The sequence below is a fragment of the Allobosea sp. LjRoot9 genome (assembly GCF_964252745.1).
In the GTDB taxonomy this organism is placed as follows: domain Bacteria; phylum Pseudomonadota; class Alphaproteobacteria; order Rhizobiales; family Beijerinckiaceae; genus Allobosea.
In genome coordinates this window covers 1,746,979-1,832,925 of sequence record NZ_CAXUPC020000001.1, presented here as the reverse complement: position 1 = coordinate 1,832,925, position 85,947 = coordinate 1,746,979, and the positions used below count along the sequence as shown (strand labels likewise).

The 85,947-nt window shown below is 65.8% G+C and carries 101 protein-coding genes (1 of these 101 only partly in view); 51 read left to right on the top strand and 50 right to left on the bottom strand.

The genetic code is table 11. The annotated features are described in order from the left end of the window. Positions 1-128 precede the first annotated feature (128 nt). The 3 genes from ACSQ3P_RS08570 to ACSQ3P_RS08560 all read right to left on the bottom strand — a co-directional run bounded on the left by ACSQ3P_RS08570 (position 129) and on the right by ACSQ3P_RS08560 (position 1,939). Complete coding sequence (locus ACSQ3P_RS08570) at positions 129-755, bottom strand: NYN domain-containing protein (protein WP_436165128.1); 627 nt, start codon at positions 753-755, stop codon at positions 129-131. Positions 756-896: 141 nt separating this feature from the next. After that, on the bottom strand, positions 897-1,481 hold the full coding sequence (gene pyrE, locus ACSQ3P_RS08565) for an orotate phosphoribosyltransferase (protein ID WP_069691078.1): 585 nt from the start codon (positions 1,479-1,481) through the stop codon (positions 897-899). 77 nt (positions 1,482-1,558) lie between these two features. Further along, a complete protein-coding gene (locus ACSQ3P_RS08560; protein ID WP_436165127.1) occupies positions 1,559-1,939 on the bottom strand; it encodes a tautomerase family protein in 381 nt (126 codons plus the stop codon). Positions 1,940-2,053: 114 nt separating this feature from the next. Between ACSQ3P_RS08560 and ACSQ3P_RS08555 the strand changes: the two genes are divergently transcribed. After that, the gene (locus ACSQ3P_RS08555; protein WP_436165126.1) at positions 2,054-2,899 is read left to right on the top strand and encodes a LysR family transcriptional regulator; all 846 of its coding nucleotides are present in this window, start codon (positions 2,054-2,056) and stop codon (positions 2,897-2,899) included. Positions 2,900-2,936: 37 nt separating this feature from the next. On the opposite strand, the gene era is transcribed toward ACSQ3P_RS08555, so the two are convergent. From era to ACSQ3P_RS08535, 4 genes are all read right to left on the bottom strand, one after another. Then, positions 2,937-3,881, bottom strand: a complete 945-nt coding sequence (gene era / locus ACSQ3P_RS08550) for a GTPase Era (RefSeq protein ID WP_436165125.1) — start codon at positions 3,879-3,881, stop codon at positions 2,937-2,939. Then, positions 3,874-4,605: a ribonuclease III gene (rnc, locus tag ACSQ3P_RS08545; protein ID WP_436165124.1), complete on the bottom strand. Its 732-nt coding sequence runs from the start codon at positions 4,603-4,605 to the stop codon at positions 3,874-3,876. Before rnc ends, era begins: the two co-directional genes overlap by 8 nt. After that, positions 4,602-5,366: a signal peptidase I gene (gene lepB / locus ACSQ3P_RS08540; protein ID WP_436165187.1), complete on the bottom strand. Its 765-nt coding sequence runs from the start codon at positions 5,364-5,366 to the stop codon at positions 4,602-4,604. The genes rnc and lepB overlap by 4 nt, the downstream gene beginning before the upstream one ends. A gap of 133 nt (positions 5,367-5,499) precedes the next feature. Next, positions 5,500-6,591: a mechanosensitive ion channel family protein gene (locus tag ACSQ3P_RS08535; RefSeq protein WP_436165123.1), complete on the bottom strand. Its 1,092-nt coding sequence runs from the start codon at positions 6,589-6,591 to the stop codon at positions 5,500-5,502. A 231-nt stretch (positions 6,592-6,822) separates the two neighbouring features. On the opposite strand from ACSQ3P_RS08535, the gene aqpZ reads away from it, so the two are divergent. Next, positions 6,823-7,515 carry an aquaporin Z gene (aqpZ, locus tag ACSQ3P_RS08530; RefSeq protein ID WP_436165122.1) on the top strand — a complete coding sequence of 231 codons (693 nt, stop codon included), beginning with the start codon at positions 6,823-6,825 and terminating at the stop codon, positions 7,513-7,515. A 242-nt stretch (positions 7,516-7,757) separates the two neighbouring features. Here the strand turns inward: aqpZ and ACSQ3P_RS08525 are convergent, their stop codons facing one another. The 4 genes from ACSQ3P_RS08525 to ACSQ3P_RS08510 form a co-directional block, all read right to left on the bottom strand. After that, positions 7,758-8,831 (bottom strand): DUF2332 domain-containing protein, encoded by a 1,074-nt coding sequence (locus ACSQ3P_RS08525; RefSeq protein WP_436165121.1) that lies wholly within the window; start codon positions 8,829-8,831, stop codon positions 7,758-7,760. 10 nt (positions 8,832-8,841) lie between these two features. Beyond that, complete coding sequence (gene acpS, locus ACSQ3P_RS08520) at positions 8,842-9,255, bottom strand: holo-ACP synthase (protein ID WP_069691086.1); 414 nt, start codon at positions 9,253-9,255, stop codon at positions 8,842-8,844. Positions 9,256-9,315: 60 nt separating this feature from the next. Next, on the bottom strand, positions 9,316-10,602 hold the full coding sequence (locus ACSQ3P_RS08515) for a 3-phosphoshikimate 1-carboxyvinyltransferase (RefSeq protein WP_436165120.1): 1,287 nt from the start codon (positions 10,600-10,602) through the stop codon (positions 9,316-9,318). 62 nt (positions 10,603-10,664) lie between these two features. Beyond that, on the bottom strand, positions 10,665-11,417 hold the full coding sequence (locus tag ACSQ3P_RS08510) for a pyridoxine 5'-phosphate synthase (protein WP_436165119.1): 753 nt from the start codon (positions 11,415-11,417) through the stop codon (positions 10,665-10,667). A 229-nt stretch (positions 11,418-11,646) separates the two neighbouring features. Here ACSQ3P_RS08510 and ACSQ3P_RS08505 point away from each other — a divergent pair, with 229 nt between their 5' ends. The 3 genes from ACSQ3P_RS08505 to ACSQ3P_RS08495 all read left to right on the top strand — a co-directional run bounded on the left by ACSQ3P_RS08505 (position 11,647) and on the right by ACSQ3P_RS08495 (position 16,374). Continuing rightward, positions 11,647-13,362 (top strand): ATP-binding protein, encoded by a 1,716-nt coding sequence (locus ACSQ3P_RS08505; protein ID WP_436165118.1) that lies wholly within the window; start codon positions 11,647-11,649, stop codon positions 13,360-13,362. A gap of 239 nt (positions 13,363-13,601) precedes the next feature. Further along, positions 13,602-13,994: a DNA-directed RNA polymerase subunit omega gene (gene rpoZ / locus ACSQ3P_RS08500; RefSeq protein WP_310151361.1), complete on the top strand. Its 393-nt coding sequence runs from the start codon at positions 13,602-13,604 to the stop codon at positions 13,992-13,994. Positions 13,995-14,148: 154 nt separating this feature from the next. Continuing rightward, positions 14,149-16,374: a RelA/SpoT family protein gene (locus ACSQ3P_RS08495; RefSeq protein WP_436165186.1), complete on the top strand. Its 2,226-nt coding sequence runs from the start codon at positions 14,149-14,151 to the stop codon at positions 16,372-16,374. Between the two features lie 4 nt (positions 16,375-16,378). Here the strand turns inward: ACSQ3P_RS08495 and ACSQ3P_RS08490 are convergent, their stop codons facing one another. Then, complete coding sequence (locus tag ACSQ3P_RS08490) at positions 16,379-16,930, bottom strand: TetR/AcrR family transcriptional regulator (protein WP_436165117.1); 552 nt, start codon at positions 16,928-16,930, stop codon at positions 16,379-16,381. A gap of 139 nt (positions 16,931-17,069) precedes the next feature. Here ACSQ3P_RS08490 and ACSQ3P_RS08485 point away from each other — a divergent pair, with 139 nt between their 5' ends. Then, complete coding sequence (locus ACSQ3P_RS08485) at positions 17,070-17,864, top strand: SDR family NAD(P)-dependent oxidoreductase (RefSeq protein WP_436165116.1); 795 nt, start codon at positions 17,070-17,072, stop codon at positions 17,862-17,864. 70 nt (positions 17,865-17,934) lie between these two features. Here ACSQ3P_RS08485 and ACSQ3P_RS08480 read toward each other — a convergent pair whose 3' ends face one another. Then, the gene (locus ACSQ3P_RS08480) at positions 17,935-18,693 is read right to left on the bottom strand and encodes an SDR family NAD(P)-dependent oxidoreductase (RefSeq protein WP_436165115.1); all 759 of its coding nucleotides are present in this window, start codon (positions 18,691-18,693) and stop codon (positions 17,935-17,937) included. Between the two features lie 173 nt (positions 18,694-18,866). Here ACSQ3P_RS08480 and ACSQ3P_RS08475 point away from each other — a divergent pair, with 173 nt between their 5' ends. The 3 genes from ACSQ3P_RS08475 (at position 18,867) to parC (ending at position 22,165) form a co-directional block, all read left to right on the top strand. Then, the gene (locus ACSQ3P_RS08475) at positions 18,867-19,007 is read left to right on the top strand and encodes a hypothetical protein (protein WP_436165114.1); all 141 of its coding nucleotides are present in this window, start codon (positions 18,867-18,869) and stop codon (positions 19,005-19,007) included. Positions 19,008-19,015: 8 nt separating this feature from the next. Continuing rightward, complete coding sequence (gene recO, locus ACSQ3P_RS08470) at positions 19,016-19,744, top strand: DNA repair protein RecO (RefSeq protein ID WP_436165113.1); 729 nt, start codon at positions 19,016-19,018, stop codon at positions 19,742-19,744. 174 nt (positions 19,745-19,918) lie between these two features. Next, positions 19,919-22,165, top strand: coding sequence for a DNA topoisomerase IV subunit A (parC, locus tag ACSQ3P_RS08465; RefSeq protein WP_436165112.1), 2,247 nt, complete (start codon positions 19,919-19,921; stop codon positions 22,163-22,165). Between the two features lie 267 nt (positions 22,166-22,432). On the opposite strand, the gene ACSQ3P_RS08460 is transcribed toward parC, so the two are convergent. From ACSQ3P_RS08460 to ACSQ3P_RS08420, 9 genes are all read right to left on the bottom strand, one after another. Then, complete coding sequence (locus ACSQ3P_RS08460; protein WP_436165111.1) at positions 22,433-23,038, bottom strand: outer membrane protein; 606 nt, start codon at positions 23,036-23,038, stop codon at positions 22,433-22,435. Positions 23,039-23,130: 92 nt separating this feature from the next. Further along, positions 23,131-24,156, bottom strand: coding sequence for a DUF2336 domain-containing protein (locus tag ACSQ3P_RS08455; RefSeq protein WP_436165110.1), 1,026 nt, complete (start codon positions 24,154-24,156; stop codon positions 23,131-23,133). Positions 24,157-24,322: 166 nt separating this feature from the next. Then, complete coding sequence (locus ACSQ3P_RS08450; RefSeq protein WP_436165109.1) at positions 24,323-25,675, bottom strand: PepSY-associated TM helix domain-containing protein; 1,353 nt, start codon at positions 25,673-25,675, stop codon at positions 24,323-24,325. A 35-nt stretch (positions 25,676-25,710) separates the two neighbouring features. Next, positions 25,711-26,085, bottom strand: coding sequence for a hypothetical protein (locus ACSQ3P_RS08445; RefSeq protein WP_436165108.1), 375 nt, complete (start codon positions 26,083-26,085; stop codon positions 25,711-25,713). 95 nt (positions 26,086-26,180) lie between these two features. Beyond that, a complete protein-coding gene (locus ACSQ3P_RS08440) occupies positions 26,181-27,194 on the bottom strand; it encodes a DUF2336 domain-containing protein (protein WP_436165107.1) in 1,014 nt (337 codons plus the stop codon). A 310-nt stretch (positions 27,195-27,504) separates the two neighbouring features. Further along, positions 27,505-28,704 carry a UxaA family hydrolase gene (locus tag ACSQ3P_RS08435; protein WP_436165106.1) on the bottom strand — a complete coding sequence of 400 codons (1,200 nt, stop codon included), beginning with the start codon at positions 28,702-28,704 and terminating at the stop codon, positions 27,505-27,507. Continuing rightward, positions 28,701-29,051 (bottom strand): UxaA family hydrolase, encoded by a 351-nt coding sequence (locus ACSQ3P_RS08430; RefSeq protein WP_436165105.1) that lies wholly within the window; start codon positions 29,049-29,051, stop codon positions 28,701-28,703. The genes ACSQ3P_RS08435 and ACSQ3P_RS08430 overlap by 4 nt, the downstream gene beginning before the upstream one ends. Beyond that, positions 29,051-29,698, bottom strand: coding sequence for an RraA family protein (locus ACSQ3P_RS08425; protein WP_436165104.1), 648 nt, complete (start codon positions 29,696-29,698; stop codon positions 29,051-29,053). The genes ACSQ3P_RS08430 and ACSQ3P_RS08425 overlap by 1 nt, the downstream gene beginning before the upstream one ends. Positions 29,699-29,898: 200 nt before the next feature. Then, the gene (locus ACSQ3P_RS08420; RefSeq protein ID WP_436165103.1) at positions 29,899-30,645 is read right to left on the bottom strand and encodes an arginyltransferase; all 747 of its coding nucleotides are present in this window, start codon (positions 30,643-30,645) and stop codon (positions 29,899-29,901) included. A 269-nt stretch (positions 30,646-30,914) separates the two neighbouring features. Here ACSQ3P_RS08420 and ACSQ3P_RS08415 point away from each other — a divergent pair, with 269 nt between their 5' ends. Beyond that, entirely contained in the window at positions 30,915-31,745 is an 831-nt protein-coding gene (locus ACSQ3P_RS08415) for a class I SAM-dependent methyltransferase (RefSeq protein ID WP_436165102.1), read from the top strand. 7 nt (positions 31,746-31,752) lie between these two features. Here ACSQ3P_RS08415 and ACSQ3P_RS08410 read toward each other — a convergent pair whose 3' ends face one another. The 4 genes from ACSQ3P_RS08410 to hemB all read right to left on the bottom strand — a co-directional run bounded on the left by ACSQ3P_RS08410 (position 31,753) and on the right by hemB (position 36,141). Beyond that, positions 31,753-32,226, bottom strand: a complete 474-nt coding sequence (locus ACSQ3P_RS08410; protein WP_436165101.1) for an RDD family protein — start codon at positions 32,224-32,226, stop codon at positions 31,753-31,755. 70 nt (positions 32,227-32,296) lie between these two features. Continuing rightward, on the bottom strand, positions 32,297-33,559 hold the full coding sequence (locus ACSQ3P_RS08405) for a threonine ammonia-lyase (protein WP_436165100.1): 1,263 nt from the start codon (positions 33,557-33,559) through the stop codon (positions 32,297-32,299). A gap of 13 nt (positions 33,560-33,572) precedes the next feature. After that, entirely contained in the window at positions 33,573-34,916 is a 1,344-nt protein-coding gene (locus ACSQ3P_RS08400; protein WP_436165099.1) for a branched-chain amino acid ABC transporter permease, read from the bottom strand. A gap of 256 nt (positions 34,917-35,172) precedes the next feature. Beyond that, the gene (gene hemB, locus ACSQ3P_RS08395) at positions 35,173-36,141 is read right to left on the bottom strand and encodes a porphobilinogen synthase (RefSeq protein ID WP_436165185.1); all 969 of its coding nucleotides are present in this window, start codon (positions 36,139-36,141) and stop codon (positions 35,173-35,175) included. Positions 36,142-36,419: 278 nt separating this feature from the next. Between hemB and ACSQ3P_RS08390 the strand changes: the two genes are divergently transcribed. From ACSQ3P_RS08390 to ACSQ3P_RS08375, 4 genes are all read left to right on the top strand, one after another. Further along, a complete protein-coding gene (locus tag ACSQ3P_RS08390; RefSeq protein WP_436165098.1) occupies positions 36,420-37,475 on the top strand; it encodes an enoyl-CoA hydratase/isomerase family protein in 1,056 nt (351 codons plus the stop codon). 2 nt (positions 37,476-37,477) lie between these two features. Next, a complete protein-coding gene (locus ACSQ3P_RS08385) occupies positions 37,478-37,921 on the top strand; it encodes a DUF6163 family protein (RefSeq protein ID WP_436165097.1) in 444 nt (147 codons plus the stop codon). A gap of 263 nt (positions 37,922-38,184) precedes the next feature. Next, complete coding sequence (gene ldtR, locus ACSQ3P_RS08380) at positions 38,185-38,697, top strand: transcriptional regulator LdtR (protein ID WP_103718689.1); 513 nt, start codon at positions 38,185-38,187, stop codon at positions 38,695-38,697. A 337-nt stretch (positions 38,698-39,034) separates the two neighbouring features. After that, entirely contained in the window at positions 39,035-40,276 is a 1,242-nt protein-coding gene (locus tag ACSQ3P_RS08375; RefSeq protein ID WP_436165096.1) for a L,D-transpeptidase family protein, read from the top strand. 226 nt (positions 40,277-40,502) lie between these two features. On the opposite strand, the gene nhaA is transcribed toward ACSQ3P_RS08375, so the two are convergent. Together nhaA and ACSQ3P_RS08365 are read right to left on the bottom strand one after the other, a co-directional pair. Continuing rightward, on the bottom strand, positions 40,503-41,702 hold the full coding sequence (gene nhaA / locus ACSQ3P_RS08370) for a Na+/H+ antiporter NhaA (protein ID WP_436165095.1): 1,200 nt from the start codon (positions 41,700-41,702) through the stop codon (positions 40,503-40,505). Between the two features lie 136 nt (positions 41,703-41,838). Then, complete coding sequence (locus tag ACSQ3P_RS08365) at positions 41,839-43,095, bottom strand: MFS transporter (protein ID WP_436165094.1); 1,257 nt, start codon at positions 43,093-43,095, stop codon at positions 41,839-41,841. Between the two features lie 69 nt (positions 43,096-43,164). Here ACSQ3P_RS08365 and ACSQ3P_RS08360 point away from each other — a divergent pair, with 69 nt between their 5' ends. From ACSQ3P_RS08360 to ACSQ3P_RS08290, 15 genes are all read left to right on the top strand, one after another. Further along, positions 43,165-43,620 carry a helix-turn-helix domain-containing protein gene (locus ACSQ3P_RS08360; RefSeq protein WP_436165093.1) on the top strand — a complete coding sequence of 152 codons (456 nt, stop codon included), beginning with the start codon at positions 43,165-43,167 and terminating at the stop codon, positions 43,618-43,620. 135 nt (positions 43,621-43,755) lie between these two features. Then, positions 43,756-45,054: a serine hydroxymethyltransferase gene (glyA, locus tag ACSQ3P_RS08355; protein ID WP_436165092.1), complete on the top strand. Its 1,299-nt coding sequence runs from the start codon at positions 43,756-43,758 to the stop codon at positions 45,052-45,054. Between the two features lie 82 nt (positions 45,055-45,136). Next, entirely contained in the window at positions 45,137-45,634 is a 498-nt protein-coding gene (gene nrdR / locus ACSQ3P_RS08350; protein WP_069691116.1) for a transcriptional regulator NrdR, read from the top strand. Further along, positions 45,627-46,760 carry a bifunctional diaminohydroxyphosphoribosylaminopyrimidine deaminase/5-amino-6-(5-phosphoribosylamino)uracil reductase RibD gene (gene ribD / locus ACSQ3P_RS08345; protein WP_436165091.1) on the top strand — a complete coding sequence of 378 codons (1,134 nt, stop codon included), beginning with the start codon at positions 45,627-45,629 and terminating at the stop codon, positions 46,758-46,760. The genes nrdR and ribD overlap by 8 nt, the downstream gene beginning before the upstream one ends. After that, on the top strand, positions 46,760-47,407 hold the full coding sequence (locus tag ACSQ3P_RS08340) for a riboflavin synthase (protein WP_436165090.1): 648 nt from the start codon (positions 46,760-46,762) through the stop codon (positions 47,405-47,407). The genes ribD and ACSQ3P_RS08340 overlap by 1 nt, the downstream gene beginning before the upstream one ends. 185 nt (positions 47,408-47,592) lie before the next feature. Next, a complete protein-coding gene (ribH, locus tag ACSQ3P_RS08335; protein WP_092164617.1) occupies positions 47,593-48,102 on the top strand; it encodes a 6,7-dimethyl-8-ribityllumazine synthase in 510 nt (169 codons plus the stop codon). After that, positions 48,099-48,566, top strand: coding sequence for a transcription antitermination factor NusB (gene nusB, locus ACSQ3P_RS08330; RefSeq protein ID WP_436165089.1), 468 nt, complete (start codon positions 48,099-48,101; stop codon positions 48,564-48,566). The genes ribH and nusB overlap by 4 nt, the downstream gene beginning before the upstream one ends. A 7-nt stretch (positions 48,567-48,573) precedes the next feature. Further along, positions 48,574-49,569: a thiamine-phosphate kinase gene (gene thiL / locus ACSQ3P_RS08325; RefSeq protein ID WP_436165088.1), complete on the top strand. Its 996-nt coding sequence runs from the start codon at positions 48,574-48,576 to the stop codon at positions 49,567-49,569. Between the two features lie 44 nt (positions 49,570-49,613). Next, positions 49,614-50,819: an MFS transporter gene (locus tag ACSQ3P_RS08320; RefSeq protein ID WP_436165087.1), complete on the top strand. Its 1,206-nt coding sequence runs from the start codon at positions 49,614-49,616 to the stop codon at positions 50,817-50,819. Positions 50,820-50,890: 71 nt separating this feature from the next. Next, a complete protein-coding gene (gene allE, locus ACSQ3P_RS08315; RefSeq protein WP_436165086.1) occupies positions 50,891-51,688 on the top strand; it encodes a (S)-ureidoglycine aminohydrolase in 798 nt (265 codons plus the stop codon). Positions 51,689-51,836: 148 nt separating this feature from the next. Further along, the gene (locus ACSQ3P_RS08310; protein WP_436165085.1) at positions 51,837-52,277 is read left to right on the top strand and encodes a DUF1801 domain-containing protein; all 441 of its coding nucleotides are present in this window, start codon (positions 51,837-51,839) and stop codon (positions 52,275-52,277) included. A 434-nt stretch (positions 52,278-52,711) separates the two neighbouring features. Next, on the top strand, positions 52,712-54,868 hold the full coding sequence (locus ACSQ3P_RS08305; RefSeq protein WP_436165084.1) for a sodium-translocating pyrophosphatase: 2,157 nt from the start codon (positions 52,712-52,714) through the stop codon (positions 54,866-54,868). A gap of 143 nt (positions 54,869-55,011) precedes the next feature. Further along, positions 55,012-55,272, top strand: a complete 261-nt coding sequence (locus ACSQ3P_RS08300; protein ID WP_436165083.1) for a type II toxin-antitoxin system ParD family antitoxin — start codon at positions 55,012-55,014, stop codon at positions 55,270-55,272. Then, positions 55,269-55,565 (top strand): type II toxin-antitoxin system RelE/ParE family toxin, encoded by a 297-nt coding sequence (locus ACSQ3P_RS08295; RefSeq protein WP_436165082.1) that lies wholly within the window; start codon positions 55,269-55,271, stop codon positions 55,563-55,565. Before ACSQ3P_RS08300 ends, ACSQ3P_RS08295 begins: the two co-directional genes overlap by 4 nt. 172 nt (positions 55,566-55,737) lie before the next feature. Continuing rightward, positions 55,738-56,679, top strand: coding sequence for a DMT family transporter (locus tag ACSQ3P_RS08290; protein WP_436165081.1), 942 nt, complete (start codon positions 55,738-55,740; stop codon positions 56,677-56,679). A gap of 77 nt (positions 56,680-56,756) precedes the next feature. Here the strand turns inward: ACSQ3P_RS08290 and ACSQ3P_RS08285 are convergent, their stop codons facing one another. Then, positions 56,757-57,251 carry an outer membrane protein assembly factor BamE gene (locus ACSQ3P_RS08285; protein ID WP_436165080.1) on the bottom strand — a complete coding sequence of 165 codons (495 nt, stop codon included), beginning with the start codon at positions 57,249-57,251 and terminating at the stop codon, positions 56,757-56,759. A gap of 141 nt (positions 57,252-57,392) precedes the next feature. Between ACSQ3P_RS08285 and ACSQ3P_RS08280 the strand changes: the two genes are divergently transcribed. The 7 genes from ACSQ3P_RS08280 (at position 57,393) to sugE (ending at position 62,197) form a co-directional block, all read left to right on the top strand. Beyond that, entirely contained in the window at positions 57,393-57,935 is a 543-nt protein-coding gene (locus ACSQ3P_RS08280) for a ubiquinol-cytochrome C chaperone family protein (RefSeq protein ID WP_436165079.1), read from the top strand. Then, on the top strand, positions 57,925-58,485 hold the full coding sequence (locus ACSQ3P_RS08275; protein WP_436165078.1) for a YceD family protein: 561 nt from the start codon (positions 57,925-57,927) through the stop codon (positions 58,483-58,485). Before ACSQ3P_RS08280 ends, ACSQ3P_RS08275 begins: the two co-directional genes overlap by 11 nt. Before the next feature lie 115 nt (positions 58,486-58,600). After that, positions 58,601-59,659 carry a phosphate acyltransferase PlsX gene (plsX, locus tag ACSQ3P_RS08270; protein ID WP_436165077.1) on the top strand — a complete coding sequence of 353 codons (1,059 nt, stop codon included), beginning with the start codon at positions 58,601-58,603 and terminating at the stop codon, positions 59,657-59,659. A gap of 12 nt (positions 59,660-59,671) precedes the next feature. Next, complete coding sequence (locus ACSQ3P_RS08265) at positions 59,672-60,649, top strand: beta-ketoacyl-ACP synthase III (RefSeq protein ID WP_436165076.1); 978 nt, start codon at positions 59,672-59,674, stop codon at positions 60,647-60,649. A 191-nt stretch (positions 60,650-60,840) separates the two neighbouring features. Next, positions 60,841-61,155, top strand: a complete 315-nt coding sequence (locus tag ACSQ3P_RS08260) for an integration host factor subunit alpha (RefSeq protein WP_069691132.1) — start codon at positions 60,841-60,843, stop codon at positions 61,153-61,155. 32 nt (positions 61,156-61,187) lie between these two features. Next, positions 61,188-61,724, top strand: a complete 537-nt coding sequence (locus tag ACSQ3P_RS08255) for a MerR family transcriptional regulator (RefSeq protein ID WP_436165184.1) — start codon at positions 61,188-61,190, stop codon at positions 61,722-61,724. A 158-nt stretch (positions 61,725-61,882) separates the two neighbouring features. Continuing rightward, on the top strand, positions 61,883-62,197 hold the full coding sequence (sugE, locus tag ACSQ3P_RS08250) for a quaternary ammonium compound efflux SMR transporter SugE (protein ID WP_436165075.1): 315 nt from the start codon (positions 61,883-61,885) through the stop codon (positions 62,195-62,197). 64 nt (positions 62,198-62,261) lie between these two features. Here sugE and ACSQ3P_RS08245 read toward each other — a convergent pair whose 3' ends face one another. Further along, positions 62,262-62,432, bottom strand: a complete 171-nt coding sequence (locus ACSQ3P_RS08245) for a hypothetical protein (protein WP_175525386.1) — start codon at positions 62,430-62,432, stop codon at positions 62,262-62,264. 368 nt (positions 62,433-62,800) lie between these two features. Between ACSQ3P_RS08245 and ACSQ3P_RS08240 the strand changes: the two genes are divergently transcribed. Next, positions 62,801-63,307, top strand: coding sequence for a ferritin-like domain-containing protein (locus ACSQ3P_RS08240; protein ID WP_436165074.1), 507 nt, complete (start codon positions 62,801-62,803; stop codon positions 63,305-63,307). Between the two features lie 80 nt (positions 63,308-63,387). Here the strand turns inward: ACSQ3P_RS08240 and ACSQ3P_RS08235 are convergent, their stop codons facing one another. Together ACSQ3P_RS08235 and ACSQ3P_RS08230 are read right to left on the bottom strand one after the other, a co-directional pair. Further along, on the bottom strand, positions 63,388-64,335 hold the full coding sequence (locus ACSQ3P_RS08235; RefSeq protein WP_436165073.1) for a LysR family transcriptional regulator: 948 nt from the start codon (positions 64,333-64,335) through the stop codon (positions 63,388-63,390). An 86-nt stretch (positions 64,336-64,421) separates the two neighbouring features. Beyond that, complete coding sequence (locus ACSQ3P_RS08230) at positions 64,422-64,847, bottom strand: DoxX family protein (protein WP_436165072.1); 426 nt, start codon at positions 64,845-64,847, stop codon at positions 64,422-64,424. A gap of 199 nt (positions 64,848-65,046) precedes the next feature. On the opposite strand from ACSQ3P_RS08230, the gene ACSQ3P_RS08225 reads away from it, so the two are divergent. After that, on the top strand, positions 65,047-65,994 hold the full coding sequence (locus ACSQ3P_RS08225; RefSeq protein ID WP_436165071.1) for a ring-cleaving dioxygenase: 948 nt from the start codon (positions 65,047-65,049) through the stop codon (positions 65,992-65,994). A gap of 134 nt (positions 65,995-66,128) precedes the next feature. Further along, positions 66,129-66,749, top strand: coding sequence for an alpha/beta hydrolase (locus ACSQ3P_RS08220; protein WP_436165070.1), 621 nt, complete (start codon positions 66,129-66,131; stop codon positions 66,747-66,749). 27 nt (positions 66,750-66,776) lie between these two features. On the opposite strand, the gene ACSQ3P_RS08215 is transcribed toward ACSQ3P_RS08220, so the two are convergent. Next, positions 66,777-67,025: a hypothetical protein gene (locus tag ACSQ3P_RS08215; RefSeq protein WP_436165069.1), complete on the bottom strand. Its 249-nt coding sequence runs from the start codon at positions 67,023-67,025 to the stop codon at positions 66,777-66,779. Between the two features lie 686 nt (positions 67,026-67,711). Between ACSQ3P_RS08215 and ACSQ3P_RS08210 the strand changes: the two genes are divergently transcribed. Beyond that, on the top strand, positions 67,712-68,209 hold the full coding sequence (locus tag ACSQ3P_RS08210) for a hypothetical protein (RefSeq protein ID WP_436165068.1): 498 nt from the start codon (positions 67,712-67,714) through the stop codon (positions 68,207-68,209). Between the two features lie 140 nt (positions 68,210-68,349). Here ACSQ3P_RS08210 and ACSQ3P_RS08205 read toward each other — a convergent pair whose 3' ends face one another. The 3 genes from ACSQ3P_RS08205 to ACSQ3P_RS08195 all read right to left on the bottom strand — a co-directional run bounded on the left by ACSQ3P_RS08205 (position 68,350) and on the right by ACSQ3P_RS08195 (position 71,302). After that, entirely contained in the window at positions 68,350-69,504 is a 1,155-nt protein-coding gene (locus tag ACSQ3P_RS08205) for an IS4 family transposase (RefSeq protein WP_436165067.1), read from the bottom strand. A gap of 488 nt (positions 69,505-69,992) precedes the next feature. Continuing rightward, the gene (locus tag ACSQ3P_RS08200) at positions 69,993-70,859 is read right to left on the bottom strand and encodes a tyrosine-type recombinase/integrase (protein WP_436165183.1); all 867 of its coding nucleotides are present in this window, start codon (positions 70,857-70,859) and stop codon (positions 69,993-69,995) included. Positions 70,860-70,948: 89 nt separating this feature from the next. Then, positions 70,949-71,302 (bottom strand): helix-turn-helix domain-containing protein, encoded by a 354-nt coding sequence (locus ACSQ3P_RS08195; protein WP_436165182.1) that lies wholly within the window; start codon positions 71,300-71,302, stop codon positions 70,949-70,951. On the opposite strand from ACSQ3P_RS08195, the gene ACSQ3P_RS08190 reads away from it, so the two are divergent. Then, positions 71,192-71,494 (top strand): hypothetical protein, encoded by a 303-nt coding sequence (locus ACSQ3P_RS08190; RefSeq protein ID WP_436165189.1) that lies wholly within the window; start codon positions 71,192-71,194, stop codon positions 71,492-71,494. The genes ACSQ3P_RS08195 and ACSQ3P_RS08190 overlap by 111 nt on opposite strands. 69 nt (positions 71,495-71,563) lie before the next feature. Here the strand turns inward: ACSQ3P_RS08190 and ACSQ3P_RS08185 are convergent, their stop codons facing one another. The 12 genes from ACSQ3P_RS08185 to ACSQ3P_RS08130 all read right to left on the bottom strand — a co-directional run bounded on the left by ACSQ3P_RS08185 (position 71,564) and on the right by ACSQ3P_RS08130 (position 77,920). Further along, positions 71,564-72,103: a 3'-5' exonuclease gene (locus tag ACSQ3P_RS08185; RefSeq protein ID WP_436165066.1), complete on the bottom strand. Its 540-nt coding sequence runs from the start codon at positions 72,101-72,103 to the stop codon at positions 71,564-71,566. Between the two features lie 3 nt (positions 72,104-72,106). Then, positions 72,107-72,328 (bottom strand): hypothetical protein, encoded by a 222-nt coding sequence (locus tag ACSQ3P_RS08180; RefSeq protein ID WP_436165065.1) that lies wholly within the window; start codon positions 72,326-72,328, stop codon positions 72,107-72,109. Further along, positions 72,325-72,816, bottom strand: a complete 492-nt coding sequence (locus ACSQ3P_RS08175) for a DUF1643 domain-containing protein (RefSeq protein ID WP_436165064.1) — start codon at positions 72,814-72,816, stop codon at positions 72,325-72,327. The genes ACSQ3P_RS08180 and ACSQ3P_RS08175 overlap by 4 nt, the downstream gene beginning before the upstream one ends. A 241-nt stretch (positions 72,817-73,057) precedes the next feature. Further along, positions 73,058-73,318 (bottom strand): hypothetical protein, encoded by a 261-nt coding sequence (locus tag ACSQ3P_RS08170; protein WP_436165063.1) that lies wholly within the window; start codon positions 73,316-73,318, stop codon positions 73,058-73,060. Positions 73,319-73,359: 41 nt separating this feature from the next. After that, positions 73,360-74,478, bottom strand: coding sequence for a DNA polymerase III subunit beta (gene dnaN / locus ACSQ3P_RS08165; protein WP_436165062.1), 1,119 nt, complete (start codon positions 74,476-74,478; stop codon positions 73,360-73,362). Beyond that, complete coding sequence (locus ACSQ3P_RS08160) at positions 74,475-74,900, bottom strand: hypothetical protein (RefSeq protein ID WP_436165061.1); 426 nt, start codon at positions 74,898-74,900, stop codon at positions 74,475-74,477. Before ACSQ3P_RS08160 ends, dnaN begins: the two co-directional genes overlap by 4 nt. Before the next feature lie 62 nt (positions 74,901-74,962). Further along, a complete protein-coding gene (locus tag ACSQ3P_RS08155) occupies positions 74,963-75,943 on the bottom strand; it encodes a DUF2303 family protein (protein WP_436165060.1) in 981 nt (326 codons plus the stop codon). 40 nt (positions 75,944-75,983) lie between these two features. Further along, positions 75,984-76,325 (bottom strand): hypothetical protein, encoded by a 342-nt coding sequence (locus ACSQ3P_RS08150; protein ID WP_436165059.1) that lies wholly within the window; start codon positions 76,323-76,325, stop codon positions 75,984-75,986. 5 nt (positions 76,326-76,330) lie between these two features. Beyond that, a complete protein-coding gene (locus tag ACSQ3P_RS08145) occupies positions 76,331-77,023 on the bottom strand; it encodes a hypothetical protein (protein WP_436165058.1) in 693 nt (230 codons plus the stop codon). After that, entirely contained in the window at positions 77,020-77,151 is a 132-nt protein-coding gene (locus tag ACSQ3P_RS08140) for a hypothetical protein (protein ID WP_436165057.1), read from the bottom strand. Before ACSQ3P_RS08140 ends, ACSQ3P_RS08145 begins: the two co-directional genes overlap by 4 nt. After that, on the bottom strand, positions 77,148-77,516 hold the full coding sequence (locus ACSQ3P_RS08135; RefSeq protein WP_436165056.1) for a hypothetical protein: 369 nt from the start codon (positions 77,514-77,516) through the stop codon (positions 77,148-77,150). Before ACSQ3P_RS08135 ends, ACSQ3P_RS08140 begins: the two co-directional genes overlap by 4 nt. After that, a complete protein-coding gene (locus tag ACSQ3P_RS08130; protein ID WP_436165055.1) occupies positions 77,516-77,920 on the bottom strand; it encodes a hypothetical protein in 405 nt (134 codons plus the stop codon). The genes ACSQ3P_RS08135 and ACSQ3P_RS08130 overlap by 1 nt, the downstream gene beginning before the upstream one ends. 182 nt (positions 77,921-78,102) lie before the next feature. On the opposite strand from ACSQ3P_RS08130, the gene ACSQ3P_RS08125 reads away from it, so the two are divergent. Next, entirely contained in the window at positions 78,103-78,327 is a 225-nt protein-coding gene (locus ACSQ3P_RS08125) for a hypothetical protein (protein WP_436165054.1), read from the top strand. Here the strand turns inward: ACSQ3P_RS08125 and ACSQ3P_RS08120 are convergent, their stop codons facing one another. Both ACSQ3P_RS08120 and ACSQ3P_RS08115 read right to left on the bottom strand, forming a co-directional pair. Continuing rightward, positions 78,328-78,654: a hypothetical protein gene (locus ACSQ3P_RS08120; protein WP_436165053.1), complete on the bottom strand. Its 327-nt coding sequence runs from the start codon at positions 78,652-78,654 to the stop codon at positions 78,328-78,330. A 39-nt stretch (positions 78,655-78,693) separates the two neighbouring features. After that, a complete protein-coding gene (locus ACSQ3P_RS08115) occupies positions 78,694-79,503 on the bottom strand; it encodes a LexA family transcriptional regulator (protein WP_436165052.1) in 810 nt (269 codons plus the stop codon). Between ACSQ3P_RS08115 and ACSQ3P_RS08110 the strand changes: the two genes are divergently transcribed. The 9 genes from ACSQ3P_RS08110 to ACSQ3P_RS08070 all read left to right on the top strand — a co-directional run. After that, the gene (locus ACSQ3P_RS08110) at positions 79,502-79,741 is read left to right on the top strand and encodes a hypothetical protein (protein WP_436165051.1); all 240 of its coding nucleotides are present in this window, start codon (positions 79,502-79,504) and stop codon (positions 79,739-79,741) included. The genes ACSQ3P_RS08115 and ACSQ3P_RS08110 overlap by 2 nt on opposite strands. A gap of 204 nt (positions 79,742-79,945) precedes the next feature. Continuing rightward, entirely contained in the window at positions 79,946-80,425 is a 480-nt protein-coding gene (locus ACSQ3P_RS08105; RefSeq protein WP_436165050.1) for a hypothetical protein, read from the top strand. Between the two features lie 3 nt (positions 80,426-80,428). Then, positions 80,429-80,884 (top strand): hypothetical protein, encoded by a 456-nt coding sequence (locus ACSQ3P_RS08100; protein ID WP_436165049.1) that lies wholly within the window; start codon positions 80,429-80,431, stop codon positions 80,882-80,884. 175 nt (positions 80,885-81,059) lie between these two features. Continuing rightward, entirely contained in the window at positions 81,060-81,269 is a 210-nt protein-coding gene (locus ACSQ3P_RS08095) for a hypothetical protein (protein WP_436165048.1), read from the top strand. Next, a complete protein-coding gene (locus tag ACSQ3P_RS08090) occupies positions 81,269-81,514 on the top strand; it encodes a hypothetical protein (RefSeq protein WP_436165047.1) in 246 nt (81 codons plus the stop codon). Before ACSQ3P_RS08095 ends, ACSQ3P_RS08090 begins: the two co-directional genes overlap by 1 nt. Beyond that, positions 81,511-84,273, top strand: coding sequence for a DNA methyltransferase (locus tag ACSQ3P_RS08085; RefSeq protein ID WP_436165046.1), 2,763 nt, complete (start codon positions 81,511-81,513; stop codon positions 84,271-84,273). Before ACSQ3P_RS08090 ends, ACSQ3P_RS08085 begins: the two co-directional genes overlap by 4 nt. A 4-nt stretch (positions 84,274-84,277) precedes the next feature. Beyond that, the gene (locus ACSQ3P_RS08080) at positions 84,278-84,520 is read left to right on the top strand and encodes a hypothetical protein (RefSeq protein WP_436165045.1); all 243 of its coding nucleotides are present in this window, start codon (positions 84,278-84,280) and stop codon (positions 84,518-84,520) included. Then, positions 84,517-85,578 (top strand): bifunctional DNA primase/polymerase, encoded by a 1,062-nt coding sequence (locus ACSQ3P_RS08075; protein ID WP_436165044.1) that lies wholly within the window; start codon positions 84,517-84,519, stop codon positions 85,576-85,578. The genes ACSQ3P_RS08080 and ACSQ3P_RS08075 overlap by 4 nt, the downstream gene beginning before the upstream one ends. 244 nt (positions 85,579-85,822) lie before the next feature. After that, positions 85,823-85,947, top strand: the 5' portion of a protein-coding gene (locus tag ACSQ3P_RS08070) for a hypothetical protein (RefSeq protein WP_436165043.1). The gene runs 58 nt beyond the window's last position; only the first 125 of its 183 coding nucleotides appear in the window; its start codon is at positions 85,823-85,825; the stop codon falls past the right edge of the window.

Below are 85,947 nucleotides of genomic sequence, written 5' to 3'. Positions count from 1 at the left end.
CTTGACCCGAGAATCTCGAAAACCAGTGCCTGCTCGTCACGAGATTCCCGGGTCTGCGCGGAGTTTATCCTTGGGCCGATCGAAGATCGGACCCGGGGGCTTCGCCCGGGAATGACGGGGGCGAGATATCACCCCTCGACGGCCTCGTCGCCCTGGCGGATGCCGTAGCGCCGCTCCAGGCCGGGGTTCCCTGGGGATCCAGGCGCGCCTTGCGCGCGGACGGAACGCTCCGACGGGTCGCGCCCGATCTTCTGCATCAACTGAGCGAGATCGAGGAAATCGTCGCATTGCCGGCGCAATTCGTCGGAGACCATCGGCGGGTTGGTCGCGATGGTGGAGACCACCGAGACCTTCACGCCCTTGCGCTGCACCGCCTCGACCAAGGGCCGGAAATCGCCATCGCCCGAGAACAGGTAGATCTGGTCGAGATGCGGCGCGAGCTCGAGCATCTCGATCGCCAGCTCGATATCCATATTGCCCTTGACCCGGCGGCGTCCGGCGGCGTCGGTGAATTCCTTGGCCGCCTTGGTGATGACGCGGTAGCCGTTGTAGTCGAGCCAGTCGACCAGCGGGCGGATCGAGGAATACTCCTCGCTCTCCACGAGCGTGGTGAAATAGAAGGCGCGGATCAGGTTGCCGCGCCCCTGGAACTCCTTGAGCAGGCGGCGATAATCCATGTCGAAGCCGAGCTGCTTCGAGGTTGCGTAGAGATTGGCGCCGTCGATGAAAAGCGCGATACGCGGGTCGGCTGCCATGGCAATCACTCCTGCCTGAAATGTCTTTGAATGCTCAGAATCGAAATAAATCGCGGTCTAACAATGTCGAATAAGGGCTAATTTGCCGGCAATTTATAATCTGTCATGTGGCGTCTCGCCGCAGTCCGGCGAGGCGCACTATCAGGCGCTCAGGCCGCGGCTTCCCGGCTTCACCGCGGGAATGGCGGCAAGCTCCGGCGGCAGTGCGTCGGGCGCGTAGTCGGGAACATCGAGCTTCATCAGGCTGACCAGTTGGACGCCGAGATCGGCGCGGCCGGCCGAGCGATCGACGAGACAGGCCGCGCCCAGGATCGTGCCGGGTTCGCCCGCGATCGAGGCCAGGCATTCGCGCGAGGAGAGCCCGGTCGTGACGATGTCCTCGACCATGACGACGCGCGCGCCCTTGGGGATGGAGAAGCTGCGCCTTAGCTTGAACTGGCCGTCCTCGCGCTCGACGAAGATCGCCTTGGCCTTCAGATGGCGCGCCGTCTCGTAACCCGGCACGATGCCGCCCACCGCCGGCGAGACGACGTAGTCGACCGTGCCGAAGGCGGCTTCGATCTTGGCGGCGAGCGCCTTGCACAGCCGCTCCGTCCGCACCGGATCCTGGAAGATGAACATCTTCTGCAGGTAGACCGCGCTGCGCCGGCCCGAGGACAGGATGAAATGCCCGTCGAGCAGCGCGCCGGCATCACGGAATTCGGCCAGAACGTCGTCGTCGGTCATCGCTCGCGCCTCGCTGAAAAAACCCCGCGCGTCTTTGCGTCGGATCGGCCGCGGTTGCAAGGCGCGCGGAGCTGTCTTCACACATATTGCGCGATGCCGGCACCGAACGACCAATTCTCGCGCGCCGTTTCGACCAGGTTGATGAAGATGTCGTCGGGGCGCAGTCCCGGCTCGCGGCGCAGATTCTCGACGATCTTGGCAAACAGCGCCTTCTTCTGCGTCACGCCGCGCGAACTCGAGATCGTGAGCTGGATGATCACCAGCGCATCCGAGCGGTTGAAGCCGAAATAATTCGCGTCATAGATGAACTCGTCGGCCTCATGCTGGTGGATCACGGCGAAGAGGTCGTCCTCGGGCACCTCGAAGGTCTCGCGCAAGGCGCTGTAGACGCCGTGGACGATGGCTGCAGGCTCGGAGGCCGGGCGGCCGCGTCTCATGGAAATACGGATCAGGGGCATGGTTCTGGTTTCCTGTGCAGGGCGCGCGGTTGCGCCGTGACAGGAAGCTAGGCTTGTCGATTTAATCTGAAAACCGTATCTATATGGATATCAAAGATATGGATTTATGATGATATGAGTCCTACCCTCGATATCGACGCTGTCGCCGCCTTCCTCGGCGCCGCAGAATTCCGCAGCTTCACCCGCGCGGCGCAGGCGTTAGGCACCACGCAATCCCTCGTCAGCGTCCGGGTGAAGCGCCTGGAGGAGGTGCTCGGCCGCCTCTTGCTGCAGCGGCATCCGCGTCTGGTGCGGCTGACGGTCGAGGGCGAGCGCTTCCTGCCCGCCGCGCGCGATCTGATGGCGGCGCATGAGCGGGCGCGCGAGGCTTTCTCGGATGCGCGCGAGCGCGTCGCGATCGGTATCAGCGAGCAGGCGGTCGGCCCCGATGTGCCGGTTCTGCTCGCCCGGCTTGCCGGCCATGATCCGCGTTGGCTGATCAGCCTGCGCATCGCGGCCTCAGCCGTGCTGGAGGAGGCCTTTGAGCGCGGCGAACTCGATGTCGTGGTGCTGCGCCGCTTCGGTCCGGGCCGGACGGGGGAGGTGCTGCGGCGGGACGCCTTCGGCTGGTTTGCGTCGCCCACGCTGATGCGCCAGCCGGGCGAGCCCGTGCCGGTCGTCTCGCTGATGGCGGAATGCGGCTTGCGGCGGCACGCGACTGAGGTGCTCGATCGCGCCGGTATCGCCTGGCGCGAGGCCTTCATCGGTGGCGGGATGGCGGCGGTGTTCGCCGCCGTCATGGGCGGGCTCGGCGTATCGCCCCTGGCCGCGCGGATCGCACCGCAAGGCGCGGTCGATGTCGGGCTGGAGTGGGGGTTGCCCGAACTCGGCGGTTCCGAGGTGATCCTGCGCAGCAATGTCGCCACGCCGAGGGGGCATTCCTTCGTCAGGGAGCTGGCGGCGGCCTATCGCGGGCGGTGAACGATCCAATTGGATCGGAAACGGCTCTAGGAGAGCCTCAGCCCTTCGGAAACTCCAGCCCCATCTCGCGATAACGCTCCGGATCGTCGCTCCAGTTCTCGCGCACTTTCACGAACAGGAAGAGATGCACCTTGGCCTCGGCAGCTTCGGAAATCTCGACGCGCGCCTTCTGGCCGATCGCCTTGATGGTCTGGCCGCCTTCGCCGAGCACGATCTTCCGCTGGCCCTCGCGCTCGACATAAATCGTCTGCTCGATGCGCACAGAACCGTCGGGCCTCTGCTGCCAGCTCTCGGTCTCGACCGTGGAGCGATAGGGCAGTTCGTCATGCAGCCGCTCGAAGATCTTCTCGCGCGTGATCTCGGCGGCGAGAAAGCGCAAAGGCGCATCCGAGATCTGGTCTTCCGGATAGAGCCAGGGGCCGAGCGGCAGCCGCGTCTCCAGCCAAGCCAGGACGTCCTTGACGCCGTAGCCGGTCAGCGCCGCGATCATGAAGGTGGCCTCGAACCGGCCTTGTTCGTTCACCTGGGTGGTGATCTGGAGCAGCTTTTCCTTCGCCACCAGGTCGATTTTGTTGAGGATCAGGAACTTCGGCTGCTTCAGCTCGGCGAGCTTCTCCAGCAGGCGGGCGTTCTCCTCATTGTCGAAGCGCTCGACATCGATCAGCACGCCGATCAGGTCGGCATCGGTCGCGCCGCCCCAGGCGCTCGTCACCATGGCGCGGTCGAGCCGGCGCTTGGGCGCGAAGATGCCGGGCGTGTCGACGAAGATCACCTGCGCCACGCCCGACAATGCGATGCCGCGCACCTGCGTGCGCGTCGTCTGCACCTTGCGCGAGACGATCGAGACCTTTGCGCCGACGAGTTGGTTGAGCAGCGTCGACTTGCCGGCATTGGGCGCGCCGATCAGCGCCACAAACCCGCAGCGCGTGGGCCGAGTCTCTTGGAGAGATTTCTCCTGGGGGGATGGTCCCGCCTCAGCCATTGTCGCTCTCCATGGTTTCGCTCCAGAGGCCTTCGCGCCTCAGGAAGGCCTCTGCCGCCGCCTGCTCGGCCAGCCGCTTGGACGGGCCCTGCGCTTCGGCGTCGTCCAGGCCGGTGATGCGTACGGCGACGCGGAAGACGGGGGCGTGGTCCGGTCCCGTGCGGCCGCGTTCGCTATAGGTCGGCGTCGGGTAGCCTTGGCCCTGCGCCCATTCCTGCAGCGCCGTCTTGGCGTCGCGCAAGGGGCGGACCGGCTTCAGCAGGCGCTCGCCGAAGGCGCGCTCGACGAGGCCGCGCGCCGCCTCGTAGCCGCCATCGATGAACACCGCCCCGATGATCGCCTCGCAGGCATCGGCCAGGATGGCCTTGTTCTTGCGCGCCCCGCCGAGGATCTCGCCCTCGCCGAGCCGCATGAACTGGCCCAGATCCCAGGCCAGCGCCACCTCGGCGCAGGTCTCCTTGCGCACGAGATCGGCCAGCCGGCGCGACATGTCGCCTTCCTCGGCGAGAGGATAACGCCGGAACAGCATGTCGGCTACGCTCAGGCCCAGGACGCGGTCGCCGAGGAACTCCAGGCGCTGATAGCTGCCCAGGCGTGGCCCGTCGGCGCTCATATGGGTCAGCGCCGTGGTCAGCAGAGCCCGATCGGCGAAGACATGGCCGAGCGCCGTCTCCAGCTTCGCCAGGTCTGGCGTCTTGCGCCCGCCTTCTCCCGGCTTGCTCACTTGATCGCGCTGAACAGGCGGTTCCAGCGAACCGTCCAGGGCCATTCCCAGACGCGCCAGGCCGAGGCGCCGTCCTCGATCGAGAAGAAGATGATCTCGGCGCGGCCGACAAAATTCTCGAAGGGCACGAAACCGACGCTGCGGTCGCGCGAGTCGAGCGAATTGTCGCGGTTGTCGCCCATCATGAAGAAATGCCCCGGCGGCACCAGGAAGACGGGGGTGTTGTCGAAGGTGCCTGTGTCGCCCTCGCGCTCGATGATCTCGTGGCTGACCCCGTTGGGCAAGGTTTCGCGATACTGGATGACCGGCGTGCTGCGGCCCCAATTATCGGTGGAGACGTAATCGGCGATGCGCTCGCGCTTCACCGGCACATTGTTGATGTGCAGGATGCCGTTGATCATCTGGATGCGGTCGCCCGGCAGACCGATGACGCGCTTGATGTAATCGGTGGAATTGTCGGTCGGCAGCTTGAACACGGCGATGTCGCCGCGCTTGGGCTCGGCCGCCCAGACGCGTCCGTCGAACAGCGGCGGGCTGAACGGAACCGAATGCTTGGAGTAGCCGTAGGTATATTTCGAGACGAACAGATAATCGCCGATCAGCAGGGTCGGGATCAACGAGCCGGATGGAATGTTGAAGGGCTGGAACAGCAGCGTGCGGATGACGAGCGCGATCAGCAGCGCCTGGACGACGACCTTGATCGTCTCGAGAACGCCGCCTTCCTCCTTGGCGCCCTTGTCTCGGGCCGCTTTGCTCTTGATGTCGGCGTCGTTGGCCACGCGGGGCTCCTGGTTCGGCTTGCAATGCGCGGTCTAGCGGAATGTTGCGCTGCGGACAACGGCGAGCCGCCAAGGTCCGGCATGTCCGCCAGAGCGGATTGATAGCCAATAACGGCTATTCGGCGGCGTGCCTCGCGATTGCTGCATTGGCGGGACCAGGTGGCTCGATCGACCTGGCCTCGGCGCGCAGGCGTGGCAGCGAGCGGGGATGCTCGCGCTGCAGGAAGGCGATCAGCTTCTCACGCACTTCGCAGCGCAGATCGAAGGCGCGTGGCGAGGTGCCGGCGCTGACCAGGATGCGGACCTCCATCGTCGATTGCCGGAAGTCAGTCACCTGTACATTGACCACGCGCCGGTCCCACAGCTTCGAGCCGTTGGCGATCTCCTCGACCTTGGCGCGCAGCACGTCGATCGGCGTCTCGTAGTCGAGATAGAGCATCACGGTGCCGATCAGCGCGGCATTGTCGCGCGTCCAGTTCTGGAACGGCTTCTCGATGAAATAGCTCAGCGGCAGGATCATCCGGCGCCAGTCCCAGAGCCGCATGACGACATAAGTCGAGGTGATCTCCTCGACATTGCCCCATTCGCCCTCGACCAGCAGCGCATCGTCGATGCGGATCGGTTGCGTCACGGCGAGCTGGATGCCGGCGAAGATGTTCTTCAAAACGGGTTGGAGCGCCAGGCCGACGACGATGCCGGCCGCGCCCGCCGAGGCGAGCAGGCTGACCCCGTATTGCCTGACGCCGTCGAAGGTCATCAGCGCGGCCGAGAGCGCCACGATCACGATCATGATGTCGCCGACGCGCTGGAGGATACGGGTCTGCGTCACATGCTTGCGCGCCAGGAGATTGTCGTCGGCATCGAGCTTGAAGCGGCGCAGATAGACCGTCGTCCAGACATGGAGCGCGGTCTTGGCGATCCAGCCGACCAGCGCCACGAAGCAGACCAGCAGGATCTGGCGGATAAGCACCGCCTGACCCTCGCTCAGCGGGGAGACGCTCGCGGCAAAGCCGAGCGCGACCGTGATCACGGCGAAACGGGTCGGCCCATGCGTGCGCGAGACAAGGGAGCGCCAGAACAGGTCCATCCCGCTGACGAGCCGCGTCAGGATGGCGAAGGCCGTCCTATGCGCCAGCAGCGCGAGTGCGACCGCCAGGGTGAAGGCTCCAAGGCTGATCAGCCAGGGCGGCAGAAACGAAAGCGGCATGCTGAGCCACGTCGCAGCTTGGTCCCAAGTCGCGGCTTGGTTCATTCTCGCGGCTTGGTCCATTCACACCCCTGGGAAGCGGCAACTTGCTGGCCCGTTCCTGCTGCAACGCAGCACGGCTCGGGAAGTTCAAACTCCGCTTTTGACGCAGGGCTGGGGCGTAACTGCGTCGATTGACCGCACCAACCCTAGGATGCAGCATGCTGGGCATTGATTCTTGGGGGAAATGCCATGAACACGAAGAAGTATGTCGCTGAAGCGATTGGCACTTTCTGGCTGACATTCGCCGGCTGCGGCAGCGCCGTCATCGCCGCCGGATTTCCACAGGTCGGGATCGGGCTGCTCGGTGTCTCGCTGGCCTTCGGCCTCACGGTCGTCACCATGGCCTATGCCGTCGGCCATATCTCCGGCGGCCATTTCAACCCAGCCGTCACGGTCGGGCTCGCGGCCGGCGGGCGCTTCCCGGCAAGCCAGATCCCGCCCTATATCATCGCTCAGGTGGTCGGCGGCATCGCGGCGGCGGCGCTGCTCTACGTGATCGCCAGCGGCGCGCCGGGCTTCGATGTCTCGAAGGGCTTCGCCTCCAACGGCTATGCCGACCATTCGCCCGGCAAATACAGCCTGGTCGCGGCTCTGGTGGCGGAATTCGTCCTGACGGCGGTTTTCCTCTTCGTGATCTTCGGCGCGACCAGCAAGCAGGCTCCCGCCGGCTTCGCGCCGCTGGCGATCGGTCTGGCGCTGACGCTGATCCATCTGGTCAGCATCCCGGTGACCAACACCTCGGTGAACCCGGCGCGCAGCACGGGGCCTGCCTTGTTCGTCGGCGGATGGGCCTTGTCCCAGCTCTGGCTGTTCTGGGTCGCGCCGATCCTCGGCGGCGCCTTCGGTGGCATCCTCTATCGCTGGCTGAACGACGAGAAGTGACTAGCGGCTGGTCCTGACACCCCTGCAGCATCGGACCGAGTATCAAGTCGGTCCGATGCTGCAGGGCTTTGTTTCTGCATCGGCTTGTTCCGAAAACCGGTTCCCACTTTTCGGGCCGATGCACTCGGTCACGTCGTATTCGGACGGCATCGTCCGAATACGAAAAACGTGACCGATCCTAAAAGTTGAGAGCATTGCTCTTGCGAAAAACCGGTACCCACTTTTTCGCGCAATGCTCTGCTTCAGAACCACGCCACCCAGCGGCCATGGAAGTCGGCCCGGGCGATCTCGCGCTCCGTGCCGTTCGGCCAGGTGGTCAGCGTCACGGCGGCGCCCTCCTTCCCGCCATCGGCCTCCATACGGAGCCAGGCGAGGGGGCGTTCCAGGCTGGCGGCTTCGCCAGCCTTCTGCATTGCAACCGTGATGCGCTCTTGTGTCGTCTCCGGCATGTATTGCCACATGATGCTGTGCATCAGCACGCGTGTCAGGCCCGCTTCGGTCGGCTCCGCGAGACGCGCCCCGACCCAGGCTGCTGCATCCGCCTGCTCGACCCGCCACGGCATCCTAGCAGCGAAATCGAAGGCCGCTTCGGTCGTCTCCACCCGCGCGCTCTGGTCTGGCCAGATATAGGACAGCACCCGCTGCCGGTCGCGGTCCGAGGCCGCGTCGAGCGGGTTGAGATCGCAGGCGCGCCGCGCCACGACCGCGAGCGACGTCGTAAGCTCGGGCGTGCTGCCGCGCCATTCGCTGCGGATCACGACATCGGAGCCGGCTTGGCCGTAAGCGGCTGTTCCCAGCTCGTAGCGATAGTGCTCGAAGCCGAGATTGAGCCCGGCGCTCGCGCCGATCTCGAGCAGGCTCAGCGGCAGGCGGAATTCGCGCGCGATGATCAGTCCGCCGCCGAGCAGGGCGGAGCTGCGCCGGACTTCGTTGGTCTGCGGAGCGCTGTCGAGATAATCGTGCAGGAAGGCGTCATGGCTGACGATCGTCCGCGCCAAGGCGTGCCAGAGCGCTTCGCGATCGCCCTGCTTGGGCGGATAGACCTCCTGCAATGCTGAAGCCTGCCCGCTCCGCGCCAGCGCGTTGAAGGCACCGGCTGCCCGCAGCGCCAGCGCATCGGCTCGGGCATTGCCCGGCCAGTTCAGCACGCGCTGGCCAAAACGGCTGGAACGGTCGAGGCGGCTGCCCAGCAGATCGCAGAGCTCGGCTGTGAAGGGTGAGCCGAGCTCGCGGCAATATCCAGCCTGATCGTGGAAATTGCGCCGGGCATCCGCTTCCACAGCATCCGGCGCATCTCCTTGCGATCCCCGCTGCATCAGCTTCCTTTCAGGCGGAATTCGCGGCTTTGGCACGAGCCTCGATCACCACGAAGGCCTGGGCCATTGGCGGGTCGTCGGTCAATGAGACATGGATGACCGCCTCATGGCCCGGCGGCGTCATCGCCAGGAGCCGCTCGGCCGCGCCGCCGGTCAGGCGCAATGTCGGCCGTCCACCCGGGAGATTGATGACCTCCATGTCGCGCCAGAACACGCCGGCCCGCATCCCGGTTCCCAGAGCCTTGGAGCAGGCTTCCTTCGCGGCGAAGCGGCGCGCATAGGAAGCGGCCCGCGTCGCCCGCCGATCCGATTTCAGGCGCTCGCCCTCGGTGAAGACGCGATGGGTGAAGCGCTCGCCGAACCGGGCGAGCGATTGCTCGATGCGGGTGATGTCGCAGAGGTCGGAGCCGATACCGAGGATCATGTCCCGGATTTAGAGCAAGACGCCGGAAAGTGGAAAGCGGTTTTCAGGGCAAGTGCAGATTCAGCGCAAGCGCAGATCTGTGGGCTGGCCGTCAAAGGCAACGCCGAGCGAACCGAGAGCCTGCCAATAATCGGGATAGGTCTTGGCGACGCAGCCCGCATCCAGAATCGTGATGCCGTGCAGCTTCAATCCGGCCAGGGCAAAGCTCATCGCGATGCGGTGATCGGCATAAGTGTCGATCGATGCCGGCAAGCTCCGCCCGGCCAGTGTCGGATCGGACGCCACGAGCAGGTCGTCGCCATCTTCACGGCCGAGGCCGGGCAAAATACGGGACAGGCCGGCGGCGAGCGCAGCCACCCGATCGCATTCCTTGACGCGAAGATTGCCGATGCCGGTGAAGCGCACTGGCGTCTCGTTGAAAGCGGCGAGCACCGCCAGTGTCGGCACCGCATCTTGCATCTGCGATCCGTCGATGATCGCGGGAAGGCGAGGGAAGCTGGCAATGACGTCGTAAGCCCGGGCATCCGGCTGCGTGAAGGCTGCGGCTGTCATTCCGAGGTCTATCGCACCGCCGGTCAGCGCTTCAGCTGCCCAGAGATAGGTTGCCGCCGAGGCATCGGGTTCAATCGCGAAATCCGCCGCGCGATAGCCGGTCGGCGCGACCCGCCAGCTGGAGGCGCTGGGGCGGTCGGTATGCGCGCCGAAAGCCTCCATCGCCGCAAGCGTCAGCTCGATATAGCCGCGTGCGCCGATGTCGTCGCCGGCCAGCACGACATCGACAGGGCCCGAGCCGCAGGCGGCCATCATCAGGAGCGCGGACACATATTGGCTGGAAAGGCCGCCATCGATCTCGACGCGACCAGCTTTGAACCCGCCCGTGCCGCGAATCGTGACAGGCGGACAGCCGGTCTTGGAGGTCGCGTCGATGCCCAGCGAGCGCAGTGCGGTCAGGAGCGGGCTGATCGGCCGCTTACGCATATGCTCGTCGCCGTCGATCACGACCTGCCCGTCGACCAGGGCCGCGGCCGCTGCCAGAAAACGCGTCGCCGTGCCGGCATTGCCGAGGAAAAGCGGCGCGGCAGGCTCCCGCAACCGGCCGTCTCCGGTCACGGTGAAGCTCGTCTCGTCGGGCTCCGCGATCGTGACCCCCATGGCGCGCAAGGCCTCGGCCATGTAGCGCGTATCGTCGCTCTTGAGCGCGCCTGTGAGATGGCTGGTTCCCTTCGCGAGGGAAGCCAGCAGCAAGGCCCGATTCGTGATCGACTTCGAGCCAGGCGGGGCGACGCGACCGCGCAAGGGATGGGTCGGCGGAATGATCGTGAGGCTCTGCCGGTCCCGATCGGTCATCGTTTTCGCTTTCTCGATCCCCGAAAGATGTCGGGGCGCTTTCTGTCGGGACGTCGTCTTGCTCAGATCCCGGCGCGGCCCTGGTCCATCGCCTGCAGCATCCGCGCGATCGCCTGTTCGAAGCCGATGAAGATCGCTTCGCCGACGAGGAAATGGCCGATGTTGAATTCGACGAAGCCCGGCACGCCAGCAAGAATGCGGGCAGTCTCGTAGTCGAGCCCGTGCCCGGCATGGACTTCGAGCCCGAGCGTCGCGGCAAGGACCGCCCCCTTGGCGAGGCGCTGGAACTCGGCTTCCGCTTTGGCCGTCTCGCCATCCTGGACGGCATGGCACCAGCTGCCGGTATGCAGCTCGACGACCGGCGCGCCGAGTTCGGCGGCCATCGCGATCGGCGCCTCGTCGGCCTCGATGAAGAGCGAGACGCGGCAGCCCGCCGCCTTGAGGCGAGCGATCTGCGGGGTCAGCGCGGCGCGCTGGCCGACAACGTCGAGCCCGCCCTCGGTGGTCCGCTCCTCGCGCTTCTCCGGTACGAGACAGGCCGCATGCGGCTTGAGGCGTTCCGCCAGCGCGACCATCTCGTCGGTCGCCGCCATCTCGAAATTCAACGGTTTGGTCAGCTCGGCCATCAGCCGTTCGATGTCGGCATCGCGGATATGGCGGCGATCCTCGCGCAGATGCGCGGTGATCCCGTCGGCTCCGGCGGCAATGGCGAGATGCGCCGCGCGCACCGGATCGGGCAGGGCGCCGCCGCGGGCATTGCGCACCGTCGCGACGTGATCGATGTTCACGCCCAGCCGCAGTCGGTTCGTCGTCATCGCCGTCCCTCGCTCTGATCGCGCGTGCATAGACGCGCGGAGCCCGGGGCTCAAGGCAAGGAATGTGATCGGCGCGGCCAGTTTCGCTGATGAGTCCGATGCCGCTGCTCTTGTTGGCGATTTGGTAACCGCATCCGCAAGCGCAGCTAGCACGCCATGGCCCGTTAAAGGCAATCGTAAAGGGCCAGGATTATGGTCCGAGTCCGATCAGACCAGCGAAAAGGCAGCCGTGAGCGTGCAGCTTGCAGTAAAGACCGTACAATTCGGAACCGATGTCGTGGCCGACCGGCGTGATGCCAACCAGCCGCCCGATCGCGCGTTGGGCCGTGTCGTGTCCTGCGACGGCTCGCGCGCGACGATCGCGAGCATGGTTTCCGGCGACAGCGCGGTCGGCCCCGATTCCTGGACGATCGGCAAGATGATATCGATCAGCCTGGGGCATACCCGCACCGTCGGGCTTGTCTACGAGATGTCGGCAGTCAAGACGGTCTGGGATGAGACCTCCGACAACGCCATTCATGTCCAGGTCGAGCTCTTGGGCGAAGTCTCGGACATCGATGGCGAGGCGCCGCGCTTCCAGAGTGGCATCAGCAGCTATCCGCCGATCGGCGCCATCGCCCATCGCATCCGCGCGGGCGATCTCGCTTTGGTCCACGATCTCGGCACGCGCTCGGGCGTGCCCATCGGCCATCTGACGCAGGATTCGAGCATCCCCGCGACTGTTTGCATCGAGGACATGCTGTCGCGCCATTTCGCCGTCCTCGGCACGACCGGCGTCGGCAAATCGAGCGCGGTCGCCCTTTTGCTGCGCAAGGCGGTGGCCGCCCGTCCGCGCCTGCGCGTACTGATCCTCGATCCGCACAACGAATACGCCCATGCCTTTCCCGACAAGGCGCTGACGATCGACAGCGAGGGGCTCGATCTGCCGTTCTGGATGTTCAGGCTGGAAGAACTCGGCGACGTCGTCTTCCGCGGCCGCCCGCAGCTCGATGAGGAAGGTGACATCCTGCGCGAGGTCATCGCCACGGCGCGCGAGCGCTACCGCGCGCCCTCGCCACTGGATATCGCGCGTGATCTCGGTACATCGCTGCTCAAGCGCCCGCTCGATATGGGCGGCCCGCGCGATCCGGGGGAGCCGACGGGCAACACGTTCGACTCGCCGACACCCTACCGGATGAAGGACGCCTTCGCGGTCATCGACGAACTGATCGGCCTGCACGAATTGCGCTGGCCGCGGGCATCGCTGCGCTCGCTGAGGGTGCGCCTCGAGGCTCTCCACAAGGATCCGCGCTACCGTTTCATGTTTGCCCGCGCCAACATGATCGAGACCATGGCGCCGATCGTCAGCCAGATCTTCCGCGTGCCGCATTACGGGCGGCCGATCACCGCCTTCCAGCTTGCCGGCCTGCCTTCGGAGGTCGTCAATGCCGTTGCGTCGGTGCTGTCGCGCCTGGCCTTCGACCTGGCGGTGGCGAGCCACGGCGCCTATGAAGTCCTCGTCCTGTGCGAGGAGGCGCATCGCTATGTGCCGTCCGACCCGACGCTCGGCTTCGCGCCGACACGGCAGGCCATCGCCCGCATCGCCAAGGAAGGCCGCAAATATGGCTGCTATCTCGGCGTCGTGACGCAGCGGCCCGGCGAACTCGATCCGACGATCCTGTCGCAATGCTCGACGATCTTCGCAATGCGCCTGTCGAACGAGCGCGACCAGCAGATCATCCGCTCGGCGATCTCGGACGCTTCGGCGAGCACGATCAATTTCCTGTCCTCGATCGGCAACCGTGAGGCGATCGCCTTCGGCGAAGGCGTCGCCACGACGATGCGGCTGCGCTTCGCCCAGCTCGACAAGCATGAATTGCCGACGATGGCGGGCGGGCATGTGCTCGGCGCGGATGCGCGCGAACCCAGCCTCGACGACATGGTCAGGCGGATGCGCGGCGGCTGAGGCGAAAGCCGGACGAGTGGGCGCCAGAGCCGGATGATTTCAGATGGAATCACAAAGTGATCCCATCTGAAATCTGAATCCGTCTCGCATCAAAGAGTTAGAGCAGGATCGATTGCGAAAAACCGGTGCCCACTTTTTCGCATCCTGCTCTCGCAAAATCTTGCAATCGGCGCGCATTGGCTGTATGGCCGGGCCACATCATCTTCCCCTGCATCGCTAAGATCAGAAGGAGCCGCGCCATGGCTCGCGTAACCGTTGAAGACTGCATCGACAAGGTCGACAACCGCTTCGAGCTGGTGCTGCTCGCCAGCCACCGCGCGCGGATGATCCAGTCCGGATCGTCGATCCTGGTTCCCCGCGACAACGACAAGAACCCGGTCGTCGCGCTACGCGAGATCGCCGACGAGAAGCTGAAGCCCGAGGATCTGAAGGAAGACCTGATCCACTCGCTGCAGAAGCATGTCGAGGTCGACGAGCCGGAGGCCGAGACCGTGCCGCTGCTGACGACGTCGGTGCCGAACGCCTCGACGCCCGATTCCGAGATCCAGTTCGACCGCATGAGCGAGGACGACCTGCTGCGCGGCCTCGACGGACTCGTGCCGCCGACCGAGAGCGCAGACGACGAGGACTGATCGTCACGCAAAATCTTCATTGCGTTTGCTAAAGCCCGGCCTTGCCGGGCTTTTTCATGCCGGTCTCACAGGAATCCGCCTTGCCGCCTTCACCGCCCGCGCCGATATTGATTGATCGAATGAGAAGCAGGCAAGACAGAGGGCCCGCATGGGCATGATGCGGCAATACGAGCTCGTTGACCGGGTCAGGAGCTACAATCCCAATACCGACGAAGACCTGCTCAACCGGGCCTATGTCTACGCCATGCGGGCGCATGGCACGCAGAAGCGCGCCTCGGGAGACCCGTTCTTCGCCCACCCGCTGGAAGTCGCAGCCCTCCTGACCGATCTCAAGCTCGACGATGCGACCATCGTTGCAGCCGTCCTGCACGACACGGTCGAGGATACCGCCGCCACGCTCGAAGAGATCGAGAGCATGTTCGGGCCCGATATCCGCCGGCTGGTGGACGGGCTGACCAAGATCAAGAAACTCGACCTCGTCTCCAAGAAAGCGGCGCAGGGCGAGAATTTCCGCAAGCTCCTGCTCGCCATCGTCGACGATGTCCGCGTGCTGCTGGTCAAGCTCGCCGACCGGCTCCACAACATGCGCACCTTGCATTTCGTCGCGCCCGAGAAGCGCCTGCGCATCGCCGAGGAAACCGCCGAGATCTACGCTCCGCTCGCCGGGCGCATGGGCATGCAGGAGCTGCGCGAGGAGCTGGAGGAGCTGGCTTTCCGCCACATCAAGCCCGAGGCGCACGCCACCGTCACCAAGCGGCTGGAGGAGGTGACCGAGCGCGAGGGCAAGGTCATCGGCATCATCGAGAAGGATCTGAAGGAGAAGCTCGCCGCGCGTGGCATCCAGGCGCAGGTCTCGGGCAGGCGCAAGCGACCCTATTCGATCTGGAAGAAGATGGAGCGCAAATCCGTCTCCTTCGAGCAGCTCTCCGACATTTTCGGCTTTCGCGTGATCGTGGATTCGCCGGAGGATTGCTACCGCGTGCTCGGCATCGTGCACATGACCTGGCCGATGGTGCCCGGCCGCTACAAGGACTACATCTCGACGCCCAAGCAGAACGACTACCGCTCGATCCACACCACCGTGGTCGGGCCGGGCCATAGCCGCGTCGAACTGCAGATCCGCACCGACACCATGGACCGCATCGCCGAATTCGGCATCGCCGCGCATGCGCATTACAAGGACGGCCGCACCACCGAATTGACCCAGTTCGCCGATGAGAGCCGGGCCTATCAATGGCTCCGGCGCACGGTCGATCTGCTGGCCGAGGGCGACAGCCCGGAGGAGTTCCTGGAGCACACCAAGCTCGAGCTCTTCCACGACCAGGTCTTCTGCTTCACGCCCAAGGGCCGCCTGATCGCGCTGCCGCGTGGCGCGACGCCGATCGATTTCGCCTATGCCGTCCACACCGATGTCGGCAACAGCGCCGTCGGCGCCAAGATCAATGGCCGCATCGCCCCGCTCCTGACCGAGCTGCAGAATGGCGACGAGGTCGAGATCACCCGCGCCGAGGGGCAGGCGCCGCCGGCTGCCTGGGAATCGCTCGTCGTCACCGGCAAGGCCCGCGCCGCCATCCGCCGCGCCACGCGCGCGGCTGTGCGCCGGCAATATGCCGGGCTTGGCCGCCAGATCCTGGAGCGGGCCTTCACCCGCGCCGAGCGGCCGTTCTCCGACGACAAGCTGAAAGCCTCGCTGAAGCGGCTTGCCCGCACCGCGGTCGACGATGTGCTGGCGGCCGTCGGGCGCGGCGAGATGTATTCCGGCGATGTGGTCAAGGCGGTCTATCCCGATCTCGAGCTCGAAAAGCGCGGCGCGCCCGAGACGAAATCGGCCGGCGCGACCACAGGCAACGGCAAGGGCTGGTTCGAGCTGCGCAAGGGCGACAACCTCAAATTCAAGTTGCCGGGCGAGGCGCCCGACGCCGACAGCACCGCCATCCCGATCCGCGGGCTCGGCGGCGATCTGCCGGTGCGTTTCGCGCCCGATGGCGGCGCCGTGCCGGGAGACCGCATCGTCGGCATCCTGACGCCGGGCGAGGGGGTGACGATCTACCCGATCCAGTCGACCGCGCTCGCCGCCTTCGACAACGAGCCCGAGCGTTGGCTCGATGTGCGCTGGGATCTCGACGACAAGGCGCCGCAGCGCTTTCCGGCTCGCATCAAGCTGAACTCGATCAACGAGCCCGGCTCGCTCGCCCAGATCACCACGACGATCGCCGAGCATGACGGCAATATCGACGCGGTCTCGATGGTGCGCCCGAATCCGGACTTCACCGATGTGACGATCGATCTGACGGTCTGGGACCTGAAGCATCTCAGCGCCATCATCAGCGAATTGCGCGAGAAGCGGGTGATCAGCCGGGTCGAGCGTGTGGTGGGCTAGCCTCTCAGGCTTCAACAGCCTCCAGCGTCGCCGAGAGCAATTCGTCTGAAAGCGCGGGGTCGTCGACCGCCCGCGCCAGGATCACCGCGCCGACCATCGCCGACCAGCGTGTCATCGCGGCCCGGCGCCGCTCCTGCGCGGTTTCGCCCGGAGCGCTGGTCGAGAACCGGTCTATCTGCTTGCGTACCGCCTCGGTCATGACCTGGCGCGTCTCGTCGTTGCAGCGCGCGGCCTCGGTGCCCAGCGCGCCGAACATGCAGCCGCCGCCGCGATCGTCACGATGCGCGGCGCTCAGATAGGAGCGCGCGAACTCCGCGAACTCCATCTCCGCGAAGCGGTCGTTTTCCGGCGTCGGCAGCAGGACATGCGCGAAGGCTTTCGCGATCAGATCGTCCTTGGATTCGAAGTGGTTGTAGAAGGCGCCATGCGTCAGCTCTGCGGCCTTCGTCACCTCCGCGACGGTGACCGCCTCGAAGCCGCGCTCGCGAAACAGCCGTGAGGCCGCATCGAGAATCCTGCGTCTGTTCTCCACCAGCTTGTCGCGGCTGATCTTCATGTCCGGTCCTCCTGTCGCTTGGCAGCATAGCTGATCGCGATCATCAAAGTTCAATAATGATGATTATCATCATTGAAATGAGGTTCGAGGCGACCCACATCAAGGTCCGCTTTCGCATCCACTCTCAGGAGCCACGCTCATGTCCGATAATCGCCCAACCGCCCTCATCACCGGCGCCTCGACCGGCATCGGCGCCGTCTATGCCGACCGCCTCGCACGTCGCGGTCACGCTCTCGTCTTGGTGGCGCGCGACAAGGACCGCCTCGGCACTCTGGCTGCCCGTCTTCGGGCCGAGACCGGGGTCAAGATCGATGTTCTGCCTGCCGATCTGACGGATGCTGGACAGCTGCAAGCGGTCGAGGCGCGGCTGCGCGAGGACGTATCCATCGGCCTTCTGGTCAACAATGCCGGGGCGGCCGGCCAAGGCAGCTTCGAGCAGGCCGACCCTGACAAGTTCGAAGGGTTGATCCGCCTCAACGTCACGGCCGTGACCCGCCTGACCGCGGCGGCCATTCCCGGCATGCTGGCGCGTGGCGGCGGCGCCATCATCAACATCGCTTCGGTCGTCGGTCTCGCTCCCGAGATGCCGCTTGGCGTCTACGGCGCAACCAAGGCCTTCGTCATTGCCATGTCGCAGGCGCTGACCGCCGAACTCGGCCAGCGCGGCATCTATGTGCAGGCGGTGTTGCCGGCCGCGACGCGCACGGAGATCTGGGAGCGTTCGGGCCGCGACGTCAATCAGCTCTCGGGCGTGATGAATGTGGATGATCTCGTCGATGCCGCCCTGATCGGCTTCGATCGGCGCGAGACGATCACCATTCCGCCGCTCCCCGATGTCGAGCAGTGGAATGCCTATGACGCGGCGCGCCGCGTCATGATCCCGAACTTTCCGAATGCCCATCCGGCGGAGCGCTATACAGCCGGAGCGCGCTGAGAGCGTTGACCAGGATGCCCGTTGAGAGCGGGCATCCTGGGCGCGCAGCCAAATCGCAATACGTGAAGGCTCAATGCGCGAAGAAGTGCATGCCGCCATCGACGGGGATGACGGCGCCGGTGATGTAGCGCGCCTGCGGCGAGGCCAGGAAGGCCACGAGATGCCCGATATCCTCGGGCTCGCCGAAATAGCCGGCCGGGATGTTGCGGGCGATGAAGGCCTGGCGAGCTTCCTCCGTGGGGTGCAGCCTGTTGAGGATCTGCTCGCTGTTGATCCGGCCGGGCGGGATCGTGTTGATGGTGACGCCCTCGGCGGCGACATCGCAGGACAGCCCCTTCGCCCAGAGATGCAGCGCGGCCTTGGCCGCGCTCGCCGCGTTCAGGCTGCGCGGCTCCATCGAGCCGCTGATGTTGACGATCCGACCCCAGCGCCGCGCCCGCATCGCCGGCAGCACGGCTTCGCTCAATCGCCGTGCGGCCGTGAAGTTGAGGGCGAAGGCCTCGTCCCAGGCGGCATCAGCGGCATCGGTCGCGATCGGCCTGGAGCCCCCGGCGCTGTTGACCAGGATGTCGATCCGGCCGAGCGCGGCCGTCGCCTCGCTGGCGATGCGGGCGACATCGCCGGCATCGGTGATGTCGCCGAGCACGATCACCGGAGGCCGCCCGCCGGCAGCCGTGATCTCCTGCACGAGCTTTTCCAGAAGCTCGCCACGCCGCGCCGTCGCGGCGACATGGGCGCCTTCCCCGGCGAGCACGCGGGCGATGCCGGCGCCGATGCCCGAGCTTGCCCCGGTGACGAGAGCGGTTCGTGAAGCGAGATCGAGATCCATGGCCGGTCCTCAGGCTTGTGGCGGGGCAAGAGCCGGATGATTTCAGCTGGGATCACCAAGTGATCCGAGCTGAAATCTGAATCCGTCTCTCATCTAAGAGTGAGAGCAGGATCAATGCGAAAAACCGGTGCCCACTTTTTCGCATCCTGCTCTAGCCCGATCGAGCATCCGCAATGCCTGAGGCGCCGATGGCGGGCAATTGGCCGGGCATGCGTCGCGGCGATGGCGTCGCGCCCGAGGCGCAAGGCGCCGGCTCCTGTCATGACCAGGGCTGGGTACGGAAATGCTGGAAACTCTCGCGCATCCTGCTCTAACTGCGCCGATGGAATGGACCGACGAAGGCACGATCATCGGGCAGCGCCAGCATGGCGAAAGCTCCGTGATCCTGGAGGTGATGACGCTCGCGCATGGCCGCCATCTCGGCCTCGTGCGCGGCGGCCGCTCGTCGAAGGTGCAGGCCTCGCTCCAACCCGGCAACGCCGTCTCGCTGACCTGGCGGGCGCGGCTCGACGAACATCTCGGCGAGTACAAGGTCGAACTGCTGAAATCGCATGCGGCGCGATTGATCGAGGCGCCGGTCGCGCTCTATGGGCTGGCGACGGTCGCGGCGCTGCTGCGCCTGCTGCCGGAGCGCGATCCTCACCCCGCGCTGCATGAAGGGCTCGCCGTCCTGATCCAGCATCTCGACGAACCGCGCCTGGCGCCGGCGCTGGTGGTGCGTTTCGAGCTCGCCATGCTGTCGGAGCTCGGCTTCGGCCTCGATCTCACACGTTGCGCCGTGACGGGTGCGATGGAGGACCTCAGCCATGTCTCGCCAAAATCCGGCAAGGCGGTCAGCAGCCGGGCGGCCGAGCCCTATCGTGATCGCCTGCTCGCGCTTCCGGCCTTCCTCTGGGAGGGGCAGGGCGCGCGCGCGCCGGCTGCCGCCGACATTGCGGCGGGCTTCGCGCTGACCGGTTTCTTCCTGCGCCGCCATCTCTACGAGCCGCGCGGGCTGGCCGAGCCGGCGGAGCGGGCGCGACTGGTCGAGCTGGCGACGAAAATCCACTGATTTTTCCGCGTTTGTGGGCCTGTGTGCTTGGCGAAGCCTGTACGCAGCCGGCATCGTCGTGCGAAGTGATTCGCGCCGTTTCCCTCAACCCGCATCCTTGGAAACGCCGCTTGCGCGGCTCTTCAGGATGAGGGCTGCGGAGTGGATCGCGCCGAGAGTTGGTAAGGTATTCCCATGGGCAAGCCTGTCGAGCCGCCGCCGGAGGATGAATCCGAGCGCATCGATCTGAAGACCGCGCTGGAAGAGCGCTATCTCGCCTATGCGCTCTCCACCATCATGCATCGCGCCCTGCCGGATGCGCGCGACGGCCTGAAACCGGTCCATCGTCGCATCCTGCACGCCATGCGGCTGCTCAGGCTCGACCCCGGCCAGGTCCACAAGAAATGCGCCCGCATCGTCGGCGACGTCATCGGTAAGTTCCACCCGCATGGCGACCAGTCGGTCTATGACGCGCTGGTGCGTCTCGCCCAGGATTTCGCCCAGCGTTATCCGCTCGTCGATGGGCAGGGCAATTTCGGCAATATCGACGGCGATAACGCCGCCGCCTATCGCTACACCGAAGCGCGCATGACCGAGGTCGCACGCCTCCTGCTCGACGGTATCGAGGAGGACGCGGTCGATTTCCGCGAGACTTACAATGGCGAGGACGAGGAGCCGATCGTCCTCCCCGCCGCCTTCCCGAACCTGCTCGCCAATGGTTCGCAAGGCATCGCGGTCGGCATGGCGACCTCGATCCCGCCACACAATGCCGCCGAACTCTGCGACGCGGCGCTTTATCTGATCCAGCATCCGCAGACGCCCTCCGAACAGTTGATGACCTTCGTGCAGGGGCCGGATTTCCCGACCGGCGGCATCATCGTCGAGACCCGGGCCTCGATGGCCGAGACCTACCGCACCGGGCGCGGCGCCTTCCGCACCCGGGCGCGCTGGGTCAAGGAGGATCTGGAGCGCGGCGCCTGGCAGGTCGTCGTTACCGAGATTCCCTACATGGTCCAGAAGGGCCGGCTGATCGAGAAGATCGCCGAGCTGCTCAACGACAAGAAGCTGCCATTGGTCGCAGATCTGCGCGATGAGTCGGCGGAGGACATCCGCGTCGTCATCGAGCCGCGCGCCCGCAATGTCGATCCCAATCTGATGATGGAATCGCTCTTCCGGCTCTCCGAGCTGGAGGCGCGCATCTCGATGAACATGAACGTGCTGACCGGCGGGTTGGTGCCGCGCGTGCTCGGCCTCAACGAGGCCTTGCGGGCCTGGCTCGACCATCGCCGCGAGGTGCTGCTGCGCCGCTCGCGCTTCCGGCTCGGCCAGATCGACAAGCGGCTGGAGATCCTGCGCGGCCTGCTGATCGTCTATCTCGACCTCGATCGCGTCATCAAGATCATCCGCGAGGAGGATGAGCCGAAGGTCGAGCTGATGCGTTTCTTCGAGCTGTCGGAGCTCCAGGCCAACGCAATTCTCGACACCCGGCTGCGTTCGCTGCGCAAGCTGGAGGAGATGCAGCTCAAGACCGAGCTCGACGAACTGACCACGGAGAAGGGCCAGATCGAGGAGCTGCTCGGGTCGGAGCCGGTCCAGTGGAAGCTCATCCAGCACGACATCCGCGAGGTGAAGAAGCTCTTCGGCCCCGAGACCGTGATCGGAAAGCGTCGCACTTCCTTCGCCGATATGCCCGACACGACCGATGTCGATCTGACCCAGGCCATGGTCGAGCGCGAGCCGGTGACGGTGGTGATCTCGAAGAAGGGCTGGATCCGGGCGCTGAAGGGCCATGTCCAGGATCAGTCGACGCTGACCTTCAAGGGCGATGACGAGCTGAAGACGGCCTTCTTCACCGAGACGACGGCCAAGCTCCTGGTGCTGGCCTCGAACGGCAAGGTCTTCACGCTGGAGGCGTCCAAGCTTCCCGGAGGGCGCGGCTTCGGCGATCCGATCCGCCTGATGATCGAGCTCGAGGAGACCGCCGAGATCGTCTCGGCCTTCCCGTATCGGCCGGGGCTGAAGCTCCTGATGGTGACGACGGACGGGCGCGGCTTCGTCGCCTCGACCGACGATGTCGTGGCCAATACCCGCAAGGGTCGGCAGGTGCTCAATGTCGAGACGCCGGTTTCCGCCCTGCTTGCCGTGCCGGCCGAGGGCGACCATGTCGCGATCATCGGCGAGAACCGCAAGCTCAACTGCTTCCCGATTTCGGAAGTAGCCGAGATGGCGCGCGGCAAGGGCGTGCGCCTGCAGCGTTACAAGGATGGCGGCGTCTCCGACGCCAAGGTCTTCAAGCTGGCGGATGGCTTGACCTGGCGCGACACGTCCGGCCGGACCTGGACGGTGGCGCAGAGCGAGCTGATGGAATGGCTCGGCCACCGCGGCGAATCCGGCCGCCTGCCGCCAAAGGGCTTCGCCAAGAACAACAAGTTCGGGGGGTGAATCCTTCTCCCCTGGCGGGAGAAGGTGCCCCGGCAGGGGCGGATGAGGGGGCGCCGTGAGCTCAATCGCTGGCGCGTATAAGCTGGCCGGAGAAGGCACGGCGCCCCCTCATCCGTCAGCGCTTCGCGCTGCCACCTTCTCCCGCCGGGGGAGAAGGGAAGAGGCGTCGCGCCTGCTCGATACGGCAGGAAAGCCCATATTTATCAAAATATTGAAGCCGAACGCTGATTCAAATCACAAGCGACTTGAATCAGATCGGCAACGCCTTCAGCGGATCGCCTGCCCGACGACGCCGACTTCGAGCCCCAGCGTCAGATTGTTCGTCACCGCCCATTCGGCACCGACATAGGCCTCGGGCCTGAGCGCGATATCCGAGCGCGAGAACGGGGCTGACCAGGGCGAGCCTCCGAAGCGCAGCGTCTCGTTGGCGGCCGACATGCCGACCTTGGTGTAGAGCAGGACGTCGGGCGTCGCGAGCACGCCGGCCTTGATCTGGAAGGCGCCGGCGAAGTCGCGGGTATAGGCGACATTGCCGAAGCTCGGCGTGGCGTAGCCGCCGATCGCGGGCATGTATTGCAGCGCGCCGACGATGCCGTAGACGAAATTGCCCTCGCGACGCATCGTCCCGGCCTCGAGCCCGAAGGTCGGGCCGGCCGAGGTGCCCAGCCGCTTCGAGCTCGTCACCTGGAAACCGCTGGAGATGCGGGCATAGTTGCCTTCCCACTTCACGCCGCCGGGCGCGAGCGTCGGCTCCGACCAGGCGAAGGAGGGCAGGGCGTCGAAAGTGCTGAAGGGCAGGAAGACCTGCGCCTGGGCGCTCGCCGCGCTTAAGGCGACCGCGCATAACGCGCCGGAGAGAAGCGAACATCTCACGTCGAAGGCATCCTCGCGACCAACCGTGGAACACCTAGCAGAAAGGGGGGCGATTGTCGCGGTTTTGTGGCGGGTCGCCTGCCGGCCGCGGTTCAGGCTAGTTTCAGCCTGAGCTTGAGGAAGCGCAGCGTGCGCTCTGCCGTCGCCGAATCGAGCTTCATATAGCTCTTCAGATCGTCTTCGGCGGCCTTCCTGGCGAAGATCAGGCGCAGCGCGCGCAGGGTCAGGATCGCCTCAAAAGCGGGTGCACCGACGTTCAGGGCGCGGCACAGCACCGCGATGCCGCTGACGTCGCGCTGCATCAGGATGCGCAGCGCCTGCTCGATGCTGATCTCGCCGGCCTGCGCGAAGACCTGCGCCAGGTGATAGGCGCGATCCTCCTCGGCGAGCATGATGACGACATCGTCGAGCGCGCGCTTGTTGGCGGCGAGATCGACCAGCAGCAGCTTCACCTCCAGCCGATGCTGGCGCGCCTGGCGCGCGAGCGTCACGGCCTCGTCATTGGGCTTGGACCAGAGCCCGTTCTCGTCGCTGAGCTCCTCGACGATGCGCATCACGCGGCTGGCCCGGCTCGGGCTCAAATTGGAGCGTGTCGAGAGGGCGAGGCCAATTCCGGCATCGCCGGCGCCGCGCTCGATCAGGCGTTCGAAGCCCTTGTCGGAGAGGTTGGCGCCCTCATTGCCGCTGACGGTCTCGAGCACGACCCGGTCGCCGCGTTCGACCAGGATGTCGGTCACGCTCTCCGACAACCGGGTGCGTTCGGCGATGGCGGCGAGGTGGCGCTGCGACTGGCTGACGGCGATGGCGGCAAGATCGGCGTCGGTCAGCACCGGCGAGAGCTTCAGCACGAGGCGCGCGACCTCGCTGTCGGGGTCGCCGGCCAGCGAGGTCGCAACCTCGCGTGGCAGGCTCTCCATTTCCGCGACCTGCTCGGCATAGTGCTTGCGGCCGTCGCTTTCGAGGCGAGGCAGCGTGTGCAGCGCGATCTGGCCGTAATGCTCCTTGGCGATCTCAGTCGGCTCGTCGTCGAGCAAAAAGAGGTCCGTGACGGCGTTCAGCAGTTGCCGGCGCGAATCCGACGACATGTCGGCCGGCATCTGGGTCAGGAAACGCAGCATCGGATCCTCGGGACGATTGACGTTTTGGCAAAATGCCGCGCCAGCACTTGCTTTACTCTTAAGCGGACCGCTCGTTTCGCGAGTACCGCTGTGAAATCGATGAGTTTTTCGTGTGCTTGCCAAGCTCTTCTCGCGAAAACATCGCGAGAAGAGCGAAAATGCAACCTTAGGTAGAGGATCTTCTTGAAAGCAGACGGTCGAGGAGCAGCATGGCGATCAGCGATGCGCCGACGAGCGGGAAGATCGCGCCGCCGATCGCCAGGATGGCGAAGACGCCGTAGAGCGTACCCGACCGGGCCGGCAGCGGCGGCACGCCGAGGCGCCCGGTTGGGCGCCGCTTCCACCACATCACGCCGGCCGAGACCGAGAGCAGGATGATCGCGACGCAGGCCGCGAGCATCAGGAGCTGGTTCGCCAGCCCGAATTCCTGGCCCATATGGACATTGATGCCCCATTCCAGAGCCTTGCCGAACGGGCCGTAATTGGCATAGCCCATATCGATCAACGGCTCGCCGCTATACTGGTCGAGATGGACCACGCGCTGGCGCGACAGGTCGTTGGGATAGACCGAGCCGGTGTAGACGCCCTTGGGGCCGGAGGGCAGGTTCACGGCATATCCGGGTGCGAGGCGAAGCGCCTCGAAGCGCGCGATGGCGTCGTCGAGGCCGATCGCCTGTCCGGGATTTGGGCTCGATACCGGCATCTTCGCCTGTTCGAGCGACCAGGCGGTCGGGCCATGCTGATGCAGGTGATCGTCCGACATCGGCACCGCGACGCGCACGCCGGCCGGATAGCCGAAATTGCTGCCATTGGCCCATTGATTGACCTTGGCGCCCCAGAGCACCGACCAGGGCATGCCTGAGGTCGCGAGAAAGACGATGAAGACCCCGGCGAAGATGCCGGTGACGGCGTGGAGATCGCGCCAGAACACGCGCTGGCGCGGCTGTCCCCGCACCGTGACCACTCCTCCTCCGCCCCTGCGCGGCCACCACAGATAGATGCCGGTCGCGACCAGCAGGATCGACCAGCCGCCGACCACCTCGATCACGCCATTCGCGACCGGCCCGAAATAGGCCAGGCTGTGCAGCTGCCGCACCACCCACATCACGGTCCCCCGGTCACTGAGCGTGCCGAGCACGCGGGCGTCGTAGGGGTCGACATAGACGACCTGTCGCGCTCCGGCCGCATCGCGGATGGTGACCTCGGCCGAGGCGGACGAGGATTCAGGGGGAACGTATTTGACGGCTCGGCCGGGAACGCTCGCTACGGCCTGGGCGACGATCTCGCTCGGCTTTCGAGGCGCCTCCGCGCGCCGCTCGACCTGCTTCAGATCGCGATGGATCAGCCTGTCGAGATCATGGTGGAACAGGTAGAGCCCGCCCGTCACGGCGAGCAGGATGAGGAAGGGGAGCGTCATCAGCCCGGCATAGAAATGCCAGCGCCAGACGGAGCGATAGAAGGATGCAGCACGGTCGGCGGCGCGCACGGGCGCCGCCTCCGCCGTGGAAACGGTGGTCATGGAAGGGGTCCTGAGCTCAAGAAGAACGGGCGGGTTCAGCTCAGGGCGGGTGGGGCGCGTGCGCCCAGGGGGTAGAGGAGCGCCGCGCGCAACGGTGCGTTCTGGCGGCGCTCTGCCGTTTCCACTGCAGCGAAGCGGTTGATGCGTGCGGGCAGGGCGATGGCAGCGGGCGCAGGCAGTGCGCCCGCGATCGAGGCGCAGCCCATGACGCAGCAATCTGGCGTCGGAGCCGGGGTGCCCGGAATCTCTTGCGTGACCGTGGAGCCTGGCGTGCAGAGAACATGCGTCAGCGTGTTGGCAGGCGAGGCGGCAAGACCCGCCCCGATCGCATAGAGCACGCCTTGCAGGATGAGCGCATAGGCCAGGACCAGCGCAACCGCGCCGCGTCCCAGCCTGATCCTGTCGATCATCCCGCCCATACCCACCGGCTAAGGCGGGTCATCCCTTTGGTCAATCGCCAATCCAGGCAACCACCTGCGCAGTGAGACAGGCGCTTGAACGAACCTTACGGTCGGCGCCGGCTATCGGTTTGAATCTCGATCGTCTTGCTCGTCCCGTCCCCCGAGAGCTTGGCCTTCATGCGGGTGAAGCGCATGCCACGCTCGGCGGCGGCCGAGTCGATCTGGGCGTAGTGACGCAGATCGTCCTCGATGCGCTTGTTGGCGAACATCAAGCGCCGCGCCCGCAGCGCCAGGATCGCCGCAAAGGCGGGGTAGCCGACATCCAGTGCACGGCAGGCCAGGGCAATGCCGTTGGTATCCCGGCGCAACAGGGTTCGAAGCGCATGCTCGACCGCGATCTCCGCCTCCCGAGCAATGACCTGGGCGAGATGATAGGCGCGATCTTCCTCCGCGAGCATAAGCAGCACGTCGTCCAGCAGGCGCGTCTTTTCTGCCAGATCCGTCAGGAGGCCGGTCACCTCGAGCCGCTGCTGGCGAGCCTGCTGCGCGATGGCGCCGGCCTCGTCCTTCGCATCGGCATTGCCGCCGTCTTCACTGCCGAGCTCCGCGAGAATGCGCATCACGCGCTCGGCGCGCTCCTGCGTGAGATCCGAGCGGACCGCGACCGTCCGGTTAATCTCCGGCTCCTCGCGGCCGCGCTCCAGCAGGTGGTCGAAACCGTTGTCGGAGAATTGCGCGCCTTCATTGCCGCCGACCGTCTTCAGCACGCCGTTGTCGCCGCGCTTGACCAGGATATCGGTCACCTTTTCAGACAGGCGCGCGCGTTCGGCGATCGCCGTGAGGTGGTCCTGCGACTGGTTCAGGGCGATGGCTGCGAGGTCGCGATCGGTCAGGACCGGCGAAAGCCGCAGGACGAGGCGCGCGACATCGCTTTCGGGGTCGCCGGCCAGGGCATTGGCGACGCTGCGCGGCAGGTTCGGTTCCGCCGCGACCTCGTCCGCATAGGTCTGGCGTGCTCGCCTGTCGATGTGTCCCAGCGACGAGAGTGCGATCTCGCCATAGTGGTACTTCGACGTCACCGTCGGGTCAGGATCGTAGAAAAACAGCTTCGTGACCACGTGGAGCAGCCGACGGCGCGACTCCGACGAGGTTTCACTAGCGAGTTTGTACAAGGAGTCCAGCATGACGCCCCCAAGCCGTTACCAGAGCATGCCAAGCTTGCGCGAAGCTTGCCTCATTGTGGCTCAAGGCGCCCGCCGCGCAACAATTGCCCCATATTGGCGTGAACAAAACCTGTCGCCGCGGCGCCAGAGCGCTTTCGAGCGAAGTGGACGCCGGTTCGCGTGAAGAAAATGCGTTAAAATAAAAGGCCGGAGCAATGTCCGATCCAGCCGGATCGGACATTGCTCCGGCGAGGGGCGGTCGCTGTCAGCCGGCCGGCAGGCAGGACGGGCCCAGGGGCTCGAAGCTCTTATAGGTCAGGATGAATTCCTGATGTCCGAGCTCCTCCGACTTGGTCCGCGCACCCTGGCCCAATGAGACCACGAGGTCGCGGATTTCGGTGCCGACCTGATCGAGCCCGGCGCGCCCCTCGAGGATGCGGCCGGCATCGACATCCATGTCGTCCTGCATGCGCCGATAGGTCTCGGGATTGGCGCAGATTTTCACGACGGGCGAAATCGCCGAGCCGACGACCGAGCCGCGCCCCGTCACGAACAGCACGCAATGCGCGCCGCAGGCGATCAGCTCCGCGATCTCGGCATTGTCGTTGATGTTGGGGAAGCCGAAGCGAACCTCGCCATCGGGTACGACATCGAGCAGATAGAGTCCGCCGCGCGGCGGGATGTCGCCGGGCTTGAGCAGGCCGGAAATGGCTGATGCCCCCGACTTGGCATAGGCGCCCATCGATTTCTCCTCGATGGTCGAGAGCCCGCCCTCGGCATTGCCGGCGGCGAAGGAGCCATAGCCCAGCGTGGCGTAGTAGCGCGCCGCCTTGGCGACGGACTGCTCCAGAATCCGGCCGAGCTCGGGCGTGATCGCGCGCGCCGCCATGATGTGCTCACAGCCGATCAATTCGCCGGTTTCTTCAAAAATGCAGGCAGCGCCCTCGGTGATGAGCTGATCGAAGGCGCGCCCCGCCGCCGGGTTTCCGGTGATGCCGGAGGTGCCGTCGGAGCCGCCGCAAACCGTGCCGATAATGAGCTCGGAGACCGCCATCGGCACGGTCTCCTGCCGGTCGAGCACGGCGCGCTGCGTCTCGACCCAGACACGCCCCTCCTTGATCGAGGCGCGGGTGCCGCCGGTGCCCTGGATGATGATCGTCTTCACCGGTCGGCCCGAGGCCGCGACGACGCGCTCCAGCGCATATTTGTTGAAGCTCTCGCAGCCGAGCGAGACCATCAGCACCGCCCCGACATTGGGGTGGGTGCAGAGCCGCTCCATCATCTTTTCGGCATAGGCATTGGGATAGCAGCCGGGAAAGCCGATGACGTGGACGTCGTTCTCGCGCCAGGGCAGGGCGATCTCACGGGCGACATGGTGGGCGCATTCGACGAGATAGGCGACCGCGACGGTGTTGCGGATGCCCTTGCGCCCGTCTGAGCGCAGATAGCCGGCAAGCTCGGTCATGCGTTCATCCCCGTCTTGCGTTCGTCTTCCTTGCGCTCGTCTTCCAGATGATAGGTCGGCGTGTAGTCGCTCTTGATGTTCTGGACATGGACATGGCAACCCGCCGCGATCGCGACCGTGGCGACGCCGATCGGCGCGCCGTATTTCAGGATCTTCTCGCCAGGCGCGATCGCCCGCCGCGCGATCTTGTGGGCGAGCGGGATGTCGCGGTCGAGGGCTGCCTTGCCCGCGCCGGTCTCGATCGCCTCGCCAGCGGCCAGCCGCATCCGTGCGACGAAGACGTTGTCGCGCGGGTCGAGCAGGATCAGGCGCGGATCATGCGCGCTCATCGGAACTGGCGCGCTCATCAGAACTTGCCGAACTGCAGATAAGCGGCTTGCGGGTCGGTGCCGGCCAGGATCGCGGTGCGGACCTTGTTCTCGGTCGAGATCGCGGCTTCGGACTTGTCCAGAACCTCCTCGATCACCTCGATGGGAATCCGCACCACGCCGTCGCGGTCGCCGAGGATATAGTCGCCCGGCCGGATCCAGACGGCGCCGATCTTGATCGGTTCGTCGATCGTCTTGGGCAGCCAGAAACCGACGATGTCGCGTGGCGTATAGGCCTTGAAATAGGCCTGGAAGCCCATCTCGATCATGAATTCGGTGTCGCGCGAGAGGCCGTCGATGACGCAGCCGCGCACGCCCTTGTTCTTCAGCGTCTCGGCCGAGAGCTCGCCCATCAGCGCAACCTCCTCGGTGTTGGGCTGGCAGACCCAGACATGGCCGGGCCTGGCGGCCGAGAGCAGGCCGGTCCAGCCGAGCAGGGTCTCATGCGCGTCGAACTCGCCGGTCTTGCCTTCGACGGTGAAGGCGGGCCCAGCCAGCTTGGTTCCGGGCAGGAGCGGGCGCAGTTCCGGCGGCAGAGTGAAATCGGTCAGCCCCATGGCGCGCATCACGTCATGGATGATGCCGGTGTAGCAGCGCTCGAGCCGCAGGGTCAGGTCTTCGCTCATGGTTCCTCCACGCTGGTCTCTGCATGCGACGAATGCGTCGCCCGGACCGGTTGGGGTCAGAGTGCGGGCAGGGCAGGGCTGCCGCAAGCGCGTTTTTCGCGCGGCCCGAATGCGTTTCAATCGGTTTAATTAGGATTAGGGCTATTTATTTTGACGCGTTTTCTTCACGCGAACCGGTATCCACTTCGCTCGAAAACGCTCTAGCCGACGCGTTCCCAGCCCAAGGGAGACAGGCGTTCCTGAGGCAGGAAGCGGGCCTTGTAGGCCATCTTGGGCGAGCCCTCGACCCAATAGCCGAGATAGACATAGGGCAGGCCGAGCTTGCGAGCCCGCTCGATATGGTCGAGCACCATGTAGGTGCCGAGCGAACGCGCCTCCAGATTGGGGTCGAACACCGAATAGACCATCGAGAGCCCGTCGCTCAGTGTGTCGGTCAGCGCCATCGCGAAGAGATCGCCCTGGCCGCGGCCGGTGAAGCCGCTATCGGGGCCGCGCCGACGGTACTCGATCAGCGATGTCTCGACATGGCTGTCCTCGACCATCATCGCGAAGTCGAGCGCCGACATCGTCGCCATGCCGCCCTCGGGGTGGCGTTCGTCGAGATAGGAGCGGAACAGCGAATAATGCTCGGAGCGCGGCTGCGGCGGCAGCACCTGGCCGACCAGGTCGCTGTTGCGCGAGGCCACCTTGCGGAAGCCGCGCGACGGGCGGAAGTCGTCGACGCAGACCCGCACCGAGACGCAGGCCCGGCAGGTCTCGCAGGCCGGCCGATAGGCGATGCTCTGCGAGCGCCGGAAGCCACCCTGGCTCAGCACGTCGTTGAGGTCGCGCGCACGCGCGCCCACGAGATGCGTGAACACCTTGCGCTCCTCGCGCCCCGGCAAATAGGGGCACGTGGTCGGCGACGTCAGGTAAAATTGCGGGGCATCCCGCAACGGGCGCGTCACGTCTCGAACCTTCGAACCTGCTGCTGCTTGCAAACTCTAGATCATGTTCCCGCTGTGTGGAAATGGGAACGTCGGGTGAACAGGTGTGGCCCGGCCGGGCCGTTTGGCCAGGTGTGGGGCATTTTCGCTCAAAGTTTGGGCGGCGCCTCGATTCGAGGCCGATCGGAGGCCGTCTGCGCGCGACTCGCGTCGCGGTTGCGTCTTGCCCGGCAGGGGGCCATTTTCGTGCCCGGCCTCATGCAGGCTGCCCTGACCGCGAGGTGATCGCGATGACAATCGAGAAAGTCTCGCTGACCGAGGAAAAGGAAACCCTCCTCATCACGCTCTATAGCAAGGCCGGAGAGAGCCTTCTGCCGGATTCCCTGCTGCAGGACCGCTTCGCCGCCGAGGCCGTCAGCAAGATCGATTATGACTTCGCGAAGCTGAAGATCGACCGCGACCTGATGATCGGCGTGGCGATGCGCGCTCATATCCTCGACGGCTGGACCCGCGATTTCATCGCGCGCCATCCCGCTGCGACCGTGCTGCATCTCGGTTGCGGGCTGGACAGCCGGATCTTCCGGATCGATCCGCCGCCGGGCATCCGCTGGTTCGATGTCGATTATCCCGAGGTCGTCGCATTGCGCCGGCGCCTCTATCCGGAGCGCGAAGGCTACAGCCTGATCGGCGCCTCGGTGACGGACCCGGCCTGGCTCGGCGAGGTGCCGGCGGAACGCCCCGCGCTGATCCTCGCCGAGGGGCTTCTGCCCTATATCGCCGAGGATGAGGTGCCGCGTCTGCTCCGCAGGCTGACGGAGCATGTCGCGAGCGGCGAACTCGCCTTCGACGGCTATAGCTGGCTTGGCCTCTGGTTCATCGGGAACCAGCCTTCGGTCCGAGTGACCGGCGCGACGCTGCATTGGGCGCTCGACGATCCGCGCGAGCTCGAGGCGCAGGTTCCGCGCCTGAAGCTGATGACCGAATTGATGGCCTATGATCCAGACGGCTACGATCCGCAGCAGCTCGCCAGGATGTCATGGCCGGCACGCCTGGCGGTGAGCGTCTTCACCGCGCTTGCGCCCCTGGCGACACTAGGTCGGCTCCTGCGATACCGTTTCTGAGGCACGCTCAGCCGCGCACGACGACTAGCCCCGTCAGCAGGTCATGCCCGAAGCGCCGGTCAGCGCGCACGAAGCCACAGCCGATATCGAGCAGCCACAACGCGACCGTTCCGGCCGCGACATAGAACAGCAGCGCATGCACCGCCGCGGCCACTCCATCGGGCCGCCCGCCATTGGCGGTCTCGACCTTGAGCCCCGCCATGCGCATGCCCCAGGTCGCCTGGCGTGAGCCGCCGATCGTCAGCGCGGCATAGCCGAGCGCGGTTGCGACGGTCGCGATCGGGATCAGGAGCCAGGTCGCGCCGAAGGTGACGATGCCCAGGATCCCGAGCAGCACGATGATCAGCCAGCCCAAGAAGAACAGGATGATGATATCGCCGATCCAGGCGAAGAGCCGCGAACTCAGCACGCCGCTGACGTCCTGGAACGGACGCGGATCGATCGGCGTGATCGGGGATTGGCCGTAGCGCGGGTCGCTCATCGAAAGGGTCGTCCTGCTCCGGGCGCGGGGGAAAACCGAAAAAAGCCGCGCCGTTGCCCACAATGTTTGATCAGCGTCCTGGTTCCGCAAGACCACGCGGCAAAACCCGATGCGGCGCGAAGCCGTTGGCGCGCAGCATCGCTTCGATCGCCTGTGAATGCGCGGCTCCGCGCGTCTCCACGGTGACGTCGAGGCTCACGCCTTTGGCGGGCACGTCGAGGAAGAGCCGGCCATGGCTGACCTCCAGGATATTGGCGCCCTGATCGCCGAGCAGGCTCGCGACCTTGCCGAGCAGGCCCGGCCTATCGCTGGTGGTGAGGCGGAAGGCGACGATGCGGTCCTCGCGCTCCAATTCGCGCACCATGATCGCCGCCAGCAGCCGGGTGTCGATATTGCCGCCGCAGAGCACGAGCCCGACCTTGCGGCCGGCATAGCGCTGCGGCTCCTTCAGCATGGCGGCGAGGCCAGCTGCGCCCGCACCTTCAGCCAGCGTATGCTGGAGGCAGGCATAGGCGTTGACGGCGCGCTCGATCAGATCCTCGCCGACCAGGACGATGTCGGAAACCAGGCTGGAGACGATCGGCAGCGTCTGCACGCCCACCGTCTTGACCGCGATGCCCTCGGCCAGTGTCGCGCCGCCGATCGCCAGATCCTCGGCATTCACGGCGTTGTAGAAGGAGGGGTAGAGCGCCGCTTCCACACCGATCAGTTCGATCTCGGGCTTGAGAGCCTTGGCGGCCACCGCATTGCCCGCCATCAGCCCGCCGCCGCCGAGCGGGATGATCAGCACGTCGAGATCGGGGTCGTCGTCGAGCATCTCCTGGGCGATCGTGCCCTGGCCTGCCATCACCGCGGGGTCGTCATAGGGGTGGACGAAGACGAGACCCTCGGCATTGGCCAGTTCGCGCGCCTTTTGCGCGGATTCGTAGAGCGTCTCGCCGTAGAGCACGACGCGCGCGCCATGCGAGCGCGTGTTCTCGACCTTCACTAGGGGCGTCGTCTCGGGCATCACGATCGTCGCCGGGATGCCGAAGCGGCGCGCATGATAGGCCACTGCCTGGGCGTGGTTGCCGGCCGACATGGCAATGACGCCGCGCGCGGTCTCGTCTTCGTCGAGGCTGAGCAGCTTGTTGACCGCGCCGCGCTCCTTGAAGGAGGCTGTCGCCTGCATGTTCTCGTGCTTGACCAGGATGGTTGCGCCGGTGAGCTCGGAGAGGCGCGGCGCCGGCACCAGCGGCGTGCGCAGGACATGCCCTTCGATGCGCCTTGCCGCCGCCTCGATATCCTCGGGCGTGATCGCGAAGGGCTCGTTCGGCTTTGCCTGCAGGGTCATGCGCGTGCTCCGTTCAGACATGTCGTGGCGCCAGCGCGCCTTCGCCGAAAAAGCCGCCGGGACGCAGGATCAGCACGACGGCGAGCAGGGCGTAGACGGCTATGTCGCGTTGTTCGAGCGGCATGGTCGAGGACCAGACCACCTCGAAGATCGCGATGCAAATTCCACCGAGCGCCGCGCCCGCGACGGAGCCGATGCCGCCGAGGATGGCCGCGACCAGCGCCTTCAGTCCCAGGGTGAAACCGCCGGCAAAACCCATGCCGCCATAGACGGCGGTCACGGTCACACCGGCGATGCCGCAGGCGGCGCAGGCCAGGATCAACGCCTTGTCGTGGACGGCGCGCGCGTCGACCCCGAACAGGGCGGCCGTGCGGGCGTCATCCGAGACCGCCCGCCAGGCCCGGCCATAGGCCGAGAGCCTGATCAGCAGCACGAGGCCAAGCGCGCTCGCCAGGCCGATCACGCCCAGGACGAGGCCCAGCGGCGTCATCGTGACGATGAAGCCGCCCGCTTTGGCCAGCGACCAGGGTTCGTTGAAGACTGGCGGCAGCCAGCGCAGTTCCGGCCCTTGTGCGAGCCGCAGATATTCCGACAGTGCAATGGCGAGGCCGATCGTGGCGATCAGCATCTGCTGGCCCGTGGCGCGCGCGAGCGGGCGCAGGATGAAGCGCCCCATGGCGAAGCCATGAAAGGCGCAGACGGCGATCGCGACCGCAAAGGCGATGGCGAGCCCGGAGGCCGGCGTCGACAATGACAGCGAGAGGATCAGTGCGACGCCGACCACGCTCGCCAATGCGCCCAGCGCCGCGAACTCGCCGAAGCTCAGGATGATGCGCCCGGTCAGTCCGTAGATCAGCGCATAGGCCGAAGCGAGGAGCGTGTAGATCGCGGCCGAGGGCAGGGCGCTCAGGCCCTGCTGCAGGCCATAGGCCAAAGCGGGTGCGATCTCCGGCAGATCCTCCTTGCGCGGCGCTCCGGGGTCGATCGGCGGCTCGGCGCGGTCCTCGAGATAGAAGCGCCGCAGCAGATAGAAGCTGGCGTCGCTCATCGGCCGGCCGTCAGAGGCGATGCCGATCAAGGCGCCGCGCCGGAGGCCCGCTCCTTCGCCGGCGAAGAGACAGTCGATGCTGCGGCGCCGCGCGGTGCCGCTCCGGGTCTGAGCCCGGTAGAGGATGCGCAGCGCGTTGGCGCGTGGGCCCGCGGCAGTCCCGTCGATCGCGATCTCCGTGCCAGGCGGGTTCAGCGGCGGGATCGCCTCGCGGCAGAGGCGCTGCTGGTCGGTGTCGAAGCTCTCGCTGCAGCCAGCGAGGGCCAGCAGAATCGGGGCGAGCAGAATCGGCAGGAGGAAAGGACGCATGTCGCGCCACGCTAGAGCGTTTTCAAGCGAAGTGGAAACCGGTTCCCTCGCGACAAACGCGAAGCGTTTGCGCCGAGAAAACGCATCAAAACAAAGGCCTAGAGCAGGCCAGCTGCCGGTGTCATCCCGCACGCGTTGCGGCACGCAGTGCTGCTGCGCAGATGCGGGACCGCGAAGGCGCTCTGTTTGGGTGACGGTCCCGTGTCTGCATCGCGGCACTTCGCGCCGCAATGCGCACGGGATGACACCCCCAGCCTTACGCGCCGGCCTTCAGCATCTCCGCCACCCGCGGCGCGAAATAGGTCAGCACCCCGTCGGCCCCTGCGCGCTTAAAGGCCGTCAGGCTCTCCAGCATCGCCTTGTCCCCGTCGAGCCAGCCATTCAGGGAGGCGGCCATGATCATCGCGTACTCGCCCGACACCTGATAGGCGAAGGTCGGCACGCGGAAATGGTCCTTCACCCGCGCGATGATGTCGAGATAGGGCAGGCCCGGCTTGATCATCACCATGTCGGCGCCTTCTTCGAGATCGAGCGCGACCTCGGCGATCGCCTCGTCGGAATTGGCCGGGTCCATCTGATAGGTGCGCTTGTCGCCGATCAATGTGGCGTTGGTGCCGATCGCGTCGCGGAACGGCCCGTAATAGGCCGAGGCGTATTTGGCCGCATAGGCCATGATCTGCACCTCCTCATGGCCGGAGGCGTCGAGCGCGGCGCGGATCGCGGCGACGCGTCCGTCCATCATGTCAGAGGGCGCGATCACATCGGCGCCGGCATCGGCCAGGGCCAGCGCCTGCTGTGTCAGGATGTGGACGCTGGCGTCGTTCAGGATCCTCTCGCCCTCCATCACGCCGTCATGGCCATGGGAGGTGTAGGGGTCGAGCGCCGCATCGCAGATGATGCCGATCTGCGGCACCTCGGCCTTGATCGCGCGCACGGCGCGGCACATCAGATTGCGCGTGTTCAGCGCCTCGGTCGCGGTCGCGTCGCGCAGGCTCTTCTCGACGAAGGGGAAGGGCGCGATCGCGGGAATGCCGAGGCTTGCCGCGTGAGCGGCCTGGCGCACCGCCTCCTCGATGTTGAGTCGGTCGACACCCGGCATCCAGGCGATCGCGCTGCGCGCCTGCGACGAATCGATCAGGAACAGCGGCCAGATCAGGTCGTTGGTGGTCAGCACGGTTTCGCGCACCAGCCGGCGCGACCAATCCGCCTTGCGGTTGCGCCGCATGCGCCGCGTCAGCCCAAGCGAGTCGGCTCTTTGCGCGGACGCCTCGTCCTGCCGCGCCTGCGGGGCGGGAAACGGCTGCACAACCCGAAATGCCATGGAAATTCTCTCCGCCCCGCCGAGCGCGGGATGTTCTGTTTCACCCGACTTTAGCACATCGGAACGGTTCCAAAACAGGGCCGTGGTCGCAAGGCCAGGATGCGTCGGGCGCGGCTGCGCGTTGACAAGCCCGCCCGGCACAGCCCAGAACCGCCGCGAAACGCGCAAGGGATGACTGCCGCATGCCGCAGGACGCCGAGATCATCTGCGAGGTGCGCGGCGCAGCTGGCGTCGTCGTCCTCAATCGCCCCAAGGCGCTGAACGCGCTGAGCCTTGGCATGGTGCGCAAGCTTGCTCGTGCGCTCGATGCCTGGGAGCGCGATCCGCAGGTGACGCGCGTCGTGGTGACGAGCGTCAGCGAGAAGGCCTTCTCCGCCGGCGGCGATATCCGGCATCTGCACGACCTCGGCCGTGAAGGGCGTCATGCCGAGATGCTGACCTTCTGGCGCGAGGAGTACATCCTCAACGCCCGCATCAAGAGCTATCCCAAGCCCTATGTCTCCCTGATCGACGGCATCGTCATGGGTGGTGGTGTCGGCATCTCGCTGCATGGCAGCCACCGCATCGCCGGCGAACGCTATCTCTTCGCCATGCCGGAGGTCGGCATCGGCTTCTTCCCCGATGTCGGGGCGACCTATGCGCTGCCACGGCTGCCAGGCGCGAGCGGCATCTATCTGGCGCTGACGGGCGATCGCGTCGGCGCGGCCGATGCGCTGGCGCTCGGCCTCGCCACCCACGCCGTGCCGAGCGCAGGGATGGCCGAACTGGCGGATGCGCTGACGAAGCCTGGCGCGCTCGATGAGATCCTCGCCGGCTTCGCCGCCGATCCGGGGCCGGCCAAGCTCGCTGCTGACCGGGCGATCATCGCCGACTGCTTCGGCGCCCCGGATCTTGCTGCGATCCGCGCGAAGCTGACTGCTGCCGCTGCGGGCGGCAGCGCCTTCGCTGCCAAGGTCCAGCAGACGCTCGCCACCAAATCGCCGACCAGCATCGCGCTCGCCTTCGAGCAGATGCGGCGCGGGACCGCTCTCGATTTCGCCCAGGCGATGCAGACCGAGTTCCGCATCGTCTCGCGGATCGTGCGCGGCCATGACTTCTATGAAGGCGTGCGCGCGGTCGTGGTCGACAAGGACCATGCGCCGGTCTGGGAGCCGGCTTCGCTGGAGGCGGTCTCGCCGTCCGCGATCGAGGCCTATTTCGCGCCGCTCGGCGCGGACGAACTTGCACTGGAATCCTGAGGATGGGTCTGGGCGGCGATGGCGAGCCGATGCTCGGCGCGCAAGCGACGTCGGTGGCGGGCGTGCGCGCCCGGCCTACGCGCTGGCGCCTCGTGCTCGTCTGGCTCCTGCGCCTGCTCTCGGTGGCCTGGATGGCCAAGGGGTTGCTCGCCTGGGCCGTGATCTTCGGCGTGGGCATCGAGGAGATGCCGTTCGAGGCGAGGCTGCTCAGCTTCCAGGCGATCATCGTCTATTTCGCGGTGATCGACCTCGTCGCCGCCGTCGGCCTCTGGCTGACCAGCACATGGGGCGGCGTGCTCTGGCTGCTGGCGGCGATCAGCCATCTCCTGCTCGGCTTCTTCTTCCCGCGGCTATTGCCGATGACGACGCCGATGATCAGCACCTATGTCGCGCTGGTCCTGGCCTATTTCCTGGCGACCTGGCTCGCCGAGAACGAGAATTCCTGAGCCGCTTTGATCCTGCATCGGCTTGCCCGAAAACCGGTTCCCACTTTTCGGGCCGATGCCTGGCCAACGGATCGACTCCGTCGAGTCATGGTAACAAACGCTTTAGCTTAAGCGTTTCTGGCTTCACTTTGGATTCACCGAAACGGCTAAATCTCTGATTCATCCTGATATTTAAACTCGTTTTCATTCGTGCCGCCTATGGTGTTCTTCAGAAGCGGACCGGGAGAAAAATCTCGGCCGATAGACAACAGGCGAGATATACCATGAAAGCGAGCGTAAAGACTGCGGCTGTTGCCGCGGCCGGCGATGTTGATCTCAAGGTGAAGCCTCTCTACCTTGAGTCCCTCACCCTAGTGGAGCGGCTGCATCGCCGCCTGCTCGACGTCATCAAGGATGAGTTCGAGCGCCGCAACCGTGATGACGTCAACAGCGTCCAGGCACTGCTGCTCTACAATATCGGCGATGCCGAGCTGAGCGCCAGCGAACTCAGGACGCGCGGCTACTATCTTGGCTCGAACGTCTCCTACAACGTCAAGAAGCTGGTCGAGCTGGGCTATCTGCACCATGCCCGCTCGCGGATCGACCGGCGCTCGGTCCGGATCAGCCTCACCGAGAAGGGCACGGAAGTGCACAATCTCGTGAAGGGCGTCTACGACAAGCATGTTCAGACGGTCGAGCAGATCGGCGGCATCGCCTCGGACGACTTCGAGCGCATGAACAACGCGCTGCTCCGGCTGGAGCGCTTCTGGACCGACCAGATTCGCTACAAGCTCTGAAAATTGCGGCCGAGCGGCCCTTTATGGGCCGTTTCCGCGCCTGATCGCCTCGATCGCTCCGGCTTCGATCGAGCCGGAGCCGCCCAAGCGCAGGCCGGTCTGTTGCGTCCGATCTGTTGCGCGGGGGGCACAGCGTTCGATCCTCTTCGCCGAATACTGGTCATGCATGGCGCGGAATGTGGCCATGCCCTAAAAATGCCTCGCTCATCACAAGACGTTAACCGTGGTAAGGGAGCGTAGTTCATAGAACCGGCGCTCGCCGATGGCGGGCGGCTTCTGTGCTGCGCTTGCGCTGTGTCCAGGGTTGATCCGGGCCGTGATGAGGATGAGGGATACGATGTCGAATTTGAGCCTGACCCGCCGCGAGACCGTGCTCGCGTTGCTTTCGGGCGCTGCGACGACCGCAGCCTTGCCAGCCTTCGCCCAGCAGGCGGAATGGCGTCAGAGCTATGATTCCGGGGCGCGCAACGCGGTCGCCCGTTCCCATACCCCGATGCTCTCGCCGGAATCGCTGCAGGCGACTGAAGCTGCGATCGTCGCCTATCGCGATCTCGCGTCCCGCGGCGGCTGGCCGATGCTCCAGCTCGGCGACAAGATGAGCGTCGGCTCGAGCGGTCCCGGCGTCGTCGCGCTGCGGCAGCGCCTGGTGATCACCGGCGATCTCGACGCCAATGCCGGCACCAGCAACGTCTACGACTCCTATGTCGAGGCCGGCGTGCGCAACTTCCAGTCGCGGGTCGGCCTTTCCACCACCGGCGCCATCAGCCGCGCCACGGTGGCGGCGCTCAACGTGCCGATCGACCGGCGCATCCGCCAGCTCGAGACCAATGTGGTCCGGCTGCGCACCTGGTCGGGCAATCTCGGCAACCGCTATGTCGTGGCCAATATCCCGGCCGCGCTGGTCGAGACGGTCGAGAACGGCGTCGTCGCGACGCGCCATGCTGCCGGTGTCGGCAAGATCGACCGGCAGTCGCCGCTGCTGCAGACCAAGATCCCCGAGGTCAATTTCAACCCGACCTGGACCGTGCCGGCTTCGATCATCCGTAAGGACCTGATCCCGAAGATGCGCAAGGAGCCAGGTTATCTGGCCGAGAACAAGATCCGCATCATCGGCCCCAACGGCGAGATCCAGCCCTCGCAGGTCAACTGGAACTCCGACGAGGCGACGCGCTACACCTTCCGGCAGGACCCCGGCGGCGACTTCAATTCGCTCGGCGTCGTCCGCATCAATATTCCAAGCCCCTACGGCGTCTATATGCATGACACGCCGGCGAAAGGCATCTTCGGCGACGATTTCCGCTTCGTCTCATCCGGCTGCATGCGCGTCCAGAACGTGCGCGACTATGTCGCCTGGCTGCTCAAGGACACCCCCGGCTGGGATCGCGCCAAGATCGATCAGGTGATCCAGTCCGGCGAGCGCATCAATGCGCGCATCAGCACCCCGGTGCCGTGCTACTGGGTCTATGTCACCGCCTGGGCGACGCCCGATGGCGGTGTGCAGTTCCGCGACGACATCTACAACAAGGACGGTCTCGCACCGGCCCCGGTGGCGCAGCTTAGCGGCGACAAGGACATCTGAGGTCACAGCGCCTGAGAGATCGCCTTTCCTGATCTGAAAAGCCCCGGACCGAACAGTCCGGGGCTTCTTTGTTTGGAATTCCTGGCGCGCTGCTGTGCGTAGCGCAGCGGAATAGTGGAGTGACCTAGAGAAATTTCCTATCAAACTGGATCGGTAAATTGCTCTAGGCCTTTGTTTTAACGCGTATTATTTTCGCGATCCGGTATCCACTTCGCTCGAAAACGCTCTAGATGTTTGCCTTACGCTGCCCTGCCAGCTTGAGCACGAAGGCTCCCGCCAGCGCCGAGATGACCGAGCCGAGCAGCACGCCGATCTTGGTGGCGTCGCCGAGTTCGGGATTGCCGGGGAAGGCCAGCGCCCCGATGAACAGGCTCATGGTGAAGCCGATGCCGCAGAGCAGGGCGACGCCGTAGAGCTGCACGAAATTCGCCTTGGCCGGCAGCGCGCCGAGCCCGGCTTTCACGGCCGCCCAGGCGAAGCCGAAGACGCCGATCTGCTTGCCGAGGAACAGGCCGAGAGCGATGCCCAGCGGCACTGGCGCCAGCGCGCTCGCCGGCGTCATCCCCGTGAAAGAGACGCCGGCATTGGCGAAGCCGAAGATCGGCACAATCAGATAGGACACCCAAGGGTGCAGGCCGTGCTCGAGCATGTGCAGCGGCGAATGTTCGGGCTCGTCGCTGTCGGAGCCGTCACCGATCGGGATGGTGAGCGCCAGGGCGACGCCGGCCAGCGTGGCATGGATGCCCGATTTCAGCACGAAGAACCAGAGCAGGGCGCCGATGGCAAGATAGACCGGCAGGCGCGTCACGTTCAGGCGGTTGAGGACGATGAGCCCGGCGATGCACAGAGCCGCCAGCCCCAGCATCGGCAGCGACAGGTCGCTGGTATAGAACAGCGCGATGATCGCGACCGCGCCGAGATCGTCGAGGATCGCCAGCGCCGTCAGGAATATCTTGAGCGAGACCGGCACGCGCGGGCCGAGCAGGGCCAGGACGCCGAGCGCAAAGGCGATGTCGGTCGCGGCGGGAATGGCCCAGCCGCGCATCGCGACCGCATCGCCGCGCGTCAAAGCGAGATAGATCAGAGCCGGGACGACCATGCCGCCCAGCGCCGCGATGCCGGGCAGGGCCCTGCGCGACCAGGAGGAGAGCTGCCCCTCCAGGAATTCGCGCTTGATCTCCAGCCCGACGAGCAGGAAGAACACGGCCATCAGCGCGTCATTGACCCAGTGCAGCACGCTCAAGCCCCCGACATAGGCGGAGAGCACGCCGAAATAAGCCGGCGCGGCCGGGGAGTTCGCGATGACGAGGGCAAGCGCCGCCACCACCATCAGCAGGACACCGCCTGCCGCTTCGCTCGCGAGAAAGGCGCTCAGCGGGGAGCGCCGGGCGGGCGCGGAAGAGCTGTGGGCTGTATCCGGGGTCACGATCTGGCGGCTCCTCAACTGCGGCGTCCGCCTTTCTGAAGGGTGCGCGCGCTCATGTCACCCCGCCCCGCAGTTGGATAGCGCCTCCACCACGGCACAGGCTCACCGCATGCCGGCCGAGCCTCGACCCCGCTCCTCATGGCAATGATGAGCGCGGCGAGACCGGTATCTGCTGCAATGTGACAGCCGATCGCAGGCGCAGCCAGCTTAGCCCTCCTGCCGCTCCAGCTGTGATCGCCATTGCCAGGAGGAGCGAGGCGGCTCCGTGGAAGAGCCCGTCAAAGCCGTAGCGCGCGATCAGCGGCGTGCTCAGGAGCGGCGAACAGAACTGGCCGATGAAGACGGAGGCGGTCAGCAGCCCGCCTGCCAGCCCTCTGCGCCGGAGCGGCGCGAGACCCAGCGCCAGCGCGATGAAGCAGGGCGAGACCAGAGCATAGCCTGCGCCGATCGCCGCGGTTGCCGCGAAGGAGGAGGCTGTCGTGGCAAAGGGTAGCAGCAGGAAGCCGAGCGCCATCGCGGCGTAGCCCATGGCGAAAATGCCGACATGGCCGATCGTGCGCTGGATCCGCGGGTAGAGCAGCGCAAAACTGCCGCCCGACAGCATCAGGACGCCCAGCGCCGCGCCGGTCATGGCCGCGCTGTTATAGCCTCGCTCCTCCAGGAAGAACGACAATTGGGTCGGCATGATGAAGAAGATCATGTTGGTCAGCGCCTGCAAGAGAACCAGCAAGGCGAGGCGCGCGCGCCAGGGCGGGTGCCCTGCGGCGCTGTCCGCCAGCTTGGCCGCGAGAGATTGCGCTGATCGGGGCGGATCGGCGATCGCGATCCACATCAGCGGCAGGAAGGCGGCGGCGAGGCCATGGATGGCGAAAGGCAGGCGCGGCGAGAGCGTCGCGACCCAGCCCGCAAGCGAGATGAAGATCAGGCCGCCGAAATTGCGCGCCGAAATCTGCAGGCACGTCAGGGCGTTGCGGTCCTTTCCCGTGAAATAGTCTCCGACCAGGGCGGTTTGCGCCGTCATGATCATGGCGACCGCGATGCCGAGCACGAGGCGGCTGGCGAAGATCGTCGGGAGATCGGGCAGGACGAGGCCGGCGCAGCCGGCGATTACGAACAGGATCGTGCCGGAGAGCAGCATCGCGCGCCGTCCGAACCGGTCGGCCACCAGCCCGGCGAGCGGTGCGCAGAGGGCGACGCTGAGCGCTGGCGCCGGCACCAGCAGCCGCGTCAGCATCGCGGCGTTCGGATCGCCCGAGAACAGCCGCTCGAGCCCGGGCAGGGCCGGGCTGATCGTGGCATTGGCCATCGTGGTGAGCGATGCCGCCATCAGCAGCGCAACAGTGCGCCGGTCCCGCCATATCGGGTTCGACGGCGTGGCTCGAAAATCCTGCATGGCTTTTTCCTCTTGCTGAAATCCAGCGTTCGGGAGAGTCTACAAGTTCAAGTCAACTTGAGGTCAAGCATGCCGATTCTGGATATCGGGGAGGTGGCCCAACGCTCGGGCGTGCCGGCCTCGACGCTGCGCTATTACGAGGAGATCGGGCTGATCGGTTCGCTCGGACGGCGTGGGTTGCGCCGGCAATTCGATGCCGACGTGCTCCTCAGGTTGTCGCTCATCGGCCTTGGCAAGGCGGCGGGCTTCTCGCTGGTCGAGATCGCGGGCATGTTCGGACAGAACGGCCGTCCCGATCTCCCCCGGGCTCGGTTTCATGCAAAGGCAGACGAATTGCAGCGCCAGATCGCCGATCTCAGCGCCCTGCGCGACATGCTGCGCCATATCGCCGATTGCCCTGCGCCGACGCATCTGGAGTGCCCGACCTTCCGTGGGCTCCTGAAGTCGGCCTCGCGGGGGACGCTGGTCTATCACCCTTCCCTTGGGGAGGTCGGGAAAGGGCTGAAGCCGTCGCGGCGGCGCTGACCTCCCAGGGCGAGCAGCGATTGGCCATCCTTTTAGCCGCACCATCTATCGCTTGGACAGATTTCCACCCCATGATACGGGACGCGGCAACGGGACCGGGCCGTGCGCGGCCACCTTTTACAGCAGGAGCCGGATATGACCGAAGCCGCGAGCGACAAGCATCTCTCGAACTCCTTCTTCGCCGCCTCGCTGGCCGATAGCGACCCCGAGATCGCCCGCGCCATCGAGCTCGAACTCGGTCGCCAGCGCGACGAGATCGAGCTGATCGCCTCGGAGAACATCGTCTCGCGCGCCGTGCTGGAGGCGCAGGGCTCGGTGATGACCAACAAATACGCCGAGGGCTATGTCGGCCGGCGCTATTATGGCGGCTGCCAGTTCGTCGACATCGCCGAGAAGCTCGCGATCGAGCGCGCCTGCCGGCTGTTCGATTGTGGGTTCGCCAATGTCCAGCCCAACTCCGGCAGCCAGGCCAACCAGGCCGTGTTCATGGCGCTGCTGCAGCCCGGCGACACCTTCATGGGGCTCGATCTCGCCGCCGGCGGTCACCTGACCCATGGCGCGCCGGTCAACCAGTCCGGCAAATGGTTCAAGGTCGTGCCCTATGGCGTCTGCGTCGTCGACCAGACCATCGATTACGATGCGATGGAGCGCCTCGCCGTCGAGAACAAGCCGAAGCTGATCGTCGCCGGCGGCTCGGCCTATGCCCGGCATTGGGACTTCGCCCGCTTCCGCGAGATCGCCGACAAGGTCGGCGCCTATTTCATGGTCGATATCGCCCATTTCGCCGGGCTTGTCGCAGGCGGCGCGCATCCCTCGCCGTTCCCGCACGCCCATGTCGTCACCACCACCACGCACAAGACGCTGCGCGGCCCGCGCGGCGGCATGGTGCTGACCAATGACGAGGCGATCGCCAAGAAGATCAACTCGGCCGTCTTCCCCGGCATCCAGGGCGGGCCCTTGATGCATGTCATCGCCGCCAAGGCGGTCTCCTTCCAGGAGGCGCTGCAGCCCGAGTTCAAGATCTACGCCCGCGCCGTCGTCGCCAATGCCAAGGCGCTGGCCGAGACGCTCAAGAGCAAGGGCTTCGACCTCGTCACCGGCGGCACCGACAACCATCTGATGCTGGTCGATCTGCGCTCCAAGAAGGTCACCGGCAAGGCGGCCGAGGCCGCTCTCGGCCGCGCCCACATCACCTGCAACAAGAACGGCATCCCCTTCGATCCGGAGAAGCCGATGGTGACCTCGGGCATTCGCCTGGGCACGCCGGCTGCGACCTCACGCGGCTTCGGTGTCGCCGAATTCAAGAAGGTCGGCGAATTGATCGCGGAGGTGCTGGATGGCCTGGCCGTCAATGGCGAAGCCGGCAACGGCGCGGTTGAAGAGGCCGTCAAGGCCAAGGCGCACGAGCTGACGGCGCGCTTCCCGATCTATTGAGGCAGCGCAAGAGCCGGATCCGATCAGGTCGGATCGACCTGATCGGCACGTGCTCTAGGACTGACGAAAGAAAGAGGCCGCTATGCGCTGTCCCTATTGCGGCTCTCTCGACACGCAGGTGAAGGACTCCCGTCCAACCGACGATCACGCCTCGATCCGTCGTCGTCGCGTTTGTCCCGATTGCGGCGGCCGCTTCACCACCTTCGAACGCGTGCAGCTGCGCGAGCTCGTCGTGGTCAAGCGCTCGGGCCGGCGCACCGCCTTCGACCGCGACAAATTGCAGACCTCGATCGAGGTCGCGCTGCGCAAGCGCCCGGTCGCGCCGGAGCGGATCGAGCGCATGGTCAACGGCATCGTGCGCCAGCTCGAAAGCTCCGGCGAGGGCGAGATTCCGAGCTCAACCGTCGGCGAATTGGTGATGGAAGGGCTGAAATCGCTCGACGACGTCGCCTATGTCCGCTTCGCCTCGGTCTACCGCAATTTCCGCGAAGCCCGCGATTTCGAGGAAATCCTGGGCCAGCTCAGCGCCGATGACGAGGACGGCGCGAGCGCGCCGCCGCCTGCCCGCAACGATGACTGAGCAGGCTGCGATCGACCGCGCCTTCATGCGCCAGGCGCTGGATTTCGGCGCGCGCGGACAGGGCACGACATCAACCAATCCTTGCGTCGGCGCCATCGTCACGCAGGACACTGCTGATGGTCCCGTGATCGTGGCCCGCGGCCATACTCAGCCTGGCGGCCGGCCGCATGGCGAGGCGAACGCCTTCGACCGCGCCGGACCGAACGCCGCGGCGGGCGGCACGCTCTATGTCACGCTCGAGCCCTGTTCACACCGCACCATCCGCGCCGCGACGCCTTGCGTCGAAAGGACGATCCTGGCCGGCGTGAAGCGTGTCGTGGCGGCCATGGCCGATCCCAATCCACGTTTTCGCGGGCTCGGTTTCGCATTGCTGCGGACAGCGGGCATCAGCGTCACCACGTGCGTGTTGGAGGCCGAGGCTCAACGGACCCATCGCGGCTATGTGCTGCGGGTGACGCAAGGACGCCCCATGGTGACGTTCAAGGTCGCCCGTACCAGGGATGGCTATGCCGGCGGGGCGGAGGGGGCGCGTATCGCCGTGTCCTGTCCTGCGGCGTCGGCCTGGGTCCATCTCCAGCGGGCGCATTACGACGCGATCATGCTCGGCATCGGCTCGGTGCTCATCGACGATCCCCTGCTGACCGTGCGCCTGCCCGGCATGGCCGGACGCTCACCGATCAGGGTCGTGCTGGATTCGCAGCTTCGGCTGCCGCTGTCGTCCCAGCTCGTTGCCACAGTGGGCGAAGTGCCGGTCTGGGTCGTGGCGACCGAGGCTGCCCCTATCGAGCGTGAGCGGGCGCTGGTCGCTGCCGGCGTCGAGGTCATGCGCGTCTCTGCCGGTGCGGATGGCCATCTCGATCTGACGGAGATGCTCCAACTGCTGGGAGCGCGCGGCATCAACCGCGTCTTTTCCGAAGGCGGGCCGACCATCGGCGAGAAACTCGCCCTTGCCGGTTTCGCCGATGAGGTCATTGTCTCAACATCTCCGAAAGTGCTGGGCCACCCCGGCATCGTTGCCGTGCGTCCGGGGCTTGCGGCGATGCTGGCTGATCCCGATCTCTACCGCCTTGCCGATAGCGGCCTGATCGGCCACGACCATTTCGAGCATTTTGTGAGGACAGCCTGATGTTCACCGGCATCGTCACCGCCATCGGCACCGTTGTGGAAGCTGAGGCCAAGGGCCCCAGCCTGAAGCGGCTTGCCATTGCCAGCCCCTATGACGCCGCCGGCATCGAGATCGGTGCTTCGATCGCCTGTGCCGGCGTCTGCCTGACGGTTACAGGCCTGCGGCCGCGCAGCGACGGCGAGCCCGGCTGCATCTTCCAGGTCGAGGCGGCGGCGGAGACGCTCTCCAAGACGCTGGTCGGCGACTGGGCACCCGGCACGCGGATCAATCTCGAACGCTCGCTCAAGGTCGGCGACGAGCTCGGCGGCCACCTCGTCACCGGCCATGTCGATGGTGTCGCCACGATCCTGAAGATCGATCCGATCGAGGCGAACCCCGACGAACAATGGGGCGCGACCGCGCGTTTCCATATCCGCGCGCCGCAAGGGCTCGCCCCCTTCATCGCCACCAAGGGCTCGATCTGCCTCGACGGCACCTCGCTCACCGTCAACAGCGTCGAGGACGATGTCTTCACCGTGCTGCTGATTCCGCACTCCTTCAGCGTCACCACCTGGGGGCAGCGCAAGGCGGGCGATCCGATCCATCTCGAGGTCGATCTGATGGCGCGCTATGCCGCGCGGCTTGCGGAGGCGCGCCCGCAGGGCTAAGAGCCGGTCTCAACACAGCCCTCATCCTGAGGAGCCGCGCAGCGGCGTCTCGAAGGATGCTCCAGAGCGCACTGGACCATCCTTCGAGACGCCATTTCTGACGAAACGGCTCCTCAGGTTGAGGGCTGTGAGTGCTTTGGGCTTTTCGCGCCAGGCGCTCTTCGCCTTCAAGAGGATAAAGAACCATGGCCGGACCCCGGCAAATCTCGGCCGACAAGGCCGCAACTCCTGCCGTCTCGCTGGACGGCGCGCGCGTGCTCGTGATCGAGGCGCGCTTCTACGACAAGCTCGCCGACGAATTGCTCGAAGGCGCCCTTGCCGTGCTCGACAAGGCCGATTGCCGCGTCGACGTCGTCACCGTACCGGGCGCGCTCGAAATTCCGTCCGCCATCATCATCGGCCTGCGCGCTGCTGATGAGGCCGTCGACCCCTATGAGGCGGTCGTGGCGCTGGGCACCGTCATTCGCGGCGAGACCGGCCATTACGACATCGTCGCCGGCGAAAGCTCGCGCGCTTTGATGGACATCTCCGTGGCCTTCGCTCTGCCGCTCGGCAACGGCATCCTGACCGTCGAGAACGAGGCGCAGGCCTGGGCGCGCGCCAACCGCTCCGAGATGGACAAGGGCGGCGGCGCGGCTGAAGCGGCGCTCGCGGTGCTGCGCTACAAGCGCTCCCTGGCGGAGCAATCCAAATGAGCCGGGCCGAGATGCGACGCGGCGCGCGGCTTTCCGTCGTGCAGGCGCTCTACGAGATGGAGATCGGCGGGCGCGGCGTGATCGAGGCCATGGCCGAGTTCGAGGCTTTCTGGATCGGCAAGGAGGTCGAGGAGATCGAACTGCCCAAGGCTGAGCTCGCTTTCTTCCGCGATCTGCTCGGCGGTGTGGTTCGCGAGCAGCGTTTGGTCGATCGCTCGGTCGACGAGGTGCTCGCCTCCGGTTGGCCGCTGAAGCGCGTCGAGGCGGTGGTGCGCGCCGTGCTGCGCGCCGGCGCCTATGAGCTCGCCTTCCGCAAGGATGTGCCGGCGCGCGCCGTGATCTCGGAATATGTCGCTGTCGCGCGCGCCTTCTATGAGGGCGAGGAGATCGGCATGATCAATGCCGTGCTCGACAAGATGGCCCGTGACTTCCGCGCCGACGAATTCGACGCGGCGACGGCCTGAGCTCGCAATGGCCGGCGCTCCCGAACGCCCCGGCGAATTCGAGTTGATCGCCCGCTATTTCGCCCCCATCGCAGGAGCGGGCGGGCTCGGTCTCGTCGATGACGCCGGATTGCTCAGGCCGGCGCGCGGCTATGAGACGGTGGTGACGACCGACGCGCTGGTCGCCGGCGTGCATTTCTTCGCCGACGACCCCGCGGCCTCGATCGCGCGCAAGGCGCTCGCGGTGAACCTCTCCGACCTCGCAGCCAAGGGCGCCAGGCCCGAGGGCTTCGTGCTGAGCCTGGCTTTGCCGCATGGCTGGACCGAAGCCTGGCTCGCGGACTTCGCGCAGGGGCTCGCACGCATCGCGGGAGAGGGGGCTTGCCCGCTCATCGGCGGGGACACCGTCTCGACGCCTGGACCCTTGATCCTCTCGATCACAGCCTTCGGCAGCGTTCCGGCCGGCCGGATGGTGCCGCGCTCGGGCGCCAAGCCGGGCGACGTCATCCTGGTCTCCGGCACGATCGGTGACGGGGCGCTCGGGCTTCAGGCGCATGGGCCGGGCAAGCCAGCTTGGGTTGCCCGCCTCAGCGAGAAGCATCGCCTTTTCCTCGCCGACCGCTATCTGCATCCGCAACCGAGACTGGCGTTGGCCGCAGCGCTGCAGCTCCATGCTTCGGCCGCGATGGATGTGTCCGATGGGCTCGTCGGCGACCTTGCCAAGCTGCTCAAAGCCTCGAAAGCAGGCGCCGAGATCGATCTCGACACGGTCCCGCTCTCGGCTGCGGCCCGCGCCGCGATCATGGCCGATCCCGCTCTGGTGGAACTGGCGTGGACGGGCGGGGACGATTACGAAATTCTCTGCACGGCATCTGAAAGAGAATATCTTTCCCTGATCGTTGCGGCGGAGGCTGCGGGCGTCACGCTCGTCGCGATCGGTCGGGTGACGGACGAAGGCGCGGTGAACTATCGCGAAAAGGGCAGGGCGCGAAGCTTCGCGCAGGGCTCCTTCGCTCATTTTTAAAAGGCGGCCGTTGCAAGCGCTGCCATGGCTAGGGCGGCGCATCGATGAACCAGCACGTTCCACTCAGTGACGGCGACGCTCTCGCCAAGCGCAATACCCTCGTGCTTGCCTGTGCGCAGGCGCTCGGTGGCGCCAATCCGGCGATCGTGATCTCGCTGGGCGGTATCGTCGGGGCAAGCCTCGTCGCCGACAAGACCTTCGCTACAGTGCCGGTCAGCCTGCTGCAGCTCGGCATCGCCACCGGGGTCATTCCAGCCGCCATGCTGATGCGCCGGCTCGGCCGGCGCGGCGGTTACCTCATCGGCACGCTGATCGGTGCGGCGGGCGGAAGCCTTGCAGCTGCGGGGGCGACCGAGCGCCTGTTCTGGCTGTTCTGCCTCGGCACCTTCACCTGCGGCCTCTACGGCTCCTTCGTCCAGAGCTACCGCTTCGCCGCCGCCGACACGGCGAGCGAGAGCTTCAAGCCGCGCGCCATCTCCTGGGTGATGGTCGGCGGCATCGCGGCGGGCGTCATCGGCCCGCAATCGGTTTACTGGACGCGCGATCTGACGCCATCAGCGCCCTTCGCCGCAAGTTTCCTGGCGCAAGGCTGCCTGGCGCTGATCGCCATGCTGGTGGTGATGCGGCTGCGCGCGCCGCCGGTCGCAGCTACCGCCAAGACCGGTGGCCGCCCGCTCGGTGAGATCATGCGCCAGCCGCGCTTCATCGCCTCGGTCACCGCTGCGCTTGTCGCCTACGGCCTGATGAGCTTCGTCATGACGGCGGCGCCGCTCGCCATGGTCGCCTGCGGCCACTCGGTTGGCGATGCCGCGCTCGGCATCCAGTGGCATGTGCTTTCGATGTTCGGGCCGAGCTTCTTCACCGGCAGGCTGATCGCCCGTTTCGGCAAGGAGAAGATCACGGCGATCGGGCTCCTGCTGACGGCGCTGGCCGCGATCGTCGGCCTGACCGGCCTGAGCGTCGCGCATTTCTGGGGCGCGCTGGTCCTGCTTGGCCTCGGCTGGAATTTCGGCTTCATCGGAGCGACTGCGCTGGTCACCGACTGCTACCGGCCGGAGGAGCGGGTGAAGGTCCAGGCTGCCAACGACTTCCTGGTCTTCGGTTCGGTCGCCATCGCCTCCTTCTCGTCGGGCGGCCTGCTCAACGCCGGCGGCTGGGACAGCGTCAACTGGCTCGTCTTCCCGCCGGTCGCGATCGCGCTGGTGCTGGTCGCCTGGCAGGGGCTGTCGCGCCGGGCTATGCCGGCCTGATCCTTGCCGGCCAGATCCTTGCGAGTCTGATCCTTGCAGCTGCGCGACGGCTGTCGATTTGGAGAAGAATGATGCGTCCCCACCAGTTTCCCGTCGCCGCCGGTCATATTCCTCCCGGAGCGATTGGCCATAATCGCGGCGTGGTCCGCCCGAACTATGCCTTCATGCCGCCCGAGGGCGTGCTGGTCAGCCGCCTGCCGCAATTCGAGCGCACCATCGGCCGCATCCTGACCGCTCCCGTCATGGGCGCGCGCTTCGCGCAATATGTGCTGGAGATCGAGCCCGGCGGCGGCACGCGCCAGCCCTTCCGCGAGGACGGTATCCAGCATTTCTACTATGTCCTGTCCGGGCAGGTGCGGTTTGCGGTCGCTGGCGGGCCCGCCCAGGCCTTGACCTCGGGCGGCTTCGCCTATGTCCCGGCCGGCATGGCCTTCTCGTTGCGCAATGAGGGGCCGGAGCCGGCGCGCGTGCTGGCCTTGCGCAAGCGCTACGAGGCGATCGACCTGCCGGCGCCGGAGCCGATCATCTCGCATCGCGACGCCGTGCCGGTCACCAATCATACCGGGCTTCAGGGGCGCGGCTTCCAGTTCCTGCTGCCCTATGGCGATATGCGCTTCGACTTCGAGATGAACCTGATGTGGTTCAAGCCGGGCACATGCTTCCCCGATGTCGAAACCCATGTGATGGAGCACGGGCTCTACATGCTGGAGGGGCAGGGGCTCTATTTCCTCGGCACGGAGTGGCACGAGATCTGGGCGCAGGATTTCATCTGGATGGGCGGTTACTGCCCGCAGCAATTCTACCCGGCGGGCTTCGGCGACGCCTGCTATCTGCTCTACAAGAACGTCAATCGCGACGTCGCGCTATGACGGGTTCCGCCCCCCGGGGGGAAGGGCGCAACGACCGTTCGATGACCTTTTCGGAAGATGGCTGCTCGCTCGATCAGGGTGGGATATCCTGAACCTCGGACGATCGGACTGACTTGCCGAGCGGGGCGAGATCAGCGGAGTTGATGTGATGTCGAGCAAGGCGTCCGGGCAGTCGGCGACAATCGGCAAAACACCCCTGCTGGCGGGCGGTAACCCTCAGATCGCGAAGGGTGAGGGCGATGCTCCCGTCCAGGCCTATATCGCCGCCATGCCGGGCTGGAAGCGCGATATCGGACACCGCCTCGACGTGCTGATCGCCCGTACCGTTCCCGATCTGCGCAAGGCGGTGAAATGGAACTCGCCACTATACGGAGTTGAGGGGCAGGGCTGGTTCCTCGGCGTCCATTGCTTCACGAAATACGTCAAGGTGGCTTTCTTCCGCGGGGCGGCGCTGCATCCTGTTCCGCCTGGAGCGTCCAAGAGCCAGGACACGCGCTATCTCGACATCCGGGAGGGCGACCAGCTCGATGAGGCTCAGCTCGTCGATTGGGTGAAGCAGGCCAGCCGATTGCCCGGCGAGCGCATGTGAACGACCAGAGCGTTTTCGAGCGAAGCGGACACCGGTTCCCTCGCGACAAACGCGAAGCGTTTGCGCGGAGAAAGCGCGTTAAAACAACGAGCTGGAGCGGTTGAACGATCCAATTGGATCGGAAACTGCTTGTGCGCCGAGAGCCGCCATGGAGCGGGTTTTGGCCCATCGCCGGAGCCAAGACCGGCTTCGGCTTTCTGCCTTTCTCCGGACCTGCTCCTGCTCACGCGTCGGCAAGCTTTCGAACTGGACCAAAACGCAATCACAGGGTTTGCGATTCTGTTGGAAACTTGGCACAAATTCGACTGACACTGGCGAGACCCATGCGGGGCCTGAGTCCTTAGGCCTCGCATTTTCATGAGTCAGGCGTCCAAGAACGTTAAGGGGAGCGCAAAGCCTCTCCGCGGGTCGAGAAGCTCAAGGTCAGGAAACCAATGTCAGCTCTGCTTACAATCATAGTCTTAAGTGCGCTGTCGATCGCATATGGCGTCTGGGCCTATGGCGACGTGATGAAGCGCGACGCCGGCAACCAGCGCATGCAGGAGATTTCCGCTGCGGTGGCCGAGGGCGCGCAGGCCTATCTCAAGCGCCAATACATGACCATCGCGCTCGTCGGCGTCGTGCTCTTCGCGGCGCTGGCCTATCTGCTCGGACAATGGGTCGCGATCGGCTTCCTGATCGGCGCGGTGCTCTCGGGCCTAGCCGGCTTCATCGGCATGAACGTCTCGGTCCGGGCCAATGTCCGCACGGCGCAGGCGGCGATGCAGTCGCTGGGCGACGGCCTCGACGTCGCCTTCAAGGCGGGCGCTGTCACCGGCATGCTGGTGGCGGGTCTCGCGCTGCTCGGCGTCGCGGTCTATTACGGCGTCCTGACCTCGTTCCTCGGTTTCACCCCATCGAGCCGCACCGTCATCGACTCGCTCGTCGCGCTCGGTTTCGGCGCCTCGCTGATCTCGATCTTCGCCCGTCTCGGCGGCGGCATCTTCACCAAGGGCGCCGATGTCGGCGCCGACCTCGTCGGCAAGGTCGAGGCCGGAATCCCCGAGGACGATCCGCGCAACCCCGCCACCATTGCCGACAATGTCGGCGACAATGTCGGCGACTGCGCCGGTATGGCAGCGGACCTGTTCGAGACCTATGCGGTGACGCTGGTTGCCACCATGGTTCTCGCCGCCATCTTCTTCGCCGGCCAGGCCACGCTGGGCACCATGATGCTCTATCCGATGGCGATCGGCGCATCCTGCATCGTCACCTCGATCATCGGCACCTTCTTCGTCAAGCTCGGCGCCAACCAGTCGATCATGGGGGCGCTCTACAAGGGCTTCATCGCGGCCGGCGTGCTCTCGATCGGCGCGATTGCGGCGGTCAACTACCTGATGTTCGGCGGCTTCTCGGCCTCGTTCACCACGGTGCAGGGCGTCACCTTCACCTCGGGCGGCCTCTTCGGCTGCGCGCTGGTCGGGCTGGCCGTGACGCTGCTCATCGTCGTCATCACCGAATACTACACCGGTACCGGCAAGCGCCCGGTCGTCTCGATCGCGCAGGCCTCGGTTACCGGCCACGGCACCAACGTCATCCAGGGCCTTGCGGTCTCCTTGGAATCGACCGCGCTGCCGACCATCGTGATCATCGCCGGCATCATCGTCGCCTATGGCCTGGCCGGCCTGTTCGGCATCGCCATCGCCACCACGGCCATGCTGGCCCTGGCGGGCGTGGTCGTGGCGCTCGACGCCTTCGGCCCGGTCACCGACAATGCCGGCGGCATCGCCGAAATGGCGGGCCTGCCCAAGGAGGTGCGCCACTCCACCGACGCGCTCGACGCTGTCGGCAACACCACCAAGGCGATCACCAAGGGTTATGCGATCGGCTCCGCCGGCCTCGGTGCCCTGGTGCTGTTTGCCGCCTATACCTCCGATCTCAACTTCTTCATCGGAGAGGCCAACAAGGCGGGTTCGACGACGTTCCAGTACTTCAAGGGCGTCACCGTCGATTTCTCGCTGTCGAACCCCTATGTCGTCGTCGGCCTGCTGCTCGGCGGCCTGATCCCCTTCCTCTTCGCCGGCATGGGCATGACCGCGGTCGGCCGCGCCGCCGGCTCGGTGGTCGAGGAGGTCAGGCGTCAGTTCAAGGAGAAGCCCGGCATCATGGACGGCACCGAGCGGCCAGATTATGCGCGGGCCGTCGACCTGCTGACCAAGGCCGCGATCAGGGAGATGATCGTGCCCTCGCTGCTGCCTGTGCTGGCGCCGATCGTGACCTTCTTCGCGATCAGAACCATCGCCGACAAGAACCAGGCCTTTGCCGCCGTCGGCGCCATGCTGATGGGCGTTATCGTCACCGGCATTTTCGTCGCCATCTCGATGACCTCGGGCGGCGGCGCCTGGGACAACGCCAAGAAGTCCTTCGAGGATGGCTTCGTCGACAAGGACGGCGTTCGCCACATGAAGGGCTCCGAGGCGCACAAGGCCTCGGTGACCGGCGACACCGTCGGCGACCCCTACAAGGACACGGCGGGCCCCGCCGTGAACCCGGCGATCAAGATCACCAACATCATCGCATTGCTGCTGCTGGCGATCCTGGCGCATTCCTGAGCGGCTGCATGTTGCGCAATGAGATGGACCCCGCGGAGCGATTCGCGGGGTTTTTCATTGTGTGGCCAAGAGAGGTGACGCGCGGCTTGCATGAGCCTCACGGCAATAATAGATATGGATGCGAGCAGGCATTGGAGGATTTCATGGCCGTCAGTGCGGAACTGGGACAGCGCCTTGAAGGTATCGTCGAGACGCTCGTCGCCTCGGGCCGCTACAATTCGAAGAGCGAAGTGCTGCGGGAAGGTGTGCGCCTTGTCGAAGAACGTGAGAAGCGCCTGATGGCGCTCGATCGGGCACTTGAGGCTGGCTTGGTCGAGGCGGATGCCGGCCGCCTGATTGCGGGCGGCGATGTCTTTGCCGAGTTGCGCGCCCGCTACAGCGACGAGAGCGGCAAACCGGAGTGAAGCTTGCGTTCACGCCGACGGCGCGCCGGGACCTTCAGGAGATCGGCGACTACATTGCTCGCGATAGCCGGCGAGAAGCGTTGCGCTTTGTGACCGCGCTTGAGCAATTTTGCACAAAGCTGGTGTCGCAACCCGAGCGGTATCCAATCCTGCCACGCCATGCCGCCCGCAATATTCGGCGTGCGCCTCATCGGGATTATCTGATCTTCTATCGGATTGGAGAGATCAACCTCGAAATCCTGCGTGTGCTCCATGCTGCGCGAGATCCCGATAGGATCGCCGAGAGTTTGTAGGCGGCTTCCGCGTAGCGAAAATATGCTAGCTATATCAAATGCTTGGATTCAGGGGCTGAATCAAATTCTTGCCTGCCTGAATCAATCTGCGAAGCTACGGTCCTAACCGTAGCGTTCCTGCAAGTTCCGGGATGTCGGCTGTGACATGGTCCCTCCAACCAAGGAGAGAGCCATGACGACGCAAGGCATGACGACGCAAGCCCTGACCACCCCTGCTGCCGAGGTGAACCGCGCCACCGAGCTCGCTTTGCTGCTGGTTCTCGCCACGCTCTGGGGCGGCTCCTACAGCTTCATCAAGATCGGCGTGGAGACGATCCCGCCCTTGACCTTGATCGCGGCGCGCACGCTGGTTGCTGGTGCGATCCTGCTCGCGATCATCCGCTGGCGGGGTGTGAAGCTGCCGCGCGATGTCGCGAGCTGGCGGCGTTTTCTGGTACAGGCCTGCCTCAACAGCGTCGTGCCCTTCACGCTCATCGCCTGGGCCGAGCGCAGCGTCGATGCTGGCCTCGCCGCGATCCTGAACGGAACCACGCCTGTCTTCGTTTTCCTGATCGGGCTGGCGCTGGCGCCGGGCAAGCGTCCGGACGTGCGTAAGGCGCTGGGCGTTCTGGCAGGCGTGGCCGGGATCAGCCTGATCGTCGGCGTTCAGGCCTTTGCCGGTTTGGGCAGCGCCGTCGTGCCGCAATTGGCGATCGTGCTGGCGACCATATGTTACGCCTGCGCCGCGCTGTTTGGCCGGAATTTCGGCGGCATGGACCCGCTCCTGCCGGCGGCCGGCTCGATGCTGATGGGCGCCGCCGTGCTGCTGCCATTCGCACTTGTCGTCGACCGGCCCTGGACGCTGGCGCCCTCTCAGGCCTCGCTCATCGCCTTGCTTGCGCTTGCGGTGTTCTCGACGGCGCTCGCCTTCGCGATCTATTTCCGCCTGATCCGCACGCTCGGCGCGGTCGGGACCACGGCCGTGTCCTATCTGCGCGTGCCGGTCGGGGTCGCCATCGGCATCCTGTTCCTCGGCGAGAGCCTGAGCCCGACAGCCTGGGCGGGGCTCGCCCTTGTCGTGCTCGGCGTCGCCGCGATGACGCTGCCCGAGCGAAAGCCGGCGGTTCGCGCCTGAGCACAGCGAGTCCACGCTCAAAGAAAAACCCGCGGCGAGGGCCGCGGGTTTTGTGTTTCGTCAGACCGTTTGGACAGTCACGCACCGAATGGCGTGAACTTGGTGACGCCCTTGAAGAGGTTGCGCAGGAAGCTCTGTTCCTCGCCGCCGGTCGGGGTGGTGCGGCTGATGAAGTCGAAGGGCACGCCGTCCTGCAGGCCGTAATTGGCGACGCGCTCGACCTTGAAGGCCTTGTTGAAATAGATCGCCAGCACCTTCTGATCGATCACGCTCAGATCCTGGAACTGGAAGCGCCGGCGCACCCTCTGGCTGATGTAGTAGAAGGTCCGGTTGCCGACCGTGGAGGTGGTCGAGGGCGTGCCGAGCGCCGTGAGCACGGCCTGCACGTCCATGCCCTGTTTGATCTGGGCGATGAGCGCGTCATCCATGACGAAGCCGCGCGTATATTCCTCATTGATGCCCGCAGAGGTCGGGAGCATGAAGCCACCGGCGTCCGGGCCGCAGCCCGCCAATGCCAGGGACGATGTCGCAAGGATGCCGAGCAGGGCCGCGCGGCGATTGGTGAGGGTCATTGGGACTCAAATCCAGGCCGTGGCGTCAAGGGCGAAAGGCCCAAGCCGCTTGTCAAATGGGTAAGGCTTGGCGTAACGCCCGAGCATGGCTTTGGCAAGGCAAGGACCCGCTTGGGACCTTCGCAAGGAGATGGCTGCGTAATGTTCGGCCTATTCGGCAAGCGTGAAGCCCGGCTCGCACCGGTGAACGCCTTGTTCGCGCGCGTCGCCGAGGCGTCGCGGCGGCCGGCCTTCTATATCGAAGGCGGCATTCCCGACACATTCGAGGGGCGCTTCGAATCGCTGACGCTGCACACCTTCCTGGTGCTGCGCCGCCTGCGCGAATTGCCGGCGCCGGCCGCCGATCTGGCGCAGGATTTCGTCGATGCCTGCTTTTCCTATCTCGAACTCGGTTTCCGCAATGGCGGCATCAGCGATATCGCGGTACCCAAGCGGATGAAGAAGATCGCCCAGAGCTTCTTCGGCCGGATCAAGGCCTATGAGGCCGCGCTTGTCTCGGCGGAGCCGGAGGCGCTGACCGAGGCGCTGCGCCGCAATGCGAGCCCGGGCGAGGGTGCCGCGATCCTGGCGAACTATATGAGGCAGGTGCAGGCAGGGCTGGCGGCCCGCACGCTTGAAGCGATCCTGAACGAGCCCGAGCTGTTCCCGGCTCTGGCGCAGCTGGAGCGCAGCCATGTCGCCTGATCCGGAGAATATTTTGCCCCTGAGCCATCCCGTCCGTGTCGAGGGCATCAAGCTGCGCCCCGGCAACGTTACCGTCGCCGCTCCGGCGCAGGCGCTGCCTCGCATCGCCGCCGAACTCGGTCTGGCTTCGCTGGAGGCGCTGGAGGCGCATTACACGCTTTCGCGCAATGGCGAGAAGGTCAAGCTCGAGGGCGCGATCCAGGCGAAGGCGCATCAGATCTGCGTGGTTACGCTCGAGTCCTTCCCGGTCGAGATCAAGGTTCCGATGAAGCTCGATTTCGCCCCCCAGGACGAGGCGCGGATTGCGGCAAGGCGCGGCGATGCCGGCGATGAAGACGAGATCGACATCGAGGTCAGGCTGAACGAGGCCGACCCGCCGGAGCCTATCGTCGACGGCGTCATCGATCTGGGTGCGGTCACGCTGGAATTCCTGGCGCTGGCGCTCGATCCCTATCCGCGCAAGCCCGGCGTGAGTTTCGATGCGGCGCCGGCCGAGCCCGGCATCGAATCGCCTTTTGCGGTGCTGGCCAAGCTGAAACGCGAACAATGAGGCGGGCAGGAGCCTTCGCGGCGGCTTGCAGCGGCGGCTCAAGTCGCTATTGTCCGGCCCGCAACGCGCTGCCTCCAGAAGAAGGGCGGCCGCTCCCAGGATCCACCATCACCTCATGACACGTCCGGTTACAATCGCGCTCGATGCGATGGGCGGAGACCACGGCCCATCCGTGGTCATTCCCGGCGCTGCCCTGACGCTGGAGCGGCGTCCCGATGCGCGCTTCGTGATCTTCGGCGACCAGGTGCAGGTCATGCCGTTGCTCGACGCGCATCCCAGGCTCAAGGCGGTCACCACCTTCCACCACACCGATGTGTCGGTGAAGATGGACGACAAGCCAAGCCAGGCGCTGCGCTATGGCCGCTACAAATCTTCGATGTGGCGTGCCATCGACGCGACCAAGACCGGTGAGGCCGATGTCACGATCTCGGCCGGCAACACCGGCGCGCTGATGGCGATGTCGAAATTCTGCCTGAAGTCGATGCCGCAGGTCGACCGCCCGGCGATCGCATGCCTGTGGCCGACTGTGCGCGGTGAGAGCATCGTGCTCGATGTCGGCGCCACGATCGGCGCCGATGCCCGCCACCTCGTCGATCTCGCGGTGATGGGCGCTGCCATGGCCCGCGTCGTCTTCGATATCGACCGCCCGACGGTCGGCCTGCTCAATGTCGGCGTCGAGGAGATCAAGGGCGTCGAGGCGGTGAAGGAAGCCGGCCGCATCCTGCGCGAGAGCAACCTGCCGCATCTGGCCTATCACGGCTTCGTCGAGGGCGACGATCTCGGCAAGGGCACGGTCGATGTCGTGGTGACCGAGGGCTTCACCGGCAATATCGCGCTGAAGACGGCCGAGGGCACCGCGCGCCAGATCGCCTCCTATCTGCGCGCGGCGATGAGCCATTCGCTGATGGCCAAGATCGGCTATCTCTTCGCGCGCAGCGCCTTTGCCGCGCTCAGGGACAAGATGGATCCGCGCAAGGTCAATGGCGGCGTCTTCCTCGGGCTCGAGGGCATCGTCATCAAGAGCCATGGCGGCACCGACGCCATTGGCTTCGCCAGCGCGGCCGAACTGGGCTATGAAATGGCTCGCGAGAACCTGATGGCGAAGGTCCGCGAGATGGTGGCCGCGACTGCGCGGCCGGAGGCGGCGGCGCAGCAGGCTGCCACCGCCGAATAGGGAACAGCTTTCTTGTCCATTCTGCGCTCCATTCTGTGCGGCTGCGGCTCCTATCTGCCACAACGCATCGTCACCAACGCCGAGCTGGCACAGCGCGTCGACACGACCGATGAGTGGATCGTGCAGCGCACCGGCATCCGCCAGCGCCATATCGCGGCCGATGACGAGGCGACCTCGGCGCTGGCCCTGAAGGCGGCGCAGGCTGCGCTCGCTGACGCCGGGATGGACGCCTCCGAGATCGACCTGATCATCGTCGCGACCGCGACGCCCGATCACACCTTTCCCGCGACCGCGACGCAGATCCAGGCCGCGCTCGGCATCAATGGCGGCGTCGCCTTCGATCTCCAGGCCGTCTGCTCGGGCTTCGTCTTCGCGCTCGCGACGGCCGACAAGTTCCTGACCACGGGCGCCGCCAAGGCCGCGCTCGTCATCGGTGCGGAGACCTTCTCGCGCATCCTCGACTGGGAGGACCGCACCACCTGCGTCCTCTTCGGCGACGGTGCCGGCGCGGTCGTGCTGAAGGCAGGCCCCGGCGAGGGCACGCTCGCCGATCGCGGCGTGTTGGCGACCCATATCCGCTCGGATGGCCGCTACAAGGACAAGCTTTATGTCGATGGCGGCGCGGGTTCGACCAAGACCGTCGGCTTCCTGCGCATGGAGGGCAAGGAGGTCTTCCGCCACGCCGTCGTCAATCTGGCGGAGACGGTCCGGCACACCTTCGAGGAGACGGGGCTGACTGGCGCCGATATCGACTGGTTCGTGCCGCATCAGGCCAATCGTCGCATCATCGACGCCACCGCCCACAAGCTCGGCATCGGCCATGAGCGCGTCGTCGTTACCGTTGACCGGCATGGCAACACCTCGGCCGCCTCGATTCCGCTGGCGCTTGCCGAGGCGCATCACGATGGCCGCATCAAGCGCGGACAGCTCGTGCTGATCGAGGCCATGGGCGGCGGTTTCACCTGGGGGTCTGCCTTGATCCGGTGGTGAAGCACGGCGCGGGAAAGCCGTCGGATTATGACGGATTTACTTGGTTTTTCTAACAAATTTCCAAAATTTGGGTGAGTTGGCGGGTGTTCTAGGATTGACCGGCGCAGCCGGGACGCCTAGCGTCCGCCATCCATATTGGCGAAGGGCAGGCGGCATGCCCGCTGGCCGACATAACGCCTTGGAGGATATGAATGGCGGGGCAAACGGTTACTCGCGCCGATCTGTGCGAGGCTGTCTATCAGAAGATCGGTCTGTCGCGGACGGAGTCGTCGAAGCTCGTCGAGGCGGTGCTGGACGAAATCTGTGACGCGGTCGCGCGCGGTGAGAACGTCAAGTTATCCTCTTTCGGATCCTTCGTCGTGCGAGACAAGGGCGAGCGAATCGGGCGTAATCCGAAGACGGGAGTTGAAGTCCCGATCGAGCCGCGTCGAGTCATGGTGTTCAAGCCTTCGAATGTGATGAAGGCGCGCATCAACGGACAGTTGGGTGAGGGCGAAGACGAGTGAGCCTGGAGTTCCACACCGGCGATGAGGCCGACATGGACACCAAGAGCGCAGATGCCTTCCGGACGATCAGCGAGGTCGCAGAAGACCTCGACATTCCTCAACATGTGCTGCGGTTCTGGGAAACGCGCTTCACGCAGATCAAGCCGCTCAAGCGCGGCGGCGGGCGGCGCTATTATCGTCCCGACGACGTCGCGCTGCTGAAGGGCATTCGCCGCCTGCTCTACGGCGAGGGCTACACCATCAAGGGGCTGCAGCGCATCCTCAAGGAGCAGGGGCCGCGCCATGTCCAGGCGATCGGCCGCGGCGCGCCGGTCGGCCCACCGGGGCCGGAGCGGGCATCCGCGCCAGCGACAGTGATGCAGGGCGATGCCGGGGCGGTTCATGCCATGGCCGCCTATCCGCAGGACGGCGAGCTGCATCAGGAGTTCGCGCCGCAGCATTCGCGTCCGGTTCCACCGGAAGGCCTCGACGATCTGACGGTGCTGTCGGCTGTCCTGACCGAGCTCGGCGAGTGCCAGCGCATCCTGCGCAGCGTCCTGGCGCCTCAACCGGTTCCCGACGGTGCCTGAGGCGCAGGCCATGCCGCGCCGGTCTGTCCGCCATTCCCACGCGGGCGCTTGCGAGCGCGCGCGGCGCTGAATAGGTCGGTGCCGAGGACGACCTCGGCGAAAGCCTCTCCCATCACCAGGCGTGGACGACCTCGCCCCTTCTGCAAAGGAGCGCCGTTGTGGCTTGGCTCTATCTCTTCGTCGCGGGCCTGTTCGAGGTCGGCTGGGCGATTGGTCTCAAATACACGCAAGGCTTCACGCGGCTGGTTCCCAGCGTGCTGACGCTCGCCAGCATGGTGGTGAGCCTGGGCCTGCTCGGGCTTGCGCTGAAAAGCCTGCCGCTTGGCACGGCCTATGCGATCTGGACCGGCGTCGGCACGATTGGCACTGCCGTGCTCGGCATCGTCCTCCTGGGCGAGCCGGCGGGCTTGTTGCGCCTCGCCTGCATCGGCTTGATCGTCGCGGGAATCGTCGGCCTGAAGCTCGTCTCCTGAACGGGCGCGGCCTAGGCCGGCGCGCGCACAGGCGTTGATGGCCGCATCAGCGCCTGTGGAACGATCAGCGCCTGTGGAAGGCCTGGGGCCAATAGCCGCCGCGCTCAAGCGCGACGATCAGCACGATGATGAGGAGCGTCACGGCCAAGGTCACGAGCTTGGCGTTCCAGGGCGTGCCGCGGCCGATCAGCCAGATCAAGGTCATGCCGATCAGGAGAGGGATGATCATGTCCATGGCGGGAGCTTAGAGCGTGACGACTTGATTTTGAACCACCGCCGTCATTCCGGGGCTTCGCGTTAGCGAAGAGCCCGGAACCCAGAGCCGATGCGGGTTCTCCATAATGCGCTCGCATGGCGAGCCTCAACAATCGAGCGCATCGGTTCTGGGTTCCGGGCTCAGGCCTGCGGCCTGCCCCGGAATGACGGCATGGTTCCCGCTAAGTTCATCAGGCATTGGCCCGACTGACAAAGTCATGTTCTCCTTCAGCGAATAGCGCTTTGGTTGGAACAGTCGCCGTCCAGGCACGTTCCAAAACCGGGGAAGCGCATCGCCGCCCGGCGGTGCCGGCCTGTCACAGCAACATCCCGCGACAGGAGAGTTCAATGGGCTTGTTTTCCAAAGATATCAAAACGATGGACGATCTTTTCGTCCATCAGCTTCAAGACATCTACTATGCCGAGAAGACGATCTACAAATCCCTGCCGAAGATGATCGCGAAGGCGACTGATCCGGCGCTCAAGCTGAGCCTGGAGACCCATCGCAGGGAAACCGAGGGGCATATCGCGCGGCTGGAGCAGGTCTTCAAGCAGCACGGCGCGGAGGCCAAGGCCGTCAACTGTCCCGCCATCGACGGCATCATCGAGGAAGCCGACGATCTCACCGGCGATGTTAAAAACGGGCCGGTGCTCGACGCTGCGATCATCGGCGCCGCCCAGGCCGTGGAACACTACGAGATCACGCGCTACGGCACGCTGACGGCATGGGCGAAGCAGCTTGGTCGCGCGGATTGCGCTGCTTTGCTGCAGCAGAACCTCGATGAAGAATTCTCCGCCGACGGCAGACTCTCCATGCTTGCCGAGGGTGGCGTGAATCGCAGGGCCGCGGCCTGATCACGGTGCCGAGGCATCGGCCATCCCACACCCGCGACGGTATGCCGTCGCGGGTGTGGTTTCGCTTCCACCTTGCTGCCTCAGCCCTGCCGGGGCGAGATCGCCTTGTCGCCTTCGATCAGCGGTTTCATCCGGGCGAGCTCGCCGGCGATGAAGTCCATGAACAGCCTGACCCTGGGTGAATGCCGCAGGTCGGGATGGGTCAGGAGCCAGAGATCGGCGGCAAAGCCTGGGTCGGGCGCCGCCAGCCGCGTCAGCCCCGGTCTCGTATCGGCGATGAAGCAGGGCACGAAGCCGATGCCGATACCCGCCTCGACCGCCTCCGCCAGGCCCAGCACGGTGTTGACCTTGTAGACGATGCGCTCGGGCGCAACATGCTGGTTCAGATAGCGCACGGCCTTCAGCGCCGTGAACTGATCGCCGAGCGAGATCCAGTTGCGGGCCCACAGGTTCTCGATTGCGATATCGGCGGCTTCCGGGAAATCGGCTATGCGGCCATAGAGCGCCCAGGCGATGCGGGCGGTGCGGCGACCGACGAGGGTCTCGGGCGGGTTGTCGGTCGCACGGATTGCCACATCCGCGTCGCGCTTGGACAGGTTCAGCGCCTGGTTGCCGAGCAGGATGTCGAGCCGGATATCGGGGCACTGCTCGAGGAAGGCGGCGAAGACGGGCGTCAGCAGATCGACCAGCAGCGTGTCGTTGGTGGTGACGCGCAATTCGCCGGCGGGCTTGATCTCCTGCCCGGCGAGCCGGCGGGCAAAGGCGGTGATGTCCTCATCGACACGCTCGGCGAGCGTCGCCATCTCGTCGCCGGCGGGCGTCGCGACATAGCCGCTACGATGGCGCTCGAACAGCTTGAGGCCGAGTGCCTCCTCGATCTGGCCGAGCCGGCGGAACACCGTCGAATGGTTCAATCCGAGCACCGTGGCGGCAGCCGGTAGCGCGCGCGTGTCCGCGATCGCCTTGATCAATCGAAAGTCGTCCCAGGCCAGGGTCTTCGCGGTCGTGTTCTTGGCGGTCGTGTTCATGCGCGCACTCTCGGGCATGGCTTCGCCGCCATCAAGGCGATGAGGCCAAGATGACGGCGAAGGAGGGTCGAAGCCTTGAACGTCGCTCAGGCCGTGGCGGTCGCGCCGTTCCAGCTCAGGCGGGCAGGCTTCAGGGCCAGTGCGCCATCGCCGATCAGGCCATGGGCCAGCGCGGCCAGCGCCAGGAAGGCGGGATATTCCCAGCCGCCATTGGGGGCGTTGAAGACCCAGCCATTGGGGGCATGGACCATCAGGGCGCCGAGCAGAACCGGCAGCAGCAGGATCGAGACATAGCGACCATAGAAGCCGATCAGGATGGCGAGGCCGCCGAGAAGCTCGGCCAGCATGATCGGCCAGGCGAGGACGGCGGGCAGGCCGACCTGGCCGAGGAAGCCGGCGAAGCCTGCGGGAGTGAAGATCACGAGCTTGAGATAGGCGTGAGCGATGAACATCAGGCCGAGAGCGATGCGCAGGCCGAGAGCGCCATAGGGGGCGAAGCGGTTGTCGATCATGGGGGCAATCTCCGAGGGGGCCGGGCTGGCCTCTGCCCAAAAGATTGATCTGACCGAGGCGCAATGCAAATTGTGAGATACCAAGATCGACATTGCGTCAGCGCAATGTATCCGCTCTGGCGCTTTGAGCTCGCCCGACCAATCTTTGGAGCCAACGGAGCACCCGCTCCTTCAGCCCGGTTTGGGAGGAGTTGTCATCATGCAGATCAACGGCATCCACCACGTCACCGCGATTTCCGGCCCGGCGCGCCGCAATCTCGACTTCTATGGTCGGGTGCTCGGCCTGCGTCTGGTCAAGAAGACCGTCAATTTCGACGATCCCGGCACCTATCACCTCTATTACGGCGATGTCGCCGGTGCGCCCGGCACGATCCTGACCTTCTTCCCCTGGGAGCATGCCGCGCCCGGCCGGCTCGGCGTCGGTGAGACGCAGGAGACGGTGTTCCGGGTTCCCGAAGGCGCGATCGGCTATTGGGCGCATCGCTTCATCGAACATGGTGTGCCCCATGATGTGCCGGTGAAGCGCTTCGGCGAGAGCGTGCTGGCCTTCCGCGATCCCGACGGGATGCGGCTGGCGCTGGTCGGTCTGCCGGGTATCGAGCGTGAGGCGGCCTGGGATGGTGGCGATGTTCCAGCCGAGCATGCGATCCGCGGCTTCCATAGCGTCAGCCTGCTGCTCGAAGACGCGTCGCCCACCGCTGCGATCCTGGGCGACGTGCTCGGGTTCAAGGAGATCGGGCGCGAGGACACGCTGATCCGCTACCGGGCGGAGGGTTTAGGCCTGGGTGCTGCAGGACTTGGCACTGTCGTCGATCTGCGGGTCGCCGGCGGCTTCCTGCCGGCCCGGCAGGGTGCAGGCTCGGTCCACCATGTCGCCTTCCGCGCCGCAGACGATGCAGCGCAGGAGGAAATGGTGCGCCGTCTCGCGGAAAACCATGGTATCCGCGCCACCGAGCAGAGGGACCGGAACTATTTCCGCTCCGTCTACTTCCGCGAGCCCGGCCGCGTTCTCTTCGAGATCGCGACCGATGCTCCAGGCTTTGCCGTCGACGAGCCGGCGGCGACGCTCGGCCAGGCGCTGAAGCTCCCCGCTGGGCTCGAGGCGCAGCGTGCGCGCATCGAGGCGCTGCTGCCGGAACTCGGCTGAGAACGCGCCGCCCTGCCTGGCTTTCGAGCCGGGCAGGCAAGTCGGCTGAGATCATGCCGCCCTGCCAGGCTTTCGAGCCGGGCAGGGCGGGCCATGCCGCCCGAACCATGCCGCCTATGAACAGGAGAACCCTGATGGACGCTGTCGCGACCACGGATTTCATTCACGTCTTCGAACCGGGCACCGAGGCATCGCGCCCGCCGCTGCTGCTGCTCCATGGCACAGGTGGCGACGAACGCGACCTGCTGCCGCTCGGGCGCATGGTCGCGCCCGGTGTGAGCTTGCTCTCGCCACGCGGCAAGGTTCTGGAAGGGGCGATGCCGCGCTTCTTCCGGCGCCTGGCGGAGGGCGTCTTCGACGAGGCCGATCTCACCGCGCGCACGCATGAGCTGGCGGATTTCGTCGCGGAATCCCGCAAGCGCTACGATCTGCCGGCGCCGGTCGCGCTCGGCTTCTCCAATGGCGCCAATATCGCGGCCAGCCTGCTGCTGCTGCGCCCGGAGGTTCTGGCCGGAGCTGCGCTGGTGCGCGCGATGTCGCCCTTCAAGCTGCCGCCCAAGGCCGATCTCGCCGGCAAGCGGGTTCTGATCCTGTCGGGTGCGCTCGATCCGATCATTCCAGCGCAGGATGCAGAGCGCCTGGCGCAAACCTTGTCTGCAGGCGGAGCGCTGGTCGACCACCGCATTCTGCCGACGGGCCATGGCCTGTCGCAAGGCGATGTCGGCTTGCTGCGCGGCTGGCTGGATCAGGCCTGAGTTTCACGCCTGATCCAGGCTGGGTGCTTACGCCTCGGCGGTGGCCTTGCGCTTGGCGGGCTTGGCCTTCACGACGGGAGGAGCCGGCGGCTCGGCCGCCTGCTTCGCCAACCTGAGCGCGCGCAGCGCCTCGATCTTCTTGCGGGAGGCGGCCTCCTCGGCCGCGATCCGCCCGCTCGATTTCTGCTTCTCGCGCGGCGCTTCCTGAACGCTGTGCACGTCGTGCCAGGCGCGTGGTCCGCGATCTTCCCGTGGTCCGCGATCTTCCCCTGCCATTGCTTCTTCCCCTATGTCACGCCACGTCCGTCACAATGCAGCCTACGCGTGAAATGGGGCGGATACGAGCCGGGATTATCCGCCTGCTCGGCCAAGGCGCCGGGCGATAAGCCGCCGGGCGATCAATCGAGCAATGGCAGGATGATGATCGTGGCGAAGACGATCACGACAAGCGCCCGCAGCAGGATGGCGCGCTGACTCGAGACCTGATTTTCCACCGAACGCGAGAAAGCATGCATGAGTACATCACCGGCCACGCGACAAAGCTGACGTTGGGGTAGAGCAGGGGCCATTGCAAGGAAGATTAGCCGGGCTTGTGGATAACTTGCCGGCCAGGGCCGCCGGGCAAGCTGATTTGCCGCCGGAGGCCGCTGAAAGGGGGCCATGGCTGGTTGGCGCGCCTCGGGTCGCGGCAGGCGGATTTTGCATGATGGCGCCGGAAATCTGGGGTTGAAGGCTTGGCGTTTGTCTAATCTGAGAGCATTTGCTCAAGAGGTACTGTGAAATATGCATTTAGTTTAACCAATCACGCCGAGACGGCTGGCGCTGGCTGACCAAGTTCGGTATGAGTGATTACCTCACCTCGGCAAGAAGGCGCCAGGTGAAGCATTTCAGATTCAAGCAACCTCGGTGTCCGTTCAATGCAGTTGCGTGCTCGGTCTCTGTTGATTGGCCTGGTTTCGGCCTTGTCTGCACTCACGGCGTCGCAGGCGCAGGCCGGCTTGCTCGAAATGCTGTTTGGCGCTCCGGTTCCGCAGCGGCAAGAGATTGCACCGCTGGAGATGACGATCCGGCCGACGAAGAAGCCGAATGCGAAACCGAAGATCCCGCGCGTCTCGATGGACGACGACGGCGATTCCAAGCGGTTTCTGCAGGTCTCGATCGACCCCGTCAGCAATCCCGACTGGTATCTCACCGATCCGACCTTGCGCCGGGGCGACATCGTCGTCCTGTCGAACAAGGTGCTGGTCTACGCCGGCGGCAGGACCTCGCGGCGATTGGCGGATTTCGACGATTTGCAGGGAACGCGGCTGGTGTCGAGCCGGGATCGCGAACGCATCAAGCTCCTGACCGAATTCTCCGGCAGGGCCATGCCGAAATTCAAGATCGTGCCCGAGTTCGCCAGCACGCCAGCCTCCTTGAGCGCCCAGGCCGAGCGCAAGGTCAACGTCATTATGCCGTAGGGGCGTTCCGGCTGCGTTTAGTCGTTTCCCGCTGCCTTCTGGACCACTGCATCATTGCGGGGCTACGCGAAGCGTAGGGCCCAGCCCCGATGAACACCGCGTCATCCGTCATGGTCGGGCTTGTCCCACGGCTGTCCGGTTTAATTTGGGGTTAGTTGGAAGTTGAGCTGTCTCGGGTCTTTTTGGAGCGGCTTTGGCGGCTTGAGCAGTTTGTCGATGTCGCGTCTGTGCATGAGATTTGTACGGACGAGGCGGGCAAAGGCGAGCGGGCTGTCGATGATCCTGACTGCGTCTTTTGCGAGCTTGAGCAGGAGATAGGCGATCAGAGCGACGGCGATCTGGATACGAACGGCGTTTTCGGATCGTCCGATGAAGTGCCTGATGCGCAGTGTCTGTTTGACCCATCTGAAGAAGAGCTCGATGGCCCATCGGCGCTTGTAGAGGGCGGCGATCTCGTCGGCTGTGGCGTCGAGATCGTTTGAGACGACGCGCAGGGTCGCGCCGTCTTCGAGGACGACACCGATCTCGCGGACGGGGTCCTGGAACGGGTTTGTCCGCGAGGCGGCCTGACGCACGGGGAGAAAACCGAGGCGGTCATAGGAGAGGGTCGAGCCTTCAGGCAGGGCGCGCTCCTCGACCAGCGTCAGTGGCGTGTTGGCCTTGAGCCTGCTGACGATCCGGCAGCCGGCCGCGTCGAGCTTGGCCCACCAGGCGAAGTCGTAATAGCCGAGATCGAAGACGTAGGTCGCGCCCGGTTCGATGGGTATGGCGCGAGCGGCGATGATGTCGTTGACCTTGGCCGGGGTGACCGCGAGATAAAGCGGTGTCTGCGCGTCGGGGTCGTAGACGATGTGGGCCTTGGCGCCACAGACGCCCTTGGAGAAGCGGGCCCAGTCGCAGGCGATCCCCGACAGCCTGATCCCGGTCGAGTCGATCAGCCTGACCGCCTCAGCCGTGGATCGGCGCAAGCCGCGCCCGGCCATTGCCGTCATCCGCGCGAACAGGCCGCTGAACACCTCATGGGGCCGCCGCGCATTGGCATCGGCCAGCGTCGAGCGCGAGAGTTCGCGCGCACCCAGATGATAGAGCCGGGCGCGATGGCTTTGCACAGCCGTCTCGATCTCGCGCAAGGAGACGGCTCCCGCCAGTTGCCCGTAGAGCAGCGCCACGAACTGGCTTCTCGTCGAAAGTCGGCGCACCCGCGCATCCGACCCGTGCTCATCCACCAGTTTGTCGAAGCAAGACCACGGAACATGCTTCAGCAGCCCGTGAAACACGCTATTCTGATGCCGCATGGCGTCGATCCTGTCTCGTGTCCAAAACACCGGCAAGTGCTTGGAAACAAGTAGAATCAACGCCATGCACAACGTCTACTAATTTAAACCGGACACCCGTGGGCTTGTCCCGACCATCCACGTCTTCGTTTGTCCAGGCCTGTGTTCAAGACGTGGATGCTCGCCACGAGGGCGAGCATGACGAACTCAAGCAGCTTCATGTTCATGGGAGCAGGCTCAGGTCTGCGGCGCGCCCCGGAATGAGGGTGCGTTTCAGGGCCAAAATGAGCGTGCCGGGGTAGCAGGAGCGCTCAGCGCAATCTTGCCGGTCTCTCGGTCGCTAAGCTCGGGCCGCCGCCGGGGAGGCGAGCTGGCCTGCGGCACGCAAGGCCGAGCCATCATCGACAATAGAGAAAAATGGTCGGAGCGAGAGGATTCGAACCTCCGACCCCTTGTCCCCCAGAGTCCTGGGCGGAAATCCATTTCCGCTTTGACGCCAACGTCTTAGGTCAGGCTTTCCGGCTGCGTCGGGAGTTCTGTCGGGGATTGTCGTCGCGATCGAGCGCCTCGCGCACGTCGTCGAGCATGACGTGGGCATAGAAGCGCGCGGTCGTGTCGATGTCGGCATGGCCGAGCAGGCGCTGCACGGCCTTGAGGTTTCCGGTCTTGCGCAGCAGCCGGCTCGCCCTGGTGTGGCGCGTGTCGTGGAAGCGCAGATTGAGGTCGAGATCCGTCTTCACCTTGCGGCGCCACTCGGTCTTCATGCCCTCATAGGTGACGGGATAGCGCTGCCCGCGCTCGCGCAGGATCATCCCATCCTTTTTTATGGTCCGCTGGGCGACATAGCAGAACACCCATTCCGGATGATGGCCGCGGCAGGCCGAGAGCACGGCCTGCATGTCGCGCGTCAGCGGCACGGTGTGGTCGCGCCCGCCCTTCTGCACCACGGTGATGGTGCGCGCCTCCCAATCGATCTGGTCCCAGCGCAGGAAGCACTCGGCCAGGCGCAGGCCGCTCGCCATGGCGAAGCGCCAGAGGTCGCGATAGCCGATTCCCAGGCTTGCGCCGATATCGGCCTCCTGCGCGCCGGCCTTGATCTCGCGGACGAGTTCGCCGCGCTCCTCGATGCTGTGCTGCTCCCAGTCGGGGGCGTTGGGCAGCGGGATCTTCCATTTCTTGATCGCGTGGGTGAAGAGCTTGCGCAGGATGTCGACCGTGGAGCGGTTGACCGTCGCGGCCGAGACCAGCGGCGCCGGCTTGCCGTTCTTCAGCGTCTTGCGGCCCCAGACGGTCTGGCCCCTCCGCCACGCGATCAGCGCGGCGAGGTCGCCATCGCCGATGTCGTCGAGCCGCTTGCCCGCGCCGAAATAGCCCATCATCCGGTTGAGATCGGTCCAGGTCGTGCTGGCGCCGGCGTGATGCTGGCCGGCCTCGTTCCAATAGCGCGCAACCGCGACGGTCAGCGTTAGCGGGGCCTTGCCCCGGAAGGCGTTGGCGGCGTCGCGCTCCGCCTTGATGGCTTCGCGGGCGCGCTCGCGCTCGGCAGTCTCGATCTGCTCGGCGGCGCGCTTCGTTGTGGCCTGGGTACTGATGCAAAATCGACGGCCACCACATTGGAAGTCGACGACGTAGGTTTCGCGGCCTTTTGGCTTGTAGACGGACATTCAGTCCTCCTCCGGCGCGCGATGAAGGCCGCCAGATCGTCAGGATGGAACAGGCGACGGGGCCGTTTCAAGCCCGCGCCCTTCAGGACATAAGTGAGCTCGCCATCCCTGACATAGGCGCGCAGCGTCTTGGCCGTGCAGCGCAGGACGGTCATGGCCTTGTCTGGCGTATAGAGATCGTCGAGCGTCATCGGGGTGACCGGCTAAAACGGGATGTCGTTGTCGGCGCGCTCTTTGAGCAGCATGTGCTGAAGCGCCTCGATCGTGACCAGCGCCCGGGCGAGCTCATTCTCGGCGAGGCGCTGGCGGTGCTGCGCCTCGCTGCGCACACGCCAGGCGTTGCCTAAATCCTTTGTCAGGTTCGCGATCTGCGTCTGCGGATCGACCGGAGCCTTTGGTTTTCGTTTGGCCATGGCTCAGGCTCCCTTCAACGCGGCGAAGATGCGTTCGGCGTGGATCGCCTGGGACACGGCATCGTCTGCAGCGTCATGCGCTGTGCCGATCTGTTCGAAGAGAATGTCGGGGCGCAGGTTCTTGAGGGTGCGGTAGCAGCGATCGTCCTGATGGCGCCAAGGCGGAGCCACGGAGCATCGGTCGTAAGCGCCGCGCAGAACGACGTTGTCGAACCCTGCGCCATTGCCCCAGATTCTGACCCTCTCGCCCTCGAACTCAGGCGAGCACCACAGGGCGAATTGCTGAAGGGCACTCTGGATGCTTTTGCCCGGAGCCTGGGTCCAAGCGGCGCGGGCTTCCTCGGATTGGCCACACCACCACACCACGGTCTCCGCGTCGATCCTACCGCCCGCCTTCTGGGACGTGTCTGGCCAAACGGCCTGCCTGAAGATCCTACGAACTTTAGGCGTCGATCCATCTGTCGCGAAAGTGCAGGCGCCGATCGAAACAATCGCCGCGTCTGGTGCCAAGGAAAGGGTCTCGAGGTCGAGCATGACATCCATGGCTTAGGCTCCGATCTGGTGAAAGAGGTCGGGCGCGGGCTCGCGCCGAACAGGTTTGGCTTGCCGGGACGCCTTCAGCGTCGCGCGCAGCAGCTCGGCCGTGGCCAGGACGAAGCGCTTGCGCGCCTCGCCGATGCCGCCGGCCTTGCGGGCCTCGGCCTTCAGCACGGCCGCGCAGGCCTTGCGCTGGCGCCGGCGGAGCAGGTCGAGATAGGCGGGCGTCATGGCCGCCTCCAGTCGATAAGCGGTGTCGTCCAGGCCAACGTCAGCGGGTGCAGCGGGTCGCCGCTGCGCGTGAAGCCGAAGACCTTGACCGGCTTTCCTGCCGCGAAGATCTGGTCGCGCAGCGCATCGATGTGGCCGCGCAGACGGGCGGGAACCTTCGACCTGTTGCCCCAGCACGGCACCAGGATGTCGGCTTCGGCGATGATCTCTGCGAGATAGCGGGCATTGTCCGGGCCAACCGGATCGGCGGCGCCGGCCAACTCGCGAACATCCTTCGCGCGAAAGCCAAAGGGATTGCCGACGATGTAGCGCGAGCCGCCAGCGATGGCGGTGAAGCCGTTCCACTTGATGACCGTGTGGTCATCCGTCTCGGCGTCGGCGGTCGCGCCGTTCACGCCGAAAAAGGCATAGACCGGGCCGCCCAGCATATCGATGGTGCGATCGAGCCGCCAACGCCACGTTCCGCAGGGCGAGATGACGGCGCTCATGGCTCGGCCTTATCTTTTACCGGCACGCAGCGTGGCCAGGTTCGCGGCCTGATCTGCCTCGAGTATTCCCTCGCGCAGGCTGGGCAGAGGTCAGACAGAACCTCCTCGTCAGGAAGGTTCGACGGGTAGCCGCCCAGCCCGGACCATTTGACGGAAACCTCGTGCCAGCCGTCTGGTGCCCGTCCGAGATCGCTCAATGCGGCCTTGTCGCAGCCGTCGCAGAGCCATTGCGTTTTCCGGCTCATGACGACGCCGCCTCGATCGCATCGAGCTTGGCGCGGGCCTGTTCGACCGTCAGCCGCTCGACCTTTCCCGAGGAGCGAACCATCGTGGTGATGAAGGCCATGATGGCCCCGATCCACTGCATCGCCGAGCTATTGGCGACGATACCGATGCCGATCAGTGCGACAAACAGCACAAAGGTGCCAGCGTCGCGCGCCCAGCTTTGCAGCGTGGTCTCGTGCACCATGATGATGGCGTCGGCAGGCTTCTTCTCACCCATGAAAACCTCCTCTTTCCGCATCGAACGTCAGTGAGAACCGCTCAAACTCTCATCGGCATCAGCACGGTGAGCAGCTCGGCCCCCTCGCGCGTCTGCAGGATCGCCGGCGCTCCCGGGTCTGCGAGCTTCATCAGCACGGTGTCGCCGCCCAGGACGGCGAGGATGTCGCCGAGATAGCGGGCGTTGAAGCCGATCTCGATTGGCGGGCCGTCATAGTCGCAGTCGAGCTCCTCGCGGGCCTCGCCGGCGTCGGGGTTGCTCACCGCGAGGACGAGCTTGCCGTCGCCGAGCGAGAGCTTCACCGCCCGGCCGCGCTCGCCGGAGATGGTGGCGACGCGCTCTGCGGCGTTGGCCAGATCCTTGGCGTCGAGCGTGGCGCGCTTGTCGTTGCCGGACGGGATGACGCGCTGATAGTCGGGGAAGGTCCCGTCGATCAGCTTCGAGGTGAAGGTGAAGCCGTCGAGATCGAGCCGGATCTTGGTGGCGGAGAGCGCGATCGCGACCTCGGCCTTGGACTTGTCGACCAGGCGGGCGATCTCGGCCACGGCCTTGCGCGGGATGATGATCGGCGGCATGCCGATGGCGCCGGCAGGCAGGTCCGCATGGATGCGGGCGAGGCGATGGCCGTCGGTTGCGACCGCGGTCAGGTGCGAGCCGCCCTCGGGCCCGGTCTGGTGCAGATGGATGCCGTTGAGGTAGTAGCGCGTCTCCTCGGTCGAGATCGCGAACTGCGTCGCCGCGATGATCGTGGCGAGCGTCGCGGCCGGCAGCGTGAAGCTGTGCGGCAACTCGCCCGAGGTGATGTCAGGGAAGTCGCTCTCCGGCAGTGTGTGAATCTCGAAGCGCGAGCGTCCGGATTTGAGCACGATCTTGGCTTGCGTCTCGCTTGCTTCCAGAGAGATCTGGCTGCCGTCGTTCAGCTTGCGGACGATGTCGTGCAGTCGCGCCGCCGGCACGGTGAGCGCGCCGGGCTTCTCGACCTCGGCCGGGCAGAGGCTGCGCAGCTCGATATCGAGATCCGTGCCGGTCAGCGCCAGGCTCTCGCCCGCGGCGACCAGGCGGACATTCGCCAGGATCGGGATGGTGTTGCGGCGCTCGATGACGCGCACGGCCGGCTCCAGCGCCTTCAGCAGCGCGGCGCGGTCAAGGGTGAGTTTCATGGGCGGCTCCTGAAGTGATGGGCGAGCCGCTCGGCGATCCGGGAAAAATTGCCCGGAAGGGCGCGCTCGAGATGAATGAGGCAGTCCTCGACCTGGCCGCATTCGATGCGGGACAGAGCCTCGGTGGCTTCGCTGTCGTCGAGGATGGAGGGATACTCATAGTCGTCGAGCAGGACGGACCAGGGCGAGGGCCGGAGAGCCTGCTTGACCCGCAGCGCGACCGTGTGGAGCGCGCTCTCCAGATCGTCGGTGTCGACGGGGTGTCCGGCCATGTGGCGGCGGATGAGGCGTATTGCCCAACGGTTCTCTGCCGCCATGCGGCGCGGCGGGCGAAGGCCGAGCCGGTTCATCAGGCGTCCAAGCAGCGGCTTGCGGAGAGCGATCTCGATCGCTGACATGGCGGCATCGGCTGGGTCTGACATCTCGACCTCGCATGAAGGGAAAGGGGCGGGGCCTTTCGGCCCCGCCAGGTTGAGGCCGGGTCTCAGGCCTCGGGGGAGCCTTCGAAGGTCGGGAGCTCGGTCTGCTGCTTGACGGTGTCGAGGTCGTTCTTGACCTGGTCGCGCAGCCAGAACTGCCAGCGATAAAGCTGGTAGAACCACTGGATTTCGCCGCCGGCGATGCGGTAGCGCAGCCGCGCAGGGATGCGAACGGCGGCGCCGTCGATGAAGGCGGGCACCGACACCATGAAGATGCCGGGAATCTCGACCTTCTCGCCCTTCCCATTCATGTGCTCTTCGACGAATTCGACGACGCGCTCGCCGGTCTGGATGCGCACGCCCTGCTTGACCTTGGCGTTGACGAAAACCTCGAGGTTCCGCGACAGCGCGATCAGATCGGTCGGTGTGGCGAACCTCTCCTTGAACAGCGCCTCATACTCGGCGGCCTCGGGCCCGTAGGCGGCGGAGAGTTCGGCGGCGTGGTCTTCGAGGAACGCGGCGAAGGTGGCCTGATCCATCGGCTTGCCGTTCTTCTCGATCCAGACCTTGAATTCCTCTGTGATCGGAAAGGCGTAGCGGATGCGGTGCTTGCCCCAGCGGGCGCTGGCTTTCTCGCCGTGGTAATCGATGACGGCGGTCAGGGCCGGTTCCGGCCAGGCGGTCTTGCCGAACACCGCCGAGCCGTCATTCTTGTGGCGGTTCACCAGGTCGATGAAGCTCTGCAGCGTCGTGGTCTGCGCCTGACCGCTGATCTCGGCAGGCTCCTGGCGCCACTGTTCCACGAGCGGTTTCGGCGTCGTGATCGCCCCGCCGCGGCGGCGATCGATGAGGATCGGGATCGTCGCCGGAAGGCCGGCGCCGAGACCGGCGGTCGACATCTGGATGATCTCGATGTTGCTGGCGTCCTGCGTCAGCTCGATCACGGTGCGCAGGCCGGCATCGCCATCCGGTATGTACCCGCCGCCGCAGAACGGCCCGGCGATCGCTTCGAGGGTTGCGGGCTCAGCCGCTGTCTTGTTGGCCATGGAAGGCTCCTGTCAGTGCGAGGTGGGGAAGTGGGCGGCGTCAGCCGAAATCGCGCTCGCGCTGGTCAGCGCTGTCGCGGAGGAACATGTCCGACTGGCTCGGGTGCTGGACGGAGAGAGCGCCATCGACCGCCCAGAACGGCGTGCCGTTGAAGCCCTTCTCCTCGGGCAACTTCGACTTGATCGCCGGCTTGATATCGAGCCGCCCGCTCTCGAAGTTGAGCGTGATGGCGACCGTGATGGTCGCAGAGCCCTTCTCGGCGGGCAGGGCTTCGAGCTCTGCCATCGCCTTCGCGAGGTGTTCATCGCATTTCTCGACGAAGCGGCCGCGGTTGAGCAGGCCAAGCATCTCGACAAAGCTGCGAATGGGACGGTTCGACATGGTTCTCAGGCCTCCACGGGAATGCGGCGTGCGGCGGTGCGCGGGCCGGGCTTGGGTTGGGGACGGGGCGATGGCGCGCCGAAGCGCTCCGGCAGGTAGCGGCGCAGGCGCTCGCGGAATTCGTCGGCGGTTCTGTGCCAGGGCCAGACCGTGAGCTTGCCGACGAGGCGGATCGGCTCCGCCTGCTCGATGCTCGGATGCCAAGCCCGTGAGGTCTTGACGAGCAGATGTGCGCGCTCGGTGGCGCACATGCGGATGTCGAACTCGGTGACGATCCGCCGATACTCTTCCGGGCAGCCATTCTCGCCCATGCCGGCTGCGCGATAGATCGCGATATCCAGGCGGTGCTTGAGCAGGCGATTGGCGGCCAGCACGACCCGGCCCATGCCGGGCATGAGAGCCTCGGCCGTTGCCGCCTCGGCTTCGAGAACGGGCGTCGTCTTGTCGTTGAGGATGTATTCGTGCCCATCATGGAGCAGGAATGCGCCCGCCGCCCGCTTGTCCCCGGTCGCCCGATAGACGGCGTCAGCCCCCACGACGGAGTGCTGACCGGTGCTGTAAGGGCCGGAGCGGATCGAGCCGGTGAAGCGCGCGATGCGCGCCAAGCCCTCCGGCATATCGACATCAAAGTCGATCAGCCGCCAATCCGGGTTGAGGATCTCGAAGACGCGGCCCGATGCTGTTGGGAGCCACGTCATCGACCGGCCCCCGCGAGCAGCAAGAGCTGGAGGATGACTGGTGCGCAGACGAGTGCGATCACGGCCATGAGGGTGAGCGCGACCGCGAGCAGCGCGCCAATCTGGGGAGCCTTTTCCGCGGTCCTCATGACCCAGCCCTCGCCTGCAGCGCGCGGATGGTCTCGGCGATCCTGTCGGAGGTTGCGGCGATGGCGCGCGCCTCCTGGCCGATCAGGGCGAGCGCTTCCTCCAGCCTGTCGAGCGGGGCCGAGCGGCGGAGCGCACCGGAGAGGCTCGATGTCCGCATCAGCAGATCGCCCGAAGCGTGGCAGATCGTATCCGCAGCCGCCATGACCTCGCAGGGGATCGGGTCATTGGCCAGGACGACAGGGGCAAAGACGCGCCTGTCGATAGGGGGGCCGGCTCCAGGGCGTACCGAGGAGGTGAGAGGCGCCTTGAACTGCGGCTGGAGAACGAAGGCTTCGATGTGGCCAGGGTAAAAGGGCTGGCCCATTAGAGCGCGCCCGTGAGGATGTTGGCCCAGTAGAGCACCGGCAGGACGAAGACGGTGAGCGCGGCGGCGTCTGTCGCTATGTGGCGCGCACTGTCGCGCTGGCCTAGCGCCCGGCGCGAGCGGCGCGGTTCGTGCTCGGCCTTGTAGACGGCGAAGGCGGTGCGGGCATGGGCTTCGATCTGGTCGAAGGTCCAGCCCATGCGGTGGAGATCGGCGACGGTGACGACGGCGGCCTCACCGCCCTCCCGCACCGCCGCGATGATGTCCTCAACCATGCGCTCGCGGGTCGGACCGCGGGCCTGCATCTTCCGACGCTCGATCGGCCAGATATAGCCGTCATCGCGGGCGACGCGGGATTCCAGAAAGGCAGCGCCGATCGGCGCGGGGGAGAGGGTGGGCAGCAAGGCGGCCTCCATCGGGTTAATGGAGGCAATGTACCGATATTCGATACGTTGTCAAATAGAGTACCGACAGTAGGTACGAACACGGGCGGGTTGTGTCGCCCAATGAGAATCACGTTCCAGGATTTGTTCTTGATACGTTCTCATTCCTGAGTCAGGTTGTCGCAGTCCCTCAGGAGCTGACCATGAGCCTCGCCGCCCGCTTCAAGCTGCATCTGCAATGTGAGAATTGCCGCCGCACCCGCGCTGTCATTCTCGACGTGCCGGAGGCTGACGACGCGCCACGGGATGTCGACGAGCTGATGGACAGCGCATTCCTGCAGCAGCAGCGCTTCGACTGTCTGGTCTGCGAAAGCGGTATCGGCACGATCGTCGGGGTCAACCGGCTCGCGCTCGAGGTGGCGGCCTGATCAGTATCCGGCGTTGACGCAGTTGGCGAAGTGCTGGTCGTCGCCGCGGTCGACCTCTTTCGGGTACTGCTTCATGATGGCGCGCCGGATCTCGCATGAGGCCTTGCGGTCGATCGCAATGGCGCCGTCGCAGCCGGTCCAGAGGCAGAAGGCGGTGTTGCGCCTGGTGGTATAGGTCTTCGGCTCTGCCGCCTCGCTGCGCTGCTGTGCTTGGGCCTGGCGGCAATAGGCCGGCTCCTTGGCGTTGTCGCAGCTCAGAAAGCGCGGCGATTGCGCCAGCGCTGGCGCCGTCATGGCCAGGATCACCGGCAGGATCAGTCGCAGCATGCGGATATCTCCTGGGAATCGATCGCGGCAGCGGCCGGGCTAGAACGGCACATCATTGGTGATCCTGCGCACAAGCGCCAGAATACGCACCATTTTGCCGTCATCGGCATCGCTATTGCGCGGCACGACGATAGGCTCGTGGCGCGGATTGGTCGACCTCGGATGGAATTCCATCCGGTCCTCATAGAGCTCGATCTGCTTGACTGACCATTCGCGCAGGTGGCCACCCTCAAGCGATTGCTCCACAACCACCACCATGCCGTCGCGCAGCGGGATGCGCCCGCCGAGGTCGTCGAAATCCACGCCGATGATCCTGTCGCCGGGCAGGATCGGCCGCGGCTGCAGGCGGTTCATGCTGTCGCCCGCCACATCGAACGCGACGAGCCGCGCGAAGGGGAATTGCGGGTCTCGCATCTCAAGCACCGGCTCAGCCTCCAGATCGCTGAACTCGGGAGCGGCCCGAAATGCGCCGGCCTCCACGATGCCGGCATTGAAGATCTGCACCAAAGGTTCGGCGTTCCGGGTGAGCTCGGGCAGGTCCACGACCATGCCGTCCGCCCGCGGCGGATCGAGATGGAGGATCTCCGCGATGGCGAGCATCTCCTCGCCTTTGATCTCGCGATTGCCGAGAACCATCTTGTTGACAGCGGTACGGGGGTAGGAGCGGCCGAGCCGTTCCGTGAGCTGCCGGGCAAGCTCGGCCTGGCTCATTCCCCGCGTCGCCAGTCCTTGATCGAGCCAGTCTTTCAGCATGTGCGAACGATAGATTCCGGGCGTACCCGCGTCGCGCTCCTGAATCGGTACGAGGCCACTTGCATTCGTACCGATTATAGTTACACTCGCGCTCATGGAACCTGCCTCCACCATTATTGGCCGCTTCGGCGGCGTCACGAAGGTTGCCGAGATCGCGGGCGTCACCCGCGTTCGCGTCAGCAACTGGAAGCGCCCCAAGGCCGTTGGCGGCACCGGCGGCAGGGTGCCGCAATCCCATCACGTCACGCTTCTCACTGCTGCCGAGCGTCTCGGCATCGCCTTGACCGCGTCCGACTTCCTCGCTCCCGCCGCGCCGCCGGAGGTTAACCTCTGATGCGCGCGCCCTGTCTTCACCATCGTCGCGACCGCGTCGCGCAGAGCCGCCCTGGCTTCAGCGATGCGCGTTCGCCGCGCCGTCTTTTCCTGCTGGTTCATGGCGTTCCGCCTCCGTGACCTGACCTCGTCACTGAACACCATCCCTGTCCTTCCCAACATGGGAAAGCGCGCGACGCTTTCCCGTTGACGGCGGAGCTTTGTCATGTCTCGCCCGATTTCCGACGCCTGGTTCTTCCGGATCAAAGCCGCGACCCGCGACCTCGTCAGCATGTGTGGCGGCGTGGTCCGGGCCGGCGAGATCGGCCATTGCTCCAAGACGGAGATGAGCCGCTACCAGGTGCAGACGGATGAATCGATCATCCCGATCCCGGTGGCGCTGGCGCTTGAAGCGCATTGCGAGATGCCACTGATCACCACGGTGCTGGCAGACCTGCACGGTCGTCGCGTCTCGACGCCGGACGAGGCGACGATCTCGGCGGCCAGCGTCTTCGCCCGCCATGTCGAGACCGTGCGCAGCGCCGCCGAACTGATGGCGACGGGCGCAGCCGCTGCAGCAGACGGCAAGCTGACGCCCTCGGAGCTCGAACTGCTCGACCGGGCGGCTGCTGCGCTGGAGAAGACACTGGCGCCGCTGCGCCAGGACATTGCGGCGCATCGCGCCGTGCAGCTGCGGGTGGTCTGAGCCATGCAGCCCGGACAGTTCAAGCCAGGTTCGGCCTCTTCGCAGATCATGGGGCTGGTGAACGCCGCCGGCGGTGAGCCTGTGCTGCGCGCCGCCCTGCGTGAGGGCCTCGACCTCAACAACCGGAAATTCTTCAACCGCACGCTCGACCGGCTGGTGGTGCAAGGCCTGCTGCGCGAGACTGCCGATGGCTTTTTGCCGGCCATGCTCGGCCGCGCCACCTCGGCGATCGAGGCCCCGGCGCTGGAGCCGGTGCCCGACTGCCTGGCGGCCTGCCTCGCAGAAATCGTCCGGCGGGCGCACCACCACCGCGAGGCTGGTGCGCCGACGCTGGCGGCCAGTCTCCTGCAGCGCGCCGCGCAAAAGCTCGTGGCGCCGCATCTGCGCCAGAACCTGCTGGCGCTCAGCGATCTCTTCGCCGCGCATGGCGCGACCTATCCGAACGGGCGCGCGGCATGAGTGGCGTGCTCTGCATCCTGGCCTGTCTGATGGGTTTTATCTCCGGACGCGCGGCATGGGCCGGTGGTGATCCGGACAGCGTGCGCGACGGCAGTCGGGGCATTTTGCTTTGCGTTGCGACTGTTTGCGCAGTCCTCGCCCCTGTCCTCGCCTATCTCGCCGGGAGGGTCGCGGCATGACGCGGCGGCGCTTCATCATCGAGCGCCCCGGCCGCTGGCGGCGCTCGGCCGCGCTCGGCATGGCCCGCGCCGGCTTTCCGGCCGCGATCATCGCCGTGGTGCTCAGCCTGAAGCGCGCGACCGCGCAGGCGATCGTCGAGGCCCGACACGCGCCGGACGGGCTCTGGAGCGCGGCCGAGCGGGCGCTGTTTCGGGGAGAGCGCTGATGGAACTGCGCGAGATCATCCGCGAGCTGGAGGCGGCTGCCCAGCAGGAAGCCGCCGGCATCCATGTGCTGGAGACGACGCATTTCGAGCCGGAACTGGCGCGGATTGCGCCGTCCTGCGTCGTGGCGGCGAAGCGGAGGGCCGAGGCCTTGGCGGCTGCCGCGAAGCTGCTGGCGGCCAACGCCGCGACGGGTGATTTCCGGCCCGACGATATGATGCGGCTGATTACGCGGGCGGCGTCATGAGACAGGCGCTTCCCGATCATCAGGCCTATGTCGACTTCCTCAAGGCAAAAACCCGGATCGCCGAGCGGCGCGGGCTCGATGTCACTGACGCTGAGATCAATCCGCTGCTGAAGCCGCATCAGCGCAAGATGGTGCTCTGGGCGCTGGCTGGCGGCTGCCGTGGGCTGTTTGCCGCCTTCGGGCTCGGCAAGAGCGTCATGCAGATCGAGTTCTGCCGGATCGTCCTCGCCCATTTCGGCGGCATGGGGCTGATCACCCTGCCGCTCGGCGTGCGCCAGGAGTTCATCCGCGATGCGCACACGCTGGCGACCGGCGATCGCGCGGACATCACCGACGCGCAGCGCGCCGAGCTTCTGGCCTGGCAGGCCGGCCGGCCCGACCGCATCCCGAAACTGCGCTTCATCCGGTCGATCGAGGATGCGATCGCGGGCGAGATCCATCTCACCAATTACGAGACGGTGCGCGACGGCAAGCTCGACCCGCGCCTGTTCACGGTCACCAGCCTGGACGAGGCCTCCTGCCTGCGCGGCTTTGGCGGGTCAAAGACCTTCCGCGAGTTCATGCGGCTGTTCGACGGGATCCGCTTCAAGCTGGTTGCGACCGCGACGCCCTCGCCGAACGACTATATCGAGCTGCTGGCCTATTCCGCCTTCCTCGAGATCATGGATGTCGGCGAGGCGAAAACCCGCTTCTTCAAGCGCAATTCCGAGAAGGCCGACAGCCTCACGATTCACCCGCATAAGGAGCGCGAGTTCTGGCTGTGGGTGTCGAGCTGGGCGCTGTTCGTTTCGAAGCCGAGCGATCTCGGATTCGACGACACCGGCTATGACCTGCCGCCGCTGCGGGTGCATCAGCACCGCGTCGCCACCGAGCTGACGACGCGCGACGCCGAGCGCGACGGGCAGGGCATCTTGATCCGCAAATCGGCGCTCGGCGTTGTCGGCGCCAGTCGCGAGAAGCGCGCCAGCCTGCAGGCGCGCGTCGGCAAGATGGTCGAGATCATCTCGGCCGAGCCGCAGGAGCATTTCCTGCTCTGGCACGATCTCGAGGACGAGCGCCGAGCGATCGAGGCGGCGGTACCGGGCGTGCGCTCTGTCTACGGCACGCAGGATCTCGACGTGCGCGAGGAGACGATCATCGGCTTCTCCGATGGCGGGTTCCAATACCTCGCCGCCAAGCCCGTCATCGCCGGCAGCGGCTGCAATTTCCAGCGCCATTGCAGCCGGGCGGTGTTCCTCGGCATCGGCTTCAAGTTCAACGATTTCATCCAGGCGGTGCATCGCGTCCAGCGCTTCATGCAGCCGCATCCCGTCGACATCCACATCATCAGCTCGGACGGCGAACAGGAGATCCTGCGCACGCTGCTGACCAAGTGGAAGCAACACGAACACATGGTGGCCGAGATGGGCAAGATCATCCGCGAATACGGGCTGAACGAGCACGCCATGGCCCAGTCTCTGGCGAGATCAATCGGCGTCGAGCGCGTCGAGATCCGCGGCGAGAACCATCGCATCGTCAATAACGACACGGTGCTGGAGACGGCAGCGCTGGCGGAAAACTCGATCGACCTGATCGTGACCTCGATCCCGTTCTCGACGCAGTACGAGTACACGCCGAGCTACAACGATTTCGGCCATACCGACAGCGACCCGCATTTCTGGGCGCAGATGGATTTTTTGACGCCGAACCTGCTGCGGGCACTCGCGCCCGGCCGGGATTGCGTCATCCACGTCAAGGACCGGATCGTGCCCGGCGGCATCAGCGGGCTCGGCTTCCAGACCGTCTCAACCTTCCATTGCGACGCGATCCAGCATTTCCGCCGGCATGGCTTCGCCTTCCTCGGCATGAAGACGGTCACCACGGACGTGGTGCGCGAGAACAACCAGACCTATCGGCTGGGCTGGAGCGAGCAATGCAAGGACGGCTCGAAAATGGGCGCCGGCCTGCCGGAATACCTGCTGCTGTTCCGCAAGCCGCCGAGCGATCGCTCCAATTCCTATGCCGATACGCGCGTGGTGAAGCTCAAGAAGTGGTGGGTGAACGACGGCGAGACAGAGGCAGAGGCCGAGGCGCGGATGATCCGCGAGGCTGATGCCTATGAGGCTGGCGTCGAGGATATCGACATGTCTCCGAGCGAGCGTCAGCTCGTTGCGGGGCGCTGGCAAAACCCGGAGGGCTACAGCCGCGCGCGCTGGCAGATCGACGCGCATGGCTATCTGCGCTCGTCGGGCGACCGGGCGCTGAAGCCTGAAGACTTGCTCGGCGTACCGGCGAGCCAGATCTACAAGATGTGGAAGCGCTTCAACCTCGAGGCTGTCTACGACTTCGAATATCACGTTGCGATAGCCGAGGCGCTGGAGACGCGCGGGCGCCTGCCGCCGACCTTCATGCTGCTGCCGCCGCACTCGCCTGACCAAGCCGTCTGGAGCGATGTCACGCGCATGCAGACGCTGAACGGGGCGCAGCACGCCAAGGGCAAGGAGATGCATCTCTGCCCGCTGCAATTCGACATCGTCGACCGCTGCATCGCGCAGATGTCGATGCCGGGCGAGACGGTGCTCGACCCCTTTGGCGGGCTGATGACCGTGCCCTATCGCGCCATCCTGCAGGGGCGCAAGGGCGTCGGCTTCGAGCTCAACCCCGGCTACTTCCTCGACGGCGCGATGCACTGCGCCGCGGCCGAAGACAAGATCGCGATCCCGAGCCTGTTCGACCTGCTCGATGCCGCGCGCGAGCCCGCACTTCTGGCGGCGGAGTAGGGCGATGGGGCTCACCAGCACGCAGCGAGAGGCTCTCGCATGGCTGAAGGCCAAGCGCGATGCCCATCCGATCGACCGCTTTTCGTGCGGATTCAATCCTCCGAATGGCCAGAGGTCGATGGTCGCCGCGATGCGGCGCTCGCTGGCGGAGCGCGGCCTGGTGCGCGTCGAGAGGATCTCTGACCGCCACCTTCGCTACGAGATCACCGATGCGGGCCGCGCGGCACTGGCGAGGGCTGCGGCATGACCCCGCTCGACCATGCCCTCGATTACGTCGCCGCCGGCTTCCCGGTGTTCCCGGCCAATCCGGCGCAGAAGCCCGACCCCTGGTCGAAGGCGCCGCATACGCCGAAGGAATCGAGCCCGGGCGCGCGCGATGGCGGCCATTGGCTGGCCTCGACGGATGAGCGGGCGATCCGGCGCTGGTGGCGCGATCATCCGCGCGCGCTGATCGGCTTTCCCACCGGCCTGCGCACGCGGTGCGTCGTCATCGACCTCGACCCGAAGGAGCATGCTGTCGAGACGATGCTGGCGAAGCTGACGGAGTGGTGCCGGCAGCTGATGCATGTCGATGCCGCGACTGGCGAGATCACCGAGCCCGCGATCGCGCGGACGCAATCGGGAGGCTTGCACCTCTATTTCGCCTGGCCGGATGAGGCGACCTTTGCCGAGGTGGCGGAGAACCTGACGCGGTTGGGCAAGCCGGTCACCGGGCTGATCGGCAACAAAGGCGATGTGTTCCGGCATTTCCTGAAGGCCGGGGAATGCCCGGCCGAGCTCGCCCATATCGATGTCAGGGGCGAGGGCGGCTACGTTATCGCGCCGCCCTCGCGGATGGCCGATGGCGCGGCCTATGAATGGATCATCCCGCGGGCTGAGGTGCTGCCGCCGCTGCCGCGCCGCCTGCGCGGCGTCATCACCGGTGAATTCATCACCCAGGCCGAGCGCGACGAGCGCCGGCGGGCCGCCAGCCGCAGGCCTGCGCGCTTCGATGGCTCGGACATCAATGACCGGCGGGTGAAAGCCTATGTCGAGCGCTCGATCGACGGCGCCCTGTCGGATGCGCGCAGCGCCGGAGAGGGCCGGCGCAACCTCGCCGTCTATGAGGCGGCGGTGAGCCTGTCGCGCTTCGTGCGCTCCGGCCATCTCGCAAAATCACAGGCCGAGAGCCTGCTGCTGGCGAACCTGCCGGCCGGCGTCTCACCCAACGAAGCGAAGATCCGCGGCACGATCGCCAGCGGCCTGCGCGCAACCGAGGTGCCGGCCTTTACGCCGGAGCAGCTCGGCCAGGGGAGGGCGGCTTGATGCGCAAGAGGGTTAAGCCGGTCAGGCCGCTGCGGCGACCGCTGTTTCACTTGAGGGCTTTTGCTCGGGTCTGGCGCCCTCTGCCGCGTGTGGCCCGCTGCGATGTCGATCGGCTCGCAGAGATGCGGTCGATCCTGCCGAAGGTGACCTTCCGCAAGGCGCTCGTCACCCTCGTTGCCCTCGTTAGAGAGGTTCATGGCGATAGCGGCGTGCCGCCGCGGCGTCGGCGTTCGGGGAGGGCGGCATGATCAAGCGCTTTCTCGCTGGAGCGGCGTGCATCATATGCGCCCTTGATACGGCCGGGCTGGCGCTTGGCGTGCGGCCGCAGGGGATGTTCACGGCGGAGTCTCTTTGGCTCTACTGGGTTTT

What these genes read in the sequence shown, in the direction of transcription:
- hemB (WP_436165185.1), bottom strand. Translation starts at nt 36,141, where the DNA reads ATGCGGCGCAACCGCAAGGCGGATTGGTCGCGCCGGCTGGTGCGCGAA.
- dnaN (WP_436165062.1), bottom strand. Translation starts at nt 74,478, where the DNA reads ATGAAACTCACCCTTGACCGCGCCGCGCTGCTGAAGGCGCTGGAGCCG.
- ACSQ3P_RS08285 (WP_436165080.1), bottom strand. Translation starts at nt 57,251, where the DNA reads ATGACCCTCACCAATCGCCGCGCGGCCCTGCTCGGCATCCTTGCGACA.
- ribD (WP_436165091.1), top strand. Translation starts at nt 45,627, where the DNA reads ATGACTGAGCAGGCTGCGATCGACCGCGCCTTCATGCGCCAGGCGCTG.
- ldtR (WP_103718689.1), top strand. Translation starts at nt 38,185, where the DNA reads ATGAAAGCGAGCGTAAAGACTGCGGCTGTTGCCGCGGCCGGCGATGTT.
- ACSQ3P_RS08075 (WP_436165044.1), top strand. Translation starts at nt 84,517, where the DNA reads ATGACCCCGCTCGACCATGCCCTCGATTACGTCGCCGCCGGCTTCCCG.
- acpS (WP_069691086.1), bottom strand. Translation starts at nt 9,255, where the DNA reads ATGATCCTCGGTATCGGCTCCGACCTCTGCGACATCACCCGCATCGAG.
- ACSQ3P_RS08260 (WP_069691132.1), top strand. Translation starts at nt 60,841, where the DNA reads ATGGCGGGGCAAACGGTTACTCGCGCCGATCTGTGCGAGGCTGTCTAT.
- ACSQ3P_RS08385 (WP_436165097.1), top strand. Translation starts at nt 37,478, where the DNA reads ATGGGTCTGGGCGGCGATGGCGAGCCGATGCTCGGCGCGCAAGCGACG.
- thiL (WP_436165088.1), top strand. Translation starts at nt 48,574, where the DNA reads ATGGCCGGCGCTCCCGAACGCCCCGGCGAATTCGAGTTGATCGCCCGC.
- nrdR (WP_069691116.1), top strand. Translation starts at nt 45,137, where the DNA reads ATGCGCTGTCCCTATTGCGGCTCTCTCGACACGCAGGTGAAGGACTCC.
- ACSQ3P_RS08125 (WP_436165054.1), top strand. Translation starts at nt 78,103, where the DNA reads ATGAGCCTCGCCGCCCGCTTCAAGCTGCATCTGCAATGTGAGAATTGC.
- ACSQ3P_RS08390 (WP_436165098.1), top strand. Translation starts at nt 36,420, where the DNA reads ATGCCGCAGGACGCCGAGATCATCTGCGAGGTGCGCGGCGCAGCTGGC.
- ACSQ3P_RS08365 (WP_436165094.1), bottom strand. Translation starts at nt 43,095, where the DNA reads ATGCAGGATTTTCGAGCCACGCCGTCGAACCCGATATGGCGGGACCGG.
- parC (WP_436165112.1), top strand. Translation starts at nt 19,919, where the DNA reads ATGGGCAAGCCTGTCGAGCCGCCGCCGGAGGATGAATCCGAGCGCATC.
- ACSQ3P_RS08115 (WP_436165052.1), bottom strand. Translation starts at nt 79,503, where the DNA reads ATGAGCGCGAGTGTAACTATAATCGGTACGAATGCAAGTGGCCTCGTA.
- ACSQ3P_RS08095 (WP_436165048.1), top strand. Translation starts at nt 81,060, where the DNA reads ATGACGCGGCGGCGCTTCATCATCGAGCGCCCCGGCCGCTGGCGGCGC.
- ACSQ3P_RS08555 (WP_436165126.1), top strand. Translation starts at nt 2,054, where the DNA reads ATGAGTCCTACCCTCGATATCGACGCTGTCGCCGCCTTCCTCGGCGCC.
- era (WP_436165125.1), bottom strand. Translation starts at nt 3,881, where the DNA reads ATGGCTGAGGCGGGACCATCCCCCCAGGAGAAATCTCTCCAAGAGACT.
- ACSQ3P_RS08225 (WP_436165071.1), top strand. Translation starts at nt 65,047, where the DNA reads ATGCAGATCAACGGCATCCACCACGTCACCGCGATTTCCGGCCCGGCG.
- ACSQ3P_RS08290 (WP_436165081.1), top strand. Translation starts at nt 55,738, where the DNA reads ATGACGACGCAAGGCATGACGACGCAAGCCCTGACCACCCCTGCTGCC.
- ACSQ3P_RS08405 (WP_436165100.1), bottom strand. Translation starts at nt 33,559, where the DNA reads ATGACCCTGCAGGCAAAGCCGAACGAGCCCTTCGCGATCACGCCCGAG.
- ACSQ3P_RS08415 (WP_436165102.1), top strand. Translation starts at nt 30,915, where the DNA reads ATGACAATCGAGAAAGTCTCGCTGACCGAGGAAAAGGAAACCCTCCTC.
- ACSQ3P_RS08340 (WP_436165090.1), top strand. Translation starts at nt 46,760, where the DNA reads ATGTTCACCGGCATCGTCACCGCCATCGGCACCGTTGTGGAAGCTGAG.
- ACSQ3P_RS08180 (WP_436165065.1), bottom strand. Translation starts at nt 72,328, where the DNA reads ATGACGCCCGCCTATCTCGACCTGCTCCGCCGGCGCCAGCGCAAGGCC.
- ACSQ3P_RS08175 (WP_436165064.1), bottom strand. Translation starts at nt 72,816, where the DNA reads ATGAGCGCCGTCATCTCGCCCTGCGGAACGTGGCGTTGGCGGCTCGAT.
- ACSQ3P_RS08090 (WP_436165047.1), top strand. Translation starts at nt 81,269, where the DNA reads ATGGAACTGCGCGAGATCATCCGCGAGCTGGAGGCGGCTGCCCAGCAG.
- ACSQ3P_RS08230 (WP_436165072.1), bottom strand. Translation starts at nt 64,847, where the DNA reads ATGATCGACAACCGCTTCGCCCCCTATGGCGCTCTCGGCCTGCGCATC.
- ACSQ3P_RS08205 (WP_436165067.1), bottom strand. Translation starts at nt 69,504, where the DNA reads ATGCGGCATCAGAATAGCGTGTTTCACGGGCTGCTGAAGCATGTTCCG.
- ACSQ3P_RS08515 (WP_436165120.1), bottom strand. Translation starts at nt 10,602, where the DNA reads ATGACCGATCGGGACCGGCAGAGCCTCACGATCATTCCGCCGACCCAT.
- ACSQ3P_RS08235 (WP_436165073.1), bottom strand. Translation starts at nt 64,335, where the DNA reads ATGAACACGACCGCCAAGAACACGACCGCGAAGACCCTGGCCTGGGAC.
- aqpZ (WP_436165122.1), top strand. Translation starts at nt 6,823, where the DNA reads ATGAACACGAAGAAGTATGTCGCTGAAGCGATTGGCACTTTCTGGCTG.
- ACSQ3P_RS08170 (WP_436165063.1), bottom strand. Translation starts at nt 73,318, where the DNA reads ATGGGTGAGAAGAAGCCTGCCGACGCCATCATCATGGTGCACGAGACC.
- ACSQ3P_RS08360 (WP_436165093.1), top strand. Translation starts at nt 43,165, where the DNA reads ATGCCGATTCTGGATATCGGGGAGGTGGCCCAACGCTCGGGCGTGCCG.
- allE (WP_436165086.1), top strand. Translation starts at nt 50,891, where the DNA reads ATGCGTCCCCACCAGTTTCCCGTCGCCGCCGGTCATATTCCTCCCGGA.
- ACSQ3P_RS08480 (WP_436165115.1), bottom strand. Translation starts at nt 18,693, where the DNA reads ATGGATCTCGATCTCGCTTCACGAACCGCTCTCGTCACCGGGGCAAGC.
- ACSQ3P_RS08410 (WP_436165101.1), bottom strand. Translation starts at nt 32,226, where the DNA reads ATGAGCGACCCGCGCTACGGCCAATCCCCGATCACGCCGATCGATCCG.
- ACSQ3P_RS08110 (WP_436165051.1), top strand. Translation starts at nt 79,502, where the DNA reads ATGGAACCTGCCTCCACCATTATTGGCCGCTTCGGCGGCGTCACGAAG.
- ACSQ3P_RS08445 (WP_436165108.1), bottom strand. Translation starts at nt 26,085, where the DNA reads ATGATCGACAGGATCAGGCTGGGACGCGGCGCGGTTGCGCTGGTCCTG.
- ACSQ3P_RS08305 (WP_436165084.1), top strand. Translation starts at nt 52,712, where the DNA reads ATGTCAGCTCTGCTTACAATCATAGTCTTAAGTGCGCTGTCGATCGCA.
- ACSQ3P_RS08105 (WP_436165050.1), top strand. Translation starts at nt 79,946, where the DNA reads ATGTCTCGCCCGATTTCCGACGCCTGGTTCTTCCGGATCAAAGCCGCG.
- ACSQ3P_RS08430 (WP_436165105.1), bottom strand. Translation starts at nt 29,051, where the DNA reads ATGAGCGCGCCAGTTCCGATGAGCGCGCATGATCCGCGCCTGATCCTG.
- ACSQ3P_RS08510 (WP_436165119.1), bottom strand. Translation starts at nt 11,417, where the DNA reads ATGACGACGAACCGACTGCGGCTGGGCGTGAACATCGATCACGTCGCG.
- ACSQ3P_RS08495 (WP_436165186.1), top strand. Translation starts at nt 14,149, where the DNA reads ATGATGCGGCAATACGAGCTCGTTGACCGGGTCAGGAGCTACAATCCC.
- ACSQ3P_RS08560 (WP_436165127.1), bottom strand. Translation starts at nt 1,939, where the DNA reads ATGCCCCTGATCCGTATTTCCATGAGACGCGGCCGCCCGGCCTCCGAG.
- ACSQ3P_RS08320 (WP_436165087.1), top strand. Translation starts at nt 49,614, where the DNA reads ATGAACCAGCACGTTCCACTCAGTGACGGCGACGCTCTCGCCAAGCGC.
- nusB (WP_436165089.1), top strand. Translation starts at nt 48,099, where the DNA reads ATGAGCCGGGCCGAGATGCGACGCGGCGCGCGGCTTTCCGTCGTGCAG.
- glyA (WP_436165092.1), top strand. Translation starts at nt 43,756, where the DNA reads ATGACCGAAGCCGCGAGCGACAAGCATCTCTCGAACTCCTTCTTCGCC.
- ACSQ3P_RS08455 (WP_436165110.1), bottom strand. Translation starts at nt 24,156, where the DNA reads ATGCTGCGTTTCCTGACCCAGATGCCGGCCGACATGTCGTCGGATTCG.
- ACSQ3P_RS08485 (WP_436165116.1), top strand. Translation starts at nt 17,070, where the DNA reads ATGTCCGATAATCGCCCAACCGCCCTCATCACCGGCGCCTCGACCGGC.
- ACSQ3P_RS08245 (WP_175525386.1), bottom strand. Translation starts at nt 62,432, where the DNA reads ATGGACATGATCATCCCTCTCCTGATCGGCATGACCTTGATCTGGCTG.
- ACSQ3P_RS08255 (WP_436165184.1), top strand. Translation starts at nt 61,188, where the DNA reads ATGGACACCAAGAGCGCAGATGCCTTCCGGACGATCAGCGAGGTCGCA.
- ACSQ3P_RS08215 (WP_436165069.1), bottom strand. Translation starts at nt 67,025, where the DNA reads ATGGCAGGGGAAGATCGCGGACCACGGGAAGATCGCGGACCACGCGCC.
- ACSQ3P_RS08200 (WP_436165183.1), bottom strand. Translation starts at nt 70,859, where the DNA reads ATGGGCTATTTCGGCGCGGGCAAGCGGCTCGACGACATCGGCGATGGC.
- ACSQ3P_RS08240 (WP_436165074.1), top strand. Translation starts at nt 62,801, where the DNA reads ATGGGCTTGTTTTCCAAAGATATCAAAACGATGGACGATCTTTTCGTC.
- ACSQ3P_RS08150 (WP_436165059.1), bottom strand. Translation starts at nt 76,325, where the DNA reads ATGTCGAACCGTCCCATTCGCAGCTTTGTCGAGATGCTTGGCCTGCTC.
- ACSQ3P_RS08190 (WP_436165189.1), top strand. Translation starts at nt 71,192, where the DNA reads ATGGAACAGGCGACGGGGCCGTTTCAAGCCCGCGCCCTTCAGGACATA.
- ACSQ3P_RS08535 (WP_436165123.1), bottom strand. Translation starts at nt 6,591, where the DNA reads ATGCCGCTTTCGTTTCTGCCGCCCTGGCTGATCAGCCTTGGAGCCTTC.
- ACSQ3P_RS08525 (WP_436165121.1), bottom strand. Translation starts at nt 8,831, where the DNA reads ATGCAGCGGGGATCGCAAGGAGATGCGCCGGATGCTGTGGAAGCGGAT.
- ACSQ3P_RS08145 (WP_436165058.1), bottom strand. Translation starts at nt 77,023, where the DNA reads ATGACGTGGCTCCCAACAGCATCGGGCCGCGTCTTCGAGATCCTCAAC.
- ACSQ3P_RS08570 (WP_436165128.1), bottom strand. Translation starts at nt 755, where the DNA reads ATGGCAGCCGACCCGCGTATCGCGCTTTTCATCGACGGCGCCAATCTC.
- ACSQ3P_RS08220 (WP_436165070.1), top strand. Translation starts at nt 66,129, where the DNA reads ATGGACGCTGTCGCGACCACGGATTTCATTCACGTCTTCGAACCGGGC.
- ACSQ3P_RS08375 (WP_436165096.1), top strand. Translation starts at nt 39,035, where the DNA reads ATGTCGAATTTGAGCCTGACCCGCCGCGAGACCGTGCTCGCGTTGCTT.
- ACSQ3P_RS08080 (WP_436165045.1), top strand. Translation starts at nt 84,278, where the DNA reads ATGGGGCTCACCAGCACGCAGCGAGAGGCTCTCGCATGGCTGAAGGCC.
- ACSQ3P_RS08490 (WP_436165117.1), bottom strand. Translation starts at nt 16,930, where the DNA reads ATGAAGATCAGCCGCGACAAGCTGGTGGAGAACAGACGCAGGATTCTC.
- ribH (WP_092164617.1), top strand. Translation starts at nt 47,593, where the DNA reads ATGGCCGGACCCCGGCAAATCTCGGCCGACAAGGCCGCAACTCCTGCC.
- ACSQ3P_RS08160 (WP_436165061.1), bottom strand. Translation starts at nt 74,900, where the DNA reads ATGTCAGACCCAGCCGATGCCGCCATGTCAGCGATCGAGATCGCTCTC.
- pyrE (WP_069691078.1), bottom strand. Translation starts at nt 1,481, where the DNA reads ATGACCGACGACGACGTTCTGGCCGAATTCCGTGATGCCGGCGCGCTG.
- rpoZ (WP_310151361.1), top strand. Translation starts at nt 13,602, where the DNA reads ATGGCTCGCGTAACCGTTGAAGACTGCATCGACAAGGTCGACAACCGC.
- ACSQ3P_RS08155 (WP_436165060.1), bottom strand. Translation starts at nt 75,943, where the DNA reads ATGGCCAACAAGACAGCGGCTGAGCCCGCAACCCTCGAAGCGATCGCC.
- ACSQ3P_RS08300 (WP_436165083.1), top strand. Translation starts at nt 55,012, where the DNA reads ATGGCCGTCAGTGCGGAACTGGGACAGCGCCTTGAAGGTATCGTCGAG.
- ACSQ3P_RS08100 (WP_436165049.1), top strand. Translation starts at nt 80,429, where the DNA reads ATGCAGCCCGGACAGTTCAAGCCAGGTTCGGCCTCTTCGCAGATCATG.
- ACSQ3P_RS08085 (WP_436165046.1), top strand. Translation starts at nt 81,511, where the DNA reads ATGAGACAGGCGCTTCCCGATCATCAGGCCTATGTCGACTTCCTCAAG.
- ACSQ3P_RS08310 (WP_436165085.1), top strand. Translation starts at nt 51,837, where the DNA reads ATGTCGAGCAAGGCGTCCGGGCAGTCGGCGACAATCGGCAAAACACCC.
- ACSQ3P_RS08195 (WP_436165182.1), bottom strand. Translation starts at nt 71,302, where the DNA reads ATGACCGTCCTGCGCTGCACGGCCAAGACGCTGCGCGCCTATGTCAGG.
- ACSQ3P_RS08280 (WP_436165079.1), top strand. Translation starts at nt 57,393, where the DNA reads ATGTTCGGCCTATTCGGCAAGCGTGAAGCCCGGCTCGCACCGGTGAAC.
- plsX (WP_436165077.1), top strand. Translation starts at nt 58,601, where the DNA reads ATGACACGTCCGGTTACAATCGCGCTCGATGCGATGGGCGGAGACCAC.
- recO (WP_436165113.1), top strand. Translation starts at nt 19,016, where the DNA reads ATGGAATGGACCGACGAAGGCACGATCATCGGGCAGCGCCAGCATGGC.
- ACSQ3P_RS08435 (WP_436165106.1), bottom strand. Translation starts at nt 28,704, where the DNA reads ATGACCGAGCTTGCCGGCTATCTGCGCTCAGACGGGCGCAAGGGCATC.
- ACSQ3P_RS08275 (WP_436165078.1), top strand. Translation starts at nt 57,925, where the DNA reads ATGTCGCCTGATCCGGAGAATATTTTGCCCCTGAGCCATCCCGTCCGT.
- ACSQ3P_RS08140 (WP_436165057.1), bottom strand. Translation starts at nt 77,151, where the DNA reads ATGAGGACCGCGGAAAAGGCTCCCCAGATTGGCGCGCTGCTCGCGGTC.
- ACSQ3P_RS08120 (WP_436165053.1), bottom strand. Translation starts at nt 78,654, where the DNA reads ATGCTGCGACTGATCCTGCCGGTGATCCTGGCCATGACGGCGCCAGCG.
- ACSQ3P_RS08135 (WP_436165056.1), bottom strand. Translation starts at nt 77,516, where the DNA reads ATGGGCCAGCCCTTTTACCCTGGCCACATCGAAGCCTTCGTTCTCCAG.
- ACSQ3P_RS08400 (WP_436165099.1), bottom strand. Translation starts at nt 34,916, where the DNA reads ATGCGTCCTTTCCTCCTGCCGATTCTGCTCGCCCCGATTCTGCTGGCC.
- ACSQ3P_RS08475 (WP_436165114.1), top strand. Translation starts at nt 18,867, where the DNA reads ATGCCTGAGGCGCCGATGGCGGGCAATTGGCCGGGCATGCGTCGCGGC.
- ACSQ3P_RS08185 (WP_436165066.1), bottom strand. Translation starts at nt 72,103, where the DNA reads ATGGATGTCATGCTCGACCTCGAGACCCTTTCCTTGGCACCAGACGCG.
- ACSQ3P_RS08450 (WP_436165109.1), bottom strand. Translation starts at nt 25,675, where the DNA reads ATGACCACCGTTTCCACGGCGGAGGCGGCGCCCGTGCGCGCCGCCGAC.
- ACSQ3P_RS08425 (WP_436165104.1), bottom strand. Translation starts at nt 29,698, where the DNA reads ATGAGCGAAGACCTGACCCTGCGGCTCGAGCGCTGCTACACCGGCATC.